The sequence below is a fragment of the Dolomitihabitans soli genome (assembly GCF_022213955.1).
In the GTDB taxonomy this organism is placed as follows: domain Bacteria; phylum Actinomycetota; class Actinomycetes; order Streptosporangiales; family Streptosporangiaceae; genus Streptosporangium_A; species Streptosporangium_A soli.
Window position 1 is genome coordinate 229,824 of record NZ_JAKNTW010000010.1, and the last position, 115,343, is coordinate 345,166.

At 69.0% G+C, this 115,343-nt stretch carries 90 protein-coding genes, 2 tRNA genes, 1 pseudogene and 1 riboswitch (2 of these 94 cut by a window edge); of the genes and pseudogenes, 43 read left to right on the top strand and 50 right to left on the bottom strand.

The window, feature by feature from the left end; all coding sequences use genetic code 11:
* Nucleotides 1-1,017, bottom strand: the 5' end (the start) of a protein-coding gene (locus tag MBA17_RS22890; RefSeq protein WP_238498593.1) for a DEAD/DEAH box helicase. Its footprint begins 4,134 nt before the window's first position; only the first 1,017 of its 5,151 coding nucleotides appear in the window; the start codon lies at nt 1,015-1,017; its stop codon lies off the left edge, out of view.
* Nucleotides 1,018-1,366: 349 nt separating this feature from the next.
* Between MBA17_RS22890 and MBA17_RS22895 the strand changes: the two genes are divergently transcribed.
* Entirely contained in the window at nt 1,367-4,411 is a 3,045-nt protein-coding gene (locus MBA17_RS22895; protein WP_238498594.1) for an AAA domain-containing protein, read from the top strand.
* Between the two features lie 153 nt (nt 4,412-4,564).
* On the opposite strand, the gene MBA17_RS22900 is transcribed toward MBA17_RS22895, so the two are convergent.
* From MBA17_RS22900 to MBA17_RS22910, 3 genes are all read right to left on the bottom strand, one after another.
* The gene (locus tag MBA17_RS22900; protein ID WP_238498595.1) at nt 4,565-5,644 is read right to left on the bottom strand and encodes a MerR family transcriptional regulator; all 1,080 of its coding nucleotides are present in this window, start codon (nt 5,642-5,644) and stop codon (nt 4,565-4,567) included.
* 131 nt (nt 5,645-5,775) lie between these two features.
* Nucleotides 5,776-7,164, bottom strand: a complete 1,389-nt coding sequence (locus MBA17_RS22905; protein WP_238498596.1) for an alpha/beta fold hydrolase — start codon at nt 7,162-7,164, stop codon at nt 5,776-5,778.
* Between the two features lie 152 nt (nt 7,165-7,316).
* Nucleotides 7,317-8,009: a DUF998 domain-containing protein gene (locus tag MBA17_RS22910; RefSeq protein ID WP_238498597.1), complete on the bottom strand. Its 693-nt coding sequence runs from the start codon at nt 8,007-8,009 to the stop codon at nt 7,317-7,319.
* 97 nt (nt 8,010-8,106) lie between these two features.
* On the opposite strand from MBA17_RS22910, the gene MBA17_RS22915 reads away from it, so the two are divergent.
* Together MBA17_RS22915 and MBA17_RS22920 are read left to right on the top strand one after the other, a co-directional pair.
* Entirely contained in the window at nt 8,107-8,430 is a 324-nt protein-coding gene (locus tag MBA17_RS22915) for a YciI family protein (protein WP_238498598.1), read from the top strand.
* A 52-nt stretch (nt 8,431-8,482) separates the two neighbouring features.
* Nucleotides 8,483-10,486 carry a sigma-70 family RNA polymerase sigma factor gene (locus tag MBA17_RS22920; RefSeq protein ID WP_238498599.1) on the top strand — a complete coding sequence of 668 codons (2,004 nt, stop codon included), beginning with the start codon at nt 8,483-8,485 and terminating at the stop codon, nt 10,484-10,486.
* Here the strand turns inward: MBA17_RS22920 and MBA17_RS22925 are convergent.
* Nucleotides 10,483-11,376, bottom strand: coding sequence for a LysR family transcriptional regulator (locus MBA17_RS22925; protein ID WP_238498600.1), 894 nt, complete (start codon nt 11,374-11,376; stop codon nt 10,483-10,485). The genes MBA17_RS22920 and MBA17_RS22925 overlap by 4 nt on opposite strands.
* Nucleotides 11,377-11,488: 112 nt before the next feature.
* On the opposite strand from MBA17_RS22925, the gene MBA17_RS22930 reads away from it, so the two are divergent.
* The 9 genes from MBA17_RS22930 (at nt 11,489) to MBA17_RS22970 (ending at nt 20,882) form a co-directional block, all read left to right on the top strand.
* Nucleotides 11,489-12,250 carry an enoyl-CoA hydratase/isomerase family protein gene (locus MBA17_RS22930; RefSeq protein WP_238498601.1) on the top strand — a complete coding sequence of 254 codons (762 nt, stop codon included), beginning with the start codon at nt 11,489-11,491 and terminating at the stop codon, nt 12,248-12,250.
* Nucleotides 12,247-13,764, top strand: coding sequence for an acetate--CoA ligase (locus MBA17_RS22935; protein WP_238498602.1), 1,518 nt, complete (start codon nt 12,247-12,249; stop codon nt 13,762-13,764). Before MBA17_RS22930 ends, MBA17_RS22935 begins: the two co-directional genes overlap by 4 nt.
* Nucleotides 13,765-13,773: 9 nt before the next feature.
* On the top strand, nt 13,774-15,105 hold the full coding sequence (locus MBA17_RS22940; protein WP_238498603.1) for an MFS transporter: 1,332 nt from the start codon (nt 13,774-13,776) through the stop codon (nt 15,103-15,105).
* Nucleotides 15,106-15,366: 261 nt separating this feature from the next.
* Nucleotides 15,367-15,555, top strand: coding sequence for a CbtB domain-containing protein (locus MBA17_RS22945; protein ID WP_238498604.1), 189 nt, complete (start codon nt 15,367-15,369; stop codon nt 15,553-15,555).
* An 8-nt stretch (nt 15,556-15,563) separates the two neighbouring features.
* Nucleotides 15,564-16,325 carry a CbtA family protein gene (locus MBA17_RS22950; protein ID WP_238498605.1) on the top strand — a complete coding sequence of 254 codons (762 nt, stop codon included), beginning with the start codon at nt 15,564-15,566 and terminating at the stop codon, nt 16,323-16,325.
* A 4-nt stretch (nt 16,326-16,329) separates the two neighbouring features.
* Nucleotides 16,330-16,893 (top strand): histidine phosphatase family protein, encoded by a 564-nt coding sequence (locus MBA17_RS22955; protein ID WP_238498606.1) that lies wholly within the window; start codon nt 16,330-16,332, stop codon nt 16,891-16,893.
* Entirely contained in the window at nt 16,890-18,968 is a 2,079-nt protein-coding gene (locus MBA17_RS22960; protein WP_238498607.1) for a magnesium chelatase subunit D family protein, read from the top strand. The genes MBA17_RS22955 and MBA17_RS22960 overlap by 4 nt, the downstream gene beginning before the upstream one ends.
* Before the next feature lies 1 nt (nt 18,969).
* On the top strand, nt 18,970-19,566 hold the full coding sequence (gene cobO, locus MBA17_RS22965) for a cob(I)yrinic acid a,c-diamide adenosyltransferase (protein WP_238498608.1): 597 nt from the start codon (nt 18,970-18,972) through the stop codon (nt 19,564-19,566).
* A gap of 8 nt (nt 19,567-19,574) precedes the next feature.
* Nucleotides 19,575-20,882: a cobyrinic acid a,c-diamide synthase CobB gene (locus MBA17_RS22970; protein WP_238498738.1), complete on the top strand. Its 1,308-nt coding sequence runs from the start codon at nt 19,575-19,577 to the stop codon at nt 20,880-20,882.
* Here MBA17_RS22970 and cobN read toward each other — a convergent pair.
* Entirely contained in the window at nt 20,837-24,391 is a 3,555-nt protein-coding gene (gene cobN, locus MBA17_RS22975; RefSeq protein WP_238498609.1) for a cobaltochelatase subunit CobN, read from the bottom strand. The genes MBA17_RS22970 and cobN overlap by 46 nt on opposite strands.
* Before the next feature lie 53 nt (nt 24,392-24,444).
* Nucleotides 24,445-24,562, bottom strand: a riboswitch (cobalamin riboswitch).
* A gap of 57 nt (nt 24,563-24,619) precedes the next feature.
* Between cobN and MBA17_RS22980 the strand changes: the two genes are divergently transcribed.
* Genes MBA17_RS22980 through MBA17_RS22990 form a run of 3 tightly spaced genes read left to right on the top strand, consistent with a single transcriptional unit; the run spans nt 24,620 to nt 27,764 of the window.
* On the top strand, nt 24,620-25,663 hold the full coding sequence (locus MBA17_RS22980) for a precorrin-3B synthase (RefSeq protein ID WP_238498610.1): 1,044 nt from the start codon (nt 24,620-24,622) through the stop codon (nt 25,661-25,663).
* On the top strand, nt 25,660-26,280 hold the full coding sequence (locus MBA17_RS22985; protein ID WP_238498611.1) for a precorrin-8X methylmutase: 621 nt from the start codon (nt 25,660-25,662) through the stop codon (nt 26,278-26,280). Before MBA17_RS22980 ends, MBA17_RS22985 begins: the two co-directional genes overlap by 4 nt.
* Nucleotides 26,281-26,285: 5 nt before the next feature.
* On the top strand, nt 26,286-27,764 hold the full coding sequence (locus MBA17_RS22990; RefSeq protein ID WP_238498612.1) for a precorrin-2 C(20)-methyltransferase: 1,479 nt from the start codon (nt 26,286-26,288) through the stop codon (nt 27,762-27,764).
* On the opposite strand, the gene MBA17_RS22995 is transcribed toward MBA17_RS22990, so the two are convergent.
* Genes MBA17_RS22995 through cbiE form a run of 3 tightly spaced genes read right to left on the bottom strand, consistent with a single transcriptional unit; the run spans nt 27,755 to nt 30,374 of the window.
* The gene (locus tag MBA17_RS22995; protein ID WP_238498613.1) at nt 27,755-28,483 is read right to left on the bottom strand and encodes a cobalt-precorrin-6A reductase; all 729 of its coding nucleotides are present in this window, start codon (nt 28,481-28,483) and stop codon (nt 27,755-27,757) included. The genes MBA17_RS22990 and MBA17_RS22995 overlap by 10 nt on opposite strands.
* Complete coding sequence (gene cobM / locus MBA17_RS23000; RefSeq protein WP_238498614.1) at nt 28,468-29,211, bottom strand: precorrin-4 C(11)-methyltransferase; 744 nt, start codon at nt 29,209-29,211, stop codon at nt 28,468-28,470. The genes MBA17_RS22995 and cobM overlap by 16 nt, the downstream gene beginning before the upstream one ends.
* Nucleotides 29,208-30,374 carry a precorrin-6y C5,15-methyltransferase (decarboxylating) subunit CbiE gene (gene cbiE / locus MBA17_RS23005; RefSeq protein WP_238498615.1) on the bottom strand — a complete coding sequence of 389 codons (1,167 nt, stop codon included), beginning with the start codon at nt 30,372-30,374 and terminating at the stop codon, nt 29,208-29,210. The genes cobM and cbiE overlap by 4 nt, the downstream gene beginning before the upstream one ends.
* A gap of 96 nt (nt 30,375-30,470) precedes the next feature.
* Here cbiE and cobF point away from each other — a divergent pair, with 96 nt between their 5' ends.
* Both cobF and MBA17_RS23015 read left to right on the top strand, forming a co-directional pair.
* Nucleotides 30,471-31,199, top strand: a complete 729-nt coding sequence (gene cobF / locus MBA17_RS23010) for a precorrin-6A synthase (deacetylating) (protein WP_238498616.1) — start codon at nt 30,471-30,473, stop codon at nt 31,197-31,199.
* Between the two features lie 331 nt (nt 31,200-31,530).
* Complete coding sequence (locus tag MBA17_RS23015) at nt 31,531-32,526, top strand: hypothetical protein (RefSeq protein WP_238498617.1); 996 nt, start codon at nt 31,531-31,533, stop codon at nt 32,524-32,526.
* Nucleotides 32,527-32,683: 157 nt separating this feature from the next.
* Here MBA17_RS23015 and MBA17_RS23020 read toward each other — a convergent pair whose 3' ends face one another.
* On the bottom strand, nt 32,684-33,829 hold the full coding sequence (locus MBA17_RS23020; RefSeq protein WP_238498618.1) for a leucine-rich repeat domain-containing protein: 1,146 nt from the start codon (nt 33,827-33,829) through the stop codon (nt 32,684-32,686).
* A 447-nt stretch (nt 33,830-34,276) separates the two neighbouring features.
* On the opposite strand from MBA17_RS23020, the gene MBA17_RS23025 reads away from it, so the two are divergent.
* Nucleotides 34,277-34,702, top strand: coding sequence for a hypothetical protein (locus MBA17_RS23025; protein ID WP_238498619.1), 426 nt, complete (start codon nt 34,277-34,279; stop codon nt 34,700-34,702).
* Nucleotides 34,703-34,860: 158 nt separating this feature from the next.
* Here MBA17_RS23025 and MBA17_RS23030 read toward each other — a convergent pair whose 3' ends face one another.
* The gene (locus tag MBA17_RS23030; RefSeq protein WP_455432822.1) at nt 34,861-36,534 is read right to left on the bottom strand and encodes a helix-turn-helix domain-containing protein; all 1,674 of its coding nucleotides are present in this window, start codon (nt 36,532-36,534) and stop codon (nt 34,861-34,863) included.
* A gap of 326 nt (nt 36,535-36,860) precedes the next feature.
* On the opposite strand from MBA17_RS23030, the gene MBA17_RS23035 reads away from it, so the two are divergent.
* Complete coding sequence (locus MBA17_RS23035) at nt 36,861-37,394, top strand: hypothetical protein (protein ID WP_238498621.1); 534 nt, start codon at nt 36,861-36,863, stop codon at nt 37,392-37,394.
* A gap of 945 nt (nt 37,395-38,339) precedes the next feature.
* Entirely contained in the window at nt 38,340-39,293 is a 954-nt protein-coding gene (locus MBA17_RS23040; RefSeq protein ID WP_238498622.1) for a CU044_2847 family protein, read from the top strand.
* Nucleotides 39,294-39,586: 293 nt separating this feature from the next.
* Here the strand turns inward: MBA17_RS23040 and MBA17_RS23045 are convergent, their stop codons facing one another.
* Both MBA17_RS23045 and MBA17_RS23050 read right to left on the bottom strand, forming a co-directional pair.
* The gene (locus MBA17_RS23045) at nt 39,587-39,964 is read right to left on the bottom strand and encodes a hypothetical protein (protein WP_238498623.1); all 378 of its coding nucleotides are present in this window, start codon (nt 39,962-39,964) and stop codon (nt 39,587-39,589) included.
* A 111-nt stretch (nt 39,965-40,075) separates the two neighbouring features.
* The gene (locus MBA17_RS23050; protein ID WP_238498739.1) at nt 40,076-40,927 is read right to left on the bottom strand and encodes a phosphotransferase enzyme family protein; all 852 of its coding nucleotides are present in this window, start codon (nt 40,925-40,927) and stop codon (nt 40,076-40,078) included.
* Nucleotides 40,928-41,542: 615 nt separating this feature from the next.
* Here MBA17_RS23050 and MBA17_RS23055 point away from each other — a divergent pair.
* Nucleotides 41,543-41,998, top strand: coding sequence for a hypothetical protein (locus tag MBA17_RS23055; RefSeq protein WP_238498624.1), 456 nt, complete (start codon nt 41,543-41,545; stop codon nt 41,996-41,998).
* A gap of 111 nt (nt 41,999-42,109) precedes the next feature.
* On the opposite strand, the gene MBA17_RS23060 is transcribed toward MBA17_RS23055, so the two are convergent.
* From MBA17_RS23060 to MBA17_RS23120, 14 genes are all read right to left on the bottom strand, one after another.
* Nucleotides 42,110-42,688, bottom strand: coding sequence for a hypothetical protein (locus MBA17_RS23060; RefSeq protein WP_238498625.1), 579 nt, complete (start codon nt 42,686-42,688; stop codon nt 42,110-42,112).
* 857 nt (nt 42,689-43,545) lie between these two features.
* Entirely contained in the window at nt 43,546-43,905 is a 360-nt protein-coding gene (locus tag MBA17_RS23065) for a hypothetical protein (protein ID WP_238498626.1), read from the bottom strand.
* An 81-nt stretch (nt 43,906-43,986) separates the two neighbouring features.
* The gene (locus tag MBA17_RS49605; protein WP_274385801.1) at nt 43,987-44,118 is read right to left on the bottom strand and encodes a hypothetical protein; all 132 of its coding nucleotides are present in this window, start codon (nt 44,116-44,118) and stop codon (nt 43,987-43,989) included.
* A 19-nt stretch (nt 44,119-44,137) separates the two neighbouring features.
* Complete coding sequence (locus MBA17_RS23070) at nt 44,138-44,593, bottom strand: hypothetical protein (protein ID WP_238498627.1); 456 nt, start codon at nt 44,591-44,593, stop codon at nt 44,138-44,140.
* A gap of 159 nt (nt 44,594-44,752) precedes the next feature.
* Entirely contained in the window at nt 44,753-45,406 is a 654-nt protein-coding gene (locus MBA17_RS23075; RefSeq protein ID WP_238498628.1) for a TetR/AcrR family transcriptional regulator, read from the bottom strand.
* A 365-nt stretch (nt 45,407-45,771) separates the two neighbouring features.
* Nucleotides 45,772-45,835: transfer RNA gene (locus MBA17_RS23080), tRNA-Arg, on the bottom strand.
* A 157-nt stretch (nt 45,836-45,992) separates the two neighbouring features.
* Nucleotides 45,993-46,478, bottom strand: a complete 486-nt coding sequence (locus MBA17_RS23085) for a hypothetical protein (RefSeq protein WP_238498629.1) — start codon at nt 46,476-46,478, stop codon at nt 45,993-45,995.
* A 976-nt stretch (nt 46,479-47,454) separates the two neighbouring features.
* Nucleotides 47,455-50,274: an ATP-binding protein gene (locus MBA17_RS23090; protein WP_238498630.1), complete on the bottom strand. Its 2,820-nt coding sequence runs from the start codon at nt 50,272-50,274 to the stop codon at nt 47,455-47,457.
* A gap of 12 nt (nt 50,275-50,286) precedes the next feature.
* Nucleotides 50,287-52,968: a DUF1156 domain-containing protein gene (locus MBA17_RS23095; protein ID WP_238498631.1), complete on the bottom strand. Its 2,682-nt coding sequence runs from the start codon at nt 52,966-52,968 to the stop codon at nt 50,287-50,289.
* On the bottom strand, nt 52,965-56,396 hold the full coding sequence (locus MBA17_RS23100) for a helicase-related protein (RefSeq protein ID WP_238498632.1): 3,432 nt from the start codon (nt 56,394-56,396) through the stop codon (nt 52,965-52,967). Before MBA17_RS23100 ends, MBA17_RS23095 begins: the two co-directional genes overlap by 4 nt.
* A 1,213-nt stretch (nt 56,397-57,609) precedes the next feature.
* Complete coding sequence (locus tag MBA17_RS23105; protein ID WP_238498633.1) at nt 57,610-58,074, bottom strand: hypothetical protein; 465 nt, start codon at nt 58,072-58,074, stop codon at nt 57,610-57,612.
* 128 nt (nt 58,075-58,202) lie between these two features.
* On the bottom strand, nt 58,203-59,747 hold the full coding sequence (locus MBA17_RS23110) for an RNA-dependent RNA polymerase family protein (protein WP_238498634.1): 1,545 nt from the start codon (nt 59,745-59,747) through the stop codon (nt 58,203-58,205).
* Nucleotides 59,748-59,899: 152 nt separating this feature from the next.
* Complete coding sequence (locus MBA17_RS23115; protein ID WP_238498635.1) at nt 59,900-60,124, bottom strand: DUF397 domain-containing protein; 225 nt, start codon at nt 60,122-60,124, stop codon at nt 59,900-59,902.
* Nucleotides 60,111-60,932, bottom strand: a complete 822-nt coding sequence (locus MBA17_RS23120) for a helix-turn-helix domain-containing protein (protein ID WP_238498636.1) — start codon at nt 60,930-60,932, stop codon at nt 60,111-60,113. Before MBA17_RS23120 ends, MBA17_RS23115 begins: the two co-directional genes overlap by 14 nt.
* Before the next feature lie 208 nt (nt 60,933-61,140).
* On the opposite strand from MBA17_RS23120, the gene MBA17_RS23125 reads away from it, so the two are divergent.
* A complete protein-coding gene (locus MBA17_RS23125; RefSeq protein ID WP_238498637.1) occupies nt 61,141-61,626 on the top strand; it encodes an ATP-binding protein in 486 nt (161 codons plus the stop codon).
* Between the two features lie 1,837 nt (nt 61,627-63,463).
* A pseudogene (locus MBA17_RS50520) lies at nt 63,464-64,030 on the top strand (recombinase family protein); the annotation flags it as partial.
* Between the two features lie 318 nt (nt 64,031-64,348).
* On the opposite strand, the gene MBA17_RS23130 reads toward MBA17_RS50520, so the two are convergent.
* Nucleotides 64,349-64,588 (bottom strand): hypothetical protein, encoded by a 240-nt coding sequence (locus MBA17_RS23130; RefSeq protein WP_238498638.1) that lies wholly within the window; start codon nt 64,586-64,588, stop codon nt 64,349-64,351.
* 257 nt (nt 64,589-64,845) lie between these two features.
* Nucleotides 64,846-64,917: transfer RNA gene (locus MBA17_RS23135), tRNA-Arg, on the bottom strand.
* Nucleotides 64,918-65,033: 116 nt separating this feature from the next.
* Here MBA17_RS23135 and MBA17_RS23140 point away from each other — a divergent pair.
* Entirely contained in the window at nt 65,034-65,423 is a 390-nt protein-coding gene (locus tag MBA17_RS23140) for a response regulator transcription factor (RefSeq protein ID WP_238498639.1), read from the top strand.
* Between the two features lie 296 nt (nt 65,424-65,719).
* Here the strand turns inward: MBA17_RS23140 and MBA17_RS23145 are convergent, their stop codons facing one another.
* Both MBA17_RS23145 and MBA17_RS49610 read right to left on the bottom strand, forming a co-directional pair.
* Complete coding sequence (locus MBA17_RS23145; protein WP_238498640.1) at nt 65,720-66,226, bottom strand: GNAT family N-acetyltransferase; 507 nt, start codon at nt 66,224-66,226, stop codon at nt 65,720-65,722.
* A gap of 10 nt (nt 66,227-66,236) precedes the next feature.
* The gene (locus MBA17_RS49610; RefSeq protein ID WP_455432823.1) at nt 66,237-68,990 is read right to left on the bottom strand and encodes an ATP-binding protein; all 2,754 of its coding nucleotides are present in this window, start codon (nt 68,988-68,990) and stop codon (nt 66,237-66,239) included.
* 103 nt (nt 68,991-69,093) lie between these two features.
* Between MBA17_RS49610 and MBA17_RS23160 the strand changes: the two genes are divergently transcribed.
* Nucleotides 69,094-69,717: a LysE family translocator gene (locus MBA17_RS23160; RefSeq protein WP_238498641.1), complete on the top strand. Its 624-nt coding sequence runs from the start codon at nt 69,094-69,096 to the stop codon at nt 69,715-69,717.
* A 288-nt stretch (nt 69,718-70,005) separates the two neighbouring features.
* On the opposite strand, the gene MBA17_RS23165 is transcribed toward MBA17_RS23160, so the two are convergent.
* The 4 genes from MBA17_RS23165 to MBA17_RS23180 form a co-directional block, all read right to left on the bottom strand.
* Nucleotides 70,006-70,530, bottom strand: coding sequence for an NUDIX hydrolase (locus MBA17_RS23165; RefSeq protein WP_238498642.1), 525 nt, complete (start codon nt 70,528-70,530; stop codon nt 70,006-70,008).
* Between the two features lie 426 nt (nt 70,531-70,956).
* Entirely contained in the window at nt 70,957-75,285 is a 4,329-nt protein-coding gene (locus MBA17_RS23170) for a glycoside hydrolase family 3 N-terminal domain-containing protein (protein ID WP_238498643.1), read from the bottom strand.
* Between the two features lie 14 nt (nt 75,286-75,299).
* Nucleotides 75,300-76,658, bottom strand: coding sequence for a glycoside hydrolase family 16 protein (locus tag MBA17_RS23175; protein WP_238498644.1), 1,359 nt, complete (start codon nt 76,656-76,658; stop codon nt 75,300-75,302).
* 15 nt (nt 76,659-76,673) lie between these two features.
* Nucleotides 76,674-79,475 (bottom strand): glycosyl hydrolase, encoded by a 2,802-nt coding sequence (locus MBA17_RS23180; RefSeq protein ID WP_238498645.1) that lies wholly within the window; start codon nt 79,473-79,475, stop codon nt 76,674-76,676.
* Between the two features lie 278 nt (nt 79,476-79,753).
* Here MBA17_RS23180 and MBA17_RS23185 point away from each other — a divergent pair, with 278 nt between their 5' ends.
* From MBA17_RS23185 to MBA17_RS23205, 5 genes are all read left to right on the top strand, one after another.
* Entirely contained in the window at nt 79,754-81,058 is a 1,305-nt protein-coding gene (locus tag MBA17_RS23185; RefSeq protein WP_238498646.1) for an ABC transporter substrate-binding protein, read from the top strand.
* Nucleotides 81,059-81,127: 69 nt separating this feature from the next.
* The gene (locus MBA17_RS23190) at nt 81,128-82,117 is read left to right on the top strand and encodes a carbohydrate ABC transporter permease (RefSeq protein ID WP_238498647.1); all 990 of its coding nucleotides are present in this window, start codon (nt 81,128-81,130) and stop codon (nt 82,115-82,117) included.
* A complete protein-coding gene (locus MBA17_RS23195; protein ID WP_238498648.1) occupies nt 82,114-82,938 on the top strand; it encodes a carbohydrate ABC transporter permease in 825 nt (274 codons plus the stop codon). The genes MBA17_RS23190 and MBA17_RS23195 overlap by 4 nt, the downstream gene beginning before the upstream one ends.
* 106 nt (nt 82,939-83,044) lie before the next feature.
* Entirely contained in the window at nt 83,045-84,478 is a 1,434-nt protein-coding gene (locus MBA17_RS23200; protein WP_238498649.1) for a GH1 family beta-glucosidase, read from the top strand.
* 29 nt (nt 84,479-84,507) lie between these two features.
* On the top strand, nt 84,508-85,503 hold the full coding sequence (locus MBA17_RS23205) for a LacI family DNA-binding transcriptional regulator (RefSeq protein WP_238498650.1): 996 nt from the start codon (nt 84,508-84,510) through the stop codon (nt 85,501-85,503).
* 219 nt (nt 85,504-85,722) lie between these two features.
* Here the strand turns inward: MBA17_RS23205 and MBA17_RS23210 are convergent, their stop codons facing one another.
* From MBA17_RS23210 to MBA17_RS23240, 7 genes are all read right to left on the bottom strand, one after another.
* On the bottom strand, nt 85,723-86,940 hold the full coding sequence (locus MBA17_RS23210; RefSeq protein WP_238498651.1) for a hypothetical protein: 1,218 nt from the start codon (nt 86,938-86,940) through the stop codon (nt 85,723-85,725).
* Between the two features lie 50 nt (nt 86,941-86,990).
* Complete coding sequence (locus MBA17_RS23215; RefSeq protein ID WP_238498652.1) at nt 86,991-87,374, bottom strand: RidA family protein; 384 nt, start codon at nt 87,372-87,374, stop codon at nt 86,991-86,993.
* Nucleotides 87,375-87,391: 17 nt separating this feature from the next.
* Nucleotides 87,392-88,525 (bottom strand): alanine racemase, encoded by a 1,134-nt coding sequence (locus MBA17_RS23220; protein WP_238498653.1) that lies wholly within the window; start codon nt 88,523-88,525, stop codon nt 87,392-87,394.
* A gap of 31 nt (nt 88,526-88,556) precedes the next feature.
* A complete protein-coding gene (locus tag MBA17_RS23225) occupies nt 88,557-91,889 on the bottom strand; it encodes a DUF4153 domain-containing protein (protein WP_238498654.1) in 3,333 nt (1,110 codons plus the stop codon).
* Between the two features lie 46 nt (nt 91,890-91,935).
* Complete coding sequence (locus MBA17_RS23230; protein WP_238498655.1) at nt 91,936-92,628, bottom strand: response regulator transcription factor; 693 nt, start codon at nt 92,626-92,628, stop codon at nt 91,936-91,938.
* Between the two features lie 63 nt (nt 92,629-92,691).
* Nucleotides 92,692-94,722 (bottom strand): glycogen debranching N-terminal domain-containing protein, encoded by a 2,031-nt coding sequence (locus MBA17_RS23235; RefSeq protein ID WP_238498656.1) that lies wholly within the window; start codon nt 94,720-94,722, stop codon nt 92,692-92,694.
* A gap of 31 nt (nt 94,723-94,753) precedes the next feature.
* Nucleotides 94,754-95,290 (bottom strand): hypothetical protein, encoded by a 537-nt coding sequence (locus MBA17_RS23240; RefSeq protein WP_238498657.1) that lies wholly within the window; start codon nt 95,288-95,290, stop codon nt 94,754-94,756.
* 397 nt (nt 95,291-95,687) lie between these two features.
* On the opposite strand from MBA17_RS23240, the gene MBA17_RS23245 reads away from it, so the two are divergent.
* From MBA17_RS23245 to MBA17_RS23265, 5 genes are all read left to right on the top strand, one after another.
* Nucleotides 95,688-97,241, top strand: coding sequence for a serine/threonine-protein kinase (locus tag MBA17_RS23245; RefSeq protein WP_238498658.1), 1,554 nt, complete (start codon nt 95,688-95,690; stop codon nt 97,239-97,241).
* A gap of 3 nt (nt 97,242-97,244) precedes the next feature.
* Nucleotides 97,245-98,996 carry a serine/threonine-protein kinase gene (locus tag MBA17_RS23250; RefSeq protein ID WP_238498659.1) on the top strand — a complete coding sequence of 584 codons (1,752 nt, stop codon included), beginning with the start codon at nt 97,245-97,247 and terminating at the stop codon, nt 98,994-98,996.
* A complete protein-coding gene (locus MBA17_RS23255) occupies nt 98,989-100,479 on the top strand; it encodes a serine/threonine-protein kinase (protein WP_238498660.1) in 1,491 nt (496 codons plus the stop codon). The genes MBA17_RS23250 and MBA17_RS23255 overlap by 8 nt, the downstream gene beginning before the upstream one ends.
* Complete coding sequence (locus MBA17_RS23260; RefSeq protein WP_238498661.1) at nt 100,472-101,821, top strand: serine/threonine-protein kinase; 1,350 nt, start codon at nt 100,472-100,474, stop codon at nt 101,819-101,821. Before MBA17_RS23255 ends, MBA17_RS23260 begins: the two co-directional genes overlap by 8 nt.
* A gap of 100 nt (nt 101,822-101,921) precedes the next feature.
* Nucleotides 101,922-102,116, top strand: coding sequence for a hypothetical protein (locus MBA17_RS23265; protein WP_238498662.1), 195 nt, complete (start codon nt 101,922-101,924; stop codon nt 102,114-102,116).
* Here MBA17_RS23265 and MBA17_RS23270 read toward each other — a convergent pair whose 3' ends face one another.
* A complete protein-coding gene (locus MBA17_RS23270; protein ID WP_238498663.1) occupies nt 102,117-102,437 on the bottom strand; it encodes a DUF3817 domain-containing protein in 321 nt (106 codons plus the stop codon).
* Nucleotides 102,438-103,202, bottom strand: a complete 765-nt coding sequence (locus MBA17_RS23275; RefSeq protein ID WP_238498664.1) for an SURF1 family protein — start codon at nt 103,200-103,202, stop codon at nt 102,438-102,440.
* Between the two features lie 115 nt (nt 103,203-103,317).
* On the opposite strand from MBA17_RS23275, the gene MBA17_RS23280 reads away from it, so the two are divergent.
* Nucleotides 103,318-103,488, top strand: coding sequence for a hypothetical protein (locus tag MBA17_RS23280; protein WP_238498665.1), 171 nt, complete (start codon nt 103,318-103,320; stop codon nt 103,486-103,488).
* Between the two features lie 81 nt (nt 103,489-103,569).
* Here the strand turns inward: MBA17_RS23280 and ggt are convergent, their stop codons facing one another.
* Entirely contained in the window at nt 103,570-105,330 is a 1,761-nt protein-coding gene (ggt, locus tag MBA17_RS23285) for a gamma-glutamyltransferase (RefSeq protein WP_238498666.1), read from the bottom strand.
* A gap of 139 nt (nt 105,331-105,469) precedes the next feature.
* Between ggt and MBA17_RS23290 the strand changes: the two genes are divergently transcribed.
* The 5 genes from MBA17_RS23290 to MBA17_RS23310 all read left to right on the top strand — a co-directional run bounded on the left by MBA17_RS23290 (nt 105,470) and on the right by MBA17_RS23310 (nt 109,924).
* Complete coding sequence (locus MBA17_RS23290) at nt 105,470-106,588, top strand: sensor histidine kinase (RefSeq protein WP_238498667.1); 1,119 nt, start codon at nt 105,470-105,472, stop codon at nt 106,586-106,588.
* Nucleotides 106,585-107,247 (top strand): response regulator, encoded by a 663-nt coding sequence (locus MBA17_RS23295; protein WP_238498668.1) that lies wholly within the window; start codon nt 106,585-106,587, stop codon nt 107,245-107,247. Before MBA17_RS23290 ends, MBA17_RS23295 begins: the two co-directional genes overlap by 4 nt.
* An 83-nt stretch (nt 107,248-107,330) precedes the next feature.
* Nucleotides 107,331-107,531 (top strand): hypothetical protein, encoded by a 201-nt coding sequence (locus MBA17_RS23300; RefSeq protein WP_238498669.1) that lies wholly within the window; start codon nt 107,331-107,333, stop codon nt 107,529-107,531.
* 2 nt (nt 107,532-107,533) lie between these two features.
* On the top strand, nt 107,534-108,430 hold the full coding sequence (locus MBA17_RS23305; RefSeq protein WP_238498670.1) for an urease accessory protein UreH domain-containing protein: 897 nt from the start codon (nt 107,534-107,536) through the stop codon (nt 108,428-108,430).
* A gap of 87 nt (nt 108,431-108,517) precedes the next feature.
* Nucleotides 108,518-109,924 (top strand): tetratricopeptide repeat protein, encoded by a 1,407-nt coding sequence (locus tag MBA17_RS23310; protein WP_238498671.1) that lies wholly within the window; start codon nt 108,518-108,520, stop codon nt 109,922-109,924.
* Nucleotides 109,925-109,948: 24 nt separating this feature from the next.
* On the opposite strand, the gene MBA17_RS23315 is transcribed toward MBA17_RS23310, so the two are convergent.
* Both MBA17_RS23315 and MBA17_RS23320 read right to left on the bottom strand, forming a co-directional pair.
* Nucleotides 109,949-110,362 (bottom strand): UTRA domain-containing protein, encoded by a 414-nt coding sequence (locus MBA17_RS23315; RefSeq protein ID WP_238498672.1) that lies wholly within the window; start codon nt 110,360-110,362, stop codon nt 109,949-109,951.
* 132 nt (nt 110,363-110,494) lie between these two features.
* Nucleotides 110,495-111,544: a saccharopine dehydrogenase family protein gene (locus tag MBA17_RS23320; protein ID WP_238498673.1), complete on the bottom strand. Its 1,050-nt coding sequence runs from the start codon at nt 111,542-111,544 to the stop codon at nt 110,495-110,497.
* A 141-nt stretch (nt 111,545-111,685) separates the two neighbouring features.
* On the opposite strand from MBA17_RS23320, the gene MBA17_RS23325 reads away from it, so the two are divergent.
* Nucleotides 111,686-112,612 (top strand): AraC family transcriptional regulator, encoded by a 927-nt coding sequence (locus tag MBA17_RS23325; RefSeq protein WP_238498674.1) that lies wholly within the window; start codon nt 111,686-111,688, stop codon nt 112,610-112,612.
* Here MBA17_RS23325 and MBA17_RS23330 read toward each other — a convergent pair.
* Nucleotides 112,577-112,993 (bottom strand): Tn3 family transposase, encoded by a 417-nt coding sequence (locus MBA17_RS23330; protein WP_238498675.1) that lies wholly within the window; start codon nt 112,991-112,993, stop codon nt 112,577-112,579. The genes MBA17_RS23325 and MBA17_RS23330 overlap by 36 nt on opposite strands.
* 85 nt (nt 112,994-113,078) lie before the next feature.
* On the opposite strand from MBA17_RS23330, the gene MBA17_RS23335 reads away from it, so the two are divergent.
* The gene (locus MBA17_RS23335; protein ID WP_238498676.1) at nt 113,079-113,252 is read left to right on the top strand and encodes a hypothetical protein; all 174 of its coding nucleotides are present in this window, start codon (nt 113,079-113,081) and stop codon (nt 113,250-113,252) included.
* A 315-nt stretch (nt 113,253-113,567) separates the two neighbouring features.
* Here the strand turns inward: MBA17_RS23335 and ald are convergent, their stop codons facing one another.
* Both ald and MBA17_RS23345 read right to left on the bottom strand, forming a co-directional pair.
* The gene (gene ald / locus MBA17_RS23340) at nt 113,568-114,674 is read right to left on the bottom strand and encodes an alanine dehydrogenase (protein WP_238498677.1); all 1,107 of its coding nucleotides are present in this window, start codon (nt 114,672-114,674) and stop codon (nt 113,568-113,570) included.
* 24 nt (nt 114,675-114,698) lie between these two features.
* Nucleotides 114,699-115,343 carry the 3' end of an aspartate aminotransferase family protein gene (locus tag MBA17_RS23345; RefSeq protein WP_238498678.1) on the bottom strand. The gene runs 747 nt beyond the window's last position, so the window shows 645 of its 1,392 coding nt (coding positions 748-1,392); its start codon lies off the right edge, out of view; the stop codon is at nt 114,699-114,701.

A 115,343-nucleotide genomic window follows, 5' to 3' on the forward strand; every position in this document is an offset into this window, starting at 1 on the left:
CGGATCTGCCGCCAGCTCGGCGTAGCCTCGGCCTGCCTCTGCTCCCATGGCGGCCACCAGCTCGACGCCGGACGGCCGCTGATCGAGGGTCGCCCGGACCAGGGTCTCCCCGATGATGCGACTGGGGATCACCCTGGTGCCGAAAAGCCTGGTCGCGACGTCGGCTACGACCTCCTGCGCCTGGGCGAAGGTCTCGGTCGTGGCCATGGTCGCCGACGTTCCGACACACTGCAGATTCGGGGCCGAGCAGGCGTCGCGCAGGCGCCGTACGAGCAGCGCGACGTCTGCTCCCTGACGACCACGATAGGTGTGCAGCTCGTCCAGGACGAGGAATCGCAGTCCCTGGGCCGCTCCGATCAGGCTTTTGCGCTCAGCCGTCCTGGTAAGCAGGTATTCGAGCATCACGTAGTTGGTAAGCAGGATGTCGGGTTTGCGGGCGAGGATACGGTCGCGTTCCTCCTCGCTCTCCTGTCCGGTGTAGCGGGCGAAGGAGACTCGCTGAGCGCTCTTGGGCAGCCCCCAAAGCAGGTAACGGGTCAACTCTTCCATCTGGCTGTTGGCGAGCGCGTTCATCGGGTAAACGACGATCGCCTTGACCCGGCCAGGATCCGGGTTCCGGAGAATGGAGTCGACGATGGGCACCATGTAGGCCAGGCTCTTTCCCGAGCCGGTTCCGGTGGTCAGCACATAGCTGCGCCCGTCCCTGGCTGCTTCGACGGCCTCCTGCTGGTGCCGGTGAAGCGTGATGACCCGCGATCCCGGATCATCCTTACTGTCCTTGAACCTGAAGAACTGCTCGCAACCAGGGTGGAGCACGCCTTGGGCGACCAGTTCCGGGATGGTGCCACCACCGGCGAAGCTCGGGTTGAGCGACACCCACGGGTACGGCCAGCGGGCCCGCGCTTGTTTCTCGTCGTCGAGGTGGGCGGCGATCCGCTCGTCGCGGACACTTACCAGGGAGGTAGTGAACTCGTCGTAGTCGGCGACAAGCCGGTTGTGCACCTCGAAGACGTCCACACAGCTCTCTTTCCGCACAAATTTGGCGATGTCTCTCATCCTGGCCAGGGCCCAACACACTAAATCATCTGCCAATGGCAAATGGAACGTTACATAGATCGTTCGTTGTAAAGCTGACGCAATCTGCATCCATGATCGCTACATGAACCGAAGAGATTGGAGCCCCGTGGCCGAAACGCTATGAAAGGTCTAAATAATGCTGTCCGTAATCGCGAGGCGTGGTGTGCGAGCGCGGTCGCCAGCAAGGGCGTGAGGGCCGGGGGTACCAGCGGAACGCTATAGGAAGTGCCCGACACGGGTAGTTTCGATCTGCGTCGACTCTCTGACCCCCTTCTCCCCACGGAGCGTTATGACAGCCCTGCGGCATAAGCCCTATCCCGTCGAGGAGCTATTGCGGGCCGTACGCCTGGAGATAGCCGCCGAGTTCCGCAGTGACGGCGACGGTGAGAAGGTCTCTCTGACCGCTGGGCGGCTAACCGGCGGCAACGGAGAGATGCGAGAGTACTTGTTCTCCTGTAAGGGCTGGAAGGCCGCGTTCGCCGGCGAAAAGCTGCTCATCCGGCTGTCGAACTCTCGCCGTGATCCGTGGGTGAGCGCCGAGGCCACGCGGATGCCCGACGGTAGGGTACGGGTTCGCACCACCGCCGACCTGGGAAGGCAACCGGGCAACACCCAACTACGCAAGGACGATTCAGCCGGCCTGGAGGCGATCGCCGAGCGGCTGGAGTCGGCCGGCGGGAGCGACGGCTTGGTCAACCTCGCGACGGCGGGCTGGCTGGTCGGCCAGGGGCGGCCGCGGGTCGAACGCTGCCCCACCCCGGAGCGCTTCATTCGGGGATATCGGGAACGCCGGCTCAACTCCCGGCAGCGGCAGGCGATCGAGCAGGCTCTCGGCAGCGAACTCACCTTCATCTGGGGGCCACCAGGAACCGGCAAGACCGACGTCGTCGCCTATATCACCGAGGGCTGCCACCGGCAGGGATTGCGGGTGCTCTTCGTCGCACCCACCAAAGTGGCCGTGGACCAGGCCCTGGAGCGGATTTGTGAGCTGCTGTCGAACGAGGAGGGATTCGACGCGGGCCTCGTTCAGCGTGCCGGAGACGTCGAACTTCCCTCTCTGGCCGCAAAATTCGGCGAACAGATCAATGCCGAACTGGTCTGCGCACGACTCGCCACCGCGGTGACCACCCGAATCGACGAAACACGCCAGCAACTGGACACCGTACGTCAGACCCTAGCCATTCATGCCGACGCTGACCGCGCGGCAGCGGAATTGCTAGACCTCAGCACTCGGCGGGACGACGCGGAACGGCACACGACCGTCATGGGCCAGCAAGCCCAGGCCCGCCGGGCGACCATCGGGGAGATCGAGCAGCAGATCCTCGACATCGGTACGCCTTCCGGGCTTTTCGCCAAGAGAAAGCAGGCGAAACTCGACGACCTCAAGCGTGCTCACTGGGAGGCCCGGAACGCCGTCGCCGCACTCGACGAGCAGATGGGAGCCGCCCTGACATCTCAGCGCCAGTGCGGCGCGCAGATCGCCGCACTGGAGCCGAAACTGGCCGTCCTGCGCGGTCAACTTGGGGCGGCACCTTCGCCGAACGCTCTTCGGAGTGCCGCAGAAGGCTTGCAGCAGCGACTCGCCGCGCTGGAGCAGGAGCAACGGAAGATCACCGATGTGGTCCGCGGCAACTGCCGGGTCATGGGTACCACGGTTGCCAAGGCGGTGCAGTCTCGCAAGCTGCTCGACTCCATCGATGTGGTGGTCATCGACGAGGCGGGCATGGTGAACACCCCCTCGGCCTGGTGCGTGGCAGGGCTCGCCGACCAGCGCGTCGTCGTCGCCGGCGATTTCCGTCAGTTGCCGGCCGTGACCAAAGCCACTGGTGACCGCCAGGCCTCCTCACAAGACGTTGCACATGCGACGCTCTGGATGAACCGTGACGCCTTCTCCACGGCCGGACTGGTGGATCCGGCGGGTTCGGCCCGCCAAGATCATCGAATGGTCTGCCTCGACACGCAGTACCGCATGCGGCCGGCGATCTGTGATGTGGTCAACAGCATCGCCTATCCGGAAGCCCCGCTTCTCACCGGCCGTCCCGACCGCAGCAGGCTACCCGAATCACCACTGACCGACGGCCCGCTCATCCTCATCGACACCGCTCCGCGACGTCTGCCCAATCCCAAAGGACGGTACGGCGGGCACAAGACCAACGCGGTCCATGAAGCCGTTATCCACGAACTCATACGCGGCCTGCAGTACGACGAGGTCCTTCCCTCTCGGAAGGCGACCGGCCTGGTTCGGCCCACCGACCAACTGGCAGTGATCACTCCCTACAGAGACCAGGTCAAGTCACTTCGGGACAGCTTGACCTATCGTTTCGGCGAAGGCTACGAAGGGCTGGTGGACACCGTCCACCGGTTCCAGGGCAGTCAACGCCCCCTTGTGGTGATCGATACCGTGGCCGGAGCCGGCGACACGCTCGGCTACTTCTACGAGGGCATCGGCCTTTCGTCGTCCACCTGCCGGTTGCTCAACGTGGCCCTCAGCCGGGCTCAAGATCACCTGGTTGTCGTCGCCGACACCGAATTCCTCCACCGCAAACTTCACCCGAACAGTGAAGCCGCCCGGATGCTCGCCCATCTGGAGCGTCACGCCCGGATGCTCTCGGTCGACGATCTCGTCCCATTCCGCTCTGCGGCCGACCTCGCCGGTCTTGGTGAAGACGAGTTGTCCCGACCGGCCTTCTTCCCCGCCGATGAGGTACCCCGGGCCATCGAATGGGACCTCGCCCGAGCCCGGCGCTCCATTGAGATCTATTGTGCCTTCCTCGATCCGAACCCTGTCCGCAAGTGGCTGCGGCACCTCGCTCCTCGCATAAGCGATGGAGTGCAGGTCACCATCCATACCCGCGATCAGACCGACGACCCGCGCAAACACGATCTTGTAGGGGAACTCAAGTCGGCCGGGTGTCAGATCTCCGTCCGGGAACGTATGCACGAGAAGGTGCTGATGGTCGACGACACTGTGCTGTGGCACGGTTCGCTCAACCTCCTGGCCAACGTCGGCCCTACTGACCTGATGATGCGGATCACCGACCCGTCCTCCTGTCTCCGTGTGCGCCACATCGTGGACCGCGCCCGGCGAGAACGCCCCGCACGCGTCTGGAAGCAGACACCCCCGGCCTCGCCCGTTGACGCGGTCAGCCCCGGCACGGTCCTCGACGGGCGCCTTTACCTTGCCGTCCCCTTCAACGAGAAGGACGAGGCTAAACGTGTCATCCGCGCCGCCGGCAAAAGGGCGTCTTGGGATGGAAACCGTCAGCTTTGGCACGTGGACGCAGATATTTCACCCGAGGTGATCCAACGCTGGCTCCCACCTCGAACCATGTAATTGACCTTTCGCGTCTACTCCCCTCGCCGACCCGGCATCGCGCGACCTTGCCGTCGGCTTCGATTCAGCTGCCACGCCCCTCACCTGGGCGCCACCGGGAGTGCCCGGTGACCCGCCCGCGATGGCCGTCGTCACCCCCTGCCGCCACCCCGTTCACGAGCGGGCCGGTACGTCGGCGACGACGCATGAGATGTTGTCCGGTGCGCCGTGGTCGTGGGCCAGGGCGCTGAGCCGATCGACCGCCTCCTGAGGGGTGGCGGCGGTTTCGAGCACGTGGCGCAGGCTCTGTTCGGGGAGCACCGCGTGCAGGCCGTCCGAGGACAGCAGGTAGCGGTCCCCGGGGTGCGCCTCGCGTAGGTGCAGGTCGGGTTCGGTGGTGTCACCGCTGTCCAGGGCCCGCTGCAACGTGGCTCGTTCGGGATGGGAGGCGGCTTCCTCCAGGGTCAGCTTGCCCTCGTCGACCAGCGACTGGACGAGCGTGTGATCGTGGGTGATCTGGGTCAGCTCGCCACCCCGCAGGAGGTACGCGCGCGAGTCGCCGACATGCAGGAGCGCGAACTGGTTGCCCGACCACAGCATCGCCGTCAGGGTCGTGCCGGCGCCTCCGCGCGCGGGGTCGGACGCGATGAAGTCGTGCACCGCCGTACGCGCGCCGTTCGCGGCCGTTCCCAGGGACTTCAGCAGGTTCCGAGCGGGCACGTCCGCGTCGAGTGGTTTGAGTGCTTCGATCGCGGCGACGCTCGCCGGCAGTTCCACGCCCTGCGCGCCGAACCCGTCGGCGACGGCGAACAGCCGCGACCCCGCGTACACCGCGTCTTCGTTCGCCGATCGCACGAGTCCGCGATCCGTGCGGGCGGCGTAACGGAGATCCAGTTCCATGTGCGTACCAGCCATTTCGATGTCCTTCCTGGACAGATGGGTGATGAGGAAGGTGGCCAGCTCCTTGCGTGCCGCGGTGTCGGCCTCCACCTGACGCCAGTACGAGGTGACCTCGGTCGCCGCCGCGAGCGGCGGAAGGTCGCACACCACACGAATTCGCGCCAGCGGCATCCCGAGCCCGCGCAACCACGCGACCAGCTGCGCCCTCTCCAGCTGCGCCGGATCGTAGGACCGGTAACCCGAACGCGGATCGACGTGGACCGGAGGCAACAACCCGAGCTCGTCGTACAACCGCAACGCCTTGGCCGTCAGGCCCGACGCCTGCGCGAACTCGCCGATACTCAGTCTGGCCACGACCCCCTCCTCATCCCGGGCTCCCTGCCCGGTCACCCGACTCTCCTTCTTGCCCCAAGGGCAAGGTCAACCAGGCGGGCCATCCTCTTTTCAGGTCGAATACGGACGTCCACCCTCTGTGGTCGGTACGGCTAGCACGTGGTGCCGTTCGGCGGGATCACCTGCTCGGTGAAGTAGCGGTCGATGTGCTCGCGGGCGCAGGCGTTGCCCAGGTACAGGGTGTGGCCGGGGCCTTCGTGACGCACGGAGCCGCTGCCGGGAACCTGGTCCAGGACTTGCTGGACGGAATCGGACTCGTTCCAGGCGCCCGCGCCTAGCAGGGGCGGGAGATCGTCGGGGAGCGAACTCGGCGGGTTGGTGACCGGTACCGGCCAGCCCACGCAGGTCAGCGTCGCCGCCACGAGGGTTCCCGCGGTTCCCGTGTTCGGCGCGAGGCGGCGCAGCCGGGAGACCGCCGCCGTCAGTTCGGCGCGGTCCTTGGCTCGCGGCCAGTCGAGGCATTCGGTGACACCGGTCGACTGGTCCGGATATCGCAGACCGCGCTCGGGGGCGAACCCCGAGGCGTCACCGCGACCGGCTTCCTGGATCGTCCGGGCCAGGGCGGGCCATCCCGGCTCTCCCCGCCTGGCCAGGCCGAGCGCGAAGCTCTGCAGGTCACGACCGTCGTAGTGGACGCCTGCCCGCTTGGCCGGGATCGGTGAACGGTCGGCGTCCGCGACCAGTTTCCGCCAGGACCGGGAGGTCACCTCGCACGAGTCGTCCTTGCCGCACCAGGTGAGGAACCGGCCGAAGCTCGCCTCGTTGCGCCGGGCCGCGTCGTCCAACTCCCGGTTCCAGTCGGTCAGGCTGTGGCTGACGGTGCCGTCGAGCACCATCGTGCGCACCTGACCGGGGAACAGCCGGGCGTACGCCTGGGCGTACAGACCGGCGTACGACGCGCCGTAGAAGTTCAGCTTGGACTCGCCGAGCGCCTTCCTGATCGCCTCCATGTCTCTGGCGTTGTCCGCGGAGCTCATGTTGGCGAAGAATTCCGGGTCCTGGAGGCGGCACGCTTCGGCGTAGCCGCGGTTGGTGTCGGAGAGCCGCCCGAAATCCGGCTCGTCAGCAGGAAACTCGGCCAGCGGGGTCCGGGTCCACGCGCACGGCAACCCGGTGCTCTTCCCGCCGAACTGCGCTCCGTAGCCGCGGGTGTCCCAGGTGACGATGTCCATCCGCTTCCGCAGCGCGGCCCACTGCGGCGCGATCTGCTTGGTGAGCGCGATCCCGGGACCACCCGGCCCGCCGTACGCCACCAGGACGGAACCCTCGGGGTCGCCGGTGGCGGGCAGCCGCCCGAGTGCCAGCGTGATCGTACGGCCGGCGGGCTTCTGCCAGTCCACCGGGACCTTCAACTCGGCGCACTCCATCCCGATCTGGTCGTCGGCGCAGGCGCTCCAATCCAGCGCCCCGGCCTGGTCCGGCTGCGTCGCGGCGACGGCGGACCCGGCGAGGGCCAGCGCGAGAACTATCTCTTTGAGCATGCGGCCAACGCTTCCCGAACTTCCGCGCCCGCACATCGGACCACGGTCTGGATCAAGGAGAGGCGCATCGGACCGGGGGACGTCGGTCAGCGGTCCTACCCCGACGGACCTGCGACCGGCTGTCACAGGTGAGGGGCGCCGGCAGCACAGGTTCAGATTCCGCGGCGGCGGCGGGCGGCGACCGCGGAGACCCAGAGCATCGCGGTGATGGCACCGACGGCCAGGGTCAGGGAGCCGGCCGTGCCGCCGCTCATCGCCCAGCCGTTGCCGATCAGGAGGGCGGTGCCCGCGACGCGGGAGGCGATGGCGTGGCCGCGGTTCCCGGCGCGGCTGAAGTGGCGGCCCAGGACGTAGCAGGCGGCGATCAGCGCGGTGAAGGCGACCGAACCGGCGGCCAGGTGGCCGTAGCCGTGCCAGGTCATCGTCTCGGGCGCCCCGAAGGGGGTGCCGGTGGGGAAACCGTCTCCCGGGTCCACGACGAGGACGCCCCCGGCCATCAGGCCGATGCCGTAGATCCGGACCAGCCGGGGCGCCCAGGTGCCTCCGGGGGTGCCGTGCATGACCCGGCGCAGGCCGGACGCCCCGGCGACGGCCAGCGCGCCGGCGAGCAGGAAGGTGGTGATCTGCAGCCAGCCGAGGGAGCCGTTGCTCAGCGCGCTCAGCGGGTGGCGGGTCAGGTCGAAGCCGTCGCGGGTGGCGGCCTGGGCCAGCGAGACGACCGCCCACAACGGCCCCGCGAGGGCCGCGCAGGTGAGCAGGGAGCGGGTCGTGGCCGAGGTGGTGGTGGCGGGGATCTGGGTGGCGGTCATGGCCGGTGCCTTTCTCAGGTTCGTCTTCTCGCTCACACGTCGAACCGTCGATGTGACAGGGAACGCACTCATTCCCTGTCACATATGTTTGTTCGACGCCTGGGCAGAGAGACCGACGAGAAGGAGAAAGCACATGCGCTATCTGATGACGACCAAGCCGTCCGACGCCGTCGCCGACGAGAACCTGTACATCGAGATGGGCAAGTTCGTCGAGGAGCTGACCGCGGCGGGCGTCCTGCTGGCCACCGGCGGCCTTGAGCCGGGCGGGGTCAGGATCACGTCGGCCGGTGCGGAGATCACGGTGACGGACGGCCCGTTCGCCGAGGCCAAGGAGGCCGTGGCCGGCTTCGCGCTGATCGAGGTCCGGTCCAAGGAGGAGGCGATCGAGCTGGCCCGCCGGTTCCGCAAGATCGTCGGTGACGGTGAGAGCGTGGTCCAGCAGGTCTTCGGCCCTTGAGCCGCCCAGGCGCCGCCCCGGTTTGCGAGCGAGCCGGGGCGGTGCTGTCATCATGCCTGTGACGGATGCCCATCGCACCATCGATGCGGTCTGGAAACTCGAGTCGGCAAAGATCATCGCTGGGCTCACGCGGCTGGTGCACGACGTCGGCCTCGCCGAGGAACTGGCCCAGGACGCCCTCGTCGCCGCACTCGAACAGTGGCCCGAGTCGGGCGTCCCGGACAATCCAGGCGCCTGGCTGATGGCCATCGCCAAACGCCGCGCCATCGATCACATCCGGCGGTCCCAGCGTCTCGAACGCAAGCACGAAGAGCTCGCCCACGAGCTGGAACACCCCCCGGATTCAGCGCAGGGCTCAGCGCAGGACTCAGCGCAGGACGACGTGCTGCGGCTGATGTTCATCTCCTGCCATCCGGTGCTTCCGACGGAGGAACGGGTCGCGCTGACACTCCGGCTGCTCGGCGGCCTGACGGCCAAGGAGATCGCGCGGGCGTTCCTCGTCAGCGAGCAGCGGATCGCGCAACGCATCGCGGGGGCGAAGCGGACCCTGGCCGAGGAGCAGGTGCCGTTCGAACTGCCGGCCGCCTCAGAGCTGGCCGAGCGCCTGTCCTCGGTGCTGGAGGTCGTCTACCTGATCTTCAACGAGGGATACTCCGCGACGTCCGGCGACGATCTGATGCGGCCCAGGCTCTGCCACGAGGCGCTCCGGCTGGGCCGGCTGCTGGCCGAGCTGGCGCGGCAGGAGGCCGAGGTCCACGGGCTGGTCGCGCTGATGGAGATCCAGGTGTCCCGCTCGCCCGCGCGGACCGGGCCATCGGGTGAACCCGTCCAGTTGCACGAGCAGAACCGGGGACGCTGGGACCAGTTGCTCATCCGCCGTGGCTTCACCGCCATGCTGCGGGCCCGGGAGCTCGGCGGCGGGCCCGGCCCCTACGTGCTCCAGGCGGCGATCGCCGTGTGCCACGCCCAGGCACGAACCGCCGAGGACACCGACTGGGCGCAGATCGCGGCCCTGTACGAGGCGCTGGCCCGGCTGCTGCCGACGTCGATCGTGCAGCTCAACCGGGCGGTGGCGGTCGGGATGGCACACGGGCCGCAGGCAGGGCTCACCCTGGCCGACTCCTTGACCACCGAGCCCGCGTTGCAGTCCTACCACCTTCTGCCCAGCGTCCGGGGCGATCTCCTGGCCCGGCTGGGACGGCACGAAGAGGCCAGGCTGGAGTTCCAGCGGGCCGCGTCCCTCACCGGGAACATCGCCGAGCGCGCCTTCCTGAACGGTCGCGCGGACGAGCTCGCCGTCACCGGCGCACCGGGGATCACCCTCGCGAAGGCCGCTCAGGACTTCCTGCGACGCGACGATCTGGACGCCGAGACGATCCGCTCCTACGGGCAGACCCTGCGCCGGCTGTGTCTCAGCCTGGGCGACCAGCTGCCGCTGACCTCCCTGACCGCCGACCAGGTGGCGCGGGTGTTCGCCACGTCCTGGGGTACGGCGGCGGCCAAGACGTGGAACCGGCATCGGTCGGCCGTACGGTCGTTCGGCGCCTGGGCGTCCGTGGACGACCTCGCGGCGGGTCTCGACCGGCGTGCCGAGACCCGCCCCCGGACGGAGCCCATCGGCCCGGCGCACCTCGCGGTGCTCTGGAACCGCCCCGACCTCCCGCTGCGCGAACGAACTCTGTGGCGGCTCCTGCACGAGTCGGCCGCCGGGGTGACGGCCGTTCTCTCGCTGAACGTCGAGCACCTGGACCTGGACGACCGCCGGGCCCGCGCGGGCGGCGGCACCTGGGTGAACTGGCGTGCCGAGACCGCACGGCTCCTCCCCCGGCTGGTGGCCGGGCGGACCCGGGGCCCGCTGTTCCTCGCCGACCGGCGACCCGGACCGGGCCGGACGCCGGCGCCGGCCGACCTGTGTCCGGAGACAGGCCGCCGCCGCCTCTCCTACGAGCGGGCCGAATACCTCTTCAAGCAGGCCACGAAGTCTCTGGACCCGGCGGGCAACGGCTACACCCTGCGCCGGCTCAAGCCCGCGCCCCGGATGGCCGACCAGGTCTAGGCGTGGCCGACCTCGCGCAGCCCGGCCAGCGCGGCCTCCGCGAACGCGGTGACCACCTCCCCGCCCTGTACGGGCAGCCACACGGCCGAGGTGGACCAGGTCAGCCGGGGTTCGTCGATCGGTCGCCAGACCAGGCCGGCCGGCAGCCCGTCGTAGGGCTCCTCGTTCAGGTGCGCGCCCCGGCCCGCCATGACCAGCCCGTGCACGAAGTGCGGGTTGCGCGCGTGCCTGATCGCGCTGGGCAGGAACCCGTTGTCGCGGCACGCCTCCAGCATGTGGTCGTACAACTGAGGGGCCATGTCCCTCGGGAAGATGACCAGCGGCGACCCGTCCAGCGTGCGCAGCCGTACCTCCGTCTGCTGGGCCGCGCGATGATCGGCCGGGAGCACCACGCCGAGCCTGCGGTGGACGACCGGGCTCGACTCCAGGCCGACCGTGTCGCAGGGGTGTCTGACCAGGCCCGCGTCCAGTTCCTCGGCGCGCAGCCGGGCGAGCTGGACGTGCGTGGTCAGCTCGTGGAGTTCGAGCAGGACGTCGGGGACGCGCGCGGTGAAGTCCGCGACCAGCGTCCTGAGCGCCATCGGCGTCGTGTCGGGCGGGACGCCTACCCGCAGCACTCCCGACGCGCCGGGGCGGATCCGGCGCATGGCCTCGCGGGCGGTGTCGGCACGATCCAGGACCCCGCGGGCGTGTTCGAGCAGCAGGGCGCCCGCCTCGGTGAGCAAGACGCGGTGCGGGTTCCGGTCGAACAGCCGGACGCCCAGCTCTCGCTCCAGGTCGCGGATGCGCTGCGAGAGCGGCGGCTGGGCCATGTGCAACCGCTCGGCGGCCCGGCCGAAGTGCAATTCCTCAGCGACCGCCACGAAATAACGCAGGTGGCGTAGCTCCATCAGCTCGACCATATCGCTCTGGTATCGCCAAGAGTCCACATTGATGTTGGCCAGACCCCCGGAGCAGCTGATTGTATCCCCGGAAAGCTTGTTGACCTGGGAAGAGACCCTTATGACCGTATTGCTGGACCGTGACGGACCCGTCGCGGTGATCACCTTGAACCGGCCGGAGAAGCTCAACGCCTGGACCGCCGAGATGCGGGAGCGGCTGATCGGCCTGCTGCACGAGGCCGGCGCGGACCCGCAGGTGCGCGCGGTCGTGCTCACCGGCGCCGGGCGTGCCTTCTGCGCCGGCCAGGACCTGAGCGAGACGGCCACGATCGACCCCGACGACCACGCCGCGTCGGATGCCTGGATCGACGGTTTCGACCGGCTCTACCGGGCGGTGCTCGATCTCGACAAGCCCACCGTGGCCGCGCTGAACGGCGTGGCCGCCGGGTCGGGATTCCAGTACGCGCTCCTCGCCGACCTGCGCATCGGCCACGCCGGCACCCGCATGGGTCAGCCGGAGGTGCTTTCCGGCATCCCGAGCATCACCGGGATCTGGGCCATGTGGAACGTTCTCGGCCGCGCCAAGACCACCGAGTTCGCGCTCACCGGACGGCTGGTCGACGGTGACGAGGCCGAAAGGCTCGGCCTGCTGACCAGGCTGGTGCCGCAGGAGCAGGTGCTCTCCGCGGCGGTGGCCCAGGCGAAGGAGTTGGCCGCGCTGCCGCCGGGCGCGGTGGCCCTGACCAAGGGACGCCTCCGGGAGCTGGAGCGGGACGCCCTGGCCGACGCCGTGACGGCGGCCAAGCAGGTGCACGCCGGCGCCTACGCCACCGGTGAGCCGCAGCGCGAGATGGCCCGCTTCCTGCGGGAGCGTGCCCGATGAGCGAATGGCGCGTGCCCGAGCGCTACAACATGGCCGTGGACGTGGCCGACCGCCACCCCCGGGAGAACCTCGCGCTGATCTTCGAGGACCACACCGGGTTCCGCGCGGAGGTCCGCTGGGGCGAGGTTCAGGACCGCTCCCGCCAGGTGGCCGCCTACCTGCACAACCTAGGCGTCCGTCCCGGAGACCGGGTCGCGGTCATGCTGCCGCAGCGGACCGACACGCCGGCGACCTACCTCGGCACGCTGCGCACCGGCGCCGTGCTGGTGACCATGTCCGCGCTGTGGGCCGACGACCAGATCGCCTACCGGCTCGCGGACTCCGGCGCGTCCGTCCTGATCACCGAGGCCGACGCCGTACGGCGGGCGGGCGATTACGCCGGGACCGTCGTCGACGTGGACGACCCGGCGATCGGCCTGGTGACGCCGGAGTTCGACGACGCCGACACGGCCGCCGACGACCCGGCGCTGATCTTCTACACCTCCGGCACGACGGGCCCGGCCAAGGGCATCGTGCACGCGCATCGCACGCTGCTCGGCCACAACGAGTTCAGGCACTGCCACGACCTGCGCCCCGGCGACGTCTTCTACGGAGCGGGCGAGTGGGCCTGGTCGATGGCCAAGCTCATGGGCCCGCTGCGAGCCGGGGCGACGCACTACGTGTACCGCCCGGCGGGCGGGTTCGACCCGGCGGGGCTGCTGGCCGGGATGGCGCGGAACGGGGTGACGACCGGGCTGGTCAACCCCACGTTCCTGCGTAAGACGCGGGAGCTGCTGCCCGACGCCGGGCGGCGCTTCCCGCAGCGCCTGCGCACGGTGTGCTGCGCCAACGAGCCGCTCACCGCCGACCTGATCGGCTGGTTCCGCGACCAGTTCGGCGTCACCCTGCTCGACTACTACGGCTCCACCGAGTCGTACCCGCTGATCGGGAACTTCCCCGGTGAGCCCGTCAAGGAAGGCTCCCTGGGACGGCCGTTGCCCGGCTGGGAGGTGGCGCTGCTGGACGAGTCCGAGCAGCCGGTCCCGGCGGGGCAGGTCGGCGAGATCTGCCTGCGGACGCGGAGCAACCCGCAGTTCCCGCTGGGCTACTGGAACCGACCCGAGGCGTCGGCCGAGGCGTTCGGCGGCGACTGGTTCCACACCAAGGACCACGCGCGGGTCGACGAGGACGGCTACTACTGGTTCCTCGGCCGCGTCGACGACGTGATCAAGACCTCCGGTTACCGGGTGGGCCCGGACGAGATCGAGGAGGCGCTCCGCGCCCATCCGGCCGTCGCCGAGGTGGGCGTGGCCGGCGTGCCCGACCCGGTGCGCGGCCAGGCGGTCAAGGCCTGGGTGCGGCCCACTCCCGGTTACCGGCCGAGCGAGGAGCTGGCACAGGAGATCCGCGAGTTCGCCAAGAACACCCACTCGCGGTTCGCCTACCCGCGCTCGATCGAGTTCGTCGACGAACTGCCCCGATCGGCGTCCGGGAAGATCCAGCGCGCGCAACTCCGCCTGCGTGACACGAAATAAGGAGCAACCATGGCCGACACCACCCCCCAAGCCGCTCAGGCGGCCATCCGGCGCAAGGTCACCCTGGCCTCCGCGATCGGCAACTTCGTCGAGTGGTTCGACTCCGCGGCCTACGCCGTCATGTCCGCGACGATCGCCGCGCTGTTCTTCCCCGAGTACGACAAGGCCGCCGCGCTGCTCGCCACCTGGGCGATCTTCGCGGGCGGCTTCATCGCCCGCCCGCTCGGGGCCGCCTTCTTCGGCAGGTACGGCGACCGTCTCGGCCGCAACAAGATGCTGGCGCTGACCATTCTGACCATGAGCGGGGCCACCTTCCTCATCGGCATCCTGCCCACCTACGCCTCGTGGGGCGTGGCCGCGCCGGTGCTCCTCTTCCTGCTCCGCTGCGCGCAGGGCTTCTCCACCGGCGGTGAGTACACGGGCGCGTCGGCCTTCATCGTGGAGTACGCCCCCGAGGGGCGGCGGGCCCGGTTCGCCGCCGCCGTACCGGTGACCGTGGGCCTGGCCAGCGTGGCCGGTTCCGGCGTCGGGTTCCTGATCACCTCCACCGTGACCACGGAGGCGTTGCAGAGCTGGGGCTGGCGCATCCCGTTCCTGCTCGCCGCGCCGCTCGGGCTGATCGGCCTCTACCTGCGCTCCAAGGTCGAGGACACGCCCGTCTTCCGGGCGCTGGAGAAGCACGACGAGGTCGCACAGGCGCCGCTGCGCGAAGCCGTACGACGGTCCGGCCGGCAGATCGCCACGCTGTTCGGCTACAGCATCACCAACGCCGTCGGGTACTACCTGATGAGCAGTTACATGATCTCCTACATGTCGGAGGAGCTCGGCTACACCAAGAGCCAGGCACAACTCGCCAACGTCGTGTCGATGCTCGCCTACAGCGTCGCCTGTCTGTTCGCGGCCTCGGCCAGCGACCGGTTCGGACGGCGGCCGATGCTCATCGTGGCCTGTGTGGGCTTCATCCTCGTCCCCTTGCCGGCGTTCTGGCTGATGGGAGGCAGTCTGGCGGGGGCGATGGTCGGCACGTCGCTGCTGGCCATGCTGGTCGCGGTGATCGGCACCTCGAACGTGCCCGCGCTGGTGGAGATGTTCCCCGCGAAGATCCGTGCCAGCGGCTCCGCCATCGGCTACACGGCGGCCTATGTCCTGTTCGGCGGGACCGCGCCGTTCGTGGCCACCGGGCTGGTGTCGGTGACGGGCAGCGCGATCGCGCCCGCGTTCTACCTGGTGGCCGTCGCGGCGGTGTCGACCGTCGTGGTCCTGGTGTCCTTCAAGGAGACCCGCCACCTGCCGCTGGACCGGGGCGTCGAGGCCGCCACCCCCGTCCCGGAGCGCGGCTGACCACCGCCGTCGATCTTCTCTGCGTTCGACCAGGTGGGCTCGTGCCCGGGGAGGCGTTCGTCTCCCCGGGCCCAGGCCGCATGTGTTGACGAAAGCGGGTGAAAGGGATACGTTCCGGGAGATTTCACGGTTGTCCGGGAGAAATCCGGTGAGAAGCCGGTGCGGACGCGCCACTGTATCCGGGACCCAGATCCCGGGAGCCAGGTCGCTCGGGCGATCGTGACCTCATCGATCGGGACGCGTCATCCCTGAGGAGGCTCTATGAGCGACATCTCCGCTCCTTCCACTATCCCCCTGCCCCGCCTGCGCCCCTGGCTGCTGGCCGTACCAGTGCTGCTGTTGATCGCCTACCTGGTCCTCATGGACAACGGGGCGGTTTCGCAGACGGGCACTTTCCTTCACGAACTCATGCACGACGGGCGTCACCTGCTCGGCGTGCCGTGTCACTAGGGACGGACATGGTACGCACCCTGGTGGTCAGGGGCCTGCTCGTAGGGCTCCTGGCCGGACTCGTCGCGGGCGGATTCGCCTTCTTCTTCGGCGAACCGCGCGTCGACGCCGCGATCGCGCTGGAGGAGGCCGCCGCCGCGGCCGAACCCGCACACGCACACGCCGAAGAGGAGGCCGGGCATCAGCACGGCGAGGAGGCGGCCGTCAGCCGACCGGCGCAGAAGGCCGGGCTGTTCCTGGCCACCGGACTGTACGGCCTGGCGGTGGGCGGCGTGTTCGCGCTCGTCTACGCCGGGTTGCGCGGCCGGGTCGGTCCTCGTCGTGACGGCGCGCTGGCGCTGGCGGCGGCGGGAACGGCCTTCATCGCGGTCATCCTCCTGCCCTTCCTGAAATATCCAGCTAATCCACCGGCGGTCGGCGACCCGGAGACCATCAACGACCGCACGCTGCTCTACCTGGTGATGATCGTGGTCGGCCTGGCCGCCGTGGCCGCCGCCGTCGCGACGGCCAGGCGTATGACGGCGGATCCCTGGCAGCGCTGGGCGGTGGCCGGAGCCGTGTTCCTGGTGCCGGTCGTGGCGGCCTGGGCGCTGCTGCCGACGGTCGACGAGGTGCCCGAGGGCTTCCCCGCCTCCCTGCTGTGGGAGTTCCGGCTGGCCTCGATCGGCACCCAGTTCGTCTTCTGGACGGCGTTCGGCGTGCTGTTCGGCTGGCTCAGCGATCGGGTGGCGCGGCGATCCCCGCTCGCGCCGGCCGCGTCACATCGCTGAGCGGGTGCTGTTCGTCCGGCAGGCCAGCACCCCGGCCATGCGGGCGGCCCGCTTCCCGGCGGACGAGCCCGCCGACCCGGCGAGCCTGACACGGGCCGCGGCCGCCAGACCGCCGTGGCCCATCGACGGCGGCCGGCCGCCCGCCGTCTGGGTCGCGCCGGTCACCGCGGCACGGCAGACCGCCGCCGCCTTCGGCTGGGCACCGATCGAGGCGCCAGAGCTGGCCGAAGCCGATCCCGGCCGCTGGCGCGGCCGGCCGTACGCCCAGATCGCGCAGACCGAGCCGGACGCGCTGGCCACCTGGCTCGCCGACCCGGACGCGGCGCCACACGGCGGCGAGAGCCAGGCCGGGCTCGCGAACCGGGTGGCCGGTTGGCTCGACGCGGTCGCCCCCGGATGCGTCGTGGTCTGCGACGTCGGCGTCGTCAGGGCGGCGCTGGGCCATGCGCTCGGGCTCGGCCCCGTGCAGACCGCGCGCTTCGATCTCGCGCCGCTGTCCACCACCGAGCTCGTCCACTCACGCGGAGGCTGGCGGGTCGCCCACATCAACCGGAAGGCCATCACTTGATCGCCACCTATCCCTTCAGCGCCGTCGTCGGGCTCGACGACCTCAAGCTGGCCCTGATACTCAACGCCGTGTCCGCCCGCGTCGGCGGCGTGCTCGTGCGCGGCGAGAAGGGCACCGCCAAGTCGACGATCGTGCGCGCCCTGGCCGCGCAGTTGCCCACAGTCGAGGTGGTGCGCGGATGCCGCTTCGCGTGCGACCCGGCCACGCCCGACCCCACCTGCCCGGACGGGCCGCACGAGCCGGGCGAGCAGCGGGTACGGCGTGCGGCGTCGCTGGTGGAGCTGCCGGTCGGAGCGTCGGAGGACCGGCTGGTCGGCTCGCTCGACATCGAACGGGCGCTCACCGAGGGCGTGAAGGCGTTCGAACCGGGGCTGCTGGCGTCGGCGCACCGCGGCGTGCTCTACGTCGACGAGGTCAACCTGCTGCACGATCATCTCGTCGACCTGTTGCTCGACGCGGCGGCGCTGGGGACCTGCTACGTCGAGCGGGAGTCGGTGTCGGTACGGCACGCGGCGCGCTTCCTGCTGGTCGGGACGATGAATCCGGAAGAGGGCGAGCTGCGGCCGCAGCTGCTGGACCGGTTCGGCCTGACGGTCGAGGTGAAGGCGTCGCGCGATCCGGACGAGCGCGCCGAGGTCGTCCGGCGCCGGCTGGCCTTCGAATCCTCGCCCGCGGAGTTCACCGGCCGGTGGGCCGAGCAGGAGACGCTGCTGGCCGAGCGCATCGCGCGGGCCAGGCTGCGGGTGGGCGACGTGCGCCTGCCCGACGCCCGGCTGCGGCAGATCGCGACGGTGTGCGCCGGGTTCGAGGTGGACGGGTTGCGCGCGGACCTGGTCACCGCGCACGCGGCGATCGCGCACGCCGCCTGGCACGGACGTGACGTCGTGGAGGTGGCGGACGTCCGGGCCGCGGCCCGGCTGTCCCTGCCGCACCGGCGGCGGCGTGATCCCTTCGACGCCCCCGGACTGGATGAGGCGCTGCTGGAGAAGCTGCTGGAACAGACGTCGCAGGAGGACGACGAGCCACCTCCCGGCGGCGGACCGGCCGACCAGGACGACGGTCCGGCCGGCCAGAACGACGGACCGGCCGACGTAGGCGACGGACCGGCCGACCTTGGCGACGGACCGGCCGATGGAGATGGCGGGCCGGCCGGCCAAGGCCGCGGCGCGACCGACGCAGGCGACGGACCAGCAGACCAGCGCGGCGGCGCGACCGACGCGGGTGAGGGACGTGCTGATGAAGGTGCCGTCCGCAACGACAGCGGAACGCGGAACGCCGACGCGGCCGAGGGCGGCCAGGTCGCCGCGCCGTACCGGGTGCGGCTGTTCGCCGTGCCGGGTGTCGGTGAGGGAGCGGCCGGTCGGCGCTCCCGGGCGCGGACCAGGCTGGGCCGCAGCACCGGCGCCCGCCTCCCCCGGGGCAAGGCCCGCGACCTGCACGTATCCGCCACCCTGCTGGCCGCGGCCCCGCACCAGGCGCGGCGTGGGCGGCGGGCTCCGGGGCTGATCCTGCGGGCGGACGATCTGAGGGAGAAGGTCAGGGAGGGCAGGGAGGGCAACCTCGTCCTGTTCGTGGTGGACGCGAGCGGGTCGATGGCCGCCAGAAAGCGGATGACCGCGGTGAAGACCGCCGTGCTGAGCCTCCTGCTGGACGCCTACCAGCGCCGGGACAAGGTCGGCCTGGTCACCTTCCGCGGCGACTCGGCCAGCCTTGCGCTGCCTCCGACGTCCTCGGTCGAGGCGGGGGCGGCCCGGCTGCGGACGCTGCCGACCGGTGGCCGGACCCCGCTGGCCGCGGGGCTGGTGAAGGCGGCGGAGGTGCTGCGCCTGGAGAGGCTTCGCGACCCGTCGCGGCGCCCGCTGCTCGTCCTGGTCACGGACGGCCGGGCGACAGCGGGCGGAGAGGTGTCGCGGGCGGCCGGACTACTGCTGGGTACGGCGAGCGTGGTCGTCGACTGCGAGAGCGGCCCGGTACGGCTGGGCCTGGCGCGGCGGCTGGCCGTGCTGCTGGGCGCGCCGGCCGTACCGCTGGAGGAACTGGGATCAGTGGTGCGCGAGCACCGGAAAGCGGTGTGACATGCCTCAGGGCAAGCCGGAAGCGGTACCCGACGACGGTCTGACCACCCGGCAGCGGCGTAACCGGCCGCTGCTGATGGTGCACACCGGGCCGGGCAAGGGCAAGTCCACGGCCGCCTTCGGGATGGCCCTGCGCGCCTGGAACCAGGGCTGGCCGGTCGGCGTGTTCCAGTTCGTGAAGTCGGCCAGGTGGCGGGTGGGCGAGGAACGCGCGCTCCGGGTGCTCGGCGACAGCGGCGAGGGCGGCACGGTGACCTGGCACAAGATGGGCGAGGGCTGGTCGTGGATCCAGCGTCCCGGCGCGGATCATTCCGACGACGCCCGCGAGGGGTGGGCGCAGATCAAGCGGGATCTGGCCGCCGAGACCTACCGCTTCTACGTGCTGGACGAGTTCACTTACCCGCTCAAATGGGGCTGGCTGGACCTCGACGACGTCGTGGAGACGCTCACCGGCCGGCCCGGCGCCCAGCACGTCGTGCTCACCGGGAGGGACGCTCCCGACCGGCTGCTCGACGTCGCCGACCTGGTGACCGAGATGGGCAAGGTCCGCCATCCCATGGACTCAGGGCAGAAGGGTCAGAAGGGCATCGAGTGGTAGTGCCCCGGCTGGTCGTGGCCGCGCCCGCCTCGGGCAGCGGCAAGACCACCGTGGCCACCGGCCTGATGGCGGCCCTGCGCCGGCGCGGGTTCCGGGTCTCGCCGCACAAGGTCGGTCCCGACTACATCGACCCCGGTTACCACGCTCTGGCCGCCGGTGTGCCGGGACGCAACCTGGACCCGTGGCTGGTGGGCGAGGAGCGGATCGCGCCCCTGTTCCTGCACGGCGCCCAGGACAGTGACGTGGCCGTCGTCGAGGGGGTCATGGGGCTGTTCGACGGCAAGGGGGACGGCGACTTCGCCTCCACCGCACACGTCGCCCGGCTGCTGGACGCGCCGGTCGTGCTGGTCGTGGACGCCGCCCGGCAGAGCCGGTCGGTCGCGGCGGTGGTGCACGGCTTCGCCACCTTCGACCCGCGGGTGCACCTGGCCGGGGTCATCCTCAACCGGGTGGGCTCCGACCGGCACGAGGCGCTCTGCCGTACCGCCCTCGCCGGATACCCGGTGCTGGGGGCGATCCGCCGCGACGACGCGGTGGCCACCCCCTCGCGGCATCTCGGGCTGATCCCGGCCGCCGAGCGCGAGTCCGACGCGCTGTCCGCCGTGTCCCGGCTCGGCGAACTGGTGGCCCGCTCCTGCGACCTGGACGCACTGGTACGGCTGGCACGGACGGCCCCTCCCCTGCGCGCGCGGCCGTGGACGCCACCGGTTCAGGCACGGACCGGGGACGGGCCGGTGGTCGCGGTCGCCGGAGGGGCGGCCTTCACCTTCGGCTATGCCGAGCACGTCGAATTGCTGCGCGCCGCCGGTGCGCGGGTGGCCGTGTTCGACCCGCTCCGTGACGAACGCCTGCCGGAGGGGGCGGGCGCCCTGGTGATCGGCGGCGGCTTCCCCGAGGTCTATGCGGCCGAGCTGGCGGCCAACGAAGCGCTGCGCCGCGAGGTGGCGGGCTTCCGCGGTCCGATCGCCGCCGAGTGCGCCGGGTTGCTCTACCTGTGCGAGGAACTCGACGGCCGGCGCATGTGCGGGCGCGTCCCCGCGACCGCCCGCATGACGGCCACGCTGACCCTGGGCTACCGGGCGGCCGTCGCCGGGCCGTCCCTGCTGACCCGGCCGGGCGAGCGCTACCACGGCCACGAGTTCCACCGCACCACCATGGACCTGCCACGAGAGCCGCTCTTCCGCTGGGAGGGCGGCGCCGACGGCTACGGCGACGCCCTCCTGACCGCGTCCTACCTGCACCTGCACTGGGCGGGAGCGCCGGAGCTGGCTCAACGGCTGGTGTCGTCCTCCAGGTCTCCCTCGGTCTTGAGGTAGACCTCTTGCAGGCCACGCAGCAGCTCCGGGTCCGGATGCTCCCACATGCCGCGGTCGGCCGCCTCCAGCAGGCGCTCGGCGATGCCGTGCAGCGCCCACGGGTTCGAGGCGGCCATGAACGCCTGGTTCTCCGGGTCGAGGACGTAGGTCTCGGTGAGCTTGTCGTACATCCAGTCGGCCATGACCCCGGTGGTGGCGTCGTAGCCGAACAGGTAGTCGACGGTCGCGGCCAGCTCGAAGGCGCCCTTGTAGCCGTGGCGGCGCATCGCGGCCAGCCACCGGGGGTTGACCACCCGCGCGCGGAAGATCCGCGAGGTCTCCTCCGAGAGCGTCCTGGTGCGGACGGCGTCCGGCCGGGTGCTGTCGCCCACGTAGGCGGCGGGAGCGCGGCCGGTCAGCGCCCGCACGGTGGCGATCATGCCGCCGTGGTACTGGAAGTAGTCGTCGGAGTCGGCGATGTCGTGCTCGCTGGTGTCGACGTTCTTGGCGGCGACCGCGATGCGGCGGTAGGCGCTCTCCATGTCGGAGCGGGCGGGCACGCCGTCCAGGTCGCGGCCGTAGGCGAAGCCGCCCCACACGGCGTAGACCTCGGCCAGGTCGGCGTCGTCGCGCCAGTTGCGGCTGTCGATCAGCGGCAGCAGCCCGGCGCCGTACGCACCGGGTGCGGAGCCGAAGATGCGCATCGTCGCGCGGCGCTGGTCGCCGTGGCCCGCCGAGCGCACGTGGGCGCGCACGTAGTTGTCCTCATCTGGCTCCACCAGCCCGGCGACCAGTTGGACGGCGTCGTCGAGCAGGGCGACCACGTGTGGGAAGGCGTCGCGGAAGAAGCCGCTGATGCGGACCGTGACGTCGATCCGGGGCCGGCCGAGCTCATCGAGCGGGACCGGTTCCAGGCTGGTGACCCGCCTGGACGCCTCGTCCCAGCGCGGGCGGACGCCGAGCAGCGCCAGGACCTCGGCCACGTCGTCGCCGGCCGTCCGCATGGCGCTGGTCCCCCACACCGACAGGCCCACCGAGCGCGGCCACTCGCCGTGGTCGCCGTGGTAGCGCGCGAGGAGCGAGTCGGCCATCGCCTGCCCGGTCTCCCAGGCGAGCCTGCTGGGCACGGCGCGCGGGTCGACGGAGTAGAAGTTACGACCGGTCGGCAGCACGTTGATCAGGCCGCGCAGCGGGGAACCGCTGGGCCCGGCGGGCACGTAGCCCCCGTCGAGGGCGTGCAGCACGTGGTCGAGCTCGTCGGTGGTACGGCGCAGCCGGGGCACGACCTCGGTGGCCGCGAAGTCCAGGACACGGGTGACGAGTTGCCCATGGTCGCCGGCCACCTCGGCAGCCGCGGCCGGGTCCCAGCCGCGCTCCTCCATGGCCTCGACCAGTGCTCTGGCGACCGACTCCACGCGGTCCACCTCGCCCAGGGCGGCGCTGCCGTCCTCGGCGAGCCCGAGCGCCTCGCGCAACCCCGGCAGCGCCTGCGCGCCCGCCCACATCTGCCTGGCCCGCAGCATCGCCAGCACCAGGTCGACCCGTGCCTGCCCGGCCGGCGCCTGACCGAGGACGTGCAGGCCGTCGCGGATCTGCACGTCCTTGACCTCGCACAGCCAGCCGTCCACGTGCAGCAGGAAGTCGTCGAACTCCGCGTCGTGCGGCCGGTCGGCCAAGCCCAGGTCATGGTCGAGCCTGGCCGCCTGGATCAGCGTCCAGATCTGCGCCCGGATCGCGGGCAGCTTGGCCGGGTCCATGGCCGCGATGGAGGCGTGCTCGTCGAGCAGCTGCTCCAGCCGGGCGATGTCGCCGTAGCTCTCCGCCCTGGCCATGGGCGGCACCAGGTGGTCGACCAGGACGGCGTGCGCCCGCCGCTTGGCCTGCGTGCCCTCGCCGGGGTCGTTGACCAGGAACGGGTAGACGAGCGGCAGGTCGCCGAGCGCCGCGTCGGTGCCGCAGGAGGCCGACATGCCGGCGGACTTGCCCGGCAGCCACTCCAGGTTGCCGTGCTTGCCCACGTGGATCATCGCGTGCGCGCCGAAGGCCGACGACAGCCACCGGTAGGCGGCCAGGTAGTGGTGGCTCGGCGGCAGATCGGGGTCGTGGTAGATCGCGATCGGGTTCTCCCCGAAGCCGCGCGGCGGCTGCACCATCACGACGACGTTCCCGGCCCGGAGCGCGGCCAGCACGATGTCACCCTCGTGCACGAACAGCTCGCCGGGCGGCGGGCCCCAGTGGCGCTCCATCCTCTCGCGCAGGTCCGCGGGGAGCGTGCGGTACCAGCGTTCGTAGTCGGCGGCGGCGATGCGCACCGGGTTGCCGGCGAGCTGCTCCTCGCTCAGCCAGTCGGGGTCCTGCCCTCCCGCGGCGATCAGCGCGTGGATGAGCGCGTCACCCTCGTCGGGGAACCCCTCCCCCAGGTCGTAGCCCGCCTCCGCGAGCCTGGCCAGCAGCCGCACGGTGCTCGCCGGGGTGTCGAGTCCGACGGCGTTGCCGATCCGCGAGTGCTTGGTCGGGTAGGCCGACAGCATGACCACCAGGCGGCGCTCGGCGGGCGGGGTGTGCCGCAGCAGGCCGTGCCGTACGGCGATGCCGGCCACCCGGGCGGCCCGCTCGGGGTCGGCGACGTAGACGGTCAGCCCGTCGGGGTCGATCTCCTTGAACGAGAACGGCACGGTGATGATGCGCCCGTCGAATTCCGGGATCGCCACCTGCGAGGCCGCGTCGAGCGGCGAGAGGCCGTCGTCGTTGTCCTGCCACGCCTGCCTGCTGCTGGTGAGGCACAGGCCCTGCAGGATCGGCACGTCGAGCTGGGCGAGCGCGCCGACGTCCCACGCCTCGTCGTCGCCGCCCGCGCCGGCCGTGGCCGGGCGGGAGCCGCCGGCCGCCAGAACGGTGACGACCAGCGCGTCGGCCTCGCGCAGCGTGTCGAGCAGCTCGGGCTCCGCCGTGCGCAGGGAGGAGCAGAAGACCGGGAGCGCCCGGCCGCCCGCGTCCTCGATCGCCCGGCAGAGCGTCTCGACGAAGGCGGTGTTGCCCGCCATGTGGTGGGCGCGGTAGTAGAGCACCCCGATCACCGGTCCGGCCGCGGTCGCGGGTTCGCGGTCCAGCCGGCCCCACGTGGGCGCCGGCTGCGGCGGCGCGAAGCCCCGGCCGGTCAGCAGCACGGTGTCGGTCAGGAAGGCGTGCAGTTCGGTGAGGTTGGCCGGCCCGCCGTGCGCCAGGTAGGCGTGCGTCTGCGCGCAGACGCCGCCGCTCACGGTGGACAGCTCCATCAGCTCGGCGTCGGGCGCCTGCTCGCCGCCCAGGACGACGACCGGTCGGGGGCCGGCCAGCAGGGCGTCGAGGCCCTCCTCCCAGGCGCGGCGCCCGCCCAGCAGGCGCACCACGACGAGGTCGGCGCCGTTCAGCAGGTCGGGGAGGTCGTCGGCCAGGAGTCTGGCCGGGTTGCCGAGGCGGTAGCCGGCACCGCTGGCTCTGGCGCTCAGCAGGTCGGTGTCGGAGGTCGACAGCAGCAGGACTGTGGGCACGGAGAAGTCCTCACTCGGGGTCCTCGCCCCGGTCGCGGGTGTCACGACGGCTGGAGTCTCCTGGCTTCCGGATCGACGCTCACCCCGGCCTTCCCTGTGACGGTGGCCTGCGGTGGGGTTCGCTCCCCGGTGACAGTGGCGGGACCGCGCCGGATTCACACCGGCTTCCTCCAAGCCTTCGCCTGGGGCAAGCCTATGGCAGGAGGAACTGGGGTTACCATCCTCAACGTGTCGAAAGTCGGCTTTACCGGGCGGATGCGGCCTGATGCCTGTCCTGGGGCGCTCCAGGTGCACCAAGCCGCCGACGGGCCGCTGGCCCGGGTGCGCACGCCGGGCGGTGTCCTCACCCCGTCGCAGCTCCGCGAGCTGGCGACGTGCGCGGACCGGCTGGGCTCCGGCGTGATCGAGCTGACCTCCCGCGCCAACGTCCAGGTCCGTGGCCTGCGCGATCCTGCCGCCTTCGCCGAGCGGATCGCGGCGGCCGGGCTGCTGCCGTCGGTCACGCACGAGCGGGTGCGCAACATCGCCGCCGCGCCGACCGTGGCGGTGGCGCTCATCGCCGAGCTGGACCGGGCCCTGTGCGCCCGCCCCGAACTCGCCGGACTCCCCGGCCGGTTCCTGTTCGCCCTGGGCGGCACCGGCCTGACGGCTGACGTGACCGCGGCGGACGGGCGGCTGCTGGTGGCGGGGCACGAGATGATCGGCCTGCCGGGAACTCCGGCGGCCATGCTGGCGGCGGCGGCCGCCTTCCTGCGGCTGCGCACGGACGAGTGGCGGGTCGCCGAGCTGGCGGACGGTCCGGCCAGGATCGCCTCGGCGCTCGGCGGCGAGCTGGGCCCGCGGCGACCGCTCAGCCCGCCGGAACGGCCGGCCGGGCTGGTGGAGGCGCTGGTGCCGTTGGGCCGCCTCACCGTCGAGCAGGCCACGGCTCTCGCCGACCTCGCCGAGCAGGCCCAGGCGCCCGAGGTACGGCTGTCGCCCCGCCGTAGCGTTCTCGTGGCGGACCGGCCCGGCATCGGCGCCCTGCTCGACGCGGCCGGGCTCATCACGGACCCCGACTCCGCCTGGGCGGGGGTGACCGCCTGCGCGGGCCGGCCCGGATGCGCCGGCGCCCTCGCCGACGTCCAGGCCGACGCCGCGCGCTGGGTGCCGCGGCGGCACACCGACCTCCCGGTGCACTGGGCGGGCTGCGAGCGGCAGTGCGGGCTGCCCAGCGGCCGGGTGGTGCGGATGGTGGCCACCGCCGACGGATACGAGGAAAGGCATCAGTGACCGACTACGTACGTGACGGCGCCGAGATCTACCGGCAGTCGTTCGCCACGATCCGCGCGGAGAGCGACCTGAGCGGCCTGCCACCCGAGGTCGCCCAGGTGGCGGTCCGGATGATCCACGCCTGCGGGATGACCGACCTGGTGCCCGACCTGGCCTGGTCGCCCGAGGTCGTCACCCGGGCCAGGCGGGCACTGCGCGCGGGCGCCCCGGTGCTCTGCGACGCCATGATGGTCGCCTCCGGCGTGACCCGGAGCCGCCTCCCGGCGGGCAACGAGATCCTCTGCACGCTCGGCGACCCGCGCGTGCCGGAACTGGCCGAGTGTCTGGGCACGACGCGCAGCGCCGCCGCCCTGGAGCTGTGGCGCGACCGCCTGGACGGCTCCGTGGTCGCGATCGGCAACGCGCCCACCGCGCTGTTCCGCCTGCTGGAGCTGGTCGCCGAGGGGGCCGGCCGGCCCGCCGCCGTACTCGGCATCCCGGTCGGCTTCGTCGGCGCCGCCGAGTCCAAGCAGGCGCTCGCGGACAGCGACCTCGAACACCTGGTGGTGCACGGCCGCCGCGGCGGCAGTGCCATGACGGCGGCGGCGGTCAACGCCATCGCGAACGAAGTGGAGTGAGCCACATGTCGGGACGCCTGTACGGCGTCGGCCTCGGCCCCGGTGACCCCGAGCTGGTCACGGTCAAGACCGCCCGGCTGATCGGCGAGGCGGACGTGATCGCCTACCACGCCGCGCGGCACGGGCGCAGCATCGCCCGGTCCATCGCCCTGCCGTACCTGAGGGAGGGACAGGTCGAGGAGCTGCTGCGGTACCCGCTCACCACCGAGACCACCGACCACCCCGGCGGCTACCAGGGGGCGCTCGACGACTTCTACGCCGAGTGCGCGGTTCGGCTGGCCGCGCACCTCGACGCGGGGCGGACCGTCGTGGTGCTCTGCGAGGGCGACCCGCTCTTCTACGGCTCCTACATGCACATGCACAAGCGGCTGGCCCACCGTTATCCGACCGAGGTGGTGCCGGGCGTGACCTCGGTCAGCGCGGCGGCCGCCGTGCTCGGCCGGCCGCTGGTCGAGCGGGACGAGACGCTGACCGTACTGCCGGGCACCCTGCCCGGCGAGGTACTGGCCGAGCGGCTGCGCGGAACGGACTCCGCGGTCGTCATGAAGCTGGGGCGCACCTTCACCAAGGTGCGCGAGGCCTTCGCCGAGGCGGGGCGGCTCGACGACGCGTGGTACGTCGAGCGGGCCACGATGGGCGGCGAGCGGGTCGCGCCGCTGAAGGACGTGGATCCGGACGGCGTGCCGTACTTCTCGCTCGCGCTGCTGGCCGGCCCCGCCGAGCAGACCTTCGTGCCGGAGCCGGCGCAGGGCGTCGGTACCGGCGAGGTCGCGGTCGTCGGGCTGGGCCCGGCCGGACGGTCCTGGCTGACGCCGGAGGCGCAGGACGCCCTCGCGACCGCCACCGACCTGGTCGGCTACGGCCCCTACGTGGACCGCGTCGAGCCGAACCCGCGGCAGCGGCGGCACCGCACGGACAACAGGGTCGAGGCCGAGCGCGCCAGGCACGCGCTGGAACTGGCCGGGCAGGGCAGGCGGGTGGCCGTGGTCTCCTCGGGAGATCCGGGCGTGTTCGCCATGGCCAGCGCCATCCTCGAAGCCGCGGCCGACTTCCCCGGCGTGCCGGTGCGGGTGGTGCCCGGGCTGACGGCGGCTCAGGCGGTCGCGGCGAAGGCCGGGGCGCCGCTCGGGCACGACTACTGCGTGATCTCCCTGTCGGACATCCTCAAGCCGTGGGAGGTGGTCGCCGAGCGCCTGGCCGCCGCCGCCCGGGCCGATCTGGTGCTGGCGATCTACAATCCGGCCTCGCGCAGCCGTACCTGGCAGCTGCCCGCCGCCCGCGACCTGCTGCTGGAGCACCGGGACCCGCGGACACCGGTGGTGATCGGGCGGGCCGTCGGCGGTCCGGACGAGAGCGTCACGGTCACCACTCTCGGCGAACTGGATCCGGCGGCGGTGGACATGCGCTGTCTGCTCATCGTCGGCTCGTCCACCACGCGCGTCACCGATAGGGGCGTGGTGTACACCCCGCGCCGCTACCCCTGAGCCCAGTCGGCCGCCGCCGGCACGCCCTCGACGCACCGCACGCCGGGCGGCGGCGCCGGCCGGTCGACCATGATCACCCGGACGCCGGACCGCCGCGCGGCGACCAGCTTGGCGGCGGTCATCGAACCGCCGCTGTCCTTGGTGACCAGCACGTCCAGCCGGTGCTCACGGATGAGGGCCAGCTCGCCCTCGACGGTGTACGGCCCGCGGCTGAGGATCACCTGGACGCCGGCCGGGACCGGCGGCTCGGGCGGGTCGACGGATCTGGCCAGGAACCAGGCGCCGGGAACTCCCGCGAACACCGGCAGGCTGCGGCGGCCGGTGGTGAGGAACACCCGGTCGTGCGGGCCGAGCAGTTCCGCGGCCCGCACGAGGTCGGGCACCCGGCGCCACGAGTCGCCCGGCTCCTCCCGCCAGCCCGGCCTGCGCAAGATCAGCAGGGGCACGCCCGTGCGCTCGGCGGCCTCGGCGGCGGAGGCGCTCATCCGGGCCGCGAAGGGGTGGGTGGCGTCCACGACCGCGTCGACGCCTTCGGCGCGCAACCAGGCGGCCAGGCCGTCCGCGCCGCCGAACCCGCCCTCGCGGACCTCGCCGACGGGCAGGCGCGGGTTGGTCACCCGGCCCGCCAGCGACGACACCACGCGCACGCCCCGCCCGGCCAGCTCGGCGGCCAGGGCGCGAGCCTCCGCGGTGCCGCCCAGGATCAGGACGCGCCGCACGCCCGGTCCCGCTCGGCGCTGTAGAGGTGGCTGCCGGGGAATCCGCTCGCCGTCAGCGCCCGGCCCACGACGATGACCGCGGTACGTCTGATCCCCGCCTCCTTCACCTGCGCCGCGATGTCCGACAGCGTGCCCCGCAGGATGACCTCGTCGTCGCGGCTGGCGTAGGCGACCACGGCGACCGGGCAGTCCTCGCCGTAGCCGGGCAGCAGTTCCGCCACCACCGCGTCGACCCGCTGGACGGCCAGGTGCAGCACCATCGTGGCGCGGCTGGCGCCCAGCGTCGCCAGATCCTCGCCCGGGGGCATCGGAGTGGCTCTGGCCGAGGTGCGGGTGAGGATGACCGTCTGCGCGACCCCCGGCACGGTCAGCTCGCGACGGAGCGTGGCGGCCGCCGCGGCGAAGGCCGGGACACCGGGAACGATCTCGTACGGCACGCCGAGCTCGTCGAGCCGGCGCATCTGCTCGGCCATCGCGCTGAAGATCGACGGGTCGCCGGAGTGCAACCGCGCCACGTCCAGGCCACAGGCGAGTTCCTCGACGATCTGGTCGAGGTTCAGGTCGGCGCTGTCGATCAGCCGGGCGCCCGGCGGGCAGGCGTCGAGCAGCTCACGCGGCACCAGCGAGCCCGCGTAGACGCACACCGGGGCGGACTCCAGGACCCGCAGCCCTCGCACGGTGATCAGGTCGGCCGCGCCGGGGCCGGCGCCGATGAAGTACACGGTCATGTGTTTTCCTTCCTGACAGACCAGATGGTGACGGGCATCGCGGGACGCCAGCCGGTGAAGCCGCCGACGGGGGCGGCCCGCTGTACGGCAAGCCGCACCAGCTCGCCGCCGAGCCGGCCGTACCAGCCCGCGACGACCGCCTCGGACTCCAGCGTGACGGCGTTGGCCACCAGCCGGCCGCCCGGCCGCAACGCCGCCCAGCAGGCCTCGACCTGGCCGGGGGCGGTGAGGCCGCCGCCGACGAAGACCGCGTCCGGCACGGGCAACCCGTCCAGCGCGGCGGGCGCCCTGCCTTCGGCGACGCGCAGGGCGGGCACGCCGAGCGTGTCGGCGTTGCGCCGGACGCGGGCGGCCCGGTCGGGGTGACTCTCCACGGCCACGGCCCGGCAGGCCGGGTGGGTGCGCATCCACTCGATCGCGATGCTTCCCGCGCCGGCGCCCACGTCCCACAGCAGGTCGCCGGGGAGCGGTGCGAGCCGCGACAGGCTCGCCGCGCGGACCTCGCGCTTGGTCAGCTGGCCGTCGTGTTCGAAGGCGTCGTCGGGCAGGCCGGGCACCCGGGCGAGGGGCTGGGCGTCCGGGGCGGCGACGCAGTCGACGGCGATCACCTGCAGACCGCTCTCGACGCCCGTCGACTCCGTCGGCGCGCCCAGGTCGGACAGGACGGTGACGCGGCTCGGGCCGTACCCGGCCGGGTCCAGCATGCCGGTGACGACCTCGGCCGAGCCGCCGAGCACCAGGATTCGGCGGCGGGGCTGCAGCGCGGCGCGCAGGGCGGCGGGCGGGCGGCCGACCAGGTTGACGACCTCGACGTTCTCCACGGGCCAGCCCAGGCGGGCACAGGCGAGCGACACCGACGACACGTGCGGCAGCACCCGGACCTCCCCGGCCCCGAGCAGCCGCACGAGCGTGCCGCCGATCCCGTGGAACATCGGGTCTCCGCTGGCCAGCACGCACACCGCGCGGCCGGCCAGCGAGTCCAGCAGGCCGGGCAGGTTCGGCAGCAGCGGCGACGGCAGCGGGACGCGCTCCGCGCCCGTGTCCGGCACCAGGGCCAGCTGACGGGCGCTGCCGACCACGACGTCGGTGGTCTCCACCGCGCGGCGCGAGGCGGGAACCAGCCCGTCCCAGCCGTCCGCGCCGATGCCCACGACTGTGATCACGCGTTGCCCAGCGGGCGGGCGGCTCGCTTCACATATCTCCTTAAAGCCTGATAGCAGGAAATATCGTACAAGTCGCCACATGGCACACTGTGACGGGTGAAGCGGCTATTGATCATCGGCATCGGCGCGGGCGATCCCGACCATCTCACCCTCCAGGGAGCGAAGGCCATCGCCGCCACCGATGTGTTCTTCGTCATCGGCAAGGGCGAGGAGAAGGACGACCTGGTACGGCTGCGCAGACGCCTCGTCGAGGAGCACGGCCGCCTGCCGTACCGGATCGTCGAAGGCCGCGACCCCGAGCGGGACCGGACCGCGACCGCCTACGCCGAGGCCGTCGAGGGCTGGCGGCTCCGGCGGGCGGAGCTGTACGAGCGGATGATCGACGACGCGCTCGCCGACGGCGAGACCGGCGCGTTCCTGGTCTGGGGAGATCCCGGCCTCTACGACAGCACCCTGGCGATCCTGGAGCGGCTGCCGTTCCCGTTCGAGGTGGTCCCCGGGATCAGCGCCGTGTCCGCGCTGACCGCACGGCATCGCACCTCCCTCACCCAGGTCGCCCGGCCCGTGCACATCACCACCGGCCGCCGCCTGGCCGAGGAGGGCGCCACAGCGGACGACATGGTCGTCATGCTCGACGCCCGCTGCGCCTTCGCCGGGATGGACGACTTCTACATCTACTGGGGCGCCTACCTGGGGACCGACGACGAGATCCTCGTACAGGGGCCGGTGAGCGAGGTCGGCGACCGGATCCGCGAACTCCGGGCCGAGGCGCGGGACCACAAGGGCTGGATCATGGACACCTACCTGCTCCGCCGGCTCACATAGCGGTCGCGAGCCGGGCCGCCGCCAATTCCGGTGACCCGCTCCTGGTAGGTGCCGGCCAGCGCCACGATGCGGTCCGCGAGCCGGCGCGCGATCGAAGCACTCCGTAAGCACCACCCACCGTGACCGCACCGTCCTCAGCGCCTCCCATGGCCAGATGCGAGGCCAGGGCGGGAGTTCGATGAGCTACCGAGGCCAGGCCCCCGGTAGCCGCAATCCGGGACCGCCCCGGGCATTTGTGGCAGCATGATCGAATCATTGAGATAGGGGAGGGCGCTTGGTCGTTTTCGCCTGTGTGGGGTGCGGTGCTGTGGTGACCGCGCGACTATCGCGGGTGGCGCTGCCCGACCATGCCGACCAAACGTACGGCCATGACCTGCTCCCCGGGTTTCTGGAGCCTGGGACGTACGCGGTGAACCCTGCGCCTTCCGGACCACCGTGGCGGCTGTGGGACGAGGTCGGCGCCGAGGAGGCGGAAGCCCGTGGCGTGTACGCGCCGGTGTACTCCCTGCCGTACGGGCCCTCGGGACAGGTCGGGGTCGCGCCGGGCGATGTCCGCGGAACCGTCCTCATTCCGGAGCGGTGCGATGGCCTCTGCTGTGGCTGGGACAGCCGGAACGGCCCCAACCTGGCGTGCGCAGAGTGCGGGCGTGCGGTGGCTACCCGGATTGACGACTGCGGGATCTGGCAGGTGGTGTGGTTGGACCCGCGCGCCGTGTGTCCTGTCGCCGTAGACGGCCCCGCTCATCAGGTGGTCGGCTGGGAGATGCTGCGGAAGGCGTATCCGGACACGCCGCCCGTTGATCAGCTCGGATTCTGGAGCCCGGTGTGGGCTGCCGCGGTCTCGGTGGCGCTGGCCCACCTGCTGGCGGTGTCGGGCGGTATGCGGGTGGTCGCTTCTGATGGATTTGCCGCCGAGGTCTTTCGCAGAGCGCTCGACGCGCTGCTCCCTCCAGGACCGCCCGAGCGGCACCTCGTCCTGGCCGGGCCCGGCCTGCCCGACGTGATCACGGACATCGCCTTGGTGCCGCGGCATCCGCAGACCGGCGAGGTGTGGCCGTGCGGCGCGGAAGCGGTGGTTCCGCTGGCCGCTGACGTGTGGATGTACATGGCCTTCAACGACGATCGGCGGCTTGGTCCAGCGGCGGCCGGGATGCCCGACGACGTCCACCGCGACGATCCCCTGCCGCTGCTGCCTTACAGCTCATTCAGCCCTGATTCAGAGGTGTTTCTCAGCACGCTGGCGCGGCTCCCGGCAACCCGTGAGCCGTGGTTGCGTGCCATCTACGATCGTGTGGCGGATCATCGACCCAGCTTGCCGTTCTTCTAGCTGATACACCATTAGACCGGAGGCCCACCCGTTTCCGCCGCGCCGCATCGACCCCCTCCGGCCTTGCGTTTCGTGGCCCTGCCGCCCCGGTAAACGCCTTTCAGTAAGAGCCCCGCACCGAGCCTTTCCCCCGCGGATCCCGGCGCCTGCGGGCCGTTCACTGCACGAGCAGGCCGCGGGCGCGCAGGTCGTCGAGCACGTACTGTGGCAGCGCGGGGCACTTCCACACGTGCACCTCCTTGAGCGAGGGCAGGTCGACGAGCGGGTACAGGTCCGCCAGCGAGGGACAGTCCGCCACGTCCAGCCTCTCCAGATGGAGCAGCCCGGAGATCGGGGCGAGATCCGTCAGGTCCAGGCCCTGGACGGTCAGCTGGCGCAGGGCGGGCATCCGGGCGAGCGCGGAGAAGTCCGTCAGGTCCTCGGCGTAGGCCAGGCTGACCTCCTCCATCGACGGGTGGCCTTCGAGCCCGTCCAGCGTGGTGAGCCCCTGGGTGTTGTCAATGTGCACCCCGGTCAGCGCGGGCAGCCGGGACAGGGGGCGCAGGTCGGGCAGTTTCGCGTAAGGCAGGCCGAGTCTCTCCAGGTGGGGGTGGTGGCCCAGGCCGTCCAGGCTCTTCAGGTTCGTGCAGCCGCCTAGGTACAGGATCTCCAGTGCGGGCATGGCGGCGATGCCGTCGAGGCTCTTCAGCCGCGCGCAGTGCATGTGCAGCTCGGTGACGGCGGCGAGGCCGTACAGCCCCTCCAGGGTCGTGATCTTAGTAAGGCTCACGTCCAGCTCAGTCAGATTGCCTAGCCCCGACAGCGGCCGGATGTCCTCGATGAACCGGCAGTTGTTGAGGCTGAGGATTTCGAGCTGGTCGAAGGCCTCCGCGACGCCTTCGACGCTCCGCACCCCGCTGCTGCGCAGGTCGAGCCTTCGCAGGTTCCGCAGGCCGAACAGCGGCGAGATGTCGGCGACCCCGCGGCAGGCCGTCAGCCGCAGCGTCTCCAGGTCGGAGAGGCCGGCCAGCGGGGTCAGGTCGGTAACGGCCGCGCAGCCGTCCAGTTCCAACTCCACCAGGCCGGTCAGGGCGGCCAGTTCGGACAGATCCGTCAGTGCCTTGCAGTGGTCGAGACGCAGGGTCCGCAACATTGTCAGGTGCCGCAGGCCTTTGAGCCTGTCACGCCTGCGCACCGTCAACTCCGTACGCCCCTCCGCCTCGAAGGCGGGGGCGAGCCGGTGCTCGGCGAAGGCGTCCGGGTCGGGGTCCTTCGGCCAGAGCCGGAGCAGGCGGTCGGTCTGGGGTAACGAGGCGGGTTTCATGCCACGGCACCCTACGGGAGTCCTGCACGAGCACGAACGGCTCGGCCACAGCTGTCTTCACAACCGGCGGCCTCTAGCTGGGGATAACATCTGGCGGCTAAAACGGACCGTGATCGTCTTCTGACGGGGTGGTACGGCTACATCGAGGGCGCCATCAGATCAGGCGAAGCCGCAGGGCCACGATCATCGCCTCCCGACCGACGAACCGAGTGTGGGGGCGCCGGCACCGGCCCTCCCACCCACCTATGGGTCCACACCACTCGAAATCGTCCCACGCCGTCCCACCCTGGCCGAGGCTCCGCAGGTCACGCCTAAGGTGATGTCCCGCCCATCCCCGCCCGGCACAGGTCCGTTGTGGTCGGGCCCCAGCATGCGAAGAGTTATCGGCGAAAGAACCGCGCTATTCACGGGGAGGAATCAATGAAGCCAACTCGAAGGATCGTCGGCATGCTGGCGGTGGGTGCAATGGCGAGTGTCATGCTGGCGGCCGCACCAGCCAGTGCGGCCGAGTCGCCGGCGCCCATTCCCGCCTACAAAACCCCGGCTGTATGGGCCGCCGAAACCCCTGCGCTTTGGAAGACAGCCGCCCACGACTACAGGACCGACTCCGGGATATCCCCAGAGGCCGCAATCGAGAAAGCCAGCGCAGCCAGCAGGATCAAGCCATTCATAGAATTCGTCAAGAAAAACTGGCCCCGAATCTCAAAAGCCGCCAAGGCTTCCGGAAAGTGGGCCTGGTACAAGGCGAATATTTGTGCCGGCGGGGCTTCCTGGTCCATCTACCGGTGGTCGAAGGGAGATACCATACTCCTGGTGACAAATAAAACGGAGGCAGCGATCAGGGCCGTTCACGGGTGCATCAAGGCGCTCTAGCTCCGCGTGGTCTCGGCCTGGCCGCTAGTTGATATGGCCAGGCCGAGACCCTGAGTGCCTTCTTACCAGTGACCGCTGGCCATGCGAAGTCGGAGACGCCGGTAGACGGCGAGGAAGTATCGATCACACCCTTCCTGCATGTCGTCACCACCGTTTTCTCAATCGGCCGTCAGGAGAATAGGGCGGGTGCTGATCTCGGCGAAGTCGCCCGGCCTGACCGGTGTGGCGGTACCGTCCAATCTCAGGAGCCGCGTGGTGTGGGGCGGGACGGATGTGGATGCGGTACCGGCGTGAGTCCAACGTAGTACGGCGGGTCGATACCGGCCGTCGACGTCGGGTATGGAGAATTCGCACTGCCATACATTGGCCGGTAGCTGAATGGCGGTACCCTGCCCACATGCGCGAATCCGAGATCGGGTTAGCCACCGCTGCAACTGCTCCACCGCCAGCGCGGCCCTGGTCGGCGCAGCTCCGGGGACCTGCAGGGTCAGCGGAAGAGTCCTGGCGCCCCAGGCGTAGAAATAGGTACGGCTGAGATTCACGTTGACGCTGCCGTACAATCCGGTCAGATAGAAGCGGGTCGCATGGTCGATCGCGCGTTCCTCGTCGAGTGGTCGTTGCAGGACAATGTCGTGAGTCGTCCCGGTGCTCCATATGGGAGGATGCACGCCGGCTTGGTGCATCGTCCGGTAAGCCGCGTCCAGGATCGCCAGCATGGTCTCCGGAGGATCGGAGGCGGAGCGCTGGTGAAGCTTCACACTGGCGACGTCACAGTGCCCGTAACCTCCAGCCTCGGCGAACTGGCGCAGAAAGCCCTGCCCTTCTGAGTTCCATAGTCGACCTACCCCCGGGCACACTACTATCGCACCGGGATCGGCCTGCTTGATGATCTGGTTAGCCTGCCGTGTCATCTCCACCAGGGTCGCCGTGTCGCCGTTATAGAATCGGGAATCATTCGCGACCGGCCATAGCTCATAAGCTTCCATCCGGCCCCTGTATCGCCCGGCGAGAGCGCGGACGAACCGCCGCCAATTCGCCAAGTCATCCGGCGGTGCCGCCCGGGCACCTTCGGGATAGGCCATTCGCGGGGCCTTGAGTGCGGCCCAGGCGGGCGTGCCGCCGATGACGAACAGGGCCGGCAGCCCAGCACGCTGGGCGCCATTCACCAGGCGATCTAGAACGGACCAGTCGTATTCACCCCGGCGCGGCTCCAGGTTGGCCCATCGGGTCTGGCTGTCCCAAAACCGGACGGACCCCACCCGGAAGCTCGGCATCTCTCCGGTGTTCGTGTTCATCGTCACGCCGAACCTGGCCGGCTGCACCGGCCGGGGTGCCACGACCCAGCTCGGGCCGCTGACCCATTGCGGCGACGCCGGTCTGGGCGCCGTCCCGAACGGCCCTTGTGATGACACCGTGCCGAACGAGATGATCAACGACGCGATCAGCACACCGGTGAGGGTTCTTCGCTTTGACCGCGCCGACCCCACCCCTGGTACGGCTGTCGCCGTTTCGGCAGGGTCCGTATTAGGGATCACGAGTGCAGGCAAGGGTGCGGTGGGGCTGGCGGGCAGAGGGCCGGCGGCGCGAATTCCCTCGTCGAAGGCCCACGCCCGTGCGAGGTCCCGGAGTTCCGGCTCGGTGGCGCCGCACACTCGCGCGATCCGTGTCACGACGCCGACGTCCGGCGGTCTGGCCTTGCCCGTGCAGTAGCGGTGTAGCGTCGAACTGCTGATATAGGTCCTTCGGGCGAGGTCGGCATAGCTCTGCCCGCTACGTTCCTTCAAGCTTTGCAGGAGTTGCGCGAGAGCCGACCCCGTACGTGGCGTCCCCACAGTGCGTCCTCGTTGGTTCTATGAAATTCGCGCCGATCATCCCATGCCGACCCATGCCGGTCCAATATTCGCAGGTTGCGGCTTACGTGATGGCCCTTCCTTCCCAAAACCCCCACAAGCGCGCGACAGCAACCGCATGGCCTCGTTTCCTCCTGGGCCATCCCAAACCATGCCTTCCCTGGCAGGTCAGCATGCCCGTGGCATCCCAGGCGTCCCAATGTCGGCTCACTTCTTGTCGTGCCGCAGAGCAACCGGTGAGCCTTGCTGAAGGACGCAGCCTGGCAGGCAGCGCCCAGCGAATACGCACTCACCCACAGGGAGATCACATGCCAACATTTCGGCGAGTAGCGCTTGCCGCGACAATCGCGGGCACGCTCGCAGTGGGAACCGCCACAGGGCCAGCCTCTGCGAACACTCCGAAAGCCTCGAAATCCGCCGACGGGAAGCTCTCGACAAGCGCCTCCATCACGCACACGGGCACCACCGACTGCGGCCGCTACATTGCGCCCGAGACCCCCAAACCGATCGACGTCCTCAACGTCGGGTACCCAGTCCGCAAGATCAATTTCAAGGGCCGCGTGCTCTGGCTGAGAAACCTGAGAATTCCAAACCGCCTGCCGTACGCCGATTGGTCGTACGCCCACATCGTCGGCTTCACCATCCCGGGTGACCGCGTCTGGGTCGACCGCTCGACCAACGGCAAAAAGACCTGGACCCAGTGCGGTCCGTTTTCGCGAAGCTGGTCCAACATGCTGTCCAATCGGGGCGCGTGGATGCGGGCCTGTCTGGACATCAAGGTCCGCCCCTGGTCCAAGACGCGCAAGCACAAGTGCACGGAGTGGTACAACGACAAGGGCTGAGGAACACACCGAGCGTGTCCAGGAACCCCTCCCAGCTCGTCCTCGCCCTGCACCTCCACACTGCTGGCGTACTCCAGGCACTCTTCGGTTGCCTCGTTGGCCCGTTACGCTCGAGTCTCCGGGCGAAGCGAGCGCGCTGGCAGGCAGGGCGCGACCCCGCCGCCCGCGAGCGGGTGAGTCTGGTGCTGCCCGGCGGATGATCGCTTCGGAGATGCGGGGTGGCGTCCGTAATCACGAGCCAGCCGACGACAGGGTATGACCGGCTTGTTCCCACTAATGGAAGTACCAGTACAAGGCCTGCCAGGGCGGCAAGTCGGGCGGGCAGGTAGCTCCAGGGACAGCTGGAGCGCACCACGTGCACGATCTCGTTGACGATCTCACGGCGTGGATGCTCTCCGGGCGTCCGCCCGTGCTGAGCTCCGGCAGCAGATGCTCGATCGGCTTCCACTGCGCGTCGGTCAGGTCCGAGAGGTAGCGACAGGGCCGAGACGCCGCCAAGCCGCGAACGGGAGCGGACCGGTTGTGTCAACCAGTCGTGGACCACCTCTAGACATTGCGCGGTGGCCGCCGTACGGCTGGCCCCCCGGCGGTGCTGCTGCGATCACGTAGGGAACCTGGGGTGCACCCCGGATCCACTTGGCGGGGGCCCCGCCGATGGGGGGCCCCCGCGTCTTTGCTGCTGAGAGCAGTTCGTGACCCATGCGCGGGTCCCCCAGCCATTTTGGGGTGCTGCTGGAAGAGCCCGAAAGCGATCCCGTGGTCGTCATCGGCTTTCTCGTCGAGGTTGGACTTCTAGAGTTCGGTTGCCACCTCAATCCCGAGCCTCAGAACGTGAGGAAACCGGACAAAATTAGGCTCCACAGCGGAGTGGTTTTGGCCAGTATCCAGGTGCATATGGCATTGCTTCTGTCATCCTAGACACATCCGTACTGTCACAAGAGAGAGGTGAAGAGCACCATGGCTCGAGGAACAAAGACGGAACTGGTTGCAATACGTGGGGCGTTGGAGCCCTTCCGGGATGCAGCGCGGGAAGCCCTGGATGCGTTCCATGACGTCGCTCCGGACGAAGTCCAGCTTGAATTCGGTGTCAAGTTCACGGCGAGCGGTAACGCGATCCTGACGCAGGAGAGATCGGCGCACATGACGGTGCGGTTAGCGTGGAAACGCGATGGCGGTGAACCTCGGATCAACATTGAGCATGCTGAGATGAATACCTCCGGAGGCGTTCGATTGCCAATCGAAGTCGAAAATGACGACAAGGAGGAATCTTCCGCTGCCGTTGTAGCCATGATCGAGCAGGCACTTCAGGACGCGGTCGATGACGTCCCGCAGCGCTTGTCAATGTTCATTTATTTGGGTGGGGGCCGTACCGCCCCTGAGACATCCTCCGGGCTGGTCGAAGCTGTCGGCCAACTCGTAGGCGCGTTCGATCTCGAAATTGAGGAACAGCGCGGCCCGATCCATGGGTCGCTCGCCTACTGGTTTCGAGCTCGAAGGCGAGACCTGCAGAAAGCGGCTGGTTCCGATCTCGGCAAGGAGATCACCGTCGAAGTTAAAAGGGCTCTCCAGCTCCGAGCAGTGGACGCCGAGCAAGCCAAGGTCGATGGTGCGAAAGCCGAGGCTGTCGCCAAGCTGATCGCCGCCGTCGAAGCCGTTCCCACAGCTGTTATCCATTCCGGAGCCCTGCTGCTCGTGAAGACGAACGACATGCTCACGGTCAAGGATCTGTCGCCTGCGGAGATCGACTATCTGCGACGGAACCCGCACTCTGTCGCAGATCCGGTTAATGTGCTTACTCATCTACAGGTCGTTGCGGTCAGTGAATTGCATCGTGCTGATCATCTCGTCTTGCCTTCGGAGATGAATGGCGAGCTGGAAGCTGAATCGGCCAACGGATAACAATACCTACAATCGTCCATCGGGTCACAGAGATCGACAGCACGGGCCACGAATTCCATTGCTTGAAACGGAATCACGAGGTCGCGGCAGCAGCGTGGAGTCTCGTCGGCCAGTTCTGCTGTGTCGAGGCCATTTTCCACGCCGACCACGAAGTGTCGGACATTGCGCGCCATGACGATCAACCCCGTGCCCTCATCATCCGCGTCACTACTGCTGAGAGCGGTTCATGATCGGCACATGGGTGGTACGCGATCAAGGACATTCGCCGACCCTGCCGCTACACCCGTTGCCTATTAGGTCATTTGAAAATACCGGGACTGGTCCTCGGGGAAGTGGTCGAGATAGCGCGGATCGCTCACCTCGATGGTGAAGCCGGGGAACCTTCGTCGGCCCTCTTCGCCCTCATCCAGGTCGAACGAAACGATAATCTCCGCAGCGCGGCGTGCGAACTCGGCACGCCTGAGAACGAGCTCATAGAGCTCCTTGAGCTCGGCTTCCGTCGCAGACGCGGTACCGACCCGGCTGAACTCCCTCCACGCGCCCACAATGATCTTAAGCCCGAACTCCGGGCTCCGAGGGTACCCGTAGTTGTCGGTATCGCGGCAATGCACGAGGCCGGTGACAGTGGTGCCACTGCGGCGGCCGGCGACAACGTCGTAGATGAAGGTCATGTGTGGAGCACAATGGTCACGACTGACACCCTCCGGGCGATGCGATCTGAACCAGCCTCTGACTCCCTGGCTACATGCAGAACTACTGGAATACCGCTTAAGACGGGGGCATCAGCCATGGGTCTCCAGCCCTTTGCGATCGAGCGCTGCTCGGATCTGGCTGAGCCACTCTGTGCCCAGCTTGCGCCCGTTTGGGAGTTGGTCGCCTCGATCCCAGCGCCACGTTGTGATCATCGCCAGCACGAGGATCCGGCACTCGCGCAGCAAGTCTTGATTGACGCCCGAATAGTGCTCGCTGACTTCATCAGGCGCATGGGCGAGGTCGAATTCGACAGGCCCACGGCAACATGTCTCGAGGTCTATGAACAGCAGCCCGTTCTTCGTGGTGAGCACGTTGCCCGGGTGCGGCTCGCCGTGCAGCAGCTGCTCGGCGCCGCCGCGCTCGCCGATCACTCGTCTCAGACTTCGTAACGTGTCGCCGAGCAGCTCCCGGTCCGCGTCGGCGAGCGCCGGAGTATGGTCGCGGTTCGCCACGAGTTGTTGGGCCTGCTCGACTCGATCCGTGAAGTGCGGCGTCGGGACATCGAGCTTGCGCATGCCGGCATGCAACCGCTCGAGCGCATTGGCGTAGTCGGCTGGTGAGACCTCTCCACGTGTCATGGGTTCGTAGTAGGTCCACAGCGTGACCACGAAGCCATCACGCTCATAGACGCGTGGCTCCACTCGAGGCTCAAGAGCAGCCACAGGGCACCCGGATTCGGCGAGCCGCTGAGCAAGCTCGACCTCGAACCGTGCGACCTGATCCGCTACGGGTGCCACCCGGGCCAGGACGTCGCAAGGCAGCAGACGCAGAGTGAGCTTGTTCGAGTCATGAAGAACGATCGCGTCGTCGACTGTCAGGTCAAGTGATGAGGCGGTCGACATGGCCGCAGCCACCGCACGCGGAACCTCTGACGCCTGCATCGTCGCCTGGCCCTCTCCCTTGAACGCTGCCGTATTCTCCAAGCGGTGCAACCTGGGCACCATACCAAGGTGTCGATAGAGGACCCCGGTGCGCGACGGGCAGGACGCGACGACCGACTCGGCGATCTGCCCCTCGGCTACTCGGCCGAAAACCGTCACACAACGCGAGCGATACCGGTCGCGGCGCTAGCTCGCAGAATCCGCAAACCGCAGAACTAGGCGATGGGTCACCTTTCCGCAGGTCGCAAGGATGTGTACCACGAGCCCGGATACCACCGCCGCCCAGGCGATCTGGACCACCCCGATCGACGCGCTACGTTGATGAGTGAAAGGATCCCAAGACCGGCGTGTACGAGGGCTACATCGAATTCAAGAACCACTCACCGCCACCGCCCTGGATTGCCAGGCACGGCAATCAAGGATGGAGCACCTTCTGGCCCGACGACATGCAGGCGTGGGAATCGACAAAGTGACTTCCGATGCATTCAAGAACGCCCATAAGAAAGAAGACGGCACCTGGGAGGGAATGTACGGTGACATCCGGATCGAGGGTTGGTACGACCGATCGACCGGGGACGTCGGCTACGGCCGGCCCAAACTCTAGAGAAGGCAACCGTGAATGGTCTGGAATTCTATTTGCGCGGCGGAAGCGTCGAGTACCGACGCTCCGATGACCGGCTCATTCCCCTCGCCGTCTGGCTCTCCTCCGACGTTGGAAACAACTTCGGACGCTGTCTAGACGTCCTCGACAGCGTGTCCAAGGCGACTGCGGGAGAGAAGGCGCAGGAGTACCCGGGAGACATCTACACCGCTACCTTCGTCGGCGAAACGGTTCTCGTCGAGCACAACTTCTTGGAGGAAACGGCCGAATACAGCCTTGACGATGTCCAGCGCGCGGCCGAGGAGTACTGGACGGTGCTGCTGCGAAAGCCTGACGATCCCGACTTCCCCCGTCATCTTCTCCCGGACCTCCCCGAGCATCTCGCGTACCTGTACTTCTGGGAAGAGACTTGGCAGGAACCTCATCCGTACCGCGGCCGGCTCGGCATTCCCGCGCAGGGATCAGAATGATGAGCGGAAACGGGAGGAAATCGCGACGGGTTCACTTCGTATCGGCTCTTCGAGCTTGATCGGGGAGCGCCGCCGGAGCCTCAGGGCTTCCTCGGCCGGCAGTAGGATCGGCTATCCGCCCTGTCTCCAGAAGGTCATCTCGAAGCGGAGGTCAGGGCGGTCGCGGTCACCGGTAATTCTGACCAAACGCAGCCACGCCACGTTACCCTCGGACGTGACCGAGCAGAAAGTCTGAGAGAGGCGCAGGTCCTTGACGAGTACGCGTTCGATTCCCAGAGATTGAGCTGAGTCAACGCATTCTTCCGCGGCCTTTGGCTCGGCCTTCGGCCCTTCGCCGAACTGCTCGCCTCCGCCGTTGAGATCTCCGCCGTAGCCGCAATTGGCGTATTCCAAATCGTCTACATCGTTATCATCTGTGATGCGTGGAACATCGAGATCGACCCATGTGTAGCAGGCGGGCCACGAAACGCGTAGTGGTTTACGGCTGAAGACGAACTGATAGGACGAACTGGGACTCGAAGACGGAGTGTGGGCCGGTGCGGGCGTGGGCGGAGCTGAAAGAGTGACTTTGACCGTCGGCGTCGCACTCGGCGAAGGCGCAGGCGCAGGCGCGGATGATGGCGTGACCGTCTCTCCTGTACGAGGGAACAGCCATGTGAGGGAAGCAACGAGGACCCCGATGATCGTCACAATTCCAGTCCAGCCCATCCAGCCTGGCTTGGAATGCCACTTATCGCGTCTTGGATGGAAGTTTCTTGGGGGCTGATCGGGCATCGGGGCTCCGGATGGTGTTCACGACGGCGACTACAGACTAGACGAGCGGAGTACGGCGGCAAGGGCTCAATTTTAAATCGACGGAAAAGGCAGTCTTTGTCCGGATTTCCGATTTATGTGGCCAGTAGACTGATTTCTCGGCCATCTGGCCCAAGAGCGCGCCTGGCAGGGTCGTAGCCACTCGCCGCAGGACGTCAAGAACCTCAACGCAAGCCAAAACCCAAGAGCGCCTCCTCGGAGCCCGCCGAGGACTGATCAACAGCCAATGGGCGTCAACGAGAACAGGCGGGCTCCGTGAAACCGGAACCCACCCGTTGCTATGACCTCAGCGAAGACGAGGCCATCGCATGCGAGTTCCATAACCGTCTCTTCTGCCTCCAGAACCCGGACGCGCCCCGGCAGTGGCGGGCCTTCCAAAGAGGGCATCTGATCTTGTTGCAGAATGATCCGTCCGTATCGGGGGGACAGGTCGGTCGTTGATCATCAAAATGGCTTCCCGGCGCGCCTACCGCGGCGACTTGTCCGACGCCCAGAGGGCCTGCGATCGAACCGACCTTGACGGCCTGGCGAGCGGCCCGGCGCGGGCCTGGGTACGGCAGCGTGTGTGCACGACCTGCGAGAAATCGCGACCGCCATCTTGTACAGCATTTTCCGGCGCGACGAGTCGGCGGACTCATCCATGAATACCAGCAGGTCACATGACGTGACAGGGTATTCGGCTCCCACACCCTACTTCAGGCACTGTTTCATGGTCTTCAATCGTGAGCCCGTGATCAGGCAGACCCGGATCTCGCGGCCCGCTTCGTCGACGACCTTCCTACGCCCCAAGGGCCGATCGAGCGTGACAGGCACAAAACGACCCCGCCGCGACCACCGATGTAAAAACGCGGCCACAACTCGTCCCGTAACTTCTCCAGCAGCGTGCGCTCACGTTTCGGGCAGACGTTGCGAAGCAACACCCGGACCCGCACGCTCGTCTCGAACTCGGAAGCTTCGGCTTCGTCGGCCTTGAGACATTCCGCGAGGTTCATGCTGAACGCGTGCAGGATGAGGGCCCGTCCTTCCACCTCGACCGTGTCGATCGACCCATTGAAGGGTGGTTCAGCCGGCTGAGACCGGCGCGCCTGAATCACCGCTGATCGGGCACCTGCCGGTTTTCTTGCCGACCTGAACCCACCGCACCGTGCCGTTGTGTCCCCTGGTTTCGGGTCTGTTTAGTCGATCTTCCAGGCGATGTCGGTGACCTTGAAGCGGCGGATCTGGCCGTTTGATTCGAGATTCGGGCTGGCGCCGCGCGCCGTTGGGTGCCTTGTACTCCTTGAGATGCCCGGGCCGATCGGGAACATGCTGTGACCTGCCTGAGCGTCAGCGGCCCGGGTGTACGTACTGGTTGTAGCGCTTCGTGGTGTTGACGCAGTAAAAGTCTTCCTTTTCGTTGTAGACGCACAGCTCCAGGGTGACCGCCGATATGGACTGGGAACGGGAGAGGGTGAAGTTTCCGAAGTTGGTGCCCTTGTCGGCGCAGCCGTTGGTGTCCTTCTTCCAGGGGAGTGTGCGCCAGGTTCCGGTGGTGTGTTTGTATACGATCCGGGCCTTCACCGGAAGGTTGTCACCGGGACAGAGGTCGCGCACCTTGAATTTCCGAAAGACGACCTTCGTCCGGCTGACGAAGTCGACGGTTACCTGGGCGTACCCGTCGCCGCCGCTCGGGCGGTTCGTGCGGCCGGAAGACACTCCGTCCCTCGCCTGCGCCGGGCTTGCCACCAGCAGTCCACTCAATGTTGCGATGGCCAGCGCGGCGCTCAGAATACGGGTCTTCAACAGTCCTCCAGCAAGAGACGGCCTGGTTGGCCCCGAACCCTAGGGAGGATCTGCCTGGTGATCAACCTGCGTTCGAATGGTGAGACGCTCGGTGAGCCTCGGCGGGCGGCAGAGCGGTGTCGGCCGCGGTGGTGCCGGAACGACGACGGTCCGTTCATCTCACGTCCGGCGCAGGGTGGCGATGCCGGCCAGGAAGATGTCGACGCCGGTGAGGAACTGGTCGCGGTCGTCGTGCTCGCGCAGCCGCGTCGCCGCCTCGTGCACGAACGGGTACCGGCCGGGGTCCAGCTCTGACCACTGCTCGGCGACGCCGGCCAGGAAGTCCGCCCGGCCCGTCTCCTGGTCTCGCCCCCGGCCTCTGCGTGCGGCGTTCTGTGCGGCGACGCCGAGGACGTAGTTCACCAGGGCGCCGGCCGCGTCGAAGCGCGCTCGCTCGGGGACGGCGAGCGCGTGCAGCAGCCTGCCGACGCTCTCGTAGAAGTCGAGCAGCGCGGGCCGCCACGGTTGCCGGGACAGCTCGGCGCCGACCCACGGGTGGGCGTCGATCGCGTCGAACAGGCCCAGCGCGACGCCGCGCAGCGCTTCCCGCGGGTCGGCGTCGACGACCGCGCCGGTCAGCACGCGGGCGATCACGTCGTCGGCGGCGGCCGCGAGCAGGTCGTTCTTGTCGGCGACGTGGTGGTAGATCGCCCCGTAGCCGGTGCTCAGGCGGATGGTGAGCGCACGCAGCGTCAGCGCGCTCTCGCCGCCTTCGTCCAGCAGGTCGGTCGCGGCCTGGACGATCACTTCCCTGGAAGGAGCAAGCACTGCCATAAGCAGCCCGCACCCTTAGGAGCCTCGGTCAGCCGGCCTCGAACGACTGGACAGATCCACAACGACTGCCGTTCATCGTGATCCGGTACACCGCTGGCAGCCCATATGGGTCGTGATGGCGGCTATTGATCCGCTGTTAAACGGATTCGGCGGATCTACCGCTCAACGCTGGAAGCGGCTCATGTTCAAGGCGCACAGAAGACATGGGGCGTCTCGCCGTCCGAAGCTCGATCATGGCCCATACCTGGCCCACAACCCATGAGCGTCAACGAGAACGGGCGGGACTCCGTGAGACTGGAGGCCCGCCCGTTTCGGTGGTCTATCCGCAGGTCAGCTGCTGTTTCCTGCTGCTTGCGATCGCGTGCCCCCTGCAGGATTCGAACCTGCGCACCCGGCTCCGGAGGCCAGCGGCAGAACCCGCCTTTACCTGCGGAAACGCATAGCAAGAGTGACGATTGACCGCCCCTGGTACGTGATCTAGGTTCAGCGCCCCTAAGACGGGGACACCACCCCCGTCTACCCGCCCGACGAGGGAGTCATCTCACGATCAGCCGGTGATCATGAGATGGCTCTCAGCTACATCAGGTCATCTCCCGAGCCATAGGATCTTCGTTATTTTGAGGCCCGCCGAGCCGTCCTTGAGCCGCCAGAAGGCCTTGTACTTGCAGTAGGGGATGGAGGCATACGTGACCCTCAGCGCGCCCGTGTACGAGGTACCGTCGATGTCTACCGAAGATGCGCTGAAACCACCGCACCCTTCGCTGCTGTCCGTGGGTACCCGGTTGAGATGCAGGTCATAGTCCTTGTTGAGGCTGCTGGTCGGCTTGGATACGCGGGCCCACCGGTACCAGTGTCCCTTGTACTTGCCCATGCGGAGCTGGAGCCGCGCGCCGCTGGGTGCCACGTACTCCTTGAATGTGCGCACGTCGGTGGCCTTGGTGGGCGCGAAGTAGTTAATGGGCCCACCGATATCAGCGGCCGCCGCGCTAGGGTTGGCGACGACGCAGGTGGCCGCGATCAGCGCACCGACCGCGGCCGTGCCGAACGCCTTGGGCAGACTCTTGAACTTCACGCGATGGATCCTCAATGTGATCGACTTCTGGACTGTCGCCGGCAGCCGACCAGGTCGGTGACAGCTCCAGCCACGCTAGAGACCGCCGGTATGCCTTCGGTATGTCGCGCGATCCCGCCAGCGGCGAGGCGGCCTGGCGACGCGTCTTCCGTTTCCACCTCCACGCGTGGGCCCGTTTCGGAGCCCACCGACCTCACGCCGCCGTGGACGAAGGTCGAGCATCCGGTCGAGTCCCTCACGGAGCGGGCCGAGGAGATAAGGCCGGGCGCTGAGGGCGTGCCTCGACGTCCGCCAGGAGCAGAACAACCGTCAGATAGACGCCGCGCTGGAGGCTTGAAGCTGGTCCACACCTGGTCCACAACCAGCGAGCGTCAACGAGGACGGGCGGGACTCCGTGAGACTGGAGGCCCGCCCGTTTCGGTGGTCTATCCGCAGGTCAGCGGCTGGTTTCCGCTGGTTGCGCTCGCGTGCCCCCTGCGAGGAACCCGTAGCAAGGGAACGAAATCCTCTACATGGCGACCTGGGCATTCTCCGCAGCATTGCCCACTCGGGCAGTGATCGTCAGGCGATACTGGAGACGTGTCACCCGCTACCGCAGACTCGCGGCGGCACCAGGGCACAGAATCCGGTGGGTTCGAGAGAAACATCAGGCTGACCGCCAGGTCCGTACCGAGGGCGGACCCGTCGGCGAACACGATCGGCGGGCGCATGCTGACCACCACCTCGCCGGTGGGATGGACGGTGTTCAACCTCGATCCAACCCCGGCCAGGCCCATGTCAACGATCACCCGAGCCGGCAGCCCCGCCACTCAGAGCGGCCCTGCTGCTACACCCGTTGCCGATTAGGTCATTTGAAATACCGGGACTGGCACTCGGGGAAGTGGTCGAGATAGCGCGGATCGCTCACCTCGATGGCGAAGCCGCTCGCAGCGGCGTATCGGCCTCTATCGATCTTGTCGACGCGCACAATTGCTTGTCACGACTCCACGGATACATTGTGATCAACGCCTAGTTGGCGCAGTCCTTCGTTAACCACGAGGTCGAGAGTCTGACGCGAGATCCCTCCAGACGCATCGGCAGTGATGGTGAAGTTGATCTCAAGAGTCGCCCCTTGAGCCGCGAGTGGCAGAACAGCGACCTTGAGCACGTCTCGCACTTTGTCTGCTGGCACGCGGTTCACCTGGATGGTCAACCGCGTGGGATCAGCAGAGGCTGGCGGAGGCGAAGGAGCCAGCCCCGGGGCCGGACCTGGGCCACTAAGGGCAGAGTCGCCCTCTACTGGAGGATCATTCACGGTAGGTGGGGCTGGGGGAGACGATACTGGCGGCTCGGGATCTCGCTGTTCGAGGAGGGTCTTGGCCATGGTGGCTCGGACGAGCCAGGTTCCTGGCTGGAACTGGATCTCAGTGGGATCTACGTGGGTGCCAAACTTAATGATCGAATCGTCGGCGTCCCATGCCGATCCTGACGCTAAGGCGAAGACTTTCTGCTGGACACCGTTGATGAGACAGGTCCGCAGAACCTCTGGCGAAGCGATTTTGGGAAGGCGCGGGTACCTGTGAAAGGCATCAAGAAGCTTTGAGATCTCGACCATCTCTTGGTCTGCAGGTAGGAGCGCGAAGCGTTCCGAGAGTAGGGCGGCGGGTGCTAGCCTGTCGAGAAGTCTATCGGTGGCTTTGAAGTGCTCGGTTGCCCTGGCTGGGATCGTGTCATTGACCTTGGCCGGGCCGAGGTCAATGTGGTCGACGACCACTCCTCCGCTTCCGTTGGTATCTGCACCGAGTACTAATACGTGTCGGTAGGCCATCACCAACTGTGCCGGGAGACGGTCCTCGTACTTCTTGATGCGCGATAACAGATCCTCGCGCTGTTCCTCGTTAAACCTCTTGAGTCGGTGCTTGTCCTCACGCAGGTCTATCATCGCCGCCAATGTGCGTGCTGTTGCACGCGCCTTGGATAGGGCATTGCCGTCGGCAGCCACGAGTACGCTGACGTTTTTGTTAGTGCGACCTGCCGGGCCGCGCTGGGTCAGGACCGTTTGCGCGTGTGCCTTAGTCGTTTCGGTGATGCCGATGCCGATGGTGTGCTCGTAGTCGAGGATACCGAGAAAGAGGCGCCCTTCATCGGGTAGGTCAGAGCTCTCATCGACATGGAGCTCCACTCGCCAGGGGGTCTGGCTAGGGGCCACTCTTGACAAGGCAACGTTGAGGAGGTCGATGATCGGCTCTTCACCGACCGATCCTTCCCGTTCGACGATGACCTTGTTGAGATTGGGATCAGTCGTGAACCGGTATCGGCCCCCCTCGTAGCGCATATACCACGCGGCGTTCTTGAAGGCGTCGCGGACGTCCTCGATTACACCGCGCGACAGGCCAGGCCGTCCGACTCCGAGGAGCATTTGGGGTGCGGACGCACCAGCAACTCGGTCAGCACCGAACGAGTTGAGGAAAGCAGTGGTGGCCAGTCCCACGGCAACGCGGTTTACGGCGACCTCGCCACCACGTCGCTTGTCTTCCTGGACGGCCCGCGAGTCATCCCGGATGAGGTCAGCGTTCAAGGCAGCCTTGTAGGACTCACCAGCGAAACGAATCACCTCGGCGCGAACCCCAGCGTCGCGCAGCGGGACATCGCCGGGATGGATGATTGGGGCCTTGTGCTTGGCCTGCGCGAGCGCCTTGACGGTGTGAGCGAGGGAGCGCAAGGCACCCCGTGTGCGCTGGAAACCGGAGAGCGACCCCCAGCGATTGGTGAGGATATCGATCAATTCAGGATGGAACGGGTAAGCAGCTTCGATCCGATCCCGATATTCCGCGTCTCGGAAGCTCGAGGGAAGCACATCGCCGAGATGATCATAATAGGCGCCGTAGGCATCGGCCACTGCACGGCGGTCCTTGGGGTCACCAACGGTGTCGAACAGCCGCGTGTGCAGGATCGGGAAGATGTCGTCTCCCTCGACGGGGGTGACGATGCTTTCGGTACGGCCCACGACCTTGGACAGACGCTCCTGCATTTCCTGGCCGGCAACGGTTGCGTAATCCTCCATACGGGACGAGGTCAGCGTCGCCAAGAGGCAGGCACCCTTGACGTTGGACGCCGCGGTAGCGAGCTCCTTGATGACTGTCAGGGTAGTAGCCGCGAGCGACCCTTCGTGGCTGCGAGCTTCAAGCGCCTTGTTAAGGTACTCCAGCGTCTCGTCCATCAGGATCAAACACGGCGAGTAGCGCTCAAGAATTTCGACCATCTGCGCGGTGGACGTACCGCGAAGTCCCTCATCCTGAGCCTTAACAAGCGCAAACCCATCAGCGCCGCCAAGCTGCCAAACCAAATGCCCAAGGAACGAGTGGACAACAGTGCCATCGGGCATAGTCTCAGGATCAACAAGCATCGCGGAGCCATCAAGGACCACTGTCCGGGCCTTCGGCAGTGTCCCCGCTTTGAGCAAGGCGGCGAGACCACGGGCGAGCTTGGTGTGCGCAACCTTGTCGGGCGAGTGGAACAGGTGATAGGCCGCGAGCAGCGTGTGCGTCTTTCCGCCGCCGAACTCCGTCTGCATCCGATGAACCGCCGCCGCCGAGGAGTCGCCACCGAGGCGGTTGCCGACCTCGACTAGCGCCGCCCGCAGATTTGCAGTGAGGAACGTCTTGGCCGCGAATAGCGCCGGATCAAGGTAGTCGACAGGGCCCTTGCCTCGCGCAACAAGCCCAAGGTCCGCCGCGAACAGGGATTCGTCGAACGATCCGTCAGCGATGTCCCCATGAGGTACTGCAACGTTCAGCCAGTTCTTCAGGTTTGCCATAATGATCTCCGTTCAGAACAGCCGGTTGTCCGACGGACCGACATGCTTGGCCGCCGCTTCCGACAAACCTTCGCGATTGCCCCCCAATCCGAGTAATAAGGTACGTTCCCGATCGCCTTCCGGGAGGGCCTCCGTGATCGCCGAGATCATCGCCCAAAAGCTGGGTTCGTTGCCGGCACCGGTAGCACTTAAGAGCTCAACGAGTTCATTGCGACGCCCCTGGTCATGAAGTTGGGCAGCCAGGTGAAGCACATCTACCAGTGCTGGGGATGGGCCAAGAACAATCTTCTTACGCTCGTCCGGGCCTGCCAGGCAGTAGCTGACGTCCTTACCAGCACCCTGCTTTTGGACGAGACCATTGGGACGGGTGAGCTCTTCGAGGTCGATCTCGAAGGCGCGGCAGAGCATGTACGCCTCGTCAGCTGGAATGGCGATGCCGTCGTAGGCCCAGCGCCAGGTGAGGTAAAACAGCGAGCGGCTGTCAAGCGCTACGAGCGACTCCCCACCAAGAAGCCGCCGCATGGCATGCCGAGCCACCGCTTGACGTGCAAGGACCATGAGCTGATCAACCTCGACCTCTTCGCCAGAGAGCCGAACCACGCGGGAATATCCAGCGAACACCTCGAAAGCCGGACCGACCGCCGAGACGAAGTAGTCCGCCCCGGAGAGTTGCATCTCCTCGAAGGTCGCCAGCCGCTGTTCCAAGCGAGCTTCGAGCTCTCGGACAACGTCGTCATAGAACCCCTCCCGGTGGGCGGCGGCCTTACGGCATACGAGTACGACGGATGAGCCAAGGACAGATCCAACGTTGGCTGTCGTCCGCCCTTCCCGTTCAGACTGCATTGGCCACGACGTCGTCACGGCAAGTCCTGCCCCACGGAGCGCCTTGAGGAGCCGCTCCCATGCTTTGACATCGGTGTGCGCGAAAACAACAGACACGATGCCATCGTCCTTCACGACCCGTGCGACCTCGTTGAGGGCGTTCCGGAGACGCCGTTCAAACTCTTCATGTGAGATATATTCGGGTGACTTCTTGTCCGCCCGATTCTCAATGACTTCGGCCTGCTTAGGCGTCAGGGGGGTCAGGAATAGATCTGGATAGAGGTGTCCGACGCTCCGTTTCAGCCAGACGTAAAAGAAGTCAGACAGGTCACCGTATTGAAAGGCGTCATAGTAGGGCGGGTCGATGATAACCGCGTCGAACTCGCCATCAGAAAAGGGTAATTGCTGAGCATTGGCTCGTAGAACACGCGACGGGTTTCCATGACTTGCATTTGCGCAATGAATAAATGCTTTGCGAATCCAGTCTATAGCTCCGTTCCAATTTCCGGACACCTTTTGAACCAAGGGATCGATTTCTACGAAATCCCAGGCCATGCGGATCGACTGCTGAGGAAAAGTGTGCGTTACCTTTTCGTGGCTGGGCAGCCATCCCGCAAACGAAGAATCATAGTCAGCGATACGATCGATGGCTAAGGCGAGGTACGTTGTAAGCGCCTTAGCGCGATCGACAGCCATCCCCTCACTGAGCATCTCGTGATGTGCAGCCCGAACGGTCTGCGCCAGGACCGCTAATGTCAAACGCTGTCTGGGTGTGAACATGGCTGCCCAGGTGTTGATGCCATAGGTCAGTGGCCGAAGAGTCCTGTATTGCGACTTGACCACGAGCTCATCAGGGACGGCGGATGTGCCTTCGGGATAATCCTCAAGTTCCTCAAGGAGAGGAGCGGCCTTATCGGCAGCATCGACCTCCTCTTTAGTTGGCTCGCGATAAGAACGATCTCCGTTACGGATCTCCATGACGGCGTAGAGATAATGTCCGAAGCCGTTCTCCCGGGCGTAACTTCGCAGTTCTTTGTCGGGCCACGACGCCGGGCAGACGGGGCATGACACGGTGACGGTGGAGCCGCGACTCGTCTTCGTCCCCTTGGACCAGTCGGTGCCGTCGTCTGGTGCTCCATTAGCCAACCGCAGCTCAACACGGTCGGGTAAGACATCGTAGTCTACGCGAACCTTGCGACGTGATGTAGCAGCTAACTTCCGGGACGAGATGATAGGGATAATCCGCCCACAGCTTGAGTCTGGGCATGGGATGGTACGCGCCCAAAAGTAAGCTGCTACACGCGCGTCATCGCTACCCACGCGAGGGAAAACATCGGCGAGTCGTTGATCCGACTTTTCCTTCACCCACTCGGCCCACTGAGTGAGGTCGTCGGCAAAGGGGCGAGCGCCCTGCTCATCAATGTCACCATACAGAGCCGGGTACTCAAGGACGCAACGCTGAATCAGATGTGCCACAGGATTAATGTCACTCGCGGTGACATCACACCCGAGCCGAGAGGCCTCAAGCGGGATAGCACCGCCCCCAGCGAAGCAATCCAGGACCTTGGGACGCCCAGCCGGCCACGCCTTGTTGAGCACCTCACGGAGCGGCTGCATGCGCCTGCGGTCTTGGCTCGCTACTTCGAACGAAGACGTGATCGCGATGGCATTGAGGAGATCCTTGCGCTCCGTCTCGTTGCCGGGGTCAGGGACGAGGCTGGCGAAGACCACCGCGCGGGCCATCGCGAGCGGACGGCGTGCCCACCACAGATGCATCGTCGAGATGTTGCCGTGCCGGAGATGCTTCTCTCGTCCGGACTGCGCGTTAACCTCGATGAGAGGAAGCTTCTCTTCAATGAGTGTGTGCTTCATTCGCTCTCCGATGCGTCGATCACAGGTTGGGGGGCTACACCGAAGCGCACGTCAAGATGAGGCTTGATGCTTCCGATAAGGGCCTTGGCAGGGTTCTGCACGCGGTAAAGCCGCGGGTTCTCGCTTGCGCAGTCAAGGACGACGTAGAGCCAGTAGTCGTCACCAAGCTCAACCGCCTTGGCATACTCCGACCACGTGAGTACGACGTCCCCGACGCCGCCGCGCCCCTTGACCTCAATGCAGCGACGCTGGATCCCGCGCACGGAGAGCACATCGAAGCCGACGTTGTCGGCCTCCACGGACTTGACCAGGACCGCACCGTTCGCATGCTCGTGCGCCATCGTGATCTGGACCGCGATCTGTTCAACTTCCTCATTGCTTGTGCCGCGGTCTGGCGCAGTCGAAGGCCCACCTTCACCTGTTCGTGAAAGGTGAGGAGTGATAAGGCATGTGGCGAGTACGCGGACAGGTCCACGGCGCACGGTGCGTCCTCGGAGCGCCTCGGCAAGGCGGCGATCACGCCGCTCCTGGGTCTGGGCCTTGGCGATCTCAGCCTTCCGGAGTCTGCCTTCGGCCCCGATCACGCCGCTTTCGATGTCCTCCTCAACACTGAGGATCTCCTGGTCCTGTCGTGCCAGAACCGCCAGAAATGACCTCGTCAGAAAATCGTCCTGCACGGCTGCGACCTCGTCGCGCTCCACCTTCGCCTGCTGGTAACGGCGCTCGAAAACGTTCCTGCGCGCCCAGGCCACAAGATCGTCAGTTCCTTCGGGAGTGGGCTCATTCCCTGTGAGCGCTGTCCTTTTGGCTGGAACAAGATCGTAGAGAAACTGCCGGGCAGCCTCATAGCCAGACGCTGTCTCAGTAATCGTCGCCAACGCCCTGTGGACAAGCTCACCGTTGCCATCAACCGCGTCACCGGTGACGACATGTAGCAACGTTGCCTCACCCGCGTCGGGATCTTGGAAGACACAGCCGCGGTTGAGATCGCGTTCGGTTCGCTCGATAACGAAGTCAAGGAGCGCATCGAAGAGTGGGTGCCCGGGCCCGCACAGCTCAGCTTGTGGGGCGCCCTGATCTCCGTCCGCGCCTGGGGGGCGCATGGCGACGGACTTCTCAAAAGTGAGTCGCGCGTACTCGGGGGCCACGCGTCGGGTGGCGTTTCCGACTCGGGAGCGGGCGACTAGCACGTCCGGCGTGCGGGTCACACGCAGCGTTCCGGGATCCAGCCGATCCGCGACCTGTCCGCCGGCGTAGGTGCTCGCGTCGCGGAAGAAGCGCTCCAGGTAGTGAGGGGGTAGACGACGCTCTTCAGCGCGGTTCGCCCGATCGCGTTCTGCCTGCCAGTCGATGTGCTCGGTGGCCAGCGCGCGGTCCAGGAGTTCTCGAGCGCGGGCGACTGTGGCTGGATCGAACTCATCAGGATCGGATCCGAAGGCGTTGACAGCGTCGGCTGTGGAGACAGTTCCGGCGATGACGTCTTCCAGAAGATCGCGAAGGCGGTATCCGTCGAAGATTTCCCCAATCACATCGAACACCGGGTCGCCTAGCGATTGGCCCATGCGCTCCAGCTTGCGCAGCAGCGTGGCGAGGACTGCGCCTTCCCGCGTGTTGCTCGCGACTAAGTTGAAGATGTGAACATCCTGCGTCTGGCCGATCCGGTGGATGCGGCCCATGCGTTGTTCGAGCCGGTTCGGGTTCCACGGGATGTCGTAGTTGACCATCAAGTGGCAGAACTGGAGGTTGATGCCTTCGCCTGCCGCCTCGGTAGCGATCATTATCTGTGCGCGCTCGCGGAAACGACGCTCGGCCTCGATCCGTTCGGGAAGCTTGAGACGGCCGTGGATGACCGCCACGTCGAAATCTCCCGAGAGCTTCTCGACGAGATAGTCGAGCGTGTCCTTGTGCTCAGTGAAGATCAGTAGCTTCTTGGACGGGTCGTCGCGCAGACCCTGCTCGGCGACTACATCAAGAAGTTCGTTGAGCTTGCGCTCCACTCCACTTGCCTCGGTTTGTTGCGCTTGGACCACCAACGGCTCCAGGGCTTCAAGCTCCATCCGCAACTCGGTCTCCGTCTGCGGAAGCCACTCCTCCAGAGCTCGCTCCTCAAGGGCCCACCGCTCATCCTCGGTGAGGTCCTTGGACTCATCGTCTCCGTTGGCAAGAACGGAATCACGGAATTCGCGGCGTCCACGCAGGTACTGCTCCGGGTCCTCCAGCGCTTTCTCCAGGCGGTCCATACGGCGCTGCAGAGTTCGACTGATGGCGCGCACCGATGACGCCAACCGTCGCTGCATTGTCGTGAGGGCGAATCCGGCGGCGGAGCTGCCGCTGCCTTCCCCCCTAATTTCGGCAAGTTCCCTGGAGACAAAGTTGGTGACCGCGCGATAGAGGTCCCACTCCGCACCTTCAAGGTCGTACGCGACGGTATGCGGGTGGCGCGGCTTGAAGAGACGCTCGCCTCGTAGGTCGACCATCTGCTCCTTGGAGGTCTTCGAATAGTGGCGAGGGCTGAACTCGATGCGTTTGGGGCACCGGTTTCCATATGCATCGGAGTCAAGTAGACGAAGAAGTCCCCACAGCGATTCGTTGCGACCAGAGTGGGGGGTGGCTGTCAACAGGACGAGTCTGTGCGCCCGGTCGGCGATCTGCTCGGCAGCCTTATATCGCTCTGACTTCTTCGAGATCAACCCTTTAGCGTCCACCTGCAGGGTGAACCCGTGGGCCTCGTCAATGACAGCGAGATCCCAGTCCTTCTCGGTTGCAACGAAAGCCGCCAAGACTTCCTCGGAGCGCATGAAATCCCGCGAGACGATGACGAAATCGTGAACGTCCCACGGGTTCTGTGTCGGGGCGGAATCGAACACCGCCCTGTCGAAGAGGACCGCATCGATCTGGAACCGTTCCGCCAGCTCGCGCTGCCACTGAGGACGCAGGTTGGCGGGAGTGACGATAAGGACACGATCTGCCGCGCGGCGAAGCTGGAGCTCCTTGATGTAGAGCCCAGTCATGATCGTTTTACCGGCGCCCGGATCATCGGCGAGCAGGAATCGAAGACGGGGCTGCTCAAGGAAGTGACCATAGACCGCCTCCAATTGATGCGGAAGCGGCGTGATGTTCGAGACTGCGAGAGCCGCCATGTCGTGTTGGAACCCGATCCTGATACGGCGGGCTTCGACTCCAAGGCGGAAGCTGTTGGGATCTGCATCGAACGAACGAGCATCCCCAGTGTCCATCAGTTGGACGTCATGAAGCTCATCCTCGGCGATGGTGATCTCGCCGAGAATGCCCTCAACGTCGCGGTACACGAAGTCCCAAAACGGACCGGGCTTGACTTGCACCAAGGTGACGGGGGCGATGTGGCCGGGAAATCGAACAAGTGCGTCGGCACGAAGCCAGGCCGGATCGTGCACGTCAGATGACCCCACGCTTGCTCCCCTGACTGCCTAATCAGATAAAACACGACCCGCAGAGCGGTCGGTCCACAGCCCTTTGGCGCTCATCGACGAGCCTCAATACGGTGGCGCCACATGGGATAGCTTAAACCGCAACTTTGCCCGTCTGAGGACAACAATTCAACACAGTTGCGCATCATTGGCTGTCGTTACCTGGAAACAGTTTTCGGGCTTCCATAAATCCGTGCATTCTTGCCCGAAACATCAGCGGAGCTACTGTCGAGCCATCTTAAGGCGATACAGACGACAGTCAGATAGGACTTTAATTCCTATATCTGCACAAATCTCCAACGTGAGGGAGTCGAGAGCAGCAGGGGTGGACCGCTCCCGTTCTCCCGAACGCCGACGATCGAGGCGCTACAGCTGTCAGAGGGAGCTTTCCTTCTTGGAGGCCAAACGCGCCGTGTTGAGTGGCTGGGCCCGTCAGCACGGCGACGTTCCCGAACAGTTGCAGGCCGCTCTGGAGCGCGAGGTCTTCCGGTGCGACCGCCAGGCGAGCAGGCGCTACTGGCTCAAGGACTTCGGACGCAGCCTTCCACGACCGGGGCGGAGTCCATGCCGACTTCCACGAGTTCATCACCATCGAGCGCAACACAGGCGATCTCATAGTGATCGTGTCCGCCAAAGCGGAACAACCCCAGTGCTACGGAGGATCTGCTGACCCGCGCCGATCTCAATCGCATCAGAGGAAGCACAGGTGACATGGGGCCGCTTCGCCGTGCGAGGCTTGGATGGAAGCTCCATCGTGGCCCACAACTGGCCCACAACCCGCGAGCGTCAACGAGAACGGGCGGGACTCCGTGAGACTGGGGGCCGCCCGTTTCGGTGGTCTAACCGCAGGTCAGCGGCTGGTTTCCGCTGGTCAAGATCGCGTGCCACCTACGAGGAACCCTCAGCAAGGGAACGACGCTCCCCAAGCTATGACTTGGCGCTTGCCTCCCACTCCGCCGACACCCGCCTCGCCCGCCAAGTGGTTCTTGAGGTCTGTTGGGCACTCCCTCAGCCTCGTGTCTCACCCACCGCTGAGCTTCTCGGATGTTCGTCAAACCGAATCAAGCCACCGCCGCGTTGCACCGAACCCGCACCCACCGTTCCCGGGAAAAGCATCTCGCCTGTCCGAGAGCCTTGGCTGTGGCTGAAGCAGAGCCGCGTGGCTCTCCTGAGGAACTCGGGAGTTCGCCTGAGGTCAGAGTCTGGCTTGAACCGCCAAATCAAGTTTTTCTATGAAGGCGCAACATGCTGAAGCGGCCTCAGCGAGGCTCTCATCGGAGAGCACGACTGTGTTGCCATCAACGATGATGCCTGCGGCTTCAAGCTTGGACCTGACGCTTTGTTCATTACGCATCTGACGCTTGGTGAGCTTGCCAAGACCGTGCGCGACGGCATTCCGTGCTTCGGCGAGCCGTTCGACCGATTTCCAGTCCTCGCTGATACCGAGCCAGTCCTTGTATGCCTTCTTCTGCTCTTGCCAACTGCTAGTGGCACGGATGACGGCCTCGTCAGCCAAGGTGGAGGCGATGGAATTTTGTGCGCTCACGACCGCATGTTCGACTTCGCGTGAAAGCAGGTCCGAGGCAAACGCTTCGGTAATTGACAGCAGCCTGACGAGAGTTGCCTGACACATGTCCTGAGCAGGATCAGTATCTGGCATGGCTCGGAGTCGCGTCGCCGAATGTGGTTTCACTGCCGCGACCGCAGCGCGGTGGGCTCCCAGAGTGCGAAACAGCAGCGCTGTAGCTATTTCGGCCCCGGCCGAGGGGACTTGCGGGACTCGCGCGGTCACGGCATAGTCGCAGCGAGAAGAAGCCGGTCCAATTCATCGTCGGCTGTGTCTTCTGCCCTGGCGCGGTCAATACCGATCAAGCCCCAAAACGCTAGCCGTCTCCACTCGGGGCCCACTCGATCTACAGCCGCTGCCACAAGGTCGGAATCCCCTCGTCCGATCCGCCCCAGGGCGGCCGCGGCGGTAGCGGCGAGACCATCGTGGCCGCTGACAGCGCTTCGGGCGAGCCAATCTTCGTAACTGTGCTTACGCTGCGAACGCCCTACGCCACCCGCAGCTTGCGCGAGCCACATGGCCTGCCAATCGCTGAGAATGTCACTGCTGGTGACCTCGTCGAGCGCCGCGCGGAGTTCGGCACGCGCACGCTGGCCGTTGCGGCCGTACATGTCCAGATAGACAGCAACTTGCGGAGTTAGCGCCGGCTCGAAGCGGAGTAGCCCTATCAGCCATTCCAGCGGGCTGGAATCTCCAGCCGCGCCAAGTAGCGGCAACGCGAGGCCGAGCAGAGAGTGCGTGATCGCGGCGTCCTGGGATGCTTGCTTCTCCTCGGACTCATCCTCAAGTTCCCATAGCTGCCATGCCCGCTGCGCAGCCTTCAGACGCTGCGGGTCGATGTTTTCGCTAGCTTCACCGTTGTCCGTGGCAAATGTCTCGTCCTCATCGACACTGCCACTCAGCGTTATCGGTGTCGCGGCATCGCCGTCCGCATCGCTGTAGGCGGCGCGCAGGAACCTTAGGCCGTCGAACGGTTCGGTCGGCTCCTCGCCAGCGAATAGGCGCTGCTCCGCGTCAGCGAACGATGTCAGAGAACTGCGGTAGTTCTGCGCGCCATAGGTGTATGTCTTTCGCTCGTTGAGTACCAAGCCGAGGGAACGTACTTCCATTGCACACGCCTCGAGCGCAGCGCGTGCAGTGCCGAGAGCGGGGGAAGCAATGCGGAAATCATCAGAATAAGTGAACACGGCATGACCTCGGCGCAGCAGACGCCTACGTACTGGATCGATGTAAGCATCACCCAGAACATCGCTGGCAGAATGCACTTGTGGCAGCCCGACACGACGCCCAAGAACCGAAGCAAGCAAATTTCCCAGCGCATCGACGGCAAGCTCTTCACCAGTCTGGGCAATCAGTTCAGCGCCCAGCAGGTCATGGTCAACGAACTCATAGTAGGAGGTCACATCCGTCTTGCTAATGTACTCTGCGCCTGGGACGTCGAGTGGCGCACTCCGGAACTCGTCAATCGGTACTCGACTGCGCAACCGTTGTGGTAGCGCCTGGCTGATGAGTCCTACGAGTGCCCTGTACAGCACCCTGTCCTCAAGAGTCATGACGTGCAGCGGCCGCGCTCCACGCCATTCCTTGTCCGCCAATACGATGGCGGCACTTTTTCCCGAGGGAACACGTCGCAACTGTGGGAGCAGCCAAGTCTCCACCGAGGCGGGCTCCGACGCCAGGGCCATGTAGTCCCAACGCCGCGGTAACAGCCGGTTGCGTGACGACAACTCAAGGGCAATGGCACTTGACAGATCCATGCGGCGCATAAGAGTGCGATCCATTGGCACGTTCACTTTCCAATCAAGGACATCGACAGGGCTCCTCCGGTCAGACATAGCAGAGACAACAAAGGCGGCCGCAGTGCTCTAGCTGCGGGTCACTTCGCCCATTCGGCACCGCGCCTGCGGAGGCTTTTCCGCTAGAAGTCGAATTCGCCTTGCTTGGCGCCGGCGACGAAGGCGCGAAAAACACCGCCGCGTACCACCCACGGCACCAGGTCGGGCCGTTCGGTGTCGCGGATGCCAACACGGTCCCCGGTCAGAGGGGCTATCTCGATGCAGTCTCCGCCGTTGGCGCCGCTGGCGGAGGCCTTGCGCCACTGCGCGGTTTCGAGCTCTGCGGCCAGTTCGTCAGGCACGTTCATACACCACCATCTTCTCGCGTATCACGTCTGGGGTTTCGTTGACCGGCCGGGCGTATGACCGGATGGCGTCGAATCTGACACTAACGGTGCGCACGCGGTCCTCGCGATCTGTTACTTCGCCATCTGCGGCGGAGTCCAGATACACCGTGTCGGGTCCCTGAGGCTGCTGGGCGATGACGAATCCGCCCAGCAGGCCGATCGTGGGCACTGCATCCATAGGGACGATCTGCAATGTGATGCAGGGGTGGTCCACGACCTTGAGGAGGTGTTCGAGCTGTTCGCGCATCACCTGTGCTCCGCCGATGGGACGGCTGAGGACTATCTCGTCGATCATCGCGGCATACATCGGTGGTTCTGGGCGGTCGAACACGGTCTGCCTGGCAAGGCGTGCCTCCGTCGCCTCATTGACGCGTTCCTCGGTGATGCCCGGTTGCCCGCGCAGGATCGCGCGAGCGTAATCGCGTGTCTGTAGGAGCCCCGGAATCACCAGCGGTTGCCAGGTTCGCAGGTTGTGAGCATCTGCCTCGATCTTGGGCCATTGGCGGAACCACGTTGGTCCTGTTTTGATCACCAAGGGCAGGAGGCGGAGCAGTTCGCCGTTGAGGTTAAGGAGCGTTTCCACCTGTTCGGTGAAGTTCCACTGTGGGGTGCGTTTGGCGTTCTCGATCTGGCTGACGAGGCTTTTGCTGACGTGAGTGTGGTCCGCTATGTCCTCTTGGGTCAAGCCTTTGTCCTCCCGCAACCTCCTCAGTTCGGCCCCGAAGAGGGCAAGAGGGCTGGCTCCGGGGTCCAGTTCGCTCGCGGTCATCGACACCATCCCGCATGTTCACAGGTTCACACACATCAGTGAACAAGATGTGTGGAGCGGTTGTGTTACTCGTCAACTACTAAAAGTAGCTTGCGCAGGTCAGTCTGGGGAGAGTCTTCCGAGAAGCAGCCGAGCCGGGGTTCACAATGACTTTCGATCTTGTGGACATATGGCGAAGCGTCCCTAGAGGTCGGTGATACCTGTGCCCATGGAAACCGCATCCACCAGAACGCCGAACGTATCTGGACGGATAAGCACGACGCTGCCGCGCAGTACCCAGGCTCCCTGGCAGGCGCGCCAGGCGATCAGACTATGGCTCACCGATAGCACCCCGGAGCTGCGGTTCAACGTCGCGCTGGTCGTCTCTGAGCTGGTGACGAATGTCATCCAGCATGTGCCGGCGGGGGTGCACCGCGACTGGGTCGAGGTGAGGATCGGTTTCGGGGTGGATTTCGTCCGGCTGGAAGTGATCGACCCGGGCACGTCCAACCCCGAGCCGCTCTTCACACCCTTGGGGACGGAGCCCATGGTGCAATCAGGTCGCGGTCTTGGCCTCGTCACGGAACTGTCGATCCGTCACGGGACCAAGCTCATCGGAACCGGTCACCGCATCGTGTGGGCCGATCTGGCGAATGCCCAGGCACCGGCCGATGGCGATCGGCACGGCCGCCCACAGGAACAGCTCGCGTCCTGACGAGCTACGCCAAGGCCGACGGTGATCGTGTTGACCGGATCCTCGCCGAAGTCGGCCGTCCCACCCGTTGATCCACATCGTGGCGTGACCCATGCGTGCGGCGTGCCAATCCGTATACGCCGCCACGGGCACGCAGACTCCGTACGGCACGGCTGAGGCGCGTCGCGACTGTACGGCTCGCAAGGAGGCGGGCATGACATTTTCCCCGGGATTTCATGGAATCCATGTGGCCCCGGTCGCTACGACCCATGAGCGGATTCGTTGGCTGCCGCCGCTCCCCCGGGCCAATCGGATCCGGATACGCGAACACACCTGTATCTGCAGAAGCACGCAGTACGAGTTGTGTGAAGCAGGAGGGCTGGCCTTCATCAGACGCTTTAAGGCTTTTCAGGGACGCATGCTCATACGTGAGACAGACTGGCTGGTGACCGCTCGCGCCGCACAGCTCTGGGCGCTCCTCCTGCGTGGCCAAGCTCGATGAGCTGGAACCGCCATTAGCCTTCCCGATACCCCTCCCGTTGCCTGTTCGATTATCCCTCCCAACTAATCGGGAGGGGACTTCAGTGCTCATCTCTCAGGTCATGGAGCTGTACGATGCCCGCGCCATGCCCCGACTCGTATAGAGGAATTCGATTCCTCATAGATTGATCGTCGTCCCGGAGCAGACCGGCATCGACAAAGTCGCACATAACCCCATCCCCACAAGATCGAGGTGGCAATAGCGAAAACGAGATACGGCTGACATCGCGAAGTCTTGGTCGAGCGATACAGCCATGGCGCTGGGAGCGCCGTTCCCCAGCGAGCTCAGATGACGGACCCCCACCACGCCAAGCACCATCGCGCCCTGCCAAAGGCCGCCGCCAAAACCACCCGGCCCAAGAGCGCCAGAGCCTCGCCAACGTCTCGCCAGAGGTGGGTGCTGGAGTAGGGATCATGTTCCCGTTCGCGGGAGCACCACGGATCTGAGGCCCGCCCCAACTGACGATGCCCGTACCGCTCAACACCGAATCTGCCGGCGTCGCGTCGGCACCCGCCCGTGCCAAAGAGCCGAAGCATCCGGAGAGCTGCTCCGGTGTTGAGGCTCCGGCAAGACTGTCCCGTGCAGACAATCGGTCCGTCGGGCCGAGCCGCGTCCACCTGATCATCCTCAGCGGCCAAGAGCTTGGCGACCAAGTCGGCGGTCGAGGGTGACCGAACCGATAGAAAAGGCCTGCTCAGAGCCTCCTGAACCAGAACCGGAGCTGTACGCTGCAGGGCCCCAACCCGCACGTCGAGGCGCCCTGAACGCGGAGGCGGAGTTCGTCGCCATCGACGGTCCCGAGGGCGACGAACTGGAAGCACGCCAGTGCCTGGTGATCCTGGAGATTCTGCGATGGCTGCACGAACGGAGAACGCCGTGAACTTCCCCTGGGACGACACCGGCCCGTCGACGGCCACTAGACAGGCCCTCAACATCACCCTCCCGGTGGCCTGGCTCGGCCGAACCTCCACCGACGACCAGCAGGACCCAACGCTGTCCCTCCCCCGCCAACTACGCAACTCCCGCGATGCCCTGCCGAGTGGGTGCGTGATCGTCGCACACTTCTACGACGTCGAGTCGGGACGAATGGATCTGGAGGCACGCGGACGCGGCAACGCACACCAAGCCTTCGATATCCCCATCTCTCGTGACGGCGGCATCCAGGACATGCTCGCGGAGGCCAAGCGTCCGGACCGCCGGTTCGCCGCCGTGATCTGCGAGTCCGTCGAGCGAGTGGCGAGACGCACCTACTTCGGCACCAAGGTCGAGTACGAGCTGGAGCAGGCCAGGGTCATGTTGCTGGCCGCCGACGAGCCGATGCCGCAGCTCGAACCGTCCAATGGAGGCCGGTCACGCAAGCGCGCCACTCCTGTCCTTACCCGCCGGGTAAAGCAGGCGGTCGCCGAGTGGTACGTCCTCCAACTCCTGGAGCTGTCGTGGGACGGCTTCTGCGAGCACACCGAGCAGGGCTGGAACGTCGGGAAGCCCTGCTACGGCTACCGCGCTCAGAAGATCCCCCACCCGGTCGCTGCCAAGCGGGCCGAGGGCCGCACCAAGAGCCGTCTGGTCCCCCATCCGGTCGAGGGACCGACCGTCACGCACATCTTCATGCTGAGGACCGTCCACCGGCTCGGCTACGACGGCATCGCCGACCGGCTCAACCTCGAACCGGACAAGTATCCGCCGCCCATGCCCGTCGATCCCCGGCGGGCCCTGGGCCGATGGAGCGGCTCCGCCGTACGGGAGATCCTGAGCAACCCCAAGTACACGGGATACATGGTGTGGAACCGGCGAGCCACCAAGAAGGGCGGCAAGCTCAACCCGCTCAGTGAGTGGGTCTGGTCGCCCCGGCCGACCCACGAGCCCCTGGTCACCAAGGAACTCTTCCAGTCCGTCGCCCCGATCGGCCGCACCAGACGTGGCTCGCGTACCGGCCCCGGCCTCAACAGCCACCCTCAGACCCATCGCAGTTACCCGCTCCGCTCCTACGTGGTCTGCGATCTGTGCGACCGTCGCATGCACGGCAAGACCCGGCGCACCACCGCCTACTACGCCTGCGATGCCGACATGCGTCACCATCGCGACCGCCGCGAGTGGTTCGACAGCCATCCCAAGAGCATGTGGATCCGCGAGGACGAGCTTCTCACCTTGGTCATGTCCTTCTTCGCCGAGCACGTCTTCGGCCCGCTTCGTCAGACCGCGCTACGGACCACGCTCCAGGCGGTGCCCGCCGAGAACCCCGCTATCGATCGGTACAAAACCGAAATCGCCGATCTGGCCAAACGGCAGGACAACCTCCTCACCCAAATCGAGGAGCACGAGCCGAGCGGCGACGAGGAGATCGACCGCGACTTCCGCGAACGCCTCCAGCGCCGGTACGGCGAGCTCGCCCGCAAGCGCAAGGCCGCGACCGAGGAGCTGCAGGCGCTCGCCGCAGGGCACCCCGTTGAGCCTCAAGACAGTCCGGAGCTACTCGACCGGCTTCCCCGGCTCACCGACCTCTCCTCGATCCCCGAGGAGTTGCAGCGGAAGCTATTCGAAGCCTTCCACCTGGAGATCCGCTACCGCTACGCCACCCACGACGTGCTCATCCGCGTCACGATCAAGGAGGGCGCACTGCCTGCCATACAGGCCGTCACAAACGAAATCGCCGACCCTCCGAGAGGATCGGCGATCAACGAACGTTCCCTTGTTTTCGGTGCCCCCTGCAGGATTCGAACCTGCGCACCCGGCTCCGGAGGCCGGTGCTCTATCCCCTGAGCTAAGGGGGCTCAGCGCTTGCTAAGGCTACCAGTATCTGGCCGGTGCTCGGCACGTTGGTATCTGTGCGGGCACACATCACGGGAAAGCCTCCCGCCACCCCCTCCGACCGGTTAGCCTCGCGGCCGTGGGTGAGGTTCTGGGGCGGGTACTGGTCGTGGATGATGATGAGGTCATCCGGCAGCTGATCGCGGTCAATCTGACCCTGGAGGGCTTCCAGGTCGAGACCGCGACCGATGGGCAGGATTGCCTGGATCGGGTGGTGAAGATCAGGCCAGATGTGATCACACTTGATGTGATGATGCCTCGGCTGGACGGGTGGGTGACGGCGTCGCGGTTGCGCGCCGGCGATGACACCAGCCACATCAAGGTGGTGCTGATCACCGCGCGGGCGCAGGAGGACGACAGGCGGCGCGGGATGGGCATCGGGGTCGACGCCTATCTCACGAAGCCGTTCGACCCGGCTGAGTTGATCCAGGTGGTCAGAGATCTCGCGGTGTCGGCCCGCGCGGGCTGAACTGAGCCGGATCTCTCGATGTCGGCGGGCGCGGTTGAGCTGATCCAGACCTAGCCGGGCTCGCCGGGCGGGCTGAGCTGATCCAGCGCGGTGTTGGCACGCACGAGCTGATCCAGCGTCGGCGTCGGGACGCACGAGCTGATCCAGCGTCGGCATCGGTCACACGTCAGCTGACCCAGGGCGGATGTCGACACGCGTTAGCTTGCCCAGCGCCGATGTCGGCGCGCGTCGGCTGACCCAGGCACGCGTCAACTGACCCAGGCACGCGTCGGCTGATCCAGGCACGCGTGAGATGGTCAGAGGCGGCGGTGCATCACGTGCAGGCCGACGTAGCCCTGGGTGGGGTGGTGGAAGGCCTCGGGGATGGTCGTCAGCACCTGGAAGCCCAGGGAGCGCCACAGGGCCACGGCGTTGACATTGGTCTCCACGACCGCGTTGAACTGCATGGCGCGGTAGCCGTCGGCTCGGGCCCGCGTGATGACGCGCTCGCCGAGGGCCCGGCCGACGCCCTGGCCCGCGTGGGCGGGGTTGACCATGAAGCCGGCGTTGGCGACGTGGGAGCCGGGACCGGGCTGGTTGGGGTGGATCTCGGCGGTACCCAGGATGGTGCCGTCGGGCGCGGTGGCGACGAGGGTACGGCTGGGCGCGGCCGTACGGGCCGGCGAGGGGTGCAGCCAGCTTGAGCGGGCCCACTGTTCGGAGGCGTCGGGCGGCCAGGTGAAGGTGTCTCCCTGGGCGACGATGGGGCGCATGAAGGACCAGATGGCGGGCCAGTCGTCGGGTGTGGCATCTCTGATCAGCATGGAGCGGCCTTCAGGAAGTGCGGTTGAGGACGAGGGCGGCGGCCTGGGTGCGGGAGGAGACGCCCAGTTTGCCGAGGATGTTGGAGACATGGACGCTGACGGTCTTCTGCGCGATGAAGAGGCGTTCGGCGATTTCGCGGTTGGTGAGGCCCTCGGCGATCAGGGCGAGGACTTCGCGTTCGCGCTCGGTGAGGCCGGCGACCGCCGTGGTGGGCTTGCCGGTGAAACGGGCGCGGCGGCCGAGGGCGGCGAGGGCTCGGGAGAGCGGGGCGGCGCCGAGGGCCGTGGCGGTGGCGACCGCTGAGCGCCATTCGACCAGGGCGGCCTCCCTGTCGCCCGTGGCGAGGAGGGTCTCGGCGAGCCGCCAGCGTGACCGGGCGACCTCGTAGGTGAAGCCGAAGTCGAAGGCCGTGACGACGTCCGCCATGATGGCCGGGGTGGCCGTGCCATACACCCGATGCCATTCGGCTTCGGCGCGGACCAGCCAGGCCCTGCCCTCGACCTGGACGGAGCTCCAGGTGGCGGCGTGCCTGGCGCGGGCGAGCAGTTCGTCGGCGCCCTCGGTGCGGCGGAGTTCGGCGAGCGCGCCGAGACCGGTGGCGGCGATGCGGATCAGGGCGGCGTCGTTCGGCTCCAGAGCGCTGACCACGGCCGTGACGTGGACGAGCGCGCCCTCGGGATCGCCGTTCCACAGGGCGTGCTCGGCCGCGAGGCCCCTGGACATGTAGGCGACGAGGACGACGTCCCAGAAGCCGCGGACCCAGTCGAGGCGTTCTTCGACGATGGGAAGGCCCCTGGCCACCTCGACGAAGAGCGCGAAGGAGGAGAGTGTCGCCTCGGCGGGGGTGCCGACCCTGACGCCGAACCCGGCGGCGACCTCCTGCGCCTGGTCCCATTCGCCGGACACGTAGTGGATGAGGAGGCGCAGGAAACGCAGGTCGGTGCCGTACGTGCTCCAGGTCAGGCCGGTCTCCACGGCCATCCGCAGGCCGTGGTCGACGGTCGGCGCGGCAGCGGCCAGCGCGCCCCGTTCGAACCGGATCCGGGCCAGAGTGAACACCGCACGCAGGTCGATGGACAGGTCGGACGAGCGCCGGGCGATGGCGCGGCCGAGCAGACGCTCCGCCTCGGCCGTCTCCCCTTCGAACTCGGCGCAGGCGGCGAGCGCGATGAGCGCGCTGTTCTCCGCGTCGACGGCGCCGCTCGACTCGGCGACGTCGAGCGCGCGGGCGGCCAGTTCCCTGACCTCGGCGTGCCGGGAGCCCCCGGCGAGGGTGCGGGCGTAGGTGGCGAGGGCGCGGGCGAGCAGCGGGCCCTCGGGGGCCGCGGCGACCGCGGCCTTCGCCGCCGCCACGGAGCCGGCTTCGTCTTCGATCTCGATCAGGTAGTAGGCAAGCCGCTCGTAGGTCTCCGCCGTCGCCGGCAACTCCCTGAGCTGGGCGATCGCGCGGTGGTTGTCGCCGCTGTCGGCGGCGGCGACGGCGCTCCACAGTCCGAGGGCGTCGCGGCCGACGCCGGCGAGCCGCTCGGGGTCGGGCACCCGCTCCCACAGCCCGAGCGCCTGGTCGAAGTGGCGGTGGGCCTCGGCGGGCGCTCCCACGCGGGCGGCCCTGCGGCCCGCCTCGACCGAGGTGGTGAGGGCGCCGGGCAGGTCGTGGCTGGCCAGGTAGTGGTGCGCCAACTCGGCGACCGGGCCGTTGCGCCGGGCGAGCACCTTGGCGAACTCCGTGTGCAGCCGGGTGCGCTCGCCCGGAAGCAGATCGATGTAGACCGCCTCCCTGAGCAACGCGTGCCGGAAGACGTATCCATGCCCGTCGCGCAGCAGCAACCCTCTGGAGAGGATCTCGCGCACCCCCTCGTCGAAGGGCGCGTCGTCGAGGGCGGACACCTCGCTCAGGAGATCGTGGTCGGCCCTGCTCCCGGCGACGGCCGCCGAGCGCAGCACCCCGAGGGCGGGCTCCGACAGCCGTTCCACCCTGGCCAGCAGGAGGTCGGCGAGGCCCTCGGGGAGGGTGCCGTCGTAGGCGGCGAGCAACTCCTCCGCGTAGAACGGGTTGCCCTCGGCACGCCGGATCACCGCGTCGATGGCCGCCGGATCTCCTCCGTCGAGCGTGGCCAGATGGTCGGCCATCTCGTCGGGACTGAGCGGACCCAGCTCCACGGCGGTCACCGCGGGCAGCCGGCGCATCTCGGCGAGCAGCGGGCGCAACGGGTGCCGCCGGTGCAGATCGTCGGTTCGGTAGGTGCCGGCCAGGCAGACGCGTTCGGTCTGCAGCATGCGGGTGAGGAAGACCAGCAGGTCACGGGTCGAGCGGTCGGCCCAGTGCAGGTCTTCGAAGACCAGCAGCACGGGCCGCTGGGCCGACAGCTCGGCGAGCATGGCCAGCGTGGAGCCGAACAGCCGCTGCTGGGTGAGCCCGCCGGCCGCCTCGTCGTCGGGTTCGCCCCGTCTGCCGGGCAGCAGGCGCAGCAGCACCGGCCAGGCCGCGACCAGCTCGGGCGGGGCGTCGCGCAGCGCGTCGGCCAGCGGGAGGTAGGGCATGGTGTCGCCGAGCTCGGCGCACTGCCCGATGAGCACGGTGAACCCCTCGTCGGCGGCCCGCTGCGCCAGCTCGCTCACCAGCCGCGTCTTGCCGATGCCCGCGTCTCCCCCGATCAGGGCCACCCCGGCGGATCCGCCGGCGGCCGCGCGTGCGACACCGACCAGGCGATCCAGCTCCGCTGATCGTCCGACCAGCACGCTCTCAGCCGCTCGCCATGTCACGTGACCGAGTATTCCACGCACCGCCGACAACCCGATTGGACCACGTACTCGAACCCGAAATGGCCCTCATCAGAGCACCAACCCGGCCATATGGTCTTATTTCGTGATTTCGTGGTCCACTCTGGCGTTCTTCATCGCCACATCGCTCATCCTGGTCGTCTCCCCCGGGCCGAACCACCTCTACATCATCGCCAGAGGCGTCGCCCAGGGCCGGTCGGCGGGCCTGGCGTCCGCCCTCGGCGTGGAGGCCGGCACCCTGATCCACATCGCGGCCGCCGCCGCCGGGCTCTCCTACCTGATCGCCCAGTCGGCCACCCTCTTCACCCTGGTCAAGTGGGCCGGAGTCGGCTATTTGATCTACCTCGGCATCCGCACGCTGACCGGCAAGGACGACGTGGACGGCGAGCGCGTCGCCCCCCAGCCGCTACGCCGGGTCTTCCTCGAAGGCGTCCTGGTCAACGTGCTGAACCCGAAGGTCATCCTGTTCTTCCTGGCCCTCCTCCCCCAGTTCGTCGATCAGGAGGCGGGCTCCCCCGCGCTGCAGATCGTCGTGCTCGGCCTCACTCTGCTCCTGCTCGGCCTGATCTCCGACATCGTCTACGCGCTCGGCGCGAGCGCGCTCGGCGCACGGCTCCGCGCCAGGGCCAAGCTGCTCAGGAACCTCAGCGGCATCGTCTACCTGAGCCTCGGCGTCGCCACCGCGTTGAGCGGCACCCGAACCACCTGACCGTACGGCAGGCCCCGCCCGCGCCACCCGCGCCACCCGAACCACCCGACCGTACGGCAGGCCCCGCCCGCGCCACCCGCCGTAGGTGGCACGGGTCCGTGGGTTCATGGCACTCCAGCGGCTGTGGCCGAGCACCGTGACAACTCGCACGTCGACCATGCCCTTCGGTTTCCCTGGACCAGGCCCGCCCTTCCCGGATCGCCGCACGAGCCCCTGTTCCCTGCGCGAGGACCAGCCCCCGCAACCTCGACCGCCCCCGCGCCCGGAAACCCGCCGCGCGTGCCGGCCCTACGCCGTGCTGAGCATGTAGAGGAGAGCGGCCATGCTGGTGCCGCTGACGATGTTGCCTTCGCCGATCATGCGGTAGGTGTCGGCGAGGGGTATCCAGTCGACGCGCTCCGCCTCCCAGGCGTCGGTGGGCTGGCCGATGTGGGTGGCCTGGGTGGCGCGGAAGATGTGGTGGACGGAGTCGGAGATGCCGTTGGTCGGCTGGAGGCACAGCAGCGGGTGCAGCGGCCCGGGTCGCCAACCGGTCTCCTCCTCGACCTCGCGCGCCGCCGTCATGATCGGGGTCTCGCCCGCCTCGACCCTGCCCATCGGGATCTCCCAGCCCCACGTGTCGGTGATGAAGCGGTGCCGCCAGATCATCAGCACCCGGTTCCGCTCGTCGGTGACGAGGGCTCCCGCGCCGGGCGCGATGCGGATCAGCCGGTGCGCCAGATGACTGCCGTCGGGTAGCTCCACATCCGCCAACCGCACATCGATCCACTGGTCAACATAGAGGGGCTTTTCGGAGTTGACCTGCCAGCGCATACGGGGGGCTCCAAGCGTTGCCGGATGTCGGCTACACGCTACAAGGGCACGCCTGCCCTGTGTGCGCGGGACAACCTGTGCGACACGCCGCGAAGAAGGCTCAGAACCGACGCCGGCCCGGTGCGCGCGGGACGACCGGCGGTGGGGCGCGCGTCACGGCGGCGACCGCGCCCTCGTCCAATGCCGGCCCGCCCCCACCACCGCCGCACTAAGGACGACGACCCCACTACCCGTCCGATGCGACGGAACCGGGCCGCGCCCCGCCACGGGCGTGTCCGTGGCGGGAGTCGTAACGCGAGGAGAGGCGGTGGGGGTGAGGCCGAGAGAAAGAAGCGGGGGTCGTAACGCGCGGAAAGGCGGTGGGGTGAGGCCGACGGGAGAAAGAGGCGGGGGTCGTAGCGCGAGGAGGGTCGGTGGGGAGTGGGGTCAGCGGGGGGCGGTGAGGGAGGTGGTGAGGAGGCGGAGGGCTGCCGTCAGGTTGCCGGACATGGCCTCCTGGTCGGCGCGGGCCTGGAGGGAGGCGGTCTGGGGGGTGAGGGGGCGGGATTGGGCGAGGTCTCTGGCGATGGAGATCAGGGCGTCGTTCTGGGCGAAGGTGTCCTTGGTGGTCTTCTCCAGCAGGGCCGCCGCGGCGCCCAGGGAGAGGAGCACCAGGCCGGGGTTGCGGACCGCGCCGTCGCGGGTCCAGTTCCCCTCGTGGAGGGCGAGGGTGAGGGCGGCGGCCGCGGCGGTGCTGCGGGCGTCGCCGCGGATCTTGGCGAGTTGGTCGCGTACCGTCTTCAGCCGCGGGCGGGCGGGGTCGGTGCGCAGGCCCCAGCCGTACGGGAACAGGGGGTCGTAGGCCGTGTCGCCCACGTTGATCGGTACGGCGGAGCGCGGCCAGCTGAAGGGCAGCCGGGCGGTGAAGGGGACGGCGCCGAAGAGGGTGTCGGCGACGCCGGCGCCCTCGCTGCCGGGCAGCCACGAGGCGACCAGGGCGGTGGCCTTGTCCGCCGCGGACCCGAGCAGGAGTGGCCGGCCGGAGACGACGAGCACGGCGCACTTCATCGCGCCGCACACCTTGTCGATGGCCGCCCGGTCCGCCGCGGCGAGTTCCAGGGTGCGCCCGCCGACGCCGACGTCTCCGACGCCCTCGGCGTACGGCTTCTCACCGACGACCACGACACCCACGTCGTGCCCGGTCAGCGGGGCGGAGGCGTCCGCCGAGAAGGTCACCTCGGAGGGGGCCGCGACGGCGGCGCGGATGCCGGACAGGATCGTGGTCCCCTCGGTGGTGGGCCCGGAGGAGCCCTGCCAGCTGATGGTCCAGCCGCCGGCCTGGTTCCCCAGGTCGTCGGCGTTGGCCCCGGCGACGTAGACCTTGGCGTCGGGCGAGAGCGGCAGCAGCCCGCCGGCGTTCTTGAGCAGGACCTGTGATCGGGCGGCGGCGGTCCGGGCCACCTTCCGGTGCGCGGCGGAGCCGACGTCGGCCAGATGGTCACGGTCGGCGTAGTAGGTCTCGAAGAGGCCGAGGCGGAACTTCTGGGTCAGGATCCGGGTGACGGCGTCGTCGATCCGGCTCATCGGGACGCGTCCGGCGGCCACCTCGGCGGTCAGGGCGGTCACGAAGTCCTCATAGCGGGTCGGGACCATGATCATGTCGAGCCCGGCGTTGACGGAGGTCCGCACGTCGCTCGGGTAGTCGCCGGGGATCTGGTCGATGGCCTGCCAGTCGCTGATCACGAAGCCCTCGAAGCCGAGTTCCCCCTTGAGGACGTCGGTGATCAGTTCGCGGTGGGCGTGCATCTTCAGGGGCCCGTCGCCGAGGTCGACGCTGGAGTAGGACGGCATGACGGAGCCGGCCTTCCGGGCGACGGCTTCGCGGAAGGGGGCGAGGTGCAGGGCTTCGAGCTCGGCGCGTTGCAGCTTGGTGACACCCTGGTCGATCGTGTAGTCGCCGGTGGTGGAGGAGCCGTAGGCGGTGCCGCCGTCGCCGACGTAGTGCTTGGCGGTGGCGAGCACGCCCTCGTCCTGGAGGCCGTCGATGATCGTCGCCATCCTGGACACCAGGGCGGGATCCTCGCCGAAGGACTCGTACGTGCGGCCCCAGCGCTCGTCCCTGCTGACGCACAGGCACGGCGCGAAGTCCCAGGGGACCCCGGTCGCCCTGACCTCCCTCGCGGTGATCTTGCCGGTCTCCTGGACCAGCGACGGGTCACGGGTGGCGCCCAGGCCCACGTTGTGCGGGAAGATCGTCGCGCCGACCACGTTGTTGTGGCCGTGCACGGCGTCGACGCCGTAGATCAACGGGATCTGCAGGCGGGTCTGCCTGGCGCGGAGCTGATAGCCGTCGATCATGTCGGCCCAGGCGACCGGCGTGTTCGGGGTGGGGACGGAGCCGCCGCCGGACAGCAGCGAGCCGAGCGCGAAGGAGGCGATGTCGTCCTGTGCGCGCAGCGCTCCGCGCTCCGCCTGGGTCATCTGCCCGATCTTCTCCGCCGTGGTCATCCGGCCCAGCAGGTCCGCGACCCGCTCCTCATCGGGCCTGGCCGAGTCGAGGTACGGCAGGCCGTGCGCGTCGATCACGATGACCGACTCCTCGCCCACCGCCGCCCCGGTGGCGGTCAGCGTGATCGGGATGGTCTCGGCGACCTCCGCGTTCCCGTCATCCGCCACTAGAACTGTGAATATCCCGAAATCTCCGGAAGTGGTGCCTGCTGGGAAGGTCAGCGAACCGGTGACCGGCGTGTAGTCGTCGCCCGCGCCCGCCGTACCCGTTCCCGTCGAATAGGCGACCGTCACCGGCTCGTCGAGCGCCGTCCCGCCCGTGCTCGTCACCGTGACCCGCACCTCGACCGGATCGCCCTCCCGCACCGCGTACACCGGCCTGTCCAGCGAGACCGTCGCCTTGGGCGCGGCCCCCGCCACCCCGTGCACCTGCAGATCGTCGAGCCGGAACTCCCCCGGCGAACCGGACGGCAGAGTGACGGCGTATCCCCACATCTCGTCCAGCCCCAGCTTGTGGTCCAGGCCACCGGGCACCGGCTGGTAGTCGCCACGGAACACGAACCGCGAGAACGGCAGCTCGACGAGGTGCCATCCCTCCCAGTCGTCGGTGAAGGAGGTGTTCCACAGTTCGCTGGCCTCGGCGCCCGCTCCGCCGTCCTTGATCTCCAGGAACACCCGCCTGCCGGAGCCGGGCGGCAGCGGGGCGGTGTTCTGGCCGTACCACCAGAAGCGGAGGCCGGCGAAGCCGCTCCAGTCCTGCGGCTCGGCGAGGTTGTGCACCACGCCGCCCCAGGCGCTGATGTCGTAGCTGCCGTGCAGCACCTTGCCCCGGTCACCGGCGTCGGCGAAGGAGAGGACGGGATGGTCGTCGGCATCGCCGCCGAAGGTGAAGAGGCCGGGCTCGGGCGGCCCGCTCACGATGGGCACCTCGCCGTCGTACCGGTCGACGGTCAGCACCTGCTCGTAGATCTCGACCTGGTCGAAGAGCAGCACGCCCGAGACCGCCGGGAACCTGATCGCGTAGCCCCACATGCTCGTCAGGTCGAGGCGGCCGTCGTCGGGCGCGCCGCCGGGCTGGTAGTCGGCGCGGCGCTTGAAGTCGCGGAACGGCACCTGGATCTTCCGCCAGCCCGCCGCCTCGTCCACGAAGGAGGCGTCGAACAGCTCGGCGGAGCCCGCCGCCGCGCCGCCGTCCTTCAGCTCGAAGTAGATCTGCTGACCGCTGCCGGTTCCGTTGACCCAGAACGAGAAGCCGTCGAAGCCGGTCCAGTCCTCGGCGACGGTCCACTCGTGCGACCAGCCGCCCCACTGCGCGACGTCGTAGGCCGCCCGCATCACGTGCCGGTCACCGTCCTCGACGGCGGTGAGCACGGGCGTGCTCGCGGCGCTGTCCCCCCAGGCGAAGAGGCCCTCGGGAACGGTGTCGAGGTCGGCCACGGTCTTCGTCTCGCCGTCGAAGGGCGGCGGATCGTCGTCGGCGATCGTGACCGTCAGCGCGGCGCGGGGCGAGATGTCGGCGCCCGAGGCGTCGTCCAGCCTCAGGGTGAAGGTCTCCGCCCGCTCGTTGACCTCGTCGTCGACTCCCGTCAGCTTGATCTTCTGTTCCGTCACGCCGGGCGCGAAGGTCAGCACGCCCTGCGCGTCCTGGTAGTCGGTCCCCGCCGACGCGGTGCCGTCGGCGGTGGCGTAGCGCACGGTGACCTGCGACCCGGCGCTCCGGTTGAGGCGGACCGGCACCTCGGCCGAGCCGTCCTCGGGCAGCCGTACGGCGGGCACGGGCAGGCTCACCGCCTGGGCGGTGAACTCACCGAGGACCTCGAACTCGAACAGCGAGTAGCCGTACTCGGTGGCCCGTGCCGTGCCGGTCAGGCGGACGTAACGGGCCGCCGCGTCCAGCCCGGTGATCTCGTCCACTCCCCCGTCGCCGTCGGTGGTCTGGTGGGCCGGGGCCCACGCGTCGCCGTCGGGAGAGGTCTCGATCGTGTAGGCCGTGCCGTACGCGGGTTCCCAGCGCAGCGTGACGCCGGTGACGTGGGCGGGGGCGCCGAGGTCCACGGTGATCGTCTGCGGGTCGGTGAACGAGCTGGACCAGCGGGTCGCCGGATCGCCGTCGATCGCCTTGTCGGCCCCGAGCGCGGCGCTCTCCGCGGAGGAGGCGGTGGCGACGCCGTACGTCGCCAGGTTCGTCTCCGCCTGCGCGACCCCGGCAGGGATCGCGACGAGCGACGCGAGCAGGACTGATATGACCCCGATACTCCGTAAAGCCACGACGCCCCTGCCTATCAGTTGCCGAAGGTGAACCAGTTGACGTTGACGAAGTCAGCGGGCTGGCCGCTGGCGAAGGTGAGGTAGACGGTGTGCGTGCCGGTCACGCCGGAGATGTTGGCCGGGACGGTCCGCCAGCTCTGCCAGCCGCCCGTGTTGCCCAGCGCGAAGTCGCCGATCACCGTGCCCGTCGGGCTGCCCAGCCGTACCTGGACCAGGCCGCTGACCCCGCCGCCCGCGCCCGAGGCGACCCGCGCCTTGAACTGCGTCGCGGCGGAGCTGCCGAACCGGACGTTGTCGTAGCGGAGCCACGCCCCGTTGGAGATGCTGCCGATGTTGCTGCCGCCGCCCGTGTCGGTGGTGGCCTCGGTGATCGTGCCCGACTGGGCCTGGAACGCCTCGGCCTGGATGGTCGAGCGCGCGTCGACGCCGCCGCCGGGCGGGTCGGTGGGCGGGTCGGTCGGGGTCGTGGTGCCGCTCTGCCAGACGGCCACGTAGTCGACGACCATCGGGCGGCCGGAGACGGTGGCGGCCGTCGGGGTCGGGCCGGCGAGCGCGTCCGGGAACGCGCCGCCCATGGCCACGTTGAGCAGCAGGAAGTAGCCCCCGTGGCCGGTCATGTTGTTCCAGGTGGTGGCGTCGAACTGGTTCTGGTTGACGCTGTGGAAGAGCTGGCCGTCGACGTACCACCTGAGCTGGTTGGGCGAGGTGCTCCGGTCCCATTCGAAGCGGTAGGTGTGCATCGCCGACTGGCAGGAGGAGCCGGGGCACGCGCGGCTGGCGCCGAGGCCGGTGGTCTCGTTGCACGGCCCGCCGGGGTTGACGCCGCAGTGCAGCACGGCCCACACCGAGTTGAGCCCGTTGACGTTCTCCATGATGTCGAACTCGCCGATGCCCGGCCAGTTCCAGTAGTTGCCCCGGTACGGCGCGCCGAGCGCCCAGAACGCCGGCCAGTAGCCGAGCGCGGCCGAACCGGTCACGTTGGGCATCTGGATGCGGCCCTCGATACGCAGGACGCGCCCGGCGGCGGGTTTGAAGTCGGCGCGGCGGGTCTCGATCCGGGCCGAGGTCCACTCCCCCGAGCCGCTCTTGAGCGGCGTGATCCGCAGGTTGCCCGCGCCGTCGAGGCTCAGGTTGGACGTGTTCGACGTGTAGTTCTGGACCTCACCGGTGCCCCAGTTCCCGGGGCCGCCCGGGTAGCCGTGCCCGGTGTCGATGATCCAGTTCGCCGACGACGGCAGGGTGCCCGCGCTGCCGTTGAAGTCGTCGGACCAGACCAGCGACCAGCCCGACGGCGTGGGCGGCACGGCGGCCACGGCCGTCGCCACGAGCCCCGCCACCGCGGCGGCGAAGAGTGCGAGTTTCCACTTGCGCATGATCTCTCCTGTCGGCTATTCGAAGGGGATGCGTACGACGGACCGGGAACCCTGCGTCTCGCTCGCGCCCACCCGGAGCTGGGCCGTGCCGTTGCCGATGGCGTGCCACACCTCCAGCCGGACCCGTCCGCCCACGAGGTTGCCGAACGTGCCGGTCGCGCTGGAGGGAGCGCCCGCCGCGTACCTCTCCCAGCCGGTGACCGGGTCGGTCGCGAAGTAGGGGAAGGTCTCCACCCGGTCGAAGCTGCCGTTGCCGGTGAAGTCGTAGGAGATCCTGGCCTGGGCGCCGAGCGCGACCGTCGTCCCCGCGTCCACGTAGAGGTCGAAGCCCGTGGGTCTGCTCGCGTCGTGCGTGCCGTTCACCCCGCTGATCTCGTAGACCAGCGGCTGGTACGGCGTGCCGTCGTGGTTGGTCCCGCCGGCCGAGGCGATCGTGTCGGTGGCCGCCGCCGTGCCCGAGGCGACCGTGAGCTGCCCGTTGACCCCGGTCGCCGCCCCGTCACGCGGATAGAACGTGTTCCCGTTGCCCGGGTCCGGATCCGGGTCGGGATCGGGGTCCGGATTCCCGGGCCCCGCGCTGGTGGCGGTCGAACGGGCGGGCACCGCGAGCGTCTTCCCGTCGGAGAAGGTGACCGTACGGCTCGCCGCGGCGAAGTTGTGGGCCACGTAGGTGCGGGTGCCCCCGGCGGCGAAGACCGCGGCGGTCGGCGAGTCGGCGGTGACCGACTTCACCGGAACGCCGGTCCGGGCCAGGTTGTAGATCCAGTGGTAGGCGTGGGCCTTGGAGTCGCCCGACTCCGGCTCGTAGGAGTTCCAGCCGGAGTCCCAGGCTGCCTTGGCCCCCGCCGGGTCGGCCAGCGCCTGGAACTGCCAGATGATGTCGCGCCACTCCACCGCGGGGCCGCCGTTGTTCGCGGTCAGCTCGGCGAGGTTCTGCGCGACGTCGCTCTGGTAGAGGGACCCGGCGGTGATCGGCAGCATGTTGATGCCGTGGATCTCCTCGGGGTTGGCGGTCCACCAGGTCGAGTAGGCGGCTCCGTTGCTCCAGATCATCCCGACGGTGTCGTGCTGGTACCCGCTGGGGAAGACCGCGTTGTCGGCGTCGTACCAGTACTGCGCGATCGTCGCCGACTGGGTCGTGTAGAGGTAGACGCCGAGGTCGCGCAGGCCGGTGTCACCGGTGGCCTCGCCGAGCAGGATCGCGCCCGCGGCGAAGTTCATCCCCTCGGAGGACGACTCCTCGTTGTTGCCGGCGGCGAAGCCCTGGTGTCCCGACGCCCAGCCGTTGCCCGCGTAGGGGTCGAAGTTGCGCAGGAAGGGGAACCGGATGTCGGACCTGACCCAGTTGTTGGCATCCCTGGCCAGCAGTTTCGCCATGCCGCCCCACTGCGAGTCGGCGGCCCAGGCGGTGTCGTAGCGCGCCACGGTCGCCGCGGCCATCAGGTAGTAGCCGTAGTGGAAGTGGTGGTCGTTCAGCTCGCCGTCGCTGCCGTAGGAGGCGGGATAGCCGGTCAACGCGCTCCACGCGGGGTCGTAGCGGAACTGCTCGCCGCCGGCCGTGAACCAGCTCTGCAGCTCGCCCTTGAGCAGCCCGAGCAGTTTGTCCCTGGTGGCGGTGTCACCGAGCTGGTCGGCGATCGGCACCAGCTGGGCCAGCCGTCCGAGGGCCTTGCCGGTCCAGTAGGTGTCGGCCGCGCCCTTCCATGGATCGGCCGCGTTCGCCTCCTGCCTGACCAGGTCGCGCAGCCGGGTCCGGTCGTAGGCGCCCAGGTCGGGCAGTGCGGGCAGCACGCCGGTGAAGCTCTGCCTGGTGGTGAAGGAGGCTCCTTCGCGGAGTTTCATGGTGCCTCGCGAGGAGGCGTAGGTGTGGCTGGTCAGCGCGTCGGTGGTGGCGAGCCACTGGTGCCGGTAGAGGGCCAGCAGGGTGCCGGTCTGGCTGCCCTCCCTGGCGGTGGTCGTGGCGGCGTAGGTGGTGGTGACCCGCCCGGCGGCGGTGTCGTACGCCCAGTTCACGGTGCTGCCGGTGACGAAGCTGAAGGCGTACTTGGCGAACAGGTCGAGCGCGCCCGTCGAGGGCAGGACCGCGACGGAGAAGTAGTTCCTTCCCCCGAGGGCGGCGGTGGCCACGGTGCCGGCGAGGTTCCAGTCGGTCCCGCCCGGCGAGAAGAGCGCGTAGTGGTGGCCGTTGACGGTCACGCCGAGCACGTTGCCCCGGTCTGCCCACACGCTCGGTGTGGCGACGAAGGCGATCCGCGCGTCCCCGCCGCTCGTCTCGGCCTGCACGTACGGCATGCCGTGCCCGATGGTGGTCTTCAGCGTGCGTGTGCCGTCGGCCCAGGAGGGGGTGACCGTCCAGTCGGACCACCGGTCCACCCGGGTGTCGGGCGCGTTCAGGCCGGTGACGCCGAGGGTGAGGTCCCTGGCGTGCGGGAACTCGTACTGCCGGCCGTCTCCGCCGATCAGCGGGGTGCTGGGGTAGCTGACCTCCAGGCCGCTCGCCACCGCCTTGTAGGCGAGGGGGTGGCCGTACATGTTCTCCGAGTAGGGGTTGCCGGCGTATCTCTGGAAGGCCAGCGAGGACCACCAGTCGTTGGTGGGGACGGGCTTGCCGGCGGCGTTGGCGGTCACCTTCGGGGTGACGGGGGCGCCCGCGTTGTTGGCCGGTCCCGTGGTGCCGGCGGGCAGGTCGGTGGTGTAGCTTCCGGCGCCGACGGTCACGGTCGCCGCGTGTGCGGGGGCAGCGGGCAGGGCGATGGTGGCGAGTGCGGTGAAAGCCGCGATCAGCAGGGGAACACCTGGGCTTCGAGACGAATGCACTGCGTCTCCTCCGAGCTGAGGGGTGCCCGTCGTGTGCGAGGACGACGGGAGTGAGGAGAGCGCTCTCAGGACCTGAGAGTGCTCTGCCGCACGAACCTCTGTCAAGGGCCCTGACTTAACTGATCGGAAACGTGCTGCTCACACATGCCGGTGCGGCGCGGGTCAGGTAACGGCGATCGTTACCCGCAGATCCATTGACAGGACACACGGCGGATATCACCCTCATGAGAGAGCGCTCTCCTGAAGATCAATTAATGCCGAAACCCAGGGAGGGTTCCATGGGCTCGTTACGCCCCCGGTTCCTCACATCGATAATCGCCACGGCCGTACTGACCTTGGGCGTGGCCGCCTGCGGCGGCGACGCCGGCAACACGGACGGGGCGAAGACCGCCGCCTCCGGGCCCGCCGAGAAGGTCAAACTGACGATCGGACTCTTCGGCGACTTCGGCTACAAACCGTTGTACGAGGAGTACAAGAAGACCCACCCGAACGTCGAGGTCGTCGAACGGGTCAGCCAGTTCGAGGACCACCACAACAACCTCATCAAGCGGCTGGCCACGAACGCCGGCGCGGCCGACATCGAGGCCATCGAGGTCGGCTACATCAGCACCTTCACCGCCACGCCCGCCCGGTTCCACAACCTCAAGGAATTCGGGCTGGAGAAGCGGCAGGCCGACTACCTCGACTGGAAGTGGCAGCAGGGCGTGTCCAAGGACGGCTCGGCGCTGCTCGGCCTGGGCACCGACGTCGGCGGCCTGGCCATGTGCTACCGCAAGGACCTGTTCAAGAAGGCCGGGCTCCCCGACGGCCGCGACGAGGTCTCCGCGCTCTGGCCCACCTGGGAGCAGTACATCGAGACCGGCAAGAAGTTCGCCACCGGCGGCGTCAAGGGCTCCTCCTTCGTCGACAGCCCCGGCGAGATCTTCCGCGCGATGGTGAACCAGGCGCCCATCGGCTACTACGACGACCAGGACAACATCATCGTCGCCAGCAACGCCGACGTGAAGAAGGCCTGGGACCTGTCCAACCAGCTCAGCCAGAACAAGCTGACGGCGCGGCTCGCGGCCTTCTCCCCGCCGTGGAACACCGGCTTCGCCAAGGGCTCCTTCGCCACCATCATCTGCCCCGCCTGGATGACCGGCTTCATCCAGGAGCAGGCCAAGGACGCCACCGGCAAGTGGGACATCGCGGCGGTACCCGGCGGCGCCGGTAACAGCGGCGGCTCCCACCTCACGCTTCCCAAACAGGGCAAGCACGCCAAAGAGGCCGCCGAGCTGATCGCGTTCCTCACCTCGCCCGAGAACCAGGCCAAGGTGTTCAAGGAGGAGGGCACATTCCCCTCCATCCCCGCGCTCTACGACGACCCGGAGATCCAGAGCTTCACCAAGCCGTTCTTCGGTGACGCGCCCATCGGCAAGATCTACTCTGACGCCGCCAAGGCGCTCAAGCCCCAGCACCTCGGCCCGAAGGAGGCCGAGGTCCGCACGGCGATCGGCAACGGGCTCGGCCGGGTCGAGCAGGGCAAGCAGACGCCCGACGAAGCCTGGGCGCAGGTCCTGACGGACGTCGGAAAGATCAAGTAGCAGGCGAGGTACGGCCGGCCCCCACCGAGCGGGCCGGCCGCCTCCCACCGACCTCCGAAAGGATCTGCCGTGCCAACCCGCGCCCCGGGCCGCCCGGCGGCTCCCCCAAGTGCCCCGATGCGGCACCGGCGTCGTGGCGTCCGAAGCCCGCTCCTGCACCGGCTCGACGTCAAGGGCTCGCCGTACGCCTACATCGCGCCCTTCTTCCTGCTGTTCTGCGCGTTCGGGCTGTTCCCGCTGGCCTACACGGCCTGGGTCAGCCTGCACGAGTGGACCCTGCTGTCCGACACCCAGACCTTCATCGGCGTCGGCAACTTCAGCACGCTGTTCCAGGACGAGTACTTCTGGAACGCGACCTTCAACACCCTGTCCATCGGGATCCTCTCGACCGTCCCCCAGCTGATGCTGGCCATCTGGCTGGCCCACCTGCTCAACCGGCCGCTGCGGGCGCAGACCTTCCTGCGGATCACCCTGCTGCTGCCCAACGTGACCAGCGTGGTGGCCGTCGTGGTCATCTTCAGCCAGCTCTTCGGGCGCGACTTCGGCCTGATCAACTGGGTGCTGTCGTGGTTCGGCGCGGGCAGCGTCGACTGGGCGGCGGGCACGGCCACCTCGCACGTCGCCATCTCCGTCATGATCATGTGGCGGTGGACCGGCTACAACACGCTGATCTATCTCGCCGCCATGCAGGCCGTACCGCGTGAGCTGTACGAGGCCGCGACCATCGACGGCGCGAACGGCTTCACCCAACTCCGGAAGATCACCATTCCGATGATCAAGCCGACGATCGTGTTCACGGTCATCGTCTCCACCATCGGCGCCATGCAGATCCTGGCCGAGCCGCTGCTGTTCGGCGCCACGACCGGCAGCGGCGGCATGATCACCGGCGGTCCCGACCGGCAGTTCCAGACGCTGGCGCTCTACATCTACGAGCACGGCTTCACCAACTTCGACTTCGGCTACGCCTCGGCCGCCTCCTGGGTGATGTTCGTGTTCGTGGTGCTCGTGGCCGGGATCAACTACCTGTTCACCCGGCGCAGCGCGGGAGGGCTCCGATGAGGAGGAACAGCGCGGCGCGGAGACTGACCTACCTGACGCTGCTCGCGGTCGGCTTCTTCTCCGCCTTCCCGCTCTACTACAGCGTGGTCGTGGCCTCCCGGCACAACTCCGCGCTCGCCGAGGTGCCGCCCCCGCTGCTGCCCGGCGGCAACTTCTTCGCCAACGTGGCGCGCGTCTTCGACACCGTGCCCTTCGCGCTGGCGCTGATGAACTCCTTCCTGGTGGCGGGCTCGATCGCGCTGGCGACGATGTTCCTCTCCACGCTGGCGGGCTTCGCCTTCGCCAAGCTCCGTTTCCGGGGCAAGAACGCGCTGCTGCTGATGACGGTCGGGACCATGATGGTGCCCGCGCAGCTCGGCATCATCCCGCTCTACATGCTCATGGTGAAGATCGAGTGGACCGGCTCGATGTACGCGCTGATCGTGCCCGCGCTGGTCAACGCGTTCGGCGTGTTCTTCATGACGCAGTACCTCTCGCGCGCGCTGCCCACCGAACTGCTGGAAGCCGGCCGGGTCGACGGCTGCACGACCTGGGGCCTGTTCTGGCACGTCGTGCTCCCGGTCGCCCGCCCGGCCGCCGCCGTACTCGGCATGCTCACCTTCATGTCGGCCTGGAACGACTACTTCTGGCCGCTCGTCGTCCTCACCCCGGAGAACCCGACGGTGCAGGTCGCGCTGTCCACCCTGGCCAGCGGTTATGTGAACGACTACGTGCTCGGCCTGGCGGGGACGGCGGTGGGGACCCTACCGCTGATCATCATCTTCGCGGTGCTGGGCAAGCAGATCATCGGAGGAATCATGCAAGGAGCTGTGAAGGGTTGACATCGTCCCCACCTGCACGATCCGGGGGCACCCCTCCTCGCGAAACGGGGTGCCCGCTTCCTCACCCAGGCCGTGCGGCCGGGGTCTCCACAAGCAAGGAGATTTGATGACCGTGACTGTCACCACTCGGGGGACCGCCCCTTCTTACCTGACCGAGGGGCGGGTGGCCTTCCGCGACGGCTTCGTCTGGGGTGCCGCTACCGCGTCCTACCAGATCGAGGGCGCGGCGAAGGAGGACGGCCGCGGACGGTCGATCTGGGACACCTTCTCCAGCGTGCCGGGGAAGGTCGCCGGCGGCGACACCGGCGAGGTCGCCTGCGACCACTACCACCGCTATGCCGACGACGTGCGGCTCATGTGCGACCTCGGGCTGCAGGCGTACCGGTTCTCGGTGGCGTGGCCCCGGATCCAGGCCGACGGCAGCGGACCGATCAACGACCTGGGGCTGGCGTTCTACGACCGACTGGTCGACGAACTGCTCGAAAGCGACATCACCCCCTATGCCACGCTCTACCACTGGGACCTGCCGCAGGCGCTCGAAGACCTCGGCGGCTGGACCGCCCGGGACACCGCCTACCGGTTCGCCGACTACGCGCAGGCCGTACACGCGCGGCTGGGCGACCGGGTCCGCTCCTGGACCACGCTGAACGAGCCGTGGGTGGCGGCCTTCCTGGGATACGGCAACGGCGTGCACGCGCCCGGCAGGAAGGACCCGGCCGCCGCCCTGCACGCGGCCCACCACCTGCTGCTCGGCCACGGGCTGAGCACCCAGGCGCTCAGGTCGGCCGGCGCGGAGGAGATCATGCTCGTGATCAACTCCTCCCCGGTGCTGACCCCCGCCCAGGTCCACGCGCCGGCCGCGCCGGCGAACGAGGCCGACGCCGCCGCGGTGGAGCGCATCCACGCGCTGCTCACCCGGCAGTTCCTCGACCCCGCGCTCCGCGGGGAGTACCCGCCGGCGGTGCTGGAGACGCTGGAACGGCACGGCGGGCTCGGCCACATCCGGGACGGCGACCTGGAGATCATCAACCAGCCGATCGAGCTCGTCGGGCTGAACTACTACAACCCCTCGGTGGTCGAGGCGCGGCTGGGTGAGCCGGCGGACGCGGCGTGGCCGGGCAGCGAGGACATCCGCTTCAGCCCCGCCGACGCGCCGACGACCGCGATGGGGTGGCCGATCGTGCCCACCGGCCTGTCCCGGCTGCTGCTCCGGCTGTCCCACGACTACCCGGAGGTCGGCCTGTTCGTCACCGAGAACGGGGCCGCCTTCGACGACGTCGTCACCGACGGCAAGGTGCACGACACCAACCGGGTCTCCTACCTGGAGGGCCACCTGCGCGCCGTGCACGCGGCCATCGAGGCGGGCGCCGACGTACGTGGTTATCTCGCGTGGTCGTTGCTGGATAATTTCGAATGGGCCGAGGGCTACAGCCGCAGGTTCGGCCTCGTCTACGTCGACTACGAGAACCAGGCGCGGATCCCCAAGGACAGTGCGCTGTGGTATCGAGACGTCATCCAGCGTAACGGGCTGACACTGTAAGAAACGATCACGGGACGGGGTTCTACCGGATGAAGCGACCGACGCTTGAGGCCGTGGCGGCGCGCGCGGGGGTATCGAGGGCCACGGTCTCCCGGGTGGTGAACGGGCAGTCGACCGTCACCCCCGAGATTCGCGACGCCGTGCTGCGTGCGGTCACCGAGCTGGGCTACGTGCCCAACTCGGCCGCCCGCAGCCTGGTGACGCAACGCACCGACTCGGTCGCCCTGGTGGTCTCCGAGCCGCCGACCAGGGTCTTCTCGGAGGACCCGCTGTTCTCCACGGTGATCCGCACGGCGAGCAGGGAACTGGAGGCCGCCGACAAGCAGGTCGTGCTGATGCTGGCGGGCACCCCCAAGAGCCACGCCCGGGTGGAGCGTTTCATCGCGGGCGGCCACGTCGACGGCGTCATGCTCATCTCCATGCACGGCGCCGACCCGCTGCCCGCCGCGATCAACCGCATGGGCGTCCCCGTGGTCTCGTACGGCAGGCCGGCGGTCGCCGTCGACATGCCGTTCGTCGACAACGACAACATCGGCGGCGCGGAGAGCGCGGTGCGGCGGCTGCTGGACATCGGCTGCCGGCGCATCGCGACCATCGCCGGGCCGCTCGACATGATCGCCGGGCAGGACCGCCTGACGGGCTACCGCAACGCGCTGCGCGACTCCGACCGGCGCTCGATCGTGGCCGTGGGCGACTTCACCCGCGAGTCGGGCGCGGTCGCGATGCGGCAGCTGCTGGCCGACGACCCCGCGATCGACGCGGTGTTCGTGGCCAACGACCTGATGGCCATCGGCGCCCTGCAGGCGCTGCGGCAGGCCGGCCGGCGGGTGCCCGGGGACGTGGCGATGATCGGCTTCGACGACATAGAGGCCGCCCGCTACACCGAGCCGCCGCTGACGACCCTCAGGCACCCGGTGATCGAGCAGGCGACCGCGATGGTCCACCTGCTGCTCACCGCACCGGCCGACCGCGACACCGACCGGGTCATACTGTCCACCGAGCTGATCATCCGGGAGTCCGCGTGAGCACTCCCCTGACGCGACCGAGCACCGGACATCGAGGCGTCCGCGTGAGTGCATCCGCGCGGCGCGGCCGGGCACCGGACATCGAGAGGCCCGCGTGAGTGCATCCGCGCGGCGCGGCCGGGCACCGGACCGCAAGGGGTCTGCGGGAACGCCCCGATGCGGCCCGGCACCAGCCGTCAGGGGGTCCGCGGACGCCCCGATACGGCCCGGCGCCGGCCGTCAGGGGGTCTGCGTGAGCGCCTCGGTGATGCGGTCGAGCACCGGGTACGGGACCAGGCCGTAGGCGTAGAAGTCGACCGCCTGCGCCCCCGCGGCCTTCACGGCGCGGACCTTCGCTGCCAGGCGGCCGGCCGAGTCGGTGTCCGGCACGCCCGGCCGTAGCACCACCCTGACCTCGCGGTCCTTGCCGACCGAGCGCCGGTAGGCGGCCACGTCGTCGGCCACCCTGGCCGCGTCGCGGGCGTAGGCGAGCACGCCGAACGACGGGACCAGATCGCCCAGCGCCAGGAGGTCGATGCCGAGCTGCCAGGAGTCGTGGGCGGCCAGCCCCGGTGACGGCAGGCCGTCGGCGTGGCCCTTGGCCGAACCCGTGGCGTCGAGGTAGACCAGCCGCGAGCCCTCCTCGGCGACGGCCGCGGACACGATCGAGACCAGCGACGTGACCGTCTCCGACCTCGCCCGCGCGTAGGCGACGACCTCGGGCCCGGCATAGGCGGTGAGCGCCGCGCGGGTCACCTCGCCCTGGGCCGGCGGGTCGCCGTCGAGCACGCCGCCGACGATCCTGGCGCACTCCTCGCGCGCCGCCTCGGCGTTCACCCCGAGGTCGGCGGCCCTGCGCATGCAGTAGTCGCAGAAGCACAGGCCGAACAGGAAGGCGTCCATCGGGCCGAGCGGGACGAAGCAGGTCTCGTGGTGGTATCCGTGGGCCAGCCCGGCGAAGTGCAGCGCCTCGGCGACCACGCTGTCGACGCCCTGCCGGGCGACCGCCCTGCCCAGCGCCTCGGCGTAGAGCCGCACCTCGGGATGGGCCGGGCACAGGTCGCCCGGCGAGCCACGGTCGCCGAAGCAGTTGCGCACGGTCACGTCGGGGTGGGCCAGGCCGAGGGTCGTGTTGTGCAGGAAGACGGTCCAGCCGTGCAGCTTGACGCCGCGCAGGGAGGTCGCCTGCCGCAGGGCCGCCAGCGGCTCCTCGGCCGCGCCCTCGCGCACCGGCGGCGTCAGGCGCAACGGGGCGAACAGCTCGGCGGGCGGCGGGAAGTGGACCCCGTCGTGGCGCAGCGTGAGCCGCGAGTGTCCGTGCGGGGTGACGTCGCGGGCCTGGTGGTAGGCGGCGCCGACGGTGACCCCGGCCACGCCGTATCCGGCGAGGCGGTCGAGCACCTTGTCCAGGCCCTCGCCGCGGATGTCCTCGACGAAGACGTAAACCGAACTGTCCACCTCAGCCGTCGCCTTTCATCGCACGCAACACCTTGTAAGACCTTATGTGTTCACCGGCCTTTGTACGCCACGAAGTCGATCTCCACCAGAATGTCGAGCAGGTCCGATCCGACGGTGGTGCGCACGGGGTAGGGCCGCGCGAAATGCTCCTTGTAAACCGCGTCGTAGGCGGCGAAATCACGCTTGAGGTGCTGCAGGTGGACGGTCGACTTCACCACGTCGTCGAGCGTCAGCCCCTGCTCGGCCAGCAGCGCCGCCAGGTTGGCGAGCGTCTGCCTGGTCTGGGTGGCCACGTCGTCGCCGACGATCTCGCCGGTCTTCGGGTCGAGCGGGCCCGCGCCCGAGGTGTAGACGAAGTCGCCCACCACGAGCGCCTGGGAGTAGGCCCCCACCGGCGGCGCGCCCTCAGACGTGCGAATCTCCTGCTTGGCCATGCTGTCACTCCTCAAGCTCAGAAATACGTGGTGATCAACTCAACCACGACGTGGCGGTCGTCCACCACCGGGAGCACCCGCCACTTGTCGAAGGCCGTGCACGGATGGGAGATGCCGAAGGACAGCAGGTCACCGGGCCGGAGGCCGGCGTCGCCCACGAGCACGGCATGCTGGTCCTGCACCTTGGCGACCGTGACGCCGCTCAGCGGGACCGTCGTACCGCCCCGCCTGATCCCCTTCACGACGGGCAGCCCCTCGTCGAACGGCGCGTCGCGTTTGCCGAACCCGGCGATCGCCATGCCCGGCTCGGGGACCGACAGCACGTGCGCCCACAGTTCGAGCGCGGGCCACAGCTCGCCCTCGATCCGGTTGAACGGCGTGCGTTCCCGGTAGTAACCGTCGTCGTGCGAGACGTAGGCCCCGCTGCGCAGCACGACCCTGGCGTGGCACGTGACCAGCTCCCTGCCGATCACGTCGAACCACTGGCTGCCCCCGACGGACAGGATCGGGTCGCGCACCCGCAGGTGCTCCAGCGCCTCCTCCAGCCTGCCCAGGTAGGCCCGCACCTCGGCCGCCGTGCCCAGCGCCCCCTCGTAGCCCGCCACGCCCGCCAGCTCGACCCCCGGCGCCGCCCGCACGGCGTCCGCGACCTTCAGCAGGTCCTCCAGCGTACGGCTCCCGCCGCGCCCGCCCTCGTGACCCAGCTCCACGAGCACCCGGAACGGGCGGCCGCCCGCGTGCGCGGACAGGATCTCCACGCCCTCCACCGAGTCGGCGAAGCACAGGAAGTCGAACTCCTCCTGCCGTGTCCCGTCCAGCTCCGCCGCGAGGGCGCGCAGCCCGGCCGGATCGACGACCTGGTTGGCCAGCAGGATCCGGCCCACTCCGAACCCGCGCAGCGTCAGCGCCTGACTCGGCGTCGCCACGGTGAAGCCCCAGGCGCCCGCAGCCCGCTGCGCGGCGAGCAGCGCGGGCGCCATCGTGGTCTTGGCGTGCGGGGCGAACGCCATCCCGTGCCCCGCCGCGAAGGCCGCCATCGTGGTGATGTTGTGCTCCACGGCGGCGCGGCGAAGCACCATGAGCGGAAAGCTGAACGGCCCGTCGAAGATCGACTCCCCGGCCGCCGAGCCGATGATCCCCTTCGCCTCCACGGCTCCCCCTGTGTGTCCGGCTGAGGGAACCCTATCCGCCCTCGCCGAACCTGATGGCAGCCGCCGGGCAGACGCCCGACGGAATGACCGGCCGTACGGCGAGCAGGTCCCTGGCCCGTTCCCTGGCGAGGTTCCAGCCGTTCCAGGGGTCGGGTTCGGCGAGCCCGTTGGCGGCCACGACGTCGGCGAGCACGCAGCTCCGTTCGGGTTCGGGCAGCTTGTCCAGCGCGGAGACGGCCTCAGCGCCGAGATCGCCCAGATAGTCACTGTCCAGCCGGTCGCCCCGGATCGCGACCTGCGTCTCCGCCACCCGCAGGTCGGGGTTCCAGACGGCGAAGGAGATCAGGCCGAGCGCGGTGACCACCACCAGGGCCCTCGGCAGCCAGCCGCCGCCGCGGCGACGGGCCAGCCGTACCGCGCCCGCCACCAGGACCAGCGCGAACACCGCGCCCAGCCACATGATCGTCGCGCCCACCGAGGCCCGCAGCCTGGTGAACCCGTACACCTCGACGTAGAGGCTGAGCCGTTGCAGCGCCGACACCAGGATCACCATGGTCAGCGCGCACAGCACGCCGAGCAGCACCGCCATCAGCCAGCGGTCCCAGCCGTTCAGCGAGATGACGCCCGCCGCGACGGCGACGATCGCCAGCACGAACACGCTGACGACGACGAGCTGGAAGAACCCCTGCCTGGCGTAGTCGGCATAGGTGAGCCCGGCCGTCGTCAGCACCCGCTGGTCCCCGCCGAACAGGACGGCGACCTGCACCCCGACGAACGCGGCGAAGAGCAGGTTGAGCGCGCCCAGCGGCAGCACCCACATGGTGCGGTTGACCTGGAACCCCAGCTTGGGCGCCTTGGGCTCGTTCACCGGCCGCAACCCGGCGAGCACCGCCGCAGCGACGAGCACCGCGAACAGGGCGAACACGAAGACGCGCACCGGGACCGAGTCCAACCAGTCGGGCACGACGAGCAGATCGCTGACGAAGCCGGAGAACACCGCGTCCGCCGAGGCGAACAGCGCCCCGAACACCACCACCAGCCCCAGCGTCAGCCCCAGGCCCGCCGCGATGGGCGCCAGCCGCTTGGGCCGCCGCCGCGTCAGCGCCTTCATCGGCCCGGCCAGGAACCACGGCAGCGGGATCAGCGCCAGCGCCACCGACAGCCCGCCGGCGAGCACCCCGAGGAACCCCTGCCCCGCTCCCGAGATCGCCAGCGCCAGCACGCAGAACCCGGCGACCATCAGCGGCGCCACCAGCCAGTCCCCGTCCAGCACCATCGCGATGGACACCAGCCCGAACCCGATCAGCCCCAGCCCCGCCGACCACCAGGTCAGCCGCTTCCACACGGCTGGCACCGCGGCCAGTCCCACCGCCAGCACCGCGATGACGACCCCGACCCCGAACCCTCCGTACGGCACCGCCACCGCGGCCACCACCCCGACGACGGCCGCCAGCGGCAGCACCCACCACGGCGCCGTCGGCACCTCCGGCCGCGGCAGCACCGACGGCGGCACATACCCCCCGTTGGGACGCCGGGGCGCGCCACCGGGCCCACGGGGTCCGGCGCCACCGTCCTGTCCGGCTCCGGTGGCCCGGGACACCCCCGACGCACGCGGCCCCACCGCCGACGCGGACGGGGACACCCCCAGCACGGGCACATCCACCCCCGACGCACGCGTCGTCGACGCGGGCGGGTGCGATCCGGGCGTCAAGGCAGGCGAATGCGCCAGCGGCCCGGCCGTCCGAGCGCGGAATGCGGCGTCCTCCGCGGAGGCGGGACGAACCGGCGCCGGCCAGCTGGGGACGAGCGGTCTGGGGGACGGAACGAGCCATGCCACGCGGGTGGCACCGAAGACGGTGCCGACGAACGCACCGGCGGCCACCGACAGCAGTCCCCCCGCTGCCGCGAGCAGCCCACTCCCCATGGAGGCCATGGTGAATACCAGCACCGCCCCCGCGATCAGCCCGAGGAAGGCCCCCCCGAGCCCCATCCCGAAAGCCGCCGGCCAGTTCCGCGGGTAAGAGGTCGCCGGCGGATACGGCGGATACGGCGGGACCGGAGCCGGCCGCCCAGGTGCCTCGCCCGGCGGCCGGCTCCCGTGGCCGCCACCGGAGGCGTGTTCCGGCGCGTCGCCGGCGGAGTCACCCGGGGAAGGAACCCCCACCGGCGTGCCAGGAGTGCCCGCCTGCGGCCCGGTCGTCCCCTCGTCCTTCCCATCGCGCCCTTCGCTCGTGAGCGCGTCCGGCTCTCCGGTCAGCACCACCCCCTGGGCTCCAGGCGAACCGGCGGCACTCTCCGGGACGCCATCAGACATTCCCTCGGCATGAACCTCACCCGGGCCCTCCTTCTGGGGGGCAGGTGTCGGCGTTGTCATGACGATCCTTCCTGGAAGATCGACCACCATCTGGCAGCCGGCACGTTCGGCGATCCGGATCGAACCGCCGTGCAGTTCGACGATCTCCTTGACGATGGCGAGCCCGAGCCCCGCGCCCCCGGCGTCCGCGGCTCTCGCGGCGTCCAGACGGGAGAACCGCTCGAAGACCCGCGCGTGGTCACCGGCGGGGATCCCGGGCCCTTGGTCCCCGACCTCGATCCGCACACCGGCTCCGGCCTCGGCGGCGGAGACGACGATCAACCCGCCGGGCGGGCTGTGCCGCACGGCGTTGTCGAGGAGGTTGGCCAGCACGCGGGCGAGCAGCGCCGGGTCGGCTCGCACGGTGAGGGCGGCCGGGGCCTCGCACCGCAGGGTCACGTCGTCGCGGGCCAGGCCGGCCTCGCGGACGGCCTGGCCGAGCAGGGGTTCGACGCTGACGGACTCGGGTTCGAGCAGCAGCGCGCCGGAGTCGATCCTGGACAGGTCGAGGAGCTGGGCGACGAGCCGGCCGAGGCGTTCGGTCTGGGCGAGTGCGGTGCCGAGGGTCTGCGGGTCGGGCGTGGAGACGCCGTCCACCAGGTTCTCCAGTACGGCGCGCAGGGCCGTGATGGGCGTGCGCAGCTCGTGGGAGACGTTGGCGACGAGTTCCCTGCGCTGCCGGTCCACCTCGCCCAGGTCGGTCGCCATCGCGTTGAAGGCTCTGGCCAGCTCGCCGACCTCGTCCCTGGAGGTGGCCCGCACGCGCTGGCCGTACCTGCCCTTGGCGATGGTCTGCGCGGCGGCGGCCATCTCGCGCAGCGGCCTGATCATGCCGCGGGCCAGGAGCTGGACCATGAGCAGGGCCAGCACCGCGGCGACGGCGACGCGGACGTTGCGGTCGATGCCGGCGTTGATGCCCACCTCGTTGACGAGGAACGCGGCGGCGACGGCCAGCAGGATCACCAGCCCGAGCTTGATCTTTATCCGGCCGAGAAAATCGAGAGGTCTCATCGGATCACGCATCGCCTGGTTTGGACTGTCATGGATTCGAGGTGGTTCAAACTGATTTGGCCAGGGCGTAACCGACACCGTGCACCGTGCGCACGACGTCCGGCCCGAGTTTCCTGCGCAGCGCGCGGACATGGCTGTCGACCGTGCGGGTGGCGGCGGCCTCGGAGAAGCCCCAGATGTCGGCCAGCAGCCGTTCCCGCTCGTAGACCTGGCCGGGACGTTCGGCCAGCCGGCGCAGCAGGTCGAACTCGGTCCGGGTGAGGTGCGCCTCCCGCCCGCCCACGAACACCCGGCGCTCGGCCGTGTCGATCTCGACCTGACCGACCCTGATCACCGTGTCCTCGGCGGCGAGCTGCACCGCGCGCTCGACCCGCCGCAGCAGCGCGTGCACCCGGGCGACCAGCTCCCGCATGCTGAACGGCTTGGTCATGTAGTCGTCGGCGCCGACGCCGAGCCCGACGAGCAGGTCGGTCTCCTCGCTGAGCGCCGTCAGCATCAGCACGGGCACCGGCCTGGCCGCCTGCATCCTGCGGCACACCTCCAGCCCGTCGAGCCCGGGAAGCAGCCGATCGAGCACCACCACGTCGGGCTCCATCTTCGCGTACGCCGTCAGGGCCCGCTCACCGTCCCCCTCCACCCGCACCACGAACCCCTCGGCCAGCAGCCTGTCGCGTACGGCGTGCGCGATGGTCTCATCATCCTCGATGAGCAGAATGCTGCGCGGTTGCGGGTTCGACATGCTCGGCAGCCTAGAACGCCCCTGTGCAGATAGCCCTAACCGGTATGTGAAGATGCGGTGCAGCTAGTCGACGACGATCCCGCCGGGCAGCCCGCTCACGACGGCCCGCCCCGCCCGGTCCACCGCCACCTCGACCTCGGCGCCCGCCACCCGCAGACCGCGTACGGACAGCGCTCCCAGGGGCGCCCCCGGGAGCGGGCGCAGCGCGACGCGGCCGGCCGGGACGTCAGGGTGCAGACCCACGGCGGTGTGCACGATCGCCACCGCGGCGGCGGCCGACCACGCCTGGGGCCGGCAGGACGCGGGGTAGGGCACGGGTCTGCCGAGCGGCTCCCGGTCGGCGCCCGAGTACAGCTCGGGCAGCCGGTAGGCGAACGCCTCCCCGGCGGCCAGCAACGACTCCGCGAGGCGCGCGGCGGGCTCGCCGTACCCCGCCCTGGCCAGCGCGGCGAGCACGATGGCCGTGTCGTGCGTCCAGACGGAGCCGCAGTGATAGGACATCGGGCTGAACGCGCGGTCTCCGGCCGACATCGTGCGCAGACCGAAGCCGCCCGACATCTCCGGCGCGGACAGCCGCGCGGCGACCTCGTCCGATTCGCCGGGCGACAGCAGCCCGGTGCCGAGAAGGTGGCCGATGTTGCTGGTCAGCGAGTCGACCGGGCGCTCGTCGCCGTCGAGCGCCAGCGCGGGATGCCGTCCGTGCGGCGTCCGCACCCAGAACCGGTCCCGGAACCGGACGGCCAGCGCCGCCGCGTACTCCCGCCAGCGGCCCGCCCCCCGCCGCCCGAACGCCTCCAGCAGCGCCGCCCCGTGCAGCGCCGCCTGGTAGGCGTAGCCCTGCACCTCCGCCAGCGCGATCGGCGGCTTCGCCCGCCGCCCGTCGTGGAACCTGACGGCGTCACCGGAGTCCTTCCAGCCCTGGTTGGCCAGTCCCAGCCCGGCCGGGTCGACATACGCCACGAAACCGTCGTGGCGGCCGAGCCAGCCGAGCGCCGCCTCCAGGTTCGGCAGCAGCGCGGTGACCTCCTCGGTGGGCATCCCCCACCGCCAGGCGTCGTGCAGCAGGCTGATCCAGAGCGGGGTGGCGTCGATGGTCCCGTAGTAGACGCCGGGCAGCCGGAGGGTGCCGCTCCGGCCGGTCAGGACGAACTCGCCGCGCCTCAGTTCATGCATGATCTTGCCGGGCTCCTCGGCGGACCGCGGGTCGAACCGGGTGCCCTGGCGGCGGGCCAGCACCCGCAGCGTGCTCGCCGCGAGTTCGGTGCCCAGCGGGAGCATCATCCGGGCGGCCCAGATGGCGTCCCTGCCGAACAGCGTGAGGTACCAGGGCACGCCCGCCCCGAGGAACGTGTCGCCCGCGGCGTCCGACATCCGGAGCGAGCGCAGGTCGTCGAGCGACCGCTGGAGCAGCCGCGCCACCCGCCGGTCGGCACCCGTCACGACCGGCGACCCCCATTCCACCTCGCGCCGGGCCCCCGCCACCACGGCCCCCGGATCGGTCACCGCCACCTCCCACCGCAGCGCGGCCCGTTCCCCGGGCGCGACCACGACCTCCCACACCAGCGCGCTCCCCTCGGCCCGCGCCGCCTCCCCCACGGCCGCCACCCGAATGTCCCCCTCCCCCCAGACCAGCCGCCCGCCCCCCGAACCCGCCACCGGTACGGCAGAGCCCGCGAAACCCGACTTGACCCGGTCGATCGGTGCGAAGTCGCAGGCCAGCTCCATCGAGACGGCAGCCGTGACCGGGGCGGCGGCGGCCGAGACGATCTCGATCGTCTCGCTCATCCCGCCGGCCACCACCTCCCGCACCCGCTCCACCCGGACGGTCGGATCCGGCCCGTCGTCTCCCAGCCACCGCAGGATCGACACGAAACGCGTCACGCCCGGCCCCGTCGCGGCCTCGGCGACCGCCTCCGGCTCCTTACCGTCGACGAGCAGCCTGGCCTGCGACAACACCCGCGTGTCGGCGTGGAAGAGGCCGTGCGCGCCCGCCGCCCTGAGCTGCCCGTCACGCCCGCCGACCGCGGTCGTCGGGGCCATCACGGTGCTGACGAGATCATGCAGGGACGGCTGGAACCGGCGGCGCACGGACATCCCTCCACCTTCGCCGCCGCTCAGCCCGTTGTCATGCGACCACGCGCGCGAGCAGCCGCCGATCCTCAACCGCGAGCTGCCGCTGGAGCCGGCTCGCCCGGACAAGGGAGTCCGCGACCTCGCACACCCGGGCGATCTCGACGTCCGCGCACGACATCTCGGCCAGCCGGTGTTCGTTCAGCCACCGCACGACCTCGGCCCAGGAGTACAGACTCACCCGGGGCCGCCGGATCCTGGGCGCCGGAAAGCCCCCCGGCCCACGGCGGCCCACCGCCCAGTGGTCGGCGGTGGCGAACGTCCTGCCCGCCCGCTCCGCGATCTCCGCGAGGGTGACCAGATCCTCGCTGACCGTGGTCACCTCCACGCCGGCGGTCCTCCCCTGGGCGATCGCCGAAGCCACCGCCTGGACCGCCGTATCGGCCTCACGATCGAAGGAGGCGATACCGGGGCCGCCGGTGCCGGGATCCAGTGAGACGGTCGCGTCATCCCATCCGGCCTCGTAGAGGGCGTCGATCACATCGTCACCAGCGGGTGCGATGAATCCCAGCTCGAACGCGTATACCGGCATACGATCACTCTCCTCCCGTGCCATCCGGATCACGGTGACACTGCTCGACGAGGCGCCGGAGCCGTCTCGCATGGCCCTCGGGAGATCTCGGAGTCGACCAGATCGAGGTCGGGGGCCTGCACCCCTCGTGTCCACCAGGACAACGCGCTCGTCCCCATGCATGCCCTCCTGATCTTTCGACCGTCCACCCGGCTGCGATCATGTCATCGACCGCGGCACGGATCTCCTTGTTCGGATGCCGATCCATGTAGAGATAATCCTACAACAAGGCCGTTCACGTCACGCAAAGTAGATGATCCACCGCTGTCAGTAATGGAGCGGCAAAGCTGCCAGGTGGCTCGAATGGTGGTTAGTGGCTATTTTGCTATGGGCCACAGACGTCGGACGGGAGAGTCCATTGATCGGCGCTCGACGGCTCGCCGGGCGGTACCGGCTGCTGAACCCTCTGGGCGAGGGAGCTCTCGGAACGGTCTGGCTGGCGGCGGACGATGTGCTGGGCCGCGATGTCGCGGTCAAGGAGGTACGGCTCCCGCCGGGGCTGGAGGAGTCACGGCGCAGGGAGATCTGCGAAGCGGCGGTGCGCGAGGCGAACGTCGCAGCGCGGCTGAAGCATCCCTCGATCGTCACCGTGCACGACGTACTCATCGAGGACGGCAGCCCCTGGCTGGTCATGGAACTGCTGAGCGGCACGTCGCTCGCGGAGACCGTCAGGCAGCAGGGGCCGCTGCCGCCGCACCAGGTCGCCAGGGCCGGGATGCACCTGTTGTCGGCGCTGACCGTCGCGCACGCCGCCGGAGTGGTGCACCGGGACGTCAAACCGAGCAACGTCTTCCTCACCCGGACCGGGCGCGCGGTACTCACCGACTTCGGGATGGCCGCCATCGAAGGCGAGCCGTCGGCGAACCGGACCATGCACCTGGTCGGGGCGCCCGCCTTCATCGCCCCCGAGCGGTTGCGCGGGGAGCCCGACGGACCCGCGGGCGACCTGTGGTCACTGGGCGCCACGCTCTACTTCGGGGTGGAGGGGGTCGCACCGCATCACTCCGAGTCGCCGATCAGGGTGCTGACCATGGTCCTCACCGAACCGCCCAGGCTCCCGGAGCGCGCGGGACCGCTCGGGCCGATCCTGATGCGGCTGCTCGGCTCCGAGCCCGCGGACCGCCCGCCGGCGGCCGTGACGGCCGACATCCTGCGCGGCATCGCCGGGGTGCGACGGCAACCGCCGGACACCCCGCCGACGCCCGCCGTACGGCAGGCGGCACCGCCCGCGCCACGGCGTCGCCGTACGGGACTGGTGCTGGCGGCGGCGGTGGCCGCGCTCGCGGCGATCGCGGCGGGGACGGCGTTCGGCGTGAACGCGGTCACCGGCACGGAGAAGGCGGCCGCGCCGAGCCCTTCGCCCACCCGGCTGAGCGAGAGCCCCGGCAAGTTCGGCATCCCGGTGAAGTTCTGCGAGACGCTCACCGCCGAGCAGGTGGGCGGTCTGGTGACCGACTCGCTGAAGAACAAGAAGGGCACGCCGAACAACAAGGGGGGATGCGAGTGGCTGGGGAAGGGGATGGGCCTGTCCGCCGAGCCGGTGGGCTTCGAGGAACAGTGGGGCTCCAGCCCGCAGCGGGCCCACGAGCGGTTCGTCAGCCAGCGGAACCTGACCATCCCCTCGGGCACGGTCGGCTGGGCCTGGCCGGAGGTGGGCGTCGCGCTGCGCTCGGCGCGGGCGACGGCGGCCGAACCGGTCTCCGGCATTGGAGACGAGGCCTACGCCTATCACCAGTACGACAACCGGTCGCATCTGAAGCTGGAGCAGAGTTCCATCGTGATGCGGGTGGACAATCTGGTGGTGGAAGTCGGCTACACCGTCATCGACGGCAAGCGTGAGGAGAAGGACATCCGCGAGGGCGCGAGAACGGCTGCGAGATGGATCGCCCAATCGTTGCAGCGGACGGGATGATCGATGGACAACACCTCGCTTGAGCAGATGATCGGCCGGATCGGTCCGATGCCGCCGCAACGGGTCGCCGGCATCGGCCTGAACCTGCTCGCCGAACTGTCGGCCGCGGGCGGCACCCGGAGCGTACGGCCGGACCTGGTCATGCTCGCCCCCGACGGCCGGGTGTCCCTCGCCGACGACACCGGTCAGAACCCGCCGCCCGCCGGATACACGCCGCCGGAGGGGATGGCCGGGCCGGCCTCGGCGCTGTGGGCCCTGGGCGCGACGCTCTACACGGCCATCGAGGGCCGGCCGCCCGCCGCCGGCTCGTTCGCCACGCACGCCGGCCCGCTGGGTCCCATCCTGCACCGCATGCTCTCCCCCGACAGCGCCCAGCGGCCCGACGCCACCACCCTGTGGGCCCAGCTCCAGGACATCGCCGCCAACCGGCCCCCCGCCACTCCGTCGTCCCCCCGCCCCACCCGCGCGCCCGCCACGAACCCCCTCCCCGCCGCCAACCCCCACCACGGGCCGCCCGCCACCCCCGGCACCGCTCACGACCCAGGCCACGCCCCCGGGCCCGACGTGGGCGCCGGCCCTGCTCCCGGTCCCGCCCTGCGGCACGCCCCCGACCCGAACCCGGGCCCTGAACCCTTCCCCTCCCACAGCCCTGACCCTTACTCGGGACAGGGACGTGACACGGATCGCGACCCCGGCCTTGACCCCGGCCTCGAAGCCGGCCCAGGACACGTACCCGAGCCCTGGCCCGGACACGGCCCCGGGTACAGCTCAGACCGTGGGCCCGGCGGCCTTCACCCTGATCCCGGACCCACCTCCGGCCCCGGACCCGGCTGGGACGCGGGACCTGGGCTGGGCTCAGGACCCACCTCCGGCCCCGGACCCGGCCCGAACGCCGGACATGGACTGGGACCCGGACCCACCTCAGGGCTCGGCTCGGACACCGGACATGGACTCGGCCCCGCCCCGGACGCCGGTCCCGGGCCGGGCTCGGGCCATGCCGACGGCCCTGGGTCCGTGCCCGCGTTCCTGCCCCCCGGCACCGCGCCGACCCAACCCCCGTTCGCCGACCTGCCCAGGCGTAACGGTGTCCTGGTCCCCCGGTGGGTGATCGCGTTGGCGGGGGCGCTCGCCGTGGCGATGGCGGTGTCCATCGGCGTACTGGCGGCCCCCCTGCTCGGGGGCGGGAACGCACCCGCCGCCTCGCCCTCGCAGACCCCGAGCGCCGCCCCCGCCGACGGGGAGAAGGGCAGGTTCGCCGCCGCCCCCCGCGCGTGCAGCCTGCTCGACGACGCCGTGGCCGCGGAACTGGTGCCCACCTTGAAGATCTCCGAGGTCGCGCCCGGCGAGTGCAACTGGCTGGCGAGCGACTGGCGGCTGCCGAACGGCGCGAAGTACGACCTGAGGCTGCGGATCACCTTCTACAAGCCCGACGGCAACGAGGTGACCAAGGCGCGGGAACACTTCACCGGCAGGCGCGACGACCTGGCCGGCAAGGTGAAGTACTCGACCCCGAAGCCCTCCCCGCCACAGCCCGTGAACGGCATCGGCGACGAGTCCCTGACCTTCACGGAGATCAGCTCGATCAACCTGTACGGCGGTTCGACGAAGAGCCTCCTCCTCATCAGGGTGAGCAACGTCATCGCCGAGATCGAGTACGAGCACGGCGGCGCCAAGGGCGACAAGGACGGCAGGCTCGCCACGGGAGCGGAGAAGGCGGCCCGCGCCGTCGTGGGAGCGTTGAACGACCGTGACTGATCCCGGCGTCCCCCCGGTGCTCGCCGGGCGCTACCGCGCGGTGGAGCTCCTCGGCTCCGGCGGCATGGGCGTCGTCTGGCGGGCCGTCGACGAGATGCTGCACCGCGAGGTGGCCATCAAGGAGGTACAGCCGGCGCCGTACCTCGGCCCGGCCCAGCGGCGGGAGCTGAGCGAGCGCACACTCCGTGAGGCGCGTGCGGCGGCCAGGCTGGCGCATCCCGGCATCGTGGCGGTGCACGACGTGATCTCGCAGGACGGCCGGCCGTGGATCGTGATGGACCTGGTCAGGGGAAGGTCGCTGGACCAGGTGGTCAAGGAGGACGGCCCGCTGCCGCCCGCCGCGGCCGCCGCGGTCGGGCTGGCCGTGCTCGACGCGCTCGCGCTGGCCCACAGCCAGGGGATCATGCACCGGGACGTCAAACCGGCCAACATCATGATCGCGCACGACGGGAGCGTGCTGCTGGCCGACTTCGGCATCGCCACCTTGGAGGGCGACGCCGGGATCACCTCGCCCGACAACCTGGTCGGCTCGCCCGGCTACATCGCGCCCGAGCGGCTGCGCGGCATCGAGGACGGCGCGGCGGCGGACCTGTGGTCGCTGGGCGCCACCCTCTACACCGCCGTCGAGGGCCAGGCGCCCTTCCACCGGGCCATACCGGTAGCCACCCTCGGCGCGGTGCTCACCCAGCCCACCCCCGAACCCGGAAGGGCCGGGCACCTCGGTCCCGTGCTGCTCGCCGTACTCGAAAAGGATCCTCAGCTGCGGCCGGGGGTCGCGGAACTGCGAGAGGCGCTGCGCAAGGTGGCGGGCGGGCTGCCCGCGGCGTTGCCGGACGGCGGGCCCCGGCGGCGCGGCCCGCGCGGACGGATCCGGCTGATCGCCGTGCTGGCCGGGGTCGTCGTGGTGGCGGCGGCCGGCACGACGTTCGCGCTCACCCGCGCGGAGGACCGCCCGCCGCCGCGGCCCGCGCCGAGCGCCGCCGAGGCGGATGCCGGGCGTTTCACCGAGCTGCCCGACCCGTGCGAGCTGGTCACCGCCCGGCAGAGCAGGGCCGTGGCGCCGGGGACCACCCCCGATCCGGATCGCGACGACGCGAGGTTCTGCGACTGGGGCGGGCCGACCGAACCCGTCTGGCTGCGGGTCTCGCTCACCCTCCACCGGCCGGCCCAGGGGCTGGACGCACCCGCCGTGGCCCAGGAGTTCCTGCTGGCCCGCCGTACCAAGATCACGGCCGACGCGGGCACGGGCGTCTGGGGCAGTGTGCGGCCCGTCCAGGACGTGACCGGCGTGGGCAAGGACTCCTTCCGCCACGACACCGTCTCGCTGGGCTCCCGCGCCTACAGCACGATCGACTTCAGGTCGAGTAACCTCCTGGTCGAGGTCCAGCTCTCCGAGAAGGCGGAACAGCCGACCCGGATCCTGCGCCGCAACGCGCTGGAGACCGCCCGCGCCGTCGCAGAGGAGCTCAACAGCCGTGACTGACACCGGTCTGCTCGGGGGGCGCTACCGGCTGCTGGAACGGCTCGGCTGGGCCTGGCGGGCGCGCGACGAGCTGCTCCATCGCGACGTCGCGATCACGGAGGTACGGCTGCCGCCACCGAGCCGGGAGCGGGACGAGCTGGTCGCGGGCATCCGGGCCACGGCCGCGCTCCGGCACCCCGACATCGTCACGACGCATGACGTGTTGTCCTCCACCGACCGGCTGTGGGTGGTCCAGGAACTCGTCGAGGGGCCGACCCTCGCGCAGGCGCTGCGCACGAGCGGGCCGTTGCCCGCCCGGCGGGTGGCCCTGATCGGCCTGCGCGTCCTGGCGGCCCTCACCGCCGCGGGCATGCCGCACGGCGGCCTCACCCCGAACACCGTCATCCTGACCGGCGACGACGGCGTGGCGGTGATCGGCTTCGGACTCGTCAGCGGAACCGTCACCGACGATCTCCACGCCCTGGGCGCACTGCTCTTCACCGCCGTCGAGGGTCACGCGCCGGACCGGAACACCACGCCGATCTCGCTCGGCGGCACCCCGCTGAGCGACCCGCACTCCAGCAGGATGCCCTCCGGCCCGCTCGCTCCCCTGCTGTACGGCCTGCTCGACGACGACCCCGCGCACCGCCCCGACGCCCGCTCGGTGCGGCTGACCCTGCAACGCGTGGCCCCGCCCGGCCGGCGGCACACCCGCACCAGGCTCGCGGCCCTCGCCGGGACCCTGCTCCTCGCGGCGGCCTTCGCCACCACGGCGGTGATCGTACGGCCCGCGCCCCCGGCCCGGCTCCCCGGACCGGGCCCGACGTCGGCCGACCCGTCGGTGTCGCTGCCGTCCCACTTCGCCGCCGCCCCCGACCCCTGCAAACTGATCACGCGGGAGCAGGCGGCCGAACTGTCCCTGGCGGCGGCGCCCGAGGCGGAGAAGGGCGAGTGCCGGTGGCGGCCCGCCGACGACCACAACTCGGTCCCCTCCAACCTCAGGTACAGCCTGTGGCTCCAAGTGCGGCACTACACGCCCAAGTTCGGCGACACCGCCGAGGAGCGCGCTCGGGTGAACCTGGTGCGGTTCCGCCAGAATGACCTCGGTCAGAAGAAGTCGCCCGCGGGACTGCCGCTCACGCTGGTCGTCCCGCCCCGCGACCTGCCGGGAACGGGGCACGCGGCCTACACCTTCGAGGCGACCAACACCCTGTCCTACAACTCGGCCGTGGTGCTCCGCGTCGCGAACGTGATCGTCGCCGTGCAGTACGAGCGCGCGATCGGGAAGGATCCACGGCACACCGGCCGCGCGGGGGCGCACAAGACCGCACGGTGGGTGCTGGAATCACTGGCCGCCGGATGAGGAACCCTTGGCGGGTGCTCACTCGTTCACCAGGCGACGCACAATGGGCAGGGCGGGTCTCCGCTCGCCTCGTCAGACGAATCAGATGAAAGGGCCGACCATGTCGCCACTGGGAAAGTATTACATCGGCGCCGCCGTGGTGTCGGTGATCGCCCTTCTTCTCCCGATCCCGTCACTGATCAGCTGGATCATCGTGCTGGGCGTGCTGGGAGCCCCCGTCGTGGGCTACTTCATGCTGGACCCGTCGCAGCGTGAGCGCCTCAAGAGGGTGCGCCGCAAGGGCATCGGCCGCTGATCAGGCGGTCGCGGTCGCGGCCACCTGCTCGTGCACGCGCTGGGTGACCTTGCGTTCGATCACGAACGAGAGGAGGGGGACCGTCCCCGCCAGCAGCACACCCAGCGTGTACGGCCAGTTCCAGCGCGCCTTGAGCCCGAGGTTGAGCGCGGCGAGCAGGTAGACCGCGTAGAGGAAGCCGTGGATCGGCGAGATGATCGACACCGGGCCGGGAATGTCGAAGCCGTACTTCAGCACCATGCCGGCGACCAGCAGCAGCAGCATGCAGCCGACGATGTAGGCGAGCACCCTGAAGGGCTTGAGGGCGGATTCCACGATCATCTACCTCGTTGCAGATTCGGACAGGGGCACGGGTTGCGGGGCAGGCGGGGGATTCTTCCGGCTGCGCACCGCGTCCCGGACGAAGTGGAACCACATGAAGACCGCGAACGCCCCGAACAGCCACCAGTTGAGGGCATAGGCCAGGTTACGCCAGTTGAAGGGGCCCTCCTCGCGGGGCGCCTCGGCGGCGACCGCTTTGAGGGGCACCGCCGGGGCGGGGGTCTGCGCGCTGGCCACGACGTAACCGTCACGCAGCCGCTTCCCCTGCCACACGTTGACCAGCTCGGCGGTGGAGATGCTGAGCAACTGGCCGTCGGGGAGCCGCCTGACGTCCCGCCGTACGCTGTCGACCTGCTCCGAGGGGCGCAGCCGCCCGGCGACCGCGACCTTCCCGCCGGGGACCGTCGCCGGGTCGCCGGCCTGGGCGACCCAGCCGCGCACGACGGGCAGCGCCGTGCCGTCGGCCAGGTCGAGCGGGGCGAGCACCCAGAAGCCGCCGTCGCGGCCGGTGACGAGGACCTGCCGGTCGGCGTCGAAGGTGCCCTCCGCCGTCACCCTGCGGCTCACCGCGTCGGCGGTGAGATGCCTGCCCGGCTCGGAGAGCGTCGTGACGCCCACCGGGGCCGGATCCCTGGCCGCGCGCGGCGCTCCCGAATCCTCGAACACACCGAGCTGCCACCGGCCGAGCAGGACGAAAGAGGCCAGAACCGCGATCGTCACCAGGTGCAGACCCACCAAACTGGGCGAGAGCACGGTCTTGAGCATGGCTCCACGCTATCCGCCCGGCAGGTCGGTCCCGTCCGCGGCACCCCGATACCCATCCCCGCCAAGTCGGACATTCGGGTGTCGGTGACGACCTCTCTGTCGTTAGAGTCGTCTCATGTCTGATCCGCAGATCGATCCCGCGGGAAACACACAGCAGTTCCGCGCCTTCGCCCAGAACAATGAGCAGGAGACCGCCAAGCAGCGGACCTCCTACGTGATCCCGATCACCATCGCGGTGGTCGCGGTCGTCATCATCGCTGTGGGAGCCTTCCTTCTCCTGAGCTGAACCGGGCGACGAACCGGGCGACACCGCCGTGGCGCCGATGGCCGAAAGGCTTCGGCGCTTTTGGCGCGCCCGCGAAACCGCTCATCTCCGGGGGCTCACCACCAGTGCGCTGCCGCCGCCTCGCCGGACCGGCTCGGCGACCGCCTGGACCTTCCCCCTGCCCAGGAACTCCAGCCCGGTGGCCGCGCCGATCTCGGGGTTCGGCGTGAACGCGTGTCCCCGTGCGGTGAGCGCCGGGCCGTGGGCGGCGATGAATCCCGGCTCGGCCTGGGTCGTGGCGGTGTTGCGCTGGGTGGCCCGGGGCGCGGTCAGCGCCTGCGGCAGTGACATGCCCAGGTCGTACCGGTTGACCAGGATCTGCAGCACGGTGGTGATGATCGTCGAGCCGCCGGGGGAGCCGACGGCGAGCACCGGGCGGCCCTCGTCGAGGACGATCGTCGGGGCCATCGAGGAACGCGGCCGCTTGCCGGGAGCGGGCAGGTTGGGGTCGCCGGGCGCGGGGCCGAAGGTGAAGTCGGTCAGCTCGTTGTTCAGCAGGAACCCCCGGCCGGGGACCACGATGCCGTTCCCGCCCGTCGACTCGATCGTGATGTTGTAGGCGACCACGTTGCCCCACCGGTCGGACACCACGAGGTGGGTGGTCTCCGGCCCCTCAGGACCGGGCTTCTGCTCGGTGGCGACGTCTGCGGGCGGGCACGGCTCGTAGGCGCCGTCGGGCGTGCCCGGGGCCGCCGGGTGCGGCATCGCCCGGTCGCCCACCAGGCAGGCCCGCTCCCCGGCGAACCCGCTGGAGAGGAGCTCCTTCAGCGGCACGTCCACGAAGTCGGCGTCGCCGACGTACTTGCCCCGGTCGGCGAAGGCCAGCCTGGACGCTTCGAGATACTCGTGCTCGGTGACCTGGGGCACCGCCTCCAGGATGTTCAGCGCCTCGCCGACCGTGGAGCCGCCCGAGGACGGCGGCGCCATGCCGTACACCTCCATGCCCCGGTAGGTGACCGGGGCGGGGCGGCGCTCGACGGCGCGGTAGGCGCGCAGGTCGGACAGTTCCATCAGGCCGGGGCGCACGGTGCGGGTGGATCCGGGGGTGACGGGCGGGCGTTTGACCGTGGCCACGACCTCCTCGCCGAGCCGCCCGCCGTACAGCCAGGACGGGCCGCGCCTGCCCAGTTCCCGGTAGGTCTTCGCGAGGTCGGGGTTGCGGAAGGTCGAGCCGACCGGGGGCGGCGCGCCGCCGGGCAGGTACAGGGCGGCGGTGGAGGCGATGTCCTTGAAGCGGGCCGCGTTGGCCGCCGTCTGGTCGTGGAAGGTCTGGTCGACCACGAAGCCCCTGGCCGCGACCTCGGCGGCGGGCTTGAGCGCCTGGTCGAAGCCGATCGTGCCGAACCTGCGCAGCGCCAGCTCCCACTGGGCCACGCTGCCGGGCACGCCCGCCGACAGGCCGCTGGTGACGGCGTCGTCGAACGGGATCGGCCGGCCGTTCTCCTGCAGGGAGGTCTCCGTCATGGCGCCGGGGGCCTTCTCCCGGCCGTCGATCGTGAAGATCTTCTCCCGCCGGGCGTCGTAGTAGACGATGAAGCCGCCTCCGGCGAGGCCCGCCGAGTAGGGCTCCGTCACGCCCAGGGTCGCCGCCGCCGCGACCGCCGCGTCCATCGCGTTGCCGCCCTTCCGCAACACCGAGATGGCCGCCTTGCTGGCGTCGAGGTCGACGGTCGCCACCGCGCCGCCGTACCCCTCCGCGACCGGCGTCTTGTCCTGATCAGGGGAGGCCGCCTGGGCCGGCGGGACCAGCAGGCCCGCGACGAGGACGGCCCCCAGGGCGGGTACGGCAAGGCGTGCGGTCATTCGTGACGCTCCCTGCGATCGGAGATCGTCCCATCTTCGCCCAAACGGCCCGAAGGCTCAACGCCTACACCCTCGGAGGTATCCGGGGGTGCTCCCCTGGGGCGATTCGCTGGTCAGCCGGTTGGCGTACGGTTCTGGTGTGCGCCCTCGAATCCGTCCGCCCGACCTGATCGTCGCCCTCGTCGTGGGCGTGGTGCAGCTGGGCGTGGGCCGGGGCGCCTACCACGGGCAGCCGGATCGGCTGCCCACCGACCTGGTGGGCTACCTGCTGCTACTGGCCGGGCCGATCATGTTGGCCGCGCGGCGGCGGTGGCCGGTGGCCACCCTGATGGCCTCGGTAGTCGTCACCATCGTCTACATCATGGCGGGTTACGCCTACGGGCCGCCGTTCCTCGCCCCGATCATCCTGCTCTACACAGCGGTGACGACCGGTCACCGGCGGGCGGCCTGGCTGACCGCCGGCGGGTTCTTCGCCTTCATCCTGGCCTACACGACCTGGGTGGCTCCGGTGCCCACGGCCGGCCTGTGGCACGACTTCTCGGTCGCCGCGGTGATCCTGGTCGTGCTCACCGTGTCGGAGATCGTCAGGGCTCAGCGCGAGCGGAAGGCGGAGCGCCGGCGGGTGGCCGAGGAGGAGGGGCGGCGGCAGGCCAGCGAGGAGCGGCTGACCATGGCGCAGGAGTTGCACGACGTGCTGGCGCACAACATCTCGCTGATCCACGTGCAGGCGTCCACCGCGCTGCACCTGATCGACGACCAGCCCGAGCAGGCCAGGACCGCGCTGGCGACGATCAAGGTGGCCAGCAAGGACGTGCTCGGCGAGATGCGCTCGGTGCTCAACGTGCTGCGGGACGGCGCCCCGCGCTCCCCCACCGCCGGCCTCGACCGGCTGGAGGAGCTCATCGAGCGCACCGGCCTGCCGGTCACCCGGAAGACGAACGGCGAGATCAGGCCGCTGCCCCCGAGCGTCGAGCGGGCCGTCTACCGGATCATCCAGGAGAGCCTCACCAACGTCACGCGGCACGCCCCCGGCGCCGCCGTCACCGTCACGCTGACCTACGGCCCCGGCACGCTCGTCATCCAGGTCACCGACGAGGGCTCCGCCGCACCGGGATCGCTGACCGACGCCGGCAGCGGCAACGGCATTCCCGGCATGCGGGAGCGCGCGTCCGCACTGGGGGGCACGCTCAGCGCCGGGCCCTACCACCACGGGTTCCGGGTCGAGGCCCGGCTGCCCATCCCCGAGGAGAAGACATGATCAAGCTGGTCCTCGCCGACGACCAGGCGCTGGTCAGGGGCGGGTTCCGTGCGCTGCTCTCCGCCCAGCCCGGGATGTCCGTGGTGGCGGAGGCCGCCGACGGCGCGCAGGCCGTACAGCTGGCCCGGGAGCACCGGCCCGACGTGGTGCTGATGGACATCCGGATGCCCGGCACCGACGGGCTCACCGCCACCAGAGAGATCGGCGCCGATCCCGCGCTCACCGAAGTCAAGATCATCATCCTGACCACCTTCGAGCTCGACGAGTACGTCTTCGAGGCGGTGCGCGGGGGCGCGAGCGGCTTCCTGGTCAAGGACACCGAGCCCGCCGAGCTGATCCAGGCGGTCCGGGTGGTCGCCGCCGGGGAGGCGCTGCTGTCGCCGAGCGTGACCCGCCGCCTGATCGCCGAGTTCGCCTCCCGGGCCAAGGAACCGCTGGCCGCGGGACAGCTCGACCGGCTCACCGAACGCGAACGCGAGGTCCTCACCCTCGTCGGCGCCGGCATGACCAACGAGGAGATCGCCCAGCGGCTCTTCATGTCGCCCGCCACCGCCAAGACCCATGTCAGCCGCACCATGATGAAGCTGCACGCCCGCGACCGCGCCCAGCTCGTCGTGATCGCCTACGAGTCCGGCCTGGTCAAACCGGGCTGGACCTGAGGCTAGGGAAATGTAACTGGCCGCGTCCGACTTGCCACGTTACGTTGCCTTGGTAAGTTCGTCGGCCGAAGGTTGAGGACCGGATGAGATCGATCGCGCGATTCTGCGGCAACTGCTCGTGTGGTTGTCCCGAGCTGTTCGTCGACGCCACAGCCGCCGCGGACCGCCAGGTGGTGATCACCGACGACTTCGGCCAGCGGGTCGAGATGAGCCTCGACCAGTTCGGCTCGATCGTCGAAGCGGCCAAGGCCGGAACGCTCGACCAGCTGGCACTCGCGCGCTGAGGGTGGAGCCGACGGCGCTGTTCGCCGCCGGGCTCGCCGGCGGACTGATCGCGGGCAGCACATCGTGCACGGCGATGCAGGGCGGGCTGTTGCTCGGGCTCGGCGGCCGGGGCCGCACCGCCGTACTCGTCGCCGTCTTCGTCGGCGGCAGGTTCGCCGCGCACGTGGCGGCCGGCGCCCTGCTCGGCCTGCTGGGCTCCGCCGTACGGCTGGGCCCGACCGCACGGGCCGTGCTCCTCGTGCTCGCCGGCCTCCTGGTCATCGTGTTCGGCACGGGCCTGCTCCGGCGCGGGCGGCGCTGCGCGCCGGAGGGCGACGAACCGGCGCCCGGCCTGGCACGGGCGGCGTTCCTCGGCGCGCTGACGATCCTGGTGCCCTGCGGCGTCACGATCGGCACCGAGATCATCGCGGTGTCGACGGGTTCCGTGCTCGGCGGCGTGGCCGTGATGGCCGGCTTCGTCACCGGGTCCTCCCCCGCGCTGGCCCTGCTCGGCCTGGTGGTCCGCCGGGTCGCGACGGGCCGCCTGGCGCTGATCGGCGGGATCGTCGCCCTGGTGGCCGGGCTGTTCACGGTGGCGTCGGGGCTGCGCCTGGGCGGCTGGCTGCCCGAGGCCGGCGGCGCGGCGGCGGCCACCGCCGTGGTCCGCGGCGGCACCCAGACGGTCACCGTCTGGGCGACGGACCGCGGATACCGCCCCGGCGGCGTCACGGCCAGGTCGGGGGTGCCCACCGAGATCGTCTTCCGCGCCCAGGAGACGGCCGGCTGTACCCGCACGGTCACGATCAACGGCCGTGACCTACCGCTTCCCGGCACCGTCCGGCTGCCTCCGCAACGGCCGGGCACGCTTCGTTACGCCTGCTCCATGGGGATGTTCGTCGGCTTCGTCAAGTTCACCTAGACGACGGTCATCGGAGATTACCCTCCGCTATCGTACGCTTACGTGTCACCCTGAGGTGCGTCGCGTACGCGTGGCCTGGAGGGGCGCATGAGGTGGTGGCAGGAGGACGTGGAGACGACCGTCGCTGGTCCGGCGGTCCCGCCGCCGCGCGGCGGCGAGGCGGGCGAGACCGAGCTGCTGTCCGCCGCCCAGGAGGGTGACGCTGACGCCGCCCACCGGCTCGGCCGGCTGCACGCCCAGCTCGGCGACCGCCAGGGCGCCCGCCACTGGTGGGAGCGGGCCGCCGCCGCGGGCAACGTCGACAGCGCCTACAACCTCGGCGTCTGGCACGAGCGGCACGGCAGCCTCGACGACGCCCTGACCTGGTACGAAACGGCGGCGAACCAGGGTGACACGGAGGCGGCCGTCAACCTCGCGACCCTGCTGGTGGAGCAGCACGGCGACACGGCGGGCGGGCGGCACTGGTTCGAGCGGGCCGCCCGCGGCGGTTCCCGGGAGGCGGCCAGGCGGCTGGCGCTCATCTGCGAGGAGGCCGGCGAGGCCCAGCCGGCCAGGGAGTGGCACCAGCGGGCCGCGGCAGGCGGCGACCTGGCCTCGGCCCACGACCTCGGCTTCCTCGCCTACACCTCCGGCCAGGAGAACGAGACGGTGCGCTGGTGGGAGCTCGCCGCCCGCGGCGGCCACCCCGGCGCCGCCTACCATCTGGGCCTGTTCCTACAGGCCAACCGCGACCCCGAAGGCGCCGAGGCGTTCTTCAGGCTCGCCGCGAAAAGCGAGCACCCGGCCGCCGCCTCACAGCTCGGCGGCATCGCACTCGCCCGCCGCGACCTCCGTACGGCCCGCGCCTGGTTCGAGCGGGCGGCGGACGCGGGCCGGATCCACGACCAGCGGATGGCGGGCTTCGTCTGCGTCGAGCTGAACGACCCCGTGGCCGCCGGGCACTGGTTCGGCCGGGCGGCGGCGAGCGGTGACCCGGAGGCGGCGTTCAACTTCGGCATGCTGCTGATCGCCGAGGAGGGCGACCTGAGCGGCGGGCAGCAGTGGTTCCTGCGCGCGGCCCAGGGCGGTCACCACCGGGCCGCGCTCGAACTCGGCGCGCTGCTGTCGATCACCGGCCGCGCCGAGGAGGGCGAGCGATGGCTGGCCGAGCCGCCACCGCCCACGTTCGACCGGACGGCGGAGCCCGAGCTGGTGGCCCGGGCCGAGCTGGCCGCCTCGGCGACGGGCCGCAGGGACGGCTCCTCGCTGGACGCGCGGCACCTGGTCGAGATCCTGGGCACCTGGGACATGGTCACCCGCCCGCTGCGTGACCAGTCCGCCGCGGCGGGCTGGCTGGCCGAGCTGAGCGGGATGCCGGCCACCGCGGTCGAGCACATGGGCTCGGTCCGCTCCACCCTGCTGCGCCCCGGCAACGCCCCCTGGCCGACCCCCACCGAGATCGAACACGTCCTGGCCACCGCCCGAGAACTCCGCACCCACCTCGAACCCCGCTGACACACGCCTGAACCGTGAGATCGGCTACCCGGCGACGTCCTGGTGATACACCAGTTCGTACCGATGGCCGCCCTTGATGAGCACGGACACCTCGACCGGGCGCATGTCGTCGGAGTAGATCACGCGGAACTGACGGAAGACGGGGACACCCTCCGGCAGTCCCAGCCCTTCCGCTTCCTCCGTCGTGGGCGGCCGAACGGACACGCGGTCGGTGAACTGGCGCTGTGGATGGCCGAGATCGGCCAGAACCTGTGGCACGCCCCCTCGAATGCGGCCTCGCCCGGCCAACGGTGTGCCCGCGGCGATGCTGCTCGGATAGTACGACCAGGACAATTCCACCGGATCGCCGTCATGCACCAGCAGACGATGCCGCAGCACGGCACCCCGCTCATCACGCAGCGCCGCCGCCACATCGGCCGGGGGCTCCACCTCGGCCACCAACCGACTTCGTGCTGGCCCGGCTGCTCGAAGAAGAGCAGACCGCGGACCTGTCTGAGATCTTCGCTCAATCCAGCGAGCCGTCCAGACGATCACACACCGCGGCTGATCGTTACCGGAGACGGCTCATTGTCAGGTTGCCGGCGCGTCCTCGATGATCCACTGGATCCCATGCGGGACAAGAAAGTCGAGGAAGGCGGTCGGGTGGTAGGCCTGGGCGGGTGCGAGTACTCCCGGCTTTGCAGGGTCGGCGATGAGACGGCGGGCGCTTTCGACGGCGATCACCGCGGTCGTGCCGTAGGTGTCAGGGCCCTGGACGATGCCGCGGGCGAGACGGCCGTCGGTACTGGTGACGTCGAGCACGTAGGTGAAGTGCTGGGTGCGGCGGCTGTCCTCATCGGGTCCTTCAGGCAGGCTTTCGATGATCTCCGGGGTGAGCGGGGTGTTCAGCCGGTCGCCCAACGCCGCCTCGGTCAGGCCCTCGACATGCCGGACGCGGATGTGACGGGGAATGGTCACCACCTCCGACACAGGGAAGGCCATCACCGGGGTCGCCTCCGACTGTCCGGGCAGCCTGATCGCGGTGTGGCGGGCGGGCATGCCGGGGTGCCAGTCGCCGTCGTCGTAGGCCATGCCTCCCGCCTTGATGGCGTCGATCGTTTCGACCAACGAGCGCAGCGAGCCGCGCGACATGCCGCCCCCGACGACCACGTGGGTGGTGATGATCTCTTCGACCGGTTCAAGGCGGTCGGCCAGGATGTGGGCCATGAGGTCTACCGGGACGCAGCCGTCGTTGGCGGCGGGTACGACGGTGACCCCGGCGTTCTCCGCCTCCGTGGTGAAGGTGTCGAAGATCTTCTTGACGTAGAGCTGCTCGCCTGAGGTGTCGACGTAGTGACAGCCGGCGGCGATCGCGGCGCGGACCACGGCCTCACCTGACGAGGTGAATGGTCCGGCGCAGTTGATGACGCCGTCGCAGCCGCGGAACGCGCTCACAAGCGCCTCATGGTCGCTGGTGTCGGCCACGCGTCGTTCCGCGTCGGGGAGGCCGACCGCCGAGGCGGCCTCCTCCAGGCGCGCGAGATTGCGTCCGGCCAAGACCGTGTCGATGTCGCGTCGTGCCAGTTCGGTGAGCACGAGCTTTCCCTGGTATCCACTCGCGCCATATACGGCGATCTTCATGTCATCTCCTCACGATGGGAGCTGCGCGGTTGCTCAGCCCACCAGCACAGTAAGGCGCCGACACAAGACGGTTGAATGCGTGATCCGCTCTAGAGTTTGCGTCATCGTCTTCGCCAGGGTCGTCTTGGTTATGCTGGCTGCGTGGATGTTCTGTCTGATGTGGTGAGTGCGGCGCGTACCGGTCGACCCCACTCGGGCCGGGTGACCAGGTCCGCTCCCTTCGCCCAGCGGTTTCCGCCGGTGCCGTCCGCCGGGTTCCACATCGTTCTCCAGGGAACGTGCTGGCTTCTCCCGTCGCAGGGTGAGCCGATCGCGCTCGGGCCGGGCGATGTGGCGTTCCTGCCGCGCGGATCCGCACACGGTCTGGCCGACGAACCGTCCACCCCGGTAAGCGAGCCGCCCACAACGCTCACCGGAGTCCATGATGGCCGCAACGACGAGACCTCAGCCGACCGGCCGCCGACGGTGGTCATGCTCTGCGGCGCCTACCTCCTGGATGGATCCGGGCCGCATCCGCTCCTGAACGACCTGCCCGAGGTCATCCACCTACCGACGCGGGTAGGGCACCACAGGGAACTCCGCGCCGCGGTCGAACTCCTCGGCGTGGAACTGGACAGCGACGCCCGCCCAGGCTCCGACACCATCCTGCTCACCCTGCTGGATCTTCTCCTGCTCTACATCCTGCGCGCGTGGTTCGAAGAACAGCGCGTCTTCGGCCACTCCGCCACCGGCTGGGCCGCGGCCCTGCACGACCCCGCCGTCGCCGCCGCCCTCCGCGCCATCCACGGAGACCCCGGCCGGCAATGGACCGTCGAGGAGTTGGGCGCGCAGGCACGCCTGTCCCGCGCCGCCTTCGCCCGGCGGTTCACCCATCTGGTCGGCCAGCCACCGCTCACCTACCTGACATGGTGGCGGATGACCACCGCCGCCCGGCTCCTGCGCACCTCCGACGCCCCCGTCAACACGATCGCCCAGCAGGTCGGCTACAGCTCGCAGTACACCTTCACCCATGCCTTCAAACGCCAGTACGGGTCACCGCCCGGCAGTTACCGGCACCACGTCGGCTGAAGCACAACACCCGCGTAGGGATCGCGCGGCGCTGGGCATCGGGTTCGTGCCCTTCAGCCCGCTCGGCAAGGGGTTCTTGACCGGATCGGCAATGCCTCGCCGGTCGGCCGGGGTGAGCAGGCTCGCCCACTGCGGTTCGGTCAGCACGTCCTGGAGCATGAGGGTGTTGACGAACACTAGCGCTGCCTGCAGGATCCGCAGGCACAGCGCGGTCATCTCCACCTCTTCGCGCCGGTTGGTGGAGATCTCCCCGCCGCGGCCGTAGGGCCCTGGTAGTCGGGTTACCGTCGTCCTCGTGGCCACCTCCCAGACCCCGCCCCCGATGGCAGGCCCCAAAGCGACCGGGCCAAGGCCGAACTGCTCAACCAGCTCGCCGAACACGCCTACGGCCAAATCGGCTACCAGGACAGGACCGCGGGCTGAGTGGGTCGATCGGACTCCCGGCGAGCGGCTGGCCGATGCGCGGTTGCTGATGCTCCAGGCGATCTACCAAGAGCTGCGCCACGGCCACGACCAGGCGGCCGCGCAGACGGTGGCGCTGGCCGACCACTCGACGGCGTTGAACGAGCACGCAAGCGCCCTGGACAGCGCGAGTCACCGGATGGCCGGCCACGCCGACGCGCTCGACCGCTTCCGCTAACGCGGCGCCGATCTCCGGGCTGCCGCCCACGCCGAGGCACTCGTGACCGAGTTCGCCGCCTCGAACGCCGAGATCCTCGCCCTGGCCGACGAACTGGCCTCGGGCACCACTGACCGGGTGACTCCCGCCAGAGATCACGACGGGACCGCCGTCGATCATCATCCCGCACAGCGTCACAGATGTGACACCAAACCCGGTTCGCCGTTCCACTCCTACTGGCAGGCCAGGTCGGCCATGACACGTGAACCCCGGACGGCTGAGGCCCTTGGCGTTACGGTTTCCCAGGAATGCCTGCAGGACACCTTGGAGCTTGGATCAGGTCAGGGGGTCGTTGAGCCAGGGCAGGCCGTGTGCGACGGCGACGGGTTCGTTGGTGAGGTGGCCGGCGTGGGTGTTGAGGCCGAGGGCCAGGGACGGGTCGGCGCGCATCGCCTCTCGCCAGCCGAGGCCGGCCAGTTTGACGGCGTAGGGCAGGGTCGCGTTGGTCAGCGCGTACGTCGAGGTGTTGGCGACCGAGCCCGGCATGTTGGCCACGCAGTAGAAGACCGAGCCGTGCACGGGGAAGGTGGGGTCGTCGTGCGTGGTCGGCCGCGAGTCCTCGAAGCAGCCGCCCTGGTCGATGGCGATGTCGACCAGCACGGAACCCGGCTTCATCCGGGAGACGAGGTCGCCGCTGATCAAGGTGGGGGCCTTCGCCCCGGGGATCAGCACCGCGCCGATGACCAGGTCGGCCCCGAGGACCTGCTGCTCGATGGCGTACGCGGTCGAGACCACGGTCTTCAGGCGGCCCTGGTAGATCGCGTCGATCTGGCGGAGCCGGTCGATGTTGACGTCGAGGATCGTCACGTCGGCGCCCATGCCGACCGCGATCTGCGCGGCGTTGAGGCCGGAGACGCCGCCGCCGATCACCACGATCTTCGCGGGGGCGACGCCGGGAACGCCGCCGGGCAGCACGCCCCTGCCGCCGTTGGAGCGCATCATGGTGTACGCGCCCACCTGCGGCGCGAGGCGGCCCGCGACCTCCGACATCGGGGCGAGCAGCGGCAGCGATCCGCCGACCTGGACCGTCTCGTAGGCGATGCCGGTGACCTTGGCCGCGAGCAGCGCGTCGGTGCACGGCCGGGAGGCGGCGAGGTGCAGGTAGGTGAAGAGGACCTGCCCCTCGCGCATCCGGTGGTACTCCTCGGCGATCGGCTCCTTGACCTTGAGGATCAGCTCGGCGGCCCCCCAGACGTCGTCCGCGGTGTCCAGGATCTTCGCGCCGGCGAAGAGATAATCCTCGTCGGGGAGGTGCGAGCCGAGCCCTGCCCCGCGTTGCACGTAGACGTCGTGCCCGTGCCGGACGAGTTCGTGCACGCCCGCCGGTGTGGCCGCCACGCGGTACTCATGGTTCTTGACCTCGGCAGGCACGCCGATCTTCATGACATTCCCTTTCTGAGCCGGAAGTTACAGGCGATCCCAGGCCTGGGTGAGAACCGAACGCAGGATCGACTCGATCTCGTCGAACTCCGCGGGGCCGCAGATCAGTGGCGGCGCGAGCTGGATGACCGGGTCGCCACGGTCGTCCGCCCTGCAGTACAGGCCCGCGTCGAACAGCGCCTTGGACATGAATCCGCGCAGCAGGCGCTCGGACTCCTCGGCGGTGAAGGTCTCCTTGGTCGTCTTGTCCTTGACGAGCTCGATGCCGTAGAAGTAGCCGGCTCCGCGCACGTCGCCGACGATCGGCAGGTCGAGCAGCCGTTCCAGGGTGGCGCGGAAGACCGGCTCGTTCTTGGTGACGTGGCCGAGCAGGTCCTCGCGCTCGAAGAGGTCGAGGTTGGCCATGGCGACCGCGGCGGAGACGGGGTGCCCGCCGAAGGTGTAGCCGTGTGAGAAGGTCTCGTCGCCGTTCTTGAACGGCTCGAACAGCCGCTCGCCGGCGATCATCGCGCCCATCGGCGAATAGCCGCTGGTGAGACCCTTCGCACAGGTGATCATGTCGGGGACGTAGTCGAACTTCTCGCCGCCGAACATGGTGCCGAGCCGGCCGAAGGCGCAGATGACCTCGTCGGAGACGAGCAGCACGTCGTACCGGTCGCAGATCTCGCGCAG

Excerpts from the sequence above, each read along its gene's own strand:
- MBA17_RS23240 (WP_238498657.1), bottom strand. The coding sequence starts at position 95,290 with ATGCCGGTATACGCGTTCGAGCTGGGATTCATCGCACCCGCTGGTGAC.
- MBA17_RS22940 (WP_238498603.1), top strand. The coding sequence starts at position 13,774 with ATGGCCGACACCACCCCCCAAGCCGCTCAGGCGGCCATCCGGCGCAAG.
- MBA17_RS23050 (WP_238498739.1), bottom strand. The coding sequence starts at position 40,927 with ATGCAGGCGTCAGAGGTTCCGCGTGCGGTGGCTGCGGCCATGTCGACC.
- cobO (WP_238498608.1), top strand. The coding sequence starts at position 18,970 with ATGCCTCAGGGCAAGCCGGAAGCGGTACCCGACGACGGTCTGACCACC.
- MBA17_RS23045 (WP_238498623.1), bottom strand. The coding sequence starts at position 39,964 with ATGACCTTCATCTACGACGTTGTCGCCGGCCGCCGCAGTGGCACCACT.
- MBA17_RS23270 (WP_238498663.1), bottom strand. The coding sequence starts at position 102,437 with ATGATCGTGGAATCCGCCCTCAAGCCCTTCAGGGTGCTCGCCTACATC.
- MBA17_RS22935 (WP_238498602.1), top strand. The coding sequence starts at position 12,247 with ATGAGCGAATGGCGCGTGCCCGAGCGCTACAACATGGCCGTGGACGTG.
- MBA17_RS23025 (WP_238498619.1), top strand. The coding sequence starts at position 34,277 with ATGCTGGCGGTGGGTGCAATGGCGAGTGTCATGCTGGCGGCCGCACCA.
- MBA17_RS23175 (WP_238498644.1), bottom strand. The coding sequence starts at position 76,658 with ATGCGCAAGTGGAAACTCGCACTCTTCGCCGCCGCGGTGGCGGGGCTC.
- MBA17_RS23035 (WP_238498621.1), top strand. The coding sequence starts at position 36,861 with ATGCCAACATTTCGGCGAGTAGCGCTTGCCGCGACAATCGCGGGCACG.
- MBA17_RS22915 (WP_238498598.1), top strand. The coding sequence starts at position 8,107 with ATGCGCTATCTGATGACGACCAAGCCGTCCGACGCCGTCGCCGACGAG.
- MBA17_RS23235 (WP_238498656.1), bottom strand. The coding sequence starts at position 94,722 with ATGTCCGTGCGCCGCCGGTTCCAGCCGTCCCTGCATGATCTCGTCAGC.
- MBA17_RS23280 (WP_238498665.1), top strand. The coding sequence starts at position 103,318 with ATGTCTGATCCGCAGATCGATCCCGCGGGAAACACACAGCAGTTCCGC.
- MBA17_RS23320 (WP_238498673.1), bottom strand. The coding sequence starts at position 111,544 with ATGAAGATCGCCGTATATGGCGCGAGTGGATACCAGGGAAAGCTCGTG.
- MBA17_RS23165 (WP_238498642.1), bottom strand. The coding sequence starts at position 70,530 with ATGCGCTGGCAGGTCAACTCCGAAAAGCCCCTCTATGTTGACCAGTGG.
- MBA17_RS23205 (WP_238498650.1), top strand. The coding sequence starts at position 84,508 with ATGAAGCGACCGACGCTTGAGGCCGTGGCGGCGCGCGCGGGGGTATCG.
- MBA17_RS22925 (WP_238498600.1), bottom strand. The coding sequence starts at position 11,376 with ATGGAGCTACGCCACCTGCGTTATTTCGTGGCGGTCGCTGAGGAATTG.
- MBA17_RS22950 (WP_238498605.1), top strand. The coding sequence starts at position 15,564 with ATGGTACGCACCCTGGTGGTCAGGGGCCTGCTCGTAGGGCTCCTGGCC.
- MBA17_RS23310 (WP_238498671.1), top strand. The coding sequence starts at position 108,518 with ATGAGGTGGTGGCAGGAGGACGTGGAGACGACCGTCGCTGGTCCGGCG.
- MBA17_RS23200 (WP_238498649.1), top strand. The coding sequence starts at position 83,045 with ATGACCGTGACTGTCACCACTCGGGGGACCGCCCCTTCTTACCTGACC.
- MBA17_RS22920 (WP_238498599.1), top strand. The coding sequence starts at position 8,483 with ATGCCTGTGACGGATGCCCATCGCACCATCGATGCGGTCTGGAAACTC.
- MBA17_RS23115 (WP_238498635.1), bottom strand. The coding sequence starts at position 60,124 with ATGAACGTGCCTGACGAACTGGCCGCAGAGCTCGAAACCGCGCAGTGG.
- MBA17_RS23110 (WP_238498634.1), bottom strand. The coding sequence starts at position 59,747 with ATGCGCCGCATGGATCTGTCAAGTGCCATTGCCCTTGAGTTGTCGTCA.
- MBA17_RS23195 (WP_238498648.1), top strand. The coding sequence starts at position 82,114 with ATGAGGAGGAACAGCGCGGCGCGGAGACTGACCTACCTGACGCTGCTC.
- MBA17_RS23145 (WP_238498640.1), bottom strand. The coding sequence starts at position 66,226 with ATGCTGATCAGAGATGCCACACCCGACGACTGGCCCGCCATCTGGTCC.
- MBA17_RS23075 (WP_238498628.1), bottom strand. The coding sequence starts at position 45,406 with ATGGCAGTGCTTGCTCCTTCCAGGGAAGTGATCGTCCAGGCCGCGACC.
- MBA17_RS23225 (WP_238498654.1), bottom strand. The coding sequence starts at position 91,889 with ATGAGACCTCTCGATTTTCTCGGCCGGATAAAGATCAAGCTCGGGCTG.
- MBA17_RS23300 (WP_238498669.1), top strand. The coding sequence starts at position 107,331 with ATGAGATCGATCGCGCGATTCTGCGGCAACTGCTCGTGTGGTTGTCCC.
- MBA17_RS22895 (WP_238498594.1), top strand. The coding sequence starts at position 1,367 with ATGACAGCCCTGCGGCATAAGCCCTATCCCGTCGAGGAGCTATTGCGG.
- MBA17_RS22990 (WP_238498612.1), top strand. The coding sequence starts at position 26,286 with ATGTCGGGACGCCTGTACGGCGTCGGCCTCGGCCCCGGTGACCCCGAG.
- MBA17_RS23230 (WP_238498655.1), bottom strand. The coding sequence starts at position 92,628 with ATGTCGAACCCGCAACCGCGCAGCATTCTGCTCATCGAGGATGATGAG.
- MBA17_RS23295 (WP_238498668.1), top strand. The coding sequence starts at position 106,585 with ATGATCAAGCTGGTCCTCGCCGACGACCAGGCGCTGGTCAGGGGCGGG.
- ald (WP_238498677.1), bottom strand. The coding sequence starts at position 114,674 with ATGAAGATCGGCGTGCCTGCCGAGGTCAAGAACCATGAGTACCGCGTG.
- MBA17_RS23090 (WP_238498630.1), bottom strand. The coding sequence starts at position 50,274 with ATGGCAAACCTGAAGAACTGGCTGAACGTTGCAGTACCTCATGGGGAC.
- MBA17_RS23250 (WP_238498659.1), top strand. The coding sequence starts at position 97,245 with ATGGACAACACCTCGCTTGAGCAGATGATCGGCCGGATCGGTCCGATG.
- MBA17_RS23275 (WP_238498664.1), bottom strand. The coding sequence starts at position 103,202 with ATGCTCAAGACCGTGCTCTCGCCCAGTTTGGTGGGTCTGCACCTGGTG.
- MBA17_RS23185 (WP_238498646.1), top strand. The coding sequence starts at position 79,754 with ATGGGCTCGTTACGCCCCCGGTTCCTCACATCGATAATCGCCACGGCC.
- MBA17_RS22930 (WP_238498601.1), top strand. The coding sequence starts at position 11,489 with ATGACCGTATTGCTGGACCGTGACGGACCCGTCGCGGTGATCACCTTG.
- MBA17_RS23215 (WP_238498652.1), bottom strand. The coding sequence starts at position 87,374 with ATGGCCAAGCAGGAGATTCGCACGTCTGAGGGCGCGCCGCCGGTGGGG.
- MBA17_RS49605 (WP_274385801.1), bottom strand. The coding sequence starts at position 44,118 with ATGTTCCCGATCGGCCCGGGCATCTCAAGGAGTACAAGGCACCCAACG.
- MBA17_RS23120 (WP_238498636.1), bottom strand. The coding sequence starts at position 60,932 with ATGACCGCGAGCGAACTGGACCCCGGAGCCAGCCCTCTTGCCCTCTTC.
- MBA17_RS22905 (WP_238498596.1), bottom strand. The coding sequence starts at position 7,164 with ATGCTCAAAGAGATAGTTCTCGCGCTGGCCCTCGCCGGGTCCGCCGTC.
- MBA17_RS23265 (WP_238498662.1), top strand. The coding sequence starts at position 101,922 with ATGTCGCCACTGGGAAAGTATTACATCGGCGCCGCCGTGGTGTCGGTG.
- cobM (WP_238498614.1), bottom strand. The coding sequence starts at position 29,211 with ATGACCGTGTACTTCATCGGCGCCGGCCCCGGCGCGGCCGACCTGATC.
- MBA17_RS23105 (WP_238498633.1), bottom strand. The coding sequence starts at position 58,074 with ATGCCAGATACTGATCCTGCTCAGGACATGTGTCAGGCAACTCTCGTC.
- ggt (WP_238498666.1), bottom strand. The coding sequence starts at position 105,330 with ATGACCGCACGCCTTGCCGTACCCGCCCTGGGGGCCGTCCTCGTCGCG.
- MBA17_RS22945 (WP_238498604.1), top strand. The coding sequence starts at position 15,367 with ATGAGCGACATCTCCGCTCCTTCCACTATCCCCCTGCCCCGCCTGCGC.
- MBA17_RS23095 (WP_238498631.1), bottom strand. The coding sequence starts at position 52,968 with ATGAAGCACACACTCATTGAAGAGAAGCTTCCTCTCATCGAGGTTAAC.
- MBA17_RS23125 (WP_238498637.1), top strand. The coding sequence starts at position 61,141 with ATGGAAACCGCATCCACCAGAACGCCGAACGTATCTGGACGGATAAGC.
- MBA17_RS23020 (WP_238498618.1), bottom strand. The coding sequence starts at position 33,829 with ATGAAACCCGCCTCGTTACCCCAGACCGACCGCCTGCTCCGGCTCTGG.